This is a genomic window from Desulfovibrio litoralis DSM 11393 (assembly GCF_900143255.1).
GTDB lineage: Bacteria > Desulfobacterota > Desulfovibrionia > Desulfovibrionales > Desulfovibrionaceae > Frigididesulfovibrio_A > Frigididesulfovibrio_A litoralis.
Genome location: NZ_FRDI01000002.1, coordinates 288194 through 403536 on the forward strand (window position 1 = coordinate 288194; position 115343 = coordinate 403536).

A 115343-nucleotide genomic window follows, 5' to 3' on the forward strand; every position below is an offset into this window, starting at 1 on the left:
ATCAACAGCAACTTCTTTGATTCTTTGTTCGGTTTGTTTTAATTCATTTTTTGAAATAATATTATGGTCATTTAATTGAGCTTGAGCTGGTTCAAGTTTTGCGTTATGTTCCTTTTGATTCTTTAGCTTTGATAGCTCAACGGCGTTTAAACTCAAACTTACACGATCATGTGTTTTATCGCTTATTGTGTTAATTTGATTAGGATTTGTTGAAATATCCTTTCTTGTTTCCGAGTTTGTTTTTAAATGAGAAACAACAGCCGGCCCAAAACTTTCGGTATGTTTTTGAAACGAAGTTACATTTTCCGAGTTTTGAGGAGTTTTATCAGATAGCCTTACGTCATGTTTTTGACTTTTGGATAGTTGGTCTGTGGTGTGTTCGGAACGCTCATATGCTTTTAAGTTTGTTGAGCTGGTTTGAGAGATGGAATCTAACATAAATGTATCCTATTTCTTATGTATATTTAACTGTTTAGCAATATAAATGTCTTTATGAAAAGGTCTGAGTATGCCACAAGTTGATTGTAAAAATACTGATTCAAATACACATGATCCGGTTTTGTTTGATATACACGGTAGGGCTGTTCGTTATGTACGCATATCTTTAACGGATCGTTGTAACTTTAGATGCATTTATTGTTCCAGTTGTGATAAAATACAAAAAACAATACCGCACGATGATATTTTACGTTATGAAGAGCTTTTGGAGTTAAGCTCTTTACTTGTGAATCGTGGGGTTGAAAAAATTCGTTTGACCGGTGGAGAACCCTTTGTGCGTAAGGGGATTATGAATTTTTTGGAAAGGTTGCATAAAGCCCACCCCGAGCTATTGATCAGCCTTACCAGTAACGGAAGTTTGTTAAAACCATATCTTCAAGGATTAAAAGACCTTGGAATAAAAAGTTTAAATATTTCTTTAGATAGTTTAAACCCTCAGCGTTTTGAACAAATTACCGGTTCTGATTCTTTGAGTAAAGTCAGAGAGGCGATCGATTCAGCTTTGGATATCGGACTCAACATCAAGATTAATGCGGTTGCCTTGCGACGTTTTAATAAAGACGAGCTTAAAGACTTTTTAGAGCTTGCAATGAATAATCCTTTGGAAGTACGTTTTATTGAATATATGCCAATGGGTGGACATGAACCTTGGTTAGATAGCAACTTTTGGGCGGCGGAAGATATTTTAGCCGAAGCAAAAAATTATGTAACTTTAAAAGCTCAAGATAAGAAAGACCCACGAAGCGGTCCGGCAAAAAGCTTTGAAATTGTTGGTGGAAAGGGACGTTTTGGTCTGATTACTCCTTTATCAAACCACTTTTGCTTCCAGTGTAACAGGCTCAGAATAACGGCAGACGGACGACTTAGAACCTGCTTATTTTCAGAAAAAGAATATAAAGTAAGGGAATTATTGCGTCATTCTAAACTCGGCATAAAATTTGTAGATAAACTTTTTACTCAAGCCATAAAACATAAACCCATAGGTTTTGATTTGTTGGAAGCCAAAAAAGCGGCGAAAACAACAGGCAGAAAAATGAATGCCATTGGCGGATAATCCCTTTACAAAGTATCGGTGATAAAGATAATAAAAATGGAGTGTTATATTGATATTGTTATTAAAAAATATAAAATCGAATACTAAAGCTTGTCTTAATCTTGCTTGTTTTTCTTTTTTATATTGTCTTGCTATTTTGTTGTTGGTAAGTGTGAGTGCTTGTAAAAAGCAATATGGGGAATCTGAGAAGGTTTTTGATACTTCAGTTAAGCAAGAGCAAACATCTCAGCCCAATTTGCAAAATAATGCGGAATTAAGCCATAAACACTTTTTTCACGAGCAAGGTGAAGCTTCGTGGTATGGTGGAAAGCGGTTTAAAAAAGGTAAAAAAACGGCAAGCGGGGTTGCCTTTGATCCCCACGGTTATACGGCCGCACATCGTTTTTTGCCGTTTGGAACCAAGGTTAAAGTTACCAATCAGGCTAACAACAAGAGCGTTGAGGTTGTGATTACAGATAGAGGTCCGCATACCCAAAACCGCATCATTGATGTTTCTCGCTTGGCCGCCAAAGACCTTGATATGTTAAGCTCTGGCGTTGCTAAGGTTAAAGTTGAAACCGTAGATTGTGTTCTAGATTCTGATGATAATCCCGTAGGGGAGTTTTGGGTGATTGTTAATGCACCTTTTAGTCAAAACTCTCTTGCAACATTAAAGCGTAATTTGAAAAAAACAGATGAAGATATTCAGGTTTTATCAGCAATCAGTAAGCGAAAAAGAAGTAAAAATACTAAAGTTTCTATTGGTCCTTATTCTCATTTAAAAGAGGCAATGGCTTTGACGAATACTATGCATAAACAGTATAAAAATGTTGTGGTTGTAGCGAAGTAATATATGTTTTTTTATGGCGTTTTAAAATAATTTTGCCTTATTGACGTTTAACTTTTTATAAATAGTAAAAATATGATCAATCAAAAAATTCTTTATAAACTGTTTTTTTGTTTATTACTTGTTAGTCTTAGCTTTAGCTTTTCCGGCTGTAGTTGGTTTAAATCTTCACCCTCAAGTGATTATAGCGGGGGAACAAGTAAAGGCGGAAAAAAACAAAGAGGTACAAAGCCTTATACAATTAAGGGAAAAACCTATTATCCTTTAACGTCGGCCCATAATTATTCAGAAGAAGGGGTTGCCTCTTGGTATGGTCCGGGTTTTCACGGAAAGCAAACCGCAAACGGTGAAAAATATGATATGCATACGATGACGGCGGCTCATAAGATTTTGCCGTTTGATACAAGACTTAAAGTTACTCACCTTGGCAACGGTAAACAAATTACAGTAAGAGTTAATGACCGAGGTCCTTTTGTGAGCAACAGAATTATTGATTTAAGTAATGTGGCGGCAAAGCAACTTGGTATCGTTGGAACAGGAACGGCAAAAGTTAGGATAGAAAGCATTGGCGGCGTTAAAGGAATGGACGATTCAGGCGACTTACGCGGAAAGTTTTATGTTCAGATCGGAGCCTTTAGCTTAAAACAAAATGCGATAAATTTAAGTACAAAACTTAAACAGCAAGGTTTGACCAATCGCTATGTTTATGCAGATTCGATTTCTATGTGGAGAGTTCAGATTGGTCCTTACCCAACGTTACATTCGGCTGAACGCTCTAGAGAAAATTTAAGGTCAACCCACCCTTATAATTTTGTTGTTGCCGATTAGCTAAATAAAATTTAAAAAACGTCAAATTATAAGAAGCTTACTACTTATTTTTTGGCGTTTTCTTTGTTATGTAAAATATTTTTTATAAGAAGTTTAAATGACCTTAACTTTTGATGTAGTTCTGCCGAAGAGTACTCTAGAGATTTTTTATAATTTATCTAGTTTTTCATTGTGATATTTTTTTTATAATGTTATTTGATTTTTCTAAAGAAGAGTTAAGGGTGATTGTTATGGACTTATCAGGCAATGTTGCATTTTTAATTTTTTTATTGTGTGGCTTTTTTGCTATTTTTACAATGTTCTTTTTTATTTGGCGTAATCTTGAGTCTTTAGCTTTAAGCATAAAAGAAGAAAAAAGATTGTTTTTATCTAATCTTGTTGAATTGGAAGAAAAGATACAAGACATAAAAATACAACTAAATAATATGGATTTAAACTCCGGACAGGTAAAGAAAGAAGTTAACCACTTTAGTGTTAAAGATGTGCCTGCATTTACTCAAGAGCCAGTGTCAACAAAAGACCCTGTTCAGCTTGAGCCGATCAAATCTTATGAACCAATTACTGCTTCAGTAAGAAGAAACACCAGCAAACAGACTTTAGCGGAACAGCTAAATAAAAAAGATGTGTTACGGGCTTCTGTTGTTGGTTCCCCTATTGGTTCTGGCCTTGTTGATGATGTTTTTTTAGCCTTAAACAGCCCCGTGGCTTCATTAAACTCAAAAATTTCTTCTAATGTGCAACCCAGTCTTATGATGTTAAAAGATTAAAGTAAAAGCCTTGTCGTTTTTAGTTTTCTTCTTAACTACTAAAATAAAAAATCGAATATATCTTGGAGTTAATAACCCGATGGATAACAGTATTATTTCTTCTATTATGCATGCTACACTTGTAGCAAAATTAGTCTTGGCTCTTTTAATAATGATGTCATTATGGAGTTGGACTATCATAGTCGGCAAATATTTTTCTTTGAGTACGGCTCGCAAAAAAGCCACAGAGGGCATCGTTCGCTTTATTGGTGCAAAAGATTTAAGAGAGGCGGTACAGATTTTGGGTTCTGATACCTCGTCTCCTCTCTATCACGTTGCACAGGTAGGCGTTGATGAATATAACCGCTTAAGAGAAGCCGGAAACAGTAGTGATGTTTTATCAGATAACGTCAGGCGTTCATTGCGTCAGGGGGTTAGCGAAACAATAAGTCGCTTAAATACATCTTTGTCGTTTTTGGCTACCGCTGCCAATACTGCTCCGTTTATTGGTTTGTTTGGTACGGTTTGGGGAATTATGGATTCTTTCCATTCTATAGGTCAGATGAAAAGTGCTTCTTTGGCTGTTGTTGCACCGGGAATTTCCGAAGCTTTGGTTGCGACTGCGGTTGGTTTGTTTGTCGCTATTCCTGCAACTGTTGGTTATAATATGTTTTTAAGTAAGTTGTCTGATATTGAGGCCGAACTTGTAAACTTTGCCGGTGTGTTTTTAAATAGAGTTCAAAGAGAAGTGAACGGAACTCGTACTGAAACACCTCGTACTGTTTCAAAAAACAGTATATAAATATAATTTTTTGATATTTTTTAGAGTAGCTGATTGATGTCGGTTTTTAAGCCTGAATTTCACTGAAATATATAAACTTTAGGCTATGCTTAGAATGTGAGGTTAGAATTATGGGAGTTTCAGTATCCAGAAAGGGTGGATTTGTTGCCGAAATTAACGTAACGCCATTTGTTGACGTTATGTTGGTTCTATTGATTATTTTTATGGTTACTGCACCACTGATGACAGAAGGATTACAGGTTGATTTGCCTCAAACTCAAACAGTAGAGGTCTTACCTACAGACAGTGATCATATGGTTTTAACCATTCGCAAAGATGGGGTTATGTTCCTTGATGAATATCAAGTGAACCAAGAAACTCTTATTCAGCAGTTATTGGTGAATGTAAAAGAAAAAAATAAACAATTGTTTTTACAAGCCGATAAAGAAGTTCCCTATGGCGTTGTTGTTGATGTAATGGGGCGTATTCGTGCGGCAGGGGTTGAAAAACTCGGCGTAGTCGCAGAAAAACCGAGTGATGCCGAAGGTATGAGTCTAGGTGGAACCGTTGGTGGCGGAGCCATTGGCAGTGGAACAACAAACCCTGTACAAACCAATACAAATGGTGTAAATCGTCCGTTAACAAATAATAACGGCGGACAAGCTCAAAGCGTACAAGTTTCACCTTCAAACTTAAATCGCAACAATAAACGTTAAGCTCAAAAGTTTTTTATATAAGTTAAGGATATTTTTGTTGTGGAAGAATCACGCTCTATTGGCTTTTTATCTTCTTTATGTATACATGGTCTATTGATCATAGTCATCTTTTTCTTACCCCAAGGCTCGCCACAAATCGATTTGAATCAGCCGATTCTTGAAATTGGTTTGGCGAGTATTGGGGCTAAGGGTTTACCAAATGTTTCTGGTCCTTCCGGTGGTGGAGCTACGGTTACTCCCGAAGCTGTTCCTGAACCACCTGCGTCGCAAACACCTCAAGACACGGTTCCAAGCGTGCCTGATGTTCCAAGCGTGCCTGAAACGCCTCCGAGTGTGCCAACTCCGCCGCCGCCTCCTGCTACGCCGCCGATTGAAACGACGAAGCCTGTTGCCGTGCCTGTTCCGCCTGATGTAAAACCTATCAGCGATAAAAAAGACGATAAGGCAAAAAAAGATAAAGATAAGGATAAACCCAAAGAAGAGCCTAAACCACAAGACAACGACAAAACCAAAACCCCTGATAAAACTAAAGATAAAACGGATAAAAAGGTCGAGACCAAACCCGTTGACAAAAAACAAACTAAAAAATCAGATAAATCTGATATCGATGATGCTTTAGATTTTTCTAAAGAGCTTGCAGGCAAAACTTCAAGCACTAAAACTAGCACGGGCTCAGGTCCTGATGCTGCGACGAAGGCTTTAAACGCTATGTCCAAAGATGCCGCTCAAGGTGGCGGTGGTGGAACCGGAGACGGTACGCATGGTCAAGGTAACTCTAATGTAGGTATTGATGCGGCTTATACCGGTATTGTCATGGGATTGGTCAGGCAACAATGGACCGTTGTGCCTCGCTCTGATCGTACTAACTTGATTGCAACAGTAAGGGTGCGTTTATTACCTGATGGTACTGTTGAAAACTTTGCTTTGGAAGAAAGTTCAGGTTCACCGACTTATGATTCATCAGTTTTATCGGCAGTTAGCAAGGTTACAAGTTTCCCGAAACCACCGAATGCCGATTTGCAAGATTTGTTGTTAAAGTTTAATTATAATGAAATGGTGAAGAGGTAGCTGTGGCTATTTTAAAAAATAGTTTTTCTGCGTTTATCGTTTTTTTATTAGTTATTTTATCACTATATAATCTGAGCTTGGCACAGACGACCAAAACGAATCCGAAAGTACAGCCTGTTGAAATTACCGTTAAAGATGCGGAGATTAGAAGTTTCATGCATACTATTGGTAACTTAGTTAGGCAACAATGGAACGCAGTTCCACTTAGAGATCGTACGAATTTAATCGCTACTGTGCGAGTGCATTTATTACCTGATGGTACTATCAAAAATTTTGTACTAGAAGAAAGTTCAGGTTCACCGGCTTATGATTCATCAGTTTTATCGGCAGTGAGTAAGGTTAAAAGTTTTCCTAAACCACCGAATGCCGATTTGCAAGATTTATTGTTAAAGTTTAATTATAATGAAATGGTGAAGAGGTAGCTGTGGCTATTTTAAAAAATAGTTTTTCTGCGTTTATCATTTTTTTATTAGTTATTTTATCGCTATATAATCTGAGTTTGGCTCAGACGACCAAAACGAAGGGGAAAGTACAGCCTGTTGAAATTACCGTTAAAGATGCGGAGATTATAAGTTTCATGCATACTATTGGTAACTTAGTTAGGCAACAATGGACATCTGTGCCACGTAGTGAGATTGCAAATTTAGTTGCAACGGTTCGAGTGAGTTTATTACCTGATGGTACTATCAAAAATTTTGTGCTAGAAGAAAGTTCAGGTTCACCGGCTTATGATTCATCAGTTTTATCGGCAGTGAGTAAGGTTAAAAGTTTTCCTAAACCACCAAATCCAGATTTGCAAGTTTTGTTGTTAAAGTTTAATTATAATGAAATGACTAAAAGATAAATTTGTTTTAAAATTGTCATTAATCGGTTAGAACATGCGTATTCAACTTATTGAAAAAGAGAGATTTAGTTCTATGCTAAAAAATATATCTTTTATTATTGTATTATTGTTTTTTTTGGGTGGGGGCTATCAACGAGCTTTGACTCAAACCGCTTTAACACAAAACCAATCAGTCCATAACGGAAATAATACGGGTTCTTATGACTGGAGTTCCAGTAAAGAGGTGCAGTGGGATAACGAGGTGCAAGCAAAGCTAAAAATTATGAATGAGTTTAAAGAAAAAGTCAGGAAAGAACTTTTGGCATATTGTACCTATCCACCTCTTGGAGAGAACCAAGAAGATGCCTCGGTTGAACTGATTGTCGGTTTAGACGAAAAGGGCGTGATAACAGAACTTGATATCAACAGAAGTTCTGGACGTAAACAATTTGATGCGGCTTTTATGTTGGCAGCCAAAAGAATTCCTGTTTTTTTGCCTCCGCCGGAAAATAAGCCTGTTCGCTTGTTTTTAGAATTTAAACAGTCTGAGTTATTGGCTAAATAAATTTTCTCGAGTATCTTGCTAAAAGTTTATATTCAGCGTATTCTGCGAACGATTTTTATATACAAAGGCATTAATCTTAAATTACTATTTAAAATATATGAGGTTTAATTTTTAAATGAAAAAAATTACGACTGTTTTTTTATGTTTCTTCATCACTCTTTTTGGAATTTTGAATAAAGCAGAGGCTAACCCGGTTCAAATAGACATTTTTGGACCAAGTCAGTTTGTAGTGAATATTGCTATGGCTGAGTATCAGGGTAGTGCTCCGGCGGCGGCTAATGTTGAAAAATATATTAAAGAAAACTTATCTTTTTTACCTTTTGTAAAGCTTGTAGACCCTGCGTCTATTTTAGGCGGAACAAAACTTGATGCTATTAATGGACCCACCCTTGATTATAAACGTTTTCAACTTGCCGGTGCTGATATGTTGATTACCGCAGGTTGGTTTAAGAAAGGTGGCGAACGTCCTTATGTTGAGTTACGCACTTTTGAAGTTATGACCGGAAAATTGATTTTCGGTAACGCCTATTATGATGTTGAACCTTCTAAGGCGGGAGAAATTGCCGATCGTTTTTGTTCTGATTTGATGAAAGCCATGACAGGACGCGGAGAATTTTTTAGAAGCACTTTGGCGTTTGCAAAATCACGAGATAAGAAAAATAAAGATATTTGGGCTGTGCGTCCTACCGGGCGTGATCTGCGTCAATTATCAAAACTTCCCGGCTTGGCTATGTCTCCTTCTTGGTCGCCTGATGGACGTTATGTTGTTTTTACTCATATTGATGACCGTACCCACGCTCTTGGTGTTTGGGACAAAAAAACTCGTCAGGTACAACGTATTAAATTTCCCGGAAATACAGTAATCGGACCGGCTTTCTTGCCTGATAACCGTGTTGCCGTTAGTTTATCAATGGGAAGAAATCCAAGTATTTATTTATTGAGCCATTTGTTTAAAAAAGAAACTTTGTTAGAAGATAGTCATTTTATTGATGTTTCTCCGTCTTTTGATGCAACGGGAAAGATTATGGCGTATTGTTCAAGCCGTTTAGGTAGCCCGCAAATCTTTGTAAAAAATCTTGGTGGCGGTGGCTCTAAAAGAGTTTCTACGGGTGGTTACAACACAGACCCATCTATTAGCCCTGACGGAACTTTAGTGGCTTATGCTAAAATGACTGATGCAGGACACCGTATCTTTGTTTATGATATGGTTACAAACACAGAACGTCAGGTAAGTTTTGGACCGGGTAATGATGAAGAACCTTCTTTTGCCGGCGACAGTTATTTCCTTGCATTTAGTTCTACTCGTGGTGGCGTAAAACAGATTTATTTGGTTACTCGTCAGGGTGGTGATGTTAGAAAAGTTCCGACAGGTTCGGGTGATGCCTCTTTCCCTGCTTGGGGTTTAACCGATTAGTTGAATAATTATTTAAAATTAAAATAAGCGTAACAAAAAAGAGGTTGGTGTTTGATCCAACCTCTTTTTTATTACCATTGCAAAACTCAGTTTTGTGTACTTTGGTTATCGTTTTATGCGATGTAAAAACGCCTTAAGTTACAAAAAAAAGCACTCATTTTATAGGAAAATTAAATTTTCCTTTATTTCGAGGGTTTCACCCCCGAAGCCCCCAAATCCACTGGCAGGCAAAGCCAGCCTAGTGTCTTATTATTTCGAGGGTCTCACCACGAAGCCTCCCCCAAGCGTCTTAAGGGCCACTGGCAGGCAAAGCCAGCCTAGTGTATTTATACGTGTTTTTCGGAGTGTCTTTTTGACGAAAGCGAGTAAGAGGCTGTTATGTAATAGTCTATTTTTATTGTATATATTTTTTTACTGTTTAAGAGCTTTTAAAATTTGGATGCGTGCCGGCGGAAGGTTGGCCCAAATGATTTCGTTTGCAGATTCATAAAAACCGTGTTGGATAAACTTTTTAGTATTATATAATGCATAAGTAAATTGAATGACAATGCCATCAGGTTCCAAAACTTTGAGCCATTCTTGAGTAATTGCTTTGACTAAATGATTGGGAAAAGCCCGCAAGGGCAAGCTTGAAACTATTGCATCAACTTTAGAATCTTTGGGTAATAAAGCAGATAAATTGGCGGCATCTCCTTGCAATATAAAAGCATTTGGAAAGCGTTTTTGCAGGTGTAGTGCAAAATTCGGGGCTTTTTCAATAACCATCAATCTTTTTGCTATTGCTTCATTTTTTAATAAGGCTTGAGTAACAACGCCTGTTCCTGCTCCAAGTTCAATAACTAGCCCTGAGCCTTTATTTACTTTCGTCGCCATATGTCTTGCGAGTTTATTTGAACTGGGGCAAATAGAACCGACAGAGCCTGGCTTTTTACAAAATTCTTTAAAAAATAGCTTTGTATTAGAATTATTAACCTTGGAATAAACATTGGAGAACAAGGGGTGTTGTCGCATTTTCATAGTTAAAGATTCCTTTTGTATCGACGGCAAAACATAAAAGTTATAATAAGCAAACGTATGTTTTCTTATGATTGTTTGTTGAAAAGCATATTAGACGTTTACTTTTCTAAGTTCGGATATATAATAATACAAATTGATATTTTTGCAATCTGCTTTTTATTGGGATTTCATCATGGTTTTAGCAATTTAGATACTATTGCGCAATAGTATCTAAGTGGCTTTCGCCAGAAAAAGACTCCGGAAAGACACTCCAAAAACCAAGAATAAAAACTATAGGTTGAATTTGCCTGCTCGTAGACCTTAAAGCTCTTGCGGGGCTTCGGGGGTATCCCCAAAAACAAAGGTAAAATTTAATTTTTCTGTAAAATGAGTGGTTTTTGTGGCTTAAGACGTTTTATGTTGTGTATATAGAGCATAAAACGATGATAAAAGTACGCAAAACGGAGTTTTGCAATGGTCTTATTTACGTTTATTTTGTTTTTATTGTCTCTTATATTTCTTTGATTTTGATGTTTAGGTTCTTTTGACCTTAAGCATTTGTAAATTATTATGTTAAATTAATTTGCGTTCAAATAAGATTGGTTGTAATATTTGCTGAAAGTCTTTATACATGATCAGTCAAATTTCTTTAATTCACATCATTAAAATAGGTCAAATATGGCAACTCAACACACTTTGACGCCTTTTGTCAGTCCAATATTGCCTCGCACTCAAGACGTAATCAATACAACGAAAAGTGGTTCTTTGTTGTCTCAAATAGATAACCCGAGTAAGGTAAGTTGCTTGAGTTATGAAGAGTGTGCAAAACTGGCTGAAGAAGTCAGGGATTTAATTATCCATACCGTTTCTCAAAACGGTGGACATTTAGCTCCGTCTTTGGGCGTTGTTGAATTAACTATTGCCTTATTAAAAGAGTTTGACTTTAATCAAGATAAAATCGTCTGGGATGTTGGACATCAGGCGTATGCATATAAGATTTTAACGGGGCGTGCCGAGCGTTTTAGTTCTTTAAGAACTTTTAAAGGCTTAAGCGGTTTTCCAAAATTAAGCGAAAGTAAATATGATCATTTTGGAGTAGGGCATTCTTCCACCTCTATTTCCGCCGCTTTGGGTTTTGCTTTGGCAAGAGATTTGGAAGGGAAAAAGAATCATGTTGTTTCTGTGATTGGCGATGGTGCTTTAACTGCCGGTTTGGCGTTTGAGGGTTTAAATCAAGCTGGGCATCTAGGAAAAAAACTTATCGTTATTTTAAACGATAATGAAATGTCTATTGCAAAAAATGTTGGTGCCTTATCATTGTTTTTGAGCCGCGGCTTGTCTCGCTCTTGGGTTAGACGCATGAAACATGAGGTCAGAGCTGCCTTAAACTCTATTCCGGGAATCGGCGAAGACTTGGTAAATTTTGCCATTAAAAGTGAACACGGTTTAAAATCTGTTTTTACTCCGGGAATGTTGTTTGAAGCTTTAAACTTTAAATATGTCGGTCCTGTTGATGGGCATAATTTACATGCACTTTCTGATGTTTTAAAAGTTGCGAAAGATATTGATCAGCCTGTGTTGTTGCATGTTTTGACCAAAAAAGGCAAGGGCTATAAACCGGCTGAGATTGACCCTTCGCGCTTTCATGGTATAGGTAAATTTACGCTTGAAGAAAAAACACATGACGATACCTTACATAAAGATGATGCTTTGGGAGCTTCCGGAACTATAGAAAAACATAGTGATACTCAAGTTTTTGAGCCTTTAACAATTGAAAAGGTTCAAGCTAAAAACGTTAAAAGTTTTGAAGCGGATATTCCCAGTTATACTGATGTTTTTGCTCGTACTCTTTATGCTTTGGCGGAAAAAGATGAGCGTATTGTCGCTATTACTGCCGCTATGCCTGAGGGAACAGGGTTGACTGCATTTTCCAAGGCTTTTCCCGAACGTTTTGTTGATGTGGGAATTTGCGAACAACATGCCGTAACTTTTGCCGCCGGTTTGGCGTTGGAAGGTTTACGCCCGATTGTGGCAATTTATTCTACCTTTTTACAAAGAGCCTATGATCAGGTCTTGCATGATGTTTGTCAGCAAAATTTGCCTGTGGTTTTTTGTCTTGATCGAGCCGGTCTTGTGGGTGAAGACGGCCCGACCCATCATGGAGTTTTTGATTTGGCATATTTAAGGCATATTCCAAATTTAACGATTATTGCCCCAAAAGATGAAGCCGAATTACAGGCCGCAATGGTTTTTGCTTTGAAAGCTAAAACGCCTGTGGCTTTAAGATATCCCCGAGGGAAAGGTGTTGGAGTAAGCTTATATCCCGAACCTTATAGTCTTGATTCTATTCCGCCTTTGGAGTTTGGTATAGAAAAAATGCAAAGCTTTAAGGTTAATTTAAGCTCAGAAGTTGAGAAAGAAAAAACTTCGGTTGCGGTTTTTGCGTTGGGCAATATGGTTTATCCAAGTTTTGAAGCTGCCAAATTACTTAAAGCCGAACAAAATATAAACGTTGATGTTTATAATATGCGTTGGGTTAAACCTCTTCCTGAAAAGGAATTGTTTGTTTTGGCTGAAAAATATGATAAAATATTAATGGTTGAAGAGAATGTTTTAGCCGGCGGTTTTTCTTCTGCCGTGCTTGAATTGTTGTTAGACAATAACCTATTGAACAATAAAAAAATTAAACGCCTGGGTATTCCCGACAACTATGTTGAACATGGTTCTTGTCAATGTTTAAGAGAGTTACTTGGGCTTGACGTTAAGGGTATTAAAAGAAATATTTTAGAATTAATAGCTTGATTTTATTATTTTTTTATTGTTTTGATACGTCGAGCTTGCTTTAATATGTTTGTTATTTTAAAGTAGTAGATAAATAGTTTGTTTTAATTATTGTGTCATCTTAATTTGTTAATACATTGAACTGTGAAATAATCGGAGTAGTTATGAGTGATGCTTTTTCTTTGGCAGTACGTAAGGTCTTTGAAGTAATGGTTTTTGAAAACTGGTTACGTTTTTATTTTATCTCAGAAGAACAAGGGGCGTTAATGCTCCGCTTGCCTCAAGAAGCCGAAAAGAAAATTAAAGAACATTATCCTGCTTTTGAGGGTTTATTGGCGGAACTTCAAGACCAAGAAATAACTCACGAGCGTTCCATAAATGCAATTTGTATGTTTATTGCGGCTCAACAAGACCTTGAAAAATCAGGTATTCCAAGCGAAAGCATTTTTGACAGTATGGCTTTTCAAGTTGAGATGCAACTTTTTGGTTCATGGGTTCAAAGCCACGAAGAACAGCTTGATACTACTTTTATGGATTTAAGAACTTGGTTGAAACTTTATGATGAATGGAAAAAAACTCCAAAAGTTCAAGAATATATTGCACAAATTCAAAATCAAGAACAGAGAGTCGTAAAAAATTGCGATACTGTGCAATAGCTTTTTATAAGGTATAAAAATTTTGCATAAAGCTTTAATTTTATCAGATGTAATGGTTTATTCTCAAGATGCCGTGATAAAGAGCCTATCTGTTTTGTCTAAAAAACAGACAGCAGGTGGGTTGAACCGTGATCCTTTGCAAAATTCGCTTTGTCTGGTTGATGCGACTGCCGGAAACGGTTATGATAGCCTTTTTATGGCGAATGCTTTAAATAAGCTGAACTATGATAAAAGCGTTTTGGTGCATGCCTTTGATGTTCAGGAACAGGCATTAAAAAATACTGAACAGCGTTTGAAAGACGCGGCTTGTTTAGAGCGTGTGTGTTTACATTTAAAGAGCCATAGCCTAATTTTGGAGGCTTTGAGTGCAAAGTTTTTAAGCCAAGACCAAAAGCAGTTTGAGAGTTTTATTGGCGTTGCCATGTTTAATTTAGGTTTTTTACCGAGAAGCGACAAGTGCATTATTACAAAAGAGGAAACTACTTTATCCGCTTTAAAGCAACTTTGTTTTGGGTTTAACTTAAACTTAGAAGCGAATAAAACGGAAAAAAATATACCCTTGATTGTTTGTAACGGTTTGATTTCTATTCATTGTTATGCAGGACACGAGGGCGGAGAGCTTGAAACCGAAGCTGTTCTAAAATATGTAAAAAGTTTGGATAGTCGTATTTGGAAGGTTTTTTTATACGAAGAGTTAAATAAATATCGCAACAGAGAGTTGTTGATTTTAATAGAGCGTTTAATTTAATCTTATTTTCAGATAATTTAGCTTGTTTTTTATTTTTAAGTTATGTTATTCTGAACGGGATTTATTCTTGTGTTATTTTATGCCTTATCTGTTTTAGTGAGGGGTATATGGATTATTTAAAAAAAATATTCAGCTTTTTGTTTTGTGCATATATGGTGTTTGTTGCTGTTGATTGCTTTGCCGTTGATATAAAAGCCAAGGGAGCTTTTCCCATACCTTTTACTCTTGACTCAAGAAGTTTTAACGGAACCAAGGCGAGCAACACCTTAAACTTTGACGATATTAAAAATGCTTCTTTATCAAAAAAAGAACCTCGTATTAATATCGAAATTGTCTATCCCGTTACCGGAAATCAGATTATCGATCTTGAACTGGCAAATTGGGCAAACAATCAGATGAAAACTTTTTTGGTTGAATCAGAAGAGTTTAAAAAAAATGATCAGGCTAACTTTCAGTATTCTTTAGATATTACTTATAAAATCTTTCATACTGACAATACCCTGTCGGTTATTTTTAATACGAGCACCTTTACAGGCGGGGCTCACCCGGTTAACGGGCAAATGCCTTTTATTTTTTATCTTAATGATGCTAGTCGCCTAGATTTGCTTGATTTATTTAAAGCAGATGAAAAGGAAGTAGTTACTCTTTTGGCTAAATTGTGTTATCAAAATTTAAAAGAAAACTTGGCTAAACTTGGTTTTGAGATGGACGATGAATCCATTCCGCAAGAACTTGAGACTTTTTCGGTTTTTGCTGTTGATAAGTTTGGTTTAACCATATTTTTTGAACCATATCAGGTTGCACCATATTCTTTTGGTTTTCAAACCGTTACTATTCCTCTTAAGTCGTTGGAATCGCTGAAGCCACGTATGGAATTTTGGCAGTAAAGAGAACTAATTATATCGGTTTTTATTGAAATTTTAATTATTTTGGAGCTTTTAATGGCAACTTGTTTTAATTCACCATGCCAAACCGAATTTGTTTCGGTTAATCTTGGTGATGCCAATAAATATTTACAACTTCATGCACTATCAGGGACTCGAGCCTCTGATTACAGTCTTGGAAATTTATGGGGCTGGGCTGATTATTACGGTTTGGAGTGGGGTTTTTGTCATAGTTTGTGTTGGATCAGGCAAACACGCCCCGAACCTTGTTGTTGGTCGCCAATAGGCGATTGGAAGAATATTGATTGGACCGCTTTTGCTATTGCTCCCGGAACTAAAATTATTCGTGTGCCTGAAGAATTGTTAAATATTTGGGAAAAAGCTTACGCAGGACGTTTGCAAGTAGAAGAGAGTAGGGGGCAGTGGGACTATATTTATAATAGTCAAGAGCTTGCTTCTTTAAAAGGAAATCGTTTTCATAAAAAACGTAATCATTATAATAGCTTTTTAAAAAGTTATGAATATAAATATACACCAATGAGTCAAGATTGCGTTGAAGAAGTTTTGGTTTTGCAAGATCAATGGATACAGTGGAGAGAAGACCACGATTCAGCGATGTTGCTTGCGGAAAATGAAGCCGTTTATCGTGTTTTAAAACACTGGGAAGATATTCCAAATTTAAGCGGTGGAACTATTCGCATAGACGGAAACTTGGTTGCTTATACCGTCGCGGAACCCTTGGCTGATGATACTCTTGTTATTCATTTTGAAAAAGGTAAAAATGAATATAAAGGAATTTATCAGGCAATCAATACGCTTTTTGCACAAGAAATAGCGAACGATTATCAATTTTTAAATCGTGAACAAGACTTGGACGACCCGGGTTTAAGAAAAGCCAAAGAAAGCTATAATCCCGTTAGTTATGTAAAAAAATATACTGTTTCTTTTAAATAAAGATTATATTAAAAATATTTAACCGATTAATTATTAAAGAAAAATTAAAAATATAATATATGGAGTTTCCCTTGACTAAAGTCATTACTCGTTTCGCACCAAGCCCCACGGGGCATTTACATATTGGCGGAGCCAGAACCGCAATTTTTTCTTGGTTATTGGCAAAGCATTTTAACGGTGAATTTTTATTGCGTATAGAAGATACTGATTTTGAACGTTCCAAACAAGAATATACCGACTCTATTTTGGCATCAATGGCTTGGCTTGGTTTAACTTGGAGCGGAGAGACGATTTATCAAAGTAAACGCTTGGCGGTTTATAACGAATATGTGGATAAGTTGTTAAGTGAAAATAAAGCCTATTGGTGCAAATGTACTCCGCAGGAGCTTGAAGCCAGAAGAGAAGAGGCAAAAGCCAAAGGTGAGGCGTTTCATTATGACGGTCGTTGTCGCTCTTTGAATCTTGAAAAAGGCGAAGGATACGCTGTTCGTTTGAAAATTCCTAGTTCCGGAATGGTTCGTTTTGATGATTTGGTTAAAGGGCAGATTGCGATTGATGTTAACGAGCTTGATGATATGGTAATTCGCCGTGCTGACGGAACGCCGACTTATAATTTGGCGGTGGTGGTTGATGATGCGACTATGGGCGTGAGCGTTGTTTTGAGGGGTGATGACCATGTTTCCAATACGCCAAAACAAATTTTGATTTATGAGGCTTTAGGGTTTAAACAGCCACAATTTGGACATGTTCCAATGATTTTGGGTGCTGATCGCCAAAAACTCTCAAAGCGTCATGGTGCCAAGGCGGTTATCGATTATAAAGAAGACGGTTTATTGCCCGAGGCTTTGGTTAATTATTTGGTTCGTTTAGGTTGGTCGCACGGAGATCAAGAGCTTTTTAATACTCAAGAATTAATAGAACTGTTTACAACAGACCACTTAAATAATTCTGCCGCCGGTTTTGACCCTGAAAAATTGCTTTGGATTAACGCTCAACATTTACGCTCAAAAAGCCCCGAAGAATTATATCCTTTATTGGAAGAATTTTTAAATAAGCTTGGGTTGAATACTTTTGATAAAGAGCTTATACTAAGGTTAATTCCTCTGTATCAACCAAGGGTAAATACGCTTGTGGAGCTAGCGGAAGCCTTACGCCCGGCGTTATCTTCTCTTGATAAATTGGAGTATGAACCCAAAGCCGCGGCTCAGTTTTCCGATGAGGGAAAAATGCGCTTAAAAGCTTTATCTGATTTATTAACTCAGATTGATGACAAGGGTTTTGATGTCCCTGCGGTGGAAAATTGCATACATAAATATGTAGAAGATAATAGTCTTAAATTTAAACAAGTTGGACCTGTTTTAAGAGCGGCTTTAACCGGACAGAGCGGCGGACCGTCTTTGCCTGAGTTTATGAGTGCTATCGGGAAAAACAACACTTTGTTAAGGATAAAAAAAGTATTACTTTAAAGTATCTTTTTGTATTTTATAATCATATTACTTTTGGGGTTTTAAAAATGTCTGATGCAACCGGTGTTTTGATTATTGAAGACAGTCCTGTGCAGGCAAAAATAATTCGTAAACAAATAGAGGCTCTTACCCAATTTAATTGTGTCTGTGCTTATTCTTTAAACGAGGCTGCAGATATTTTAAAGCGTCAGGGTAATAACTTTTTTATTGCGATTGTTGATTTAAACTTGCCTGATGCCCCTGATGGTGAGGCTGCTGATTTATGTTTGGCAAGCAATCTTACTACAATTGTTTTAACCGCTACTTTTAACGAACAATTGAGAGCCGGGTTTATTGATCGTCGGGTTGCCGATTATTTCTTTAAAGGTAGCATTGATGACATGGAACCGCTAGTAAATAGCATAGAAAGAATTTATCGCAACGGCAAAGTCAAAGCCATGGTGGTAGATGATTCTAAAACTCAGCGTCATATTATTCGTCACCTGCTTGAAGTTCATCGCTTTACGGTTTTAGAAGCCGAAGACGGTATCGACGCATTGAAAAAACTTAAAGAAAATCCTGATATTACAATGATTATTACTGATTTCCAAATGCCAAAGATGGACGGACTTGAACTAGTTAGAGAAGTTCGGAGAAAATATCGCTCATATCAGTTATCAATTATTGGTGTATCTTCAGCAGGTTCAGGGTCTTTAACGGCACAGTTTTTAAAAAACGGAGCAAACGATTTTTTAACCAAGCCGTTTGAAGTAGAAGAATTTTATTGGCGGGTTAACCAAAACATAGAAACACTTGAAGTTATGTCGGCTTTGAAAGAATGTCGTAAAGTTATGAACGAAGCTCGTGATAGTTAGAGTATAAGCAACATTTTTTCTTAGAAATATTTATGTTTTAACTATGCTTATTCAAATTTCAAACTCAAATTTTTATTTGGCTTGAATTGATTTGCAGGATTGGAATAATTTTGTTAAAAACTCTAAAAAAAGGGAGTGGCTTTAAGGTTTCTTCCTTTACCCGTCCAGACTTTAGACCGCGGTGGTCATAAAGCCATTCCCATCGGGCGGGTTTTTTATTTATAAAGTTGATCGAGATCATAATGGATAAGTTAGAAAAAGAAGTTATACAAGTTACTAAAGAGTTGGTTGTAAAATTTATTGAAGCCGGAAGGGTTTCGCCGGCAAATTTTAACGAAGTTTTTCGCCAAACTTATAGTGTTGTCTCTGATACAATTTTACATTCAACGAAAGATAATAGCTTGAAAAATGATGCAAAAGTTAAAGCCGATAGCTCAAATGAGACACACACAAAATAGCTTGTTTGTATTATAATAAAGAGAGACTGTTTGAAAATAAGGAATAATATTCGGCTATGAAGCAAACGTCTGAAATTTTATCAGCACCCAATCCCAAAAATATCGATAGTTTCCCTAATGTTACACCAGACCAAGAAGTAAACGAGAAGCGAGATAAAAAAAATAGTGCGTCTCAAAATGTTTGTCCTGATCCTTTTGCTCAGGGAATAAACTCTATGTTTGGGCGTATTGCAAACTCGTATGATTTTTTGAATCATGCCTTGAGTCTCGGAGTCGATTTGTATTGGCGCAAGGTATTGGTTAATGAACTCTTAAAAGATTTTGATTTAGATAAAAAAGATACTTTAAAAGTTTTAGATTTGGCAACCGGTACTTTTGATGTTGCCCTTTCGTTATATCGAAATACACTTAAATATCAATCACTTAAGTTAAATATTGCGGCGATTGACTTATGTACACCCATGCTGATTGCAGGCAAAAACAAACTGTTAAAAAATAAAGCCGAAAGTAAAATTTTTCCCCTTACCGCAAACGGAGTTTCTCTTCCTTTAGCTGATAATAGTATGGATTTGGCGTGTGTTTCGTTTGGAATTCGCAATATTTCACCTAGGGAAGCCTCGCTTGAAGAATTTTTTAGAGTCTTAAAGCCCGGTGGAAAACTTTGTATTTTAGAGTTTGGTTCAGCTAAAAAACCTATTTGGGGCGGATTTTATAATTTTTACTTAAATAAAATACTCCCAAAGGTCGGAGCTATTGTTTCAGGTGATAAAACCGCCTATCAATATCTGGCGGAAAGTATCAAAGCTTTTCCTTTGGCTGATGAACTAAAAAGCGAAATTAGTAAGGCGAACTTTAAACAAGTAAAATATCGTTCTTTAAATGCCGGTATTGTTTACCTGCATTCTGCTTATAAATAATTTAAAAACAAAGCGTAAGAAATATGGAATTAAATTGGCAGTTATTAATTACCGCATTGGGTTTAGCACTGGTTTTTGAGGGTGCTTCTTATGTTTTAATGGCAAAAAAAATGCGTAATTTATTGATAACTTTATCTTTGGCGAGTCCTGATGCTTTGCGTTTTGGCGGATTGCTTTGTATGGCGTTTGGAGTTCTTTTGGTTTGGTTGGTTCGAGGATAGTCTTTGACCTTTAGAATGCTGTAGTTGCTTATGACACACTCTTTTTCAGAACATTTTTCGTCTTTGAATCTTGACGCTCAACATTTTTTGATTGTTGTGGCGACTAATTTAGAACTTGAGGCGGTTTTTAGAGAAAGTAAATTTCAAGATCAAGCTCCGGTTCACCTGATTGATGGTGGATTTAAAACAATTTTATATAAAAGCAATACCTATACCTTTTTAGTTTGTGGAGTTGGACCTTTAAACGCAAGTTTTTATTTGGGAAAATTTTTAGGGCAATTTACAAACGCCTTTAAAGACAGCAAAATAAATTTTAATTTAATTATAAATTTTGGAATAGCCGGAAGCTATGATTTAACGCTATTACCTTTAGGTTCTGTTATTTTAGCAAACTCTGAGCTGTTTCCTGAATATGGTTTGCGTTTAGATAAGTTAGCAGATCCAAAGGCTTTGGGCTTTCCGCTTTTTCGAGAAGTTCCCTTGCAATCAGCTTGTAACCCTGATCTTGCTTTAACCGAACAAATTGTTTGGAATAAACTCAATTTTTTAAGCGAAAAAGATTTGCAAGACTTGGCTTTAAAGGTTAATCTTTCTTGCTTGAGCTTGATAAAAAAAGGGCTTGGAATAAGTGTTGCCGGCGTATCAGGCTCTTTTGAAAGAGCGGAAGAGTTAAAAAAAGAATACGCTCAAACAAAAGATGAACTTCTTTTTGAAAATATGGAAGGTTTTTCTTTGGGTTTAGCTTCACTTCAGCAAAAAATTCCTTTTTTGGAATTAAGAACAATTTCTAATTTAGTGGGTTCAAGAAAAAAAGACGATTGGAATATTGCTTTAGCTTTACAAACACTTAGCTCTGTGGCAAAAAAAATTTTATGGTACTGAGTTTATGTTTAGTTTTATAAAAAAATAACTTTTGAATTAACTTAGGAATTTGCATGTCTTTAAGTTTAATGGCTTATATAGATCAAGGGCGTTTAGAGCTTGAACCGGTTTTAGAACAAGAAATTTTTAATTTTTCTCCGTTAATTCAACCTGTTTTAAAACATATTCTTTTAACCGGCGGTAAAAGAGTACGCTTTTTATTAGTAAAATCAGTATATACCTTGTGTTCTCCCAATAAAGAACCAAATGAAACAGAAAAACAAAAATATTTAAAACTTGGTTTGGCTCTTGAGCTTTTACACGCAGCCAGTCTTTTGCATGATGATGTAGTAGATAATGCTGATTCTCGTCGGGGTCAGGAAAGCACACATAAAAAATTTGGTTTGGGCTTAACTGTGTTAGCAGGCGACCTTTTGCTTGCCCGTTCTGTCCAACTTGTTGCCGACTTGCAAGTTCCCGTTTTATCAAAAATATTTTCTCAAGCCATTATAGAAACCGCACAAGGCGAGATCAGCGAACTTAATTTTTTAAAAAATATAGAATTGAGCGAAGCGGAATATTATAAAATTATTGAAGGTAAAACCGCTTGGCTTTTGCGTGCCTCCTGTGAACTTTCTGCTTTGTTGGCGTGTGCGGAAGAAAAAACCGTAACTGCTTTAACGGAATATGGACTCAATTTAGGGCTTGGCTTTCAAGTTGTCGATGATGCCTTAGATTTTTCGCCCTCTTCAAAAGATACGGGTAAACCGGTTGGTGGAGATTTAAGAGAATGTAAGTTAACTCCGCCAATACGCATGTATTATCAAAGTTTAAATGTTCAAGCGGCGGAAAAATTTGCAGAAAAATTTCAAGGCAGTGGGTTTAGCGAAGATGAAATTAAAGATATTACAAAAGAAATCGCTAAACTGGGCTTGGAAGAAAAAACCAGAGCTATCGCTGAAGGTTTTTTAAAAAAAGCCGGTGCTTCGCTTAAACCTTTAAGTTTGGAACAACAAAGTAAAGATGCATATAAAGTGCTTTACGCCTTACTTGAATATATTCGTAATCGTAAGGGCTAGCTTTTACAAAATAATTTTTTTGATAAAAACAATCTTAAATATACTTGCAGGTAATAAAACCTTGACCCAAGGCATGATGAATGAATGATAATTTAACTCCAAAACCTTTAAAAATAAATACCGTAGTAGAATTTTTACAAGATAATATTCCGCAACAGGCTTGGGTTTTGGAAATAGAAGAAAATAAAGTACGTTTATTGGCTTTAAACTCACGAGAAATCAATATGCCTTTGGGGCGTGTGTTACCTTGGGGAAGAGTTGAATATTCCGCACAAAAAAGTAAAGAAGATATTTTTGCTTTGTTGCGTTTGCACCAAAAACGCAGACAGTCTTTAACTCAAGGTATTAATCCGCTTTTGCTTTGGGAATTAAGCCATGCCGAAGAAAAAATTGCGTCTGCCGAATGGTTTGCCGAACTTGCCTTTGACAAAATAGCTGAAAACTGGCTGGCAGATGGAGTTGCCGCCGTTGGACAAGTTTTGTTGCAGTGTAAAACTCATTTTAAATTTAACCCGCCTGTGTTTGAATTGTATTCTAATGAACAGGTGGAAGCACGTCTTGCTAAAGAAAATACGGAAAAGTTGCAAGCAAGCTTAGTTGAAAGAGGGCAAAACTTTTTTAAAGCGTTGTGGGAAGTACATTTAAGAAATCGCTCGTTATCTGATGTTTTAAAACAGTTTACTCTTGAACCTGAAATTGTGAAAGTTTTGTTTGAACTGCTGCAGGAAGCCGTTGCTTCTCCGCTTAAAAAAGAACAAAACGAGCTATGGCGTAAACTTACAAAAAGTTTGGGAGACGGACAACACTTACCCTTGCAGTTGGCTCAAGCATGGGGTTTATTGCCGAGTCATTATAATTTTTGGTTTGACCGTGCCGGATATGACCCCAACTTTGAGTGGAACAAAAATTTTTCTGCGGAACTTGAACAAGTTAAAGAAAAAATTGATTTTTTTTCAAAACAAGAGGCATTATTTTCGGCTGAACAGATTGCGTGCTTGCAAGAGGACAATACACAAAGCGAAAACTCTCCTTGGTCAAAACTTGTCAGTATAGATAGCCAAAGTACTTTGGATATTGATGATGCTTTTTATCTTGAAGAAAATGAAGTTGGGTTTAAAATTTATTTTGCCTTGGCGTGTCCGGCTTTGTTTTTTGATGTCGCAACACAGATTGAAAATTTTCATGGCAATCAGCTCTCTTTAATTAACCAAATCTTTTTTAGAGCGAGTAGTGTTTATTTGCCGGAAGGCAGTTTCCATATGTTGCCGATTGAGTTGGCAACAGACCTCTTAAGTTTAGTAGCGGAGCAAAAACGTCCGGCTTTATTGGTTGAACTTTGTCTAAATAACAATTGTGAAGTTTTATCTTGTAAACCAACGTTTGGACTAATTAAAGTTGCGGCTCGTCTGAGTTTTGAAGAAGTAGAGACTGTTTTAAATCAAGCGACTAAAGAGCAAGGCAGTATGCCTGAAAGCAAACTTGTTGACAAAACGTTGTTAAATAGATTTGAAATGTTGCACCGAGTGAATAATTTGGCAAGCAAGCTGAATGCAAAACGTATTTTCAATGGTGCTGTTATTATTCAAAAACCCGAAACTGAAATAAAAATCACAACAGAAGACGGAGAAGCGGTAACGAATTTTTATTTTAATAGTCTTCGAGTAGAAGAGCTTGAAGCGTTAAAATCAAGTAAGACGTGGGCTGCTTTGGATAAAGTTAAGGTGAGTGTTGGGCTTGCGGTTGAAAATCCTTTAGCCTTTGATCTGGTTGGCGAATTAATGATTTTAGTCAACAGTGCATTGGCAAAATGGGCAAAAGAAAATGAATTGCCTTTGTTTTATCGTACCCAAGATGTACAAGTTCCTGATGAATATGCCGGAGTTTGGAAAGAACCGGCTGATATTGCTCGTATTGTTAAAGGTTTAAGCGGGGCTCAACTTGAACTTAGTCCCAAAAGGCATATTGGAATTGGAACAGAGGCTTATGCCACTTTTAGTTCACCGCTTAGGCGTTATGTTGATTTAATTAATGAATATCAACTGATAGCTAAGTTGTGTTCTCTTGACCCTGCTTTATCCGAACATTTATCAAGTTTAAATCTTAAACCTAAACTGTTAAGCTTGGAAGAATTAAAGAAAATATCTAGCAGTTTGGTTAGTCATACAGATGCCACTATGCAGTTACAACGATTTAGGACTCGCTATTTAAAATTGCTTGCGTTAAAACAGGCAAATGAAGTAAACAACGAAGATTGTTGGCAGCCGGCTACTATTACGGATATAAGAGATTATTTTGTTTTTGTGTCTTTAGATACGGCTCAGATTATTGTTAGAGGAAAACGCAGTAGCTTTGACTCGCAAATAGTGCTTGGGCAAAATGTTTTAGTTCGCCTTACACGTATCAATCCTTTAGCTAATGAAATCAATATAGCTGAAGTACGTTTGATAAACTTTAACTAGCTTTAGATGAATTTTGTTTGAGGAGAAAAGATGTCGTCATTGGAGTTGTTCTTGGAGAGGAGTGGATTACTCTGGATTATTGGGGCATATCTTTTAGGTTCTATTCCTTTTGGTTTGATTATCGCTAAAGTATTTTGTGGAATTGACCCACGCACAGACGGCAGTCGTAATGTCGGCTCTACTAACGTTGCCCGCTTATGTGGTAAAAAATATGGTTTTTTAACTTTATTTTGTGATGCTTTAAAAGGTGCTTTACCTGTTTGGTTCTCTCAAGGTGTTTATATTTCATATGGATTTAATCGCATGGCAGAGACGTTTAATATGTCTTCCGATGCTGTGCTTGGAAGTTTGGTTGCGTTAGCTTGTATTGTTGGGCATTCTCGTTCGATATTTTTAAAATTTAAAGGTGGTAAGGCTGTTGCCACAACCGTTGGAGTCTTTATTCCTTTGGCGTTTTGGCAGTTACTTTTTGCCGGACTTGTCTGTATTTTGGTTATTTTAAAAACTCGTTTTGTTTCGCTTGGCTCTTTGGTTTTGGTTACTTTGCTACCTATTGCCTTAGCTGTTTCAGGCAAATACGACCTTTTGCCTTTGGCGTTAATTATTAGTGCCATTGTTTTTATCAAGCATAAAGACAATATTCAGCGTTTATTAAATGGCGATGAAAAACCTTGGATTAAAACGAAAAAAGATGAAGACAATTAAAGTTAAAGCTTGTCTTTACAAAATATATCTAACTTTATATGATTATGTTGTTGGCTAAAATAAAAAAATAAATGAAATCTTAATTTTTAAGGGGTTGAAATATAAAGATGAATACTTTTCCTAAATATCGTGGACGTATGCAATATAATTGTTTGTCTTGTTCCGCAACTTTTCCTGCTGATGAATTGCTCTATACTTGCCCTCAGTGTGGCGGAGTATTTTTATTGGAAGATTTAAACCAAGATACTCTTAAACAAGATAATGCCAAAGCTTGGCAAGAGCGTTTTGACCAAAGGGCAGCCACAAAAAATACTGCTTTACGTGGTATTTTTCGCTTTTATGAATTAATGGCTCCAATTTTAGAAGAACAAGATATTGTTTATTTAGGCGAAGGAAACACTCCGATTATCGAAGCTTCTCCTGCTTTACAAAAAGAAATAGGCGGGCGTTTTGCTTATAAAAATGACGGGCAAAACCCGAGTGCCTCTTTTAAAGATAGAGGTATGGCTCTCGCTTTTAGTTATTTAAAAGCTATGGTGCGTAAACATGGTTGGAGCGAAGTTTTAACCGTTTGTGCTTCCACAGGCGATACTTCCGCCGCCGCCGCTTTATATGCTTCTTATGTGGGCGGTGCGATACGTTCAGTTGTTTTATTACCGCATGGTAAAGTTACGGCTCAACAATTGTCTCAACCTTTAGGTAGCGGAGCAACGGTTTTAGAACTTCCCGGTGTGTTTGATGATTGTATGAAAGTTGTTGAATATCTGGCTGAAAATTATCGTGTGGCCTTGTTAAATTCAAAAAATGCTTGGCGTATTTTAGGACAAGAATCTTATGCCTATGAAGTGGCTCAGTGGTATGATTGGAATTTAGACAATATTTGTGTCTTTGTACCTATTGGTAACGCCGGCAATATTACGGCGTTAATGTCCGGTTTTCTTAAACTTCATAAACTTGGCATTATTAAAAAATTACCTCGTTTATTTGGTGTGCAGTCAAGCCACGCTGACCCTGTGTTTCGCTATTACGCCGAAGATAAAACAAAACGCCAATTTAAAGCCGTGAAGACAACGCCGAGTGTGGCACAAGCCGCCATGATTGGAAACCCGGTGTCGTTCCCCCGAGTGCAAAAACTAGCCGAGCGTTTTATTGAAATTGGCGGAGAAGCGAGCTTTAACGTTATTCAGGTTAGCGAACAAGAAATAATGGACGCTATGTTAACCGCTAATCGCAACGGTCATATCACTTGTACTCAAGGCGGAGAATGCTTCGCCGGTTATAAAAAGGCTTTAGCGAGTGGCTTAGTGAAACCTGAGGAGTTAGCTGTTTTAGACGCTACCGCACACGCTTTGAAGTTTGCTGATTTCCAAAATATGTATTTTACTGATAATTTCCCTGCTGATTATCAGGTTAAAGCAAAAAGCGAATTATGTAATAAACCTAGTTTGTTACTTGAACAAAAAGTAAAAGATGAATTATCAGAAGAGGCGTTTACTCTGGCGGCGGCTCAGGCTGTTGTAACGAAACTTGGCTTAAACAAAAAGTAAGTTATTATAGAGACTATCGCCAATAGGCTCAAAGTGTCTTTCGTTAGAAAAACACTCCAAGAACCACGAATAAGGACAATTTAATTTTCCTGCAAAATGAGTGTTTTTTTTGGATTACGACGATAGCATAAAGCGATGATAAAGAACGCAAGACAGAGTGTTGCAATGGTCTTTATATAGAGATATAAAGAAAAAAGCACAAAGAGTATTTGTTAAAGATACTTTTTGTGCTTTTTTGTATTCTTTTTATTCTAGTAAGATAATTGTAAAGCCTGCGTTTTGCGTTCTTTGTCATCGTTTTATGCTCTTTTTGCGTGCAGCATAAATATCTTAAGTTACAAAAACCACTCATTTGAATGGAAACATAAATTCTCCATTTTTTCAGGGGCGATACCCAAAACCACTAAGTATACTGGTATGAAAAGCCAACCTAAATTTATGATTCGTGCTTTTAGGATTGCTTCCTGACGGAAACAACTTTGAGGTTATTGTGAAATATTCTTAATTTTTTTATCATAAAGCTATACACCTACAATGGTAAAACTACACGTCCGAATTTTTCGTTTAAGATAATCCCGGCAGCCTCATAAAAAGCACAAAAACCACAAAAAATACCTTCGTACCCTGCGATGGTGAGTAAGGTTTCGCTTCCCGTAAAGTTGTGTGCGGCGAGTAGCCAAAATAAAATAACCAAAGAACCAAAAATCATTTTGCCAATGGTATTACCGTGTAATGTTCCTAAGAATAACACAAAAGTAAAAAGCCCCCACATAAATAAATACCAACCGAGTGCAAGCGGGTCTGTTTTAGGCAGGTTAAGCCCCGGGGCTGTCCAGATAAATACTAAAGTTAACCAGAAAAAACCGTAAGAAGTAAAGGCTAATGCACCAAAAGTATTACCTTTTTTAAATTCCATAATTCCGGCAATAATTTGAGCCATTCCGCCATAAAAAATGCCCATGGCCATAATCATCACATTAAGGGGATAAAACCCGGCATTGTGAATATTTAATAAAATTGTGGTCATGCCAAAACCAAATAAACCCAGAGGAGCGGGGTTGGCGATTAAATTAAGACGTTGTTCCATTGTAATTGTTTTCCCTTATGTTGTTTTGCTGAAATTTTAAGTTTGACTATTTGCTGAATAATAAAACTTTAAAAACTGAATAATGATTTTTGATAAATTTAGCAAGAAAATATGAGTTTAATCACCACTAATAAAAATAACAGCTTACACTGCAAAAGAGTATAAGCTGTTATTTTATTTGGATATAAAAGATTTTAATCTTATTTTAAGTTACTTGGAAGCACCAGAAGTTTTGCATAATTTTCTTTTAATTTTGTAAGACATTCTTTTACGCCTTTATCGCCGTAAATAACCTGTATTGAAACAGAAATAGAATGTGGTTCTAAAAAGTCAATTAGTGGTTTGAAAACTTCTTGTGCGGTTGTCATATCTTGTTTTTCAACATATTTGATAAAGTCATATGCCGCTCCGGCAGTGATCAAAGTGTCTACTCGTCCGTAATGTTGTAAATCGATAGGACAAACATAAAATCCGAGTATTTGTACTTGATTGGCTTGAGCATATTTCAAGATAAAATCATAGTCGCTATATTTCGGGATATTTTTCCCGATAAAATAAGCTACGCAACTCATTATTATTGAGGTGGTAAAGCCGGTGTTGACAAAAGTACAACCAACTTTGCGATTAATACCAAGCTAATGCCACATACAATCACGACAATGTCTTGGCGTCTGCTTTTAGATAATTTATTCCACATAATGTTCTCCTTAGTTTAAGAATGTTAGTACAACAAATAGTGCAAGAGCCGCTTTTATTGTTGCTACAACGAAGCCTAAAACTAAACCAGATAAGCCAGCGGCTTTAATATCTGCAAGGCGTGTCGTAAGACCAATACTAGCAAAACCTAAAAGGAAGCACCAGTCCATAAATACTGTGGCTTGTTTGACTTCTGGTTTTGTAAAAAATTCAAAGGTGTTAAGTAAAACAACCGCAATAAAACCAAATACAAATACGGGGAACTTGTCAATAATCATTTGCATTTTGTTAACGCCTGCCATGTGATCCTTAACTTCTTCGTCTTGGGTGGCAACCATCATCGCAAGCATAAGAACAACGATAGGCAAGAACATAACTCGTCCAATGTTATAAACACCAGCGATATGTGCAGCATTAACTCCCGTGGCATCAGTAAAAGCAGCACCAGCAGCGAGCACTTGAGCTGAGTTTATTATTCCGACCCCGGCAAAAGCCCCAAACTGGTTAGCAGAAAGACCAAAATAAGTTCCAATGTAAGGGAAGACAATAAGGGCAAGAAGACCAAACATAAGAACAACGGCGATGGTGTATGCCATATCTTCATTTTTAGCACGCACAGCAGGGGCAATCGCAATAGCAGCAGATACACCACAGACAGATAAGCCGGCGGCAAGGCAGGCACCTAGTGCGGGTGGCATGTTTAATTTCCTGGAAAGCAACATAAGGATAATAGCTGAACTAAAAAGGAAGATTGCAATAATGATTAGGGCTTCAGAACCTGTTTTAATAAGACTTTCAAAAGAATATTTTACACCCATAACCACAATACCGGTTTTTGTTAAAATAGTAGAGAATTTTAAACCAGCTTTAAATATTTCAGGAACGCCAACTGTATTTAATATCAACATACCCAAGAGAATCGCTACGATAAAGTTGCTGATACTAAGAGCTTTGATTGCTGGGTGTAGAGCTGTAATTTTTGGTGTGATGTACCATGCAAAAACTGCAACCGAAACAAAAAGTAAAACACCGGGAATAGCCTTCATAATTCCATCGATAGCAGTGGTATTGCTGCTTCCTTGTTGATTCATTTGACACCTCTCTATTGGTTTGTGATAAAAAGTACATAGCCTTGACTTAACTATGTGTATTTATTCATTTTATTGTATATATACTTTAAAGAAAAGTCTACTTATTTTCACAAGTAGGTGATGAGTGTAGTATGATTTTTTATTGAAAATTCTCAAAAAAAAGTAGCTGTTTATAATATTTTATTTTGTAATATCAGTATATTATTCTCTGTTTTTTTTATTTTGACAAAGATTTAGTTTGCGTTAATATTTTTTTGTCTTTTTTATAAAAAACGTTTTTTTGTATGATTTTAATGTGAGGAGTCTGTGATGGTTTTAAAAGAGAGCAAGTTATTGTGCTTTTTTATATTTGTCTTATGTTTTTTTGTCGCTCATCAGGCATTTGCAAGAGAGAACGGGAGTTTTAAGGGGAAATTTGGTCCGGTGGTGCTTTCTTGTGGTGATTTTTCTTTGAAAGTGCCTAAAGGCTATGCCTGTGGTTATTTTATCGAGAATAAAGTCTATCTTGATTCAAATAAAGAGAGAATTGGAATAAACGATAAACTTATGTATGTGAAATATAGCACGTGGACTGTGCCTGAGGCATGGGTATACGTTCTCAGTATTCCCAAAAGTGATACGCATAAACCCGGTAAACGCTTAGAAACCATGAAGCTTTTCTATGAAAATGCGACTAAGGCGGGTGGCTATAAAAAGATTGTTGCTTCTGAGGAAAAAGTTTTTAATTCTGTCTCATGTGTAGAATATATTTTATTGACTGAATCTAGTTCTGGATACTTTGAGGACGCTACTAAAGAAGAGTGGTATTCCGTGGCGGTTTTTGGCTATGAACTGATTTCTAAGCCGGAAGATAAATATCAGACTTTTGTTTTTATTGACCCTTTAAAAAGAGAAAAATTAACTAAAAATATTAATGAAACTGATGTGCGTAAAAAAGAAGCCGAACGTATTATGTCGACTCTTAAATTACTTTAAATATTTCAATAAAACAAAAGGCGTATTGAGGTTGTTGATCACTCTTTACGCCTTGTTAATCCTTAATAGATTGAATTAATTATTTTTTGTGAATAGAGATATTATCTTAAAAGCGTACTTAAAGTTGCTGTTAGATTATTCCCTTTCATCAACGCACTTCCAATTAAAGCAGCGTCAAAACCTAAAGATATTAACTTGTTATATTCTTCAGGTGTTGAAATTCCGCTGGCACTAATCCAAAGTTCACCGTTTTCTTTGTGTGTAATGAGTCTTGATGAAGTTTCAAGGTCTATTTTTAGTCGATCTAAATCTCGGTTGTTTACTTGAATAATTTGAGCGTTAAACTTTTTTGCTCTTTCCAAGTCTTTTAAATCAAAAACCTCACAAACCGCTTCGAGTTTAAATTCGGCACAAAGTTTTAGCAATTCTTCAAATTCATGATCATTTAACATGCGTACAATCAATAAAACGGCTGAAGCCGGTGTGGAGGCGGTTGCGATAATTTGTAACGGCGACAAAATAAAATCTTTTCTTAGCAATGGTAAGCCTGTTGTGTTTGCTCTAAATAAAAAATCTAAATCACCTTTAAAATAATCGCTTTCGGTTAAAATTGAGATAGCGGCGGCTCCGGCGGAAAAATATTTTTCAACGGCTTCTTCAGGGCTGATATTTAAGTTTATATCGCCCAAAGAAGGCGAAGCTCTTTTATATTCTGCGATAATTGCCGTTGGATATTTATTTTTTAAACTGTTTGTAAAAGAAGGACGTATATTTTGATAAGGCGTTGGCAACTTATTTTCTTTTTCAAGTATTTTTAATGCGTTTATTTCTTTTTCTTTGGCTATGCGAAACTTGTTTAACATTATTTTTTCCTTTTAAATAAAAATTTCTTATACGTTACTTTGTGTTATTTGAAATAAATTTTTTTCCGACGCTGCTTTTTACTGCGTCTTTGGCTTCTTGCATGCATACTGTGATTGCCTTGCTACGGTTTAAAATATGTAAGGCTAAACCGACGTTAAAGGCAAGCATGTCCTGCATGGCTTTTGGACCTTTTCCTTGTAATAATTCTTTTAAAACTTGGGCGGCTTGTTCCGGGTCTGTAACTTTTAAATCTTCGTGAGTACAAGGTTTAAAACCATAAGCTTTAGGATCTAAAACTTGAGCTTGCATTTTGGAACCTTCAACAAAGATTACTTGTGCCGGTCCTATTGGTGTAAGTTCGTCATAACTTCCGCAACCGCAGATTACGGCTCCTTGACTGTGTCCATCTAAACTTAATGCCCCCGCCAAGAGCGGTAAGAGTTCAGGGTTTGGTACACCTATCATATAATAAGGTGGGCGAGCGGGGTTAACCAATGGTCCTAAAATATTAAACATGGTTCTAATTCCGAGTTCTCTTCTGATAGGCATTACGTTTTTAAAGGTTGGGTGAAAGAGTGGGGCGAATAGAAAAACAAATTTATCTTTTTGTAGCCGAGGATAAATATCTTCGGGAGGCAGATTTAGCGGAATTCCTAATACTTCCAAAACATCAGCACTTCCACAACGAGAAGAAACAGAACGGTTGCCGTGTTTTAAAACTTTGTGTCCCATTCCGGCAAGAATTAGGGCTGTTCCTGTTGAACAGTTAAAAGACGAATGTCCGTCGCCACCTGTTCCAACAATATCTATCACCGTTTCTTTAATAATTTTATCTTTATGAGGAATTTCCACACTTCTATCAAGCACACAGTTCATAGCCTGAAACAACTCGCTAGGGGTTTCGCCTTTCATGCGTAAGGCTAAAAGTAGGGTCGCCGCCTGTGTATTGCTGAGTTCTCCGTCCATTAAGCGAGAAAAAACCTGATACGCCGTATCTTCCGCAAGGTTTTGCCCTCTTGCCAGTTGTTCGAGTATCTCATTAATTGGAACAGGTACGGATCTTTCTTTTAACTCGGTTGTTTCAAGGTTATTTTTTTGTTCATTTAGTAAATATGGTGTTTTATTGTTTTGTATTTGTAAGCTAAACTCGGCAAAGTTTTTTAAAATACGTCCACCTTGCGGCGTTAAAACCGACTCAGGATTAAATTGTATCCCAAACCAAGGACGTTTTTTATAAGCTAACGCCAGACAAGGAAACTTTTCGGAACTGGCGATACATTCAAACTCAGGGTTATTGTCTGAATTTATTTTAAATGATGTATATAAACCGGCAACCATTTTAGGCGATATTCCTCTAAACAGGCTTTCTCCATCATGCGAAACAAAAACTTGGCGACCGTGCATGATCTGCGGAATAAGCGTTGCACCGGAAAAATCGGCAAGTATATGATGCCCTAACCCTATTCCCAAAACCGGTATATTATTAGGTAGGCTACTTAAAAATTGTTTGCAAAAACCTGTATTCCCCGGGCGATTAAAGCCGGAACTTAAACAAACCGCTTTTAAGTCTTTGTTTGTGGCTAAAGCTAATAACTTTGGATCATCATTTTGTATTACTTTGGCTTTATCGAAATATGGAAGCTTTAACTCGGCAAAAGCGTGAACCAAATTAGCAGTAAAAGAATCGTAATTATCAATAATTATAAACATTTTTTTATTATCCGTTTGTTTTATTTGTGTTGAATGATTTGCTCTTTTTTACAATTTTAAATTAATTATTTGACATCATTAAGAATTGTTCTCATGATTTTTGATTTGTTCAGACATTCCTGCCATTCTGCTTCGGGTTTTGACTCAGAAATAATGCCTGCTCCTGCCTGCCAGTATATTTTATTTTTATTTGCCCATAGGCTACGAATGGCGATGCCAAAATCAAGGTGTATGGCATCTTTGTCCAGACCTATCCAGCCTATTGCTCCGGCATATGCAGCTCTTGGTATTTTTTCCAAATCGGCAATTAATTCAAAAGATTTTTGTTTAGGGGCTCCGCTAACTGTTCCGGCGGGAAAGGTCGCTTTAATTACATCAACCGCATCACAGTCGGAACGTAATTTTGCTTGAATGCGTGAAGTTAAGTGCATTACATGAGAAAAACGTTCTAATTCCATATAGCGTTCAAGTTTAACCGAACCTATTTCGGCGACTTCTGAAAGATCGTTACGTCCTAAATCCACCAACATAACGTGTTCGGCCTGATCTTTTGGGTCTGAGAGTAACTCGTCTGCCAAGAGAGCGTCTTCGATAGAGTCGTCGCTGCGGTGTCTTGTTCCGGCGATAGGACAAAGGCGTAAATTTCCGCCATCACAGGAAATCATTAATTCAGGCGAAGAACCTAAAAGTGTTCCGTCAGGCAGGTTCATATAAAACATATAAGGAGAAGGGTTTAAACGACGTAAACGACGGTATAAAGTAAAGGTATCTTCTTTTAACTGTGCTTGAAAATGTGCGGATAAAACGAGTTGAACGGCTTCACCTTGATTTATCAAATCTTTTGCACGTATAACGTTATTGATATATTCTTCTTTTATTGTATCTTTGTTGTGATAATTACTTGGAATATTTGAATGTTTTTTGCTCGCTTCTTTGAGTTTTATCTTGCTGTCTAAGAGAGAGAGTTTGGTAATTCGATTATAAATATGGTCAAAAATAATAACTGTTCCGGGCAAGGCTAAACCAAGACAGGCATCTTTTGCGGGTAATTTTGTTTGTAATTTGGGGTTAAACAAAGAAACAAGCCCGTATCCTAAATATCCGTATAATGCTCTTGTGATCGGAGCTTGGGGTGAAATCTCTTGATCGGGTTTAATTTCAAGTGTTTTTATAAGTGTTCTTAAACCTTCGACAAAGGGTAAGCCGATAAGTTCTTTCATCTCGTCAAAGCGACTATCTAAAATGTCTAAATCTAATTTATCATCATTATTATTGATATGTAATAAAAAATCTGTGGCGATGATACTATAACGCCCCCAAGTTCCGTCAACAGCGGCACTTTCCAATAATATTCCGTATTTTTCCCCGACTAAACGCATAAATAAACCAACGGGCGTTTCTAAATCGCTTTCTAAGATAGAAGCTTTTTGTTGTAAGCTGATTTTCATTTGATTAATCCTTTTATTAATAGTTAGTGTTTAAAAGCAATAAAAAAACCGCTTCTTGTGGTTAGTAAGAAGCGGTTTAGCGAAATAAACTTAAAGGTCGATCGTTTAGACCCTACTTCTTACAATAGAGTAATTCCACCACCAAGAAAAAGTGTTGTTTTTAAAGTTTAAGCGAGAATTTTTTGTTGTTGAATTTAAGATCATAATGTTACCTTTAAAAGTTTGTTTGTTGATTTTGTTAATAAAAAAAGGCTGTGGTTTAACACAGCCTTTGGGAATATACTTTTTACAGGGTACAACTTAAGACTGCGAAAAACGCAAGTTGATTAAGTTTTGCCACCACAAGTTGTTGTTTGATAGATATATCATTGTAAGACCCTTAATAACAGAATTGAGATTACTGTTAAATTTTTAGTTAATCTGTTAAGAAAATATCTCTCAAGAAAAAAAATGTCAAGTTTTTTGAAAATAATTTTTATTACATATGCTATAATATGCTATTCAATTATATGTGTTATATGATTTTTTTTGTTTAATTTCAATATAAACATTATTTTTTATATACCTGATTTGTTCTGTTAATATATTTTTATATGTTTTTCTCATATTTAGTATATTTTTTGTTGACCTTTTGACGCTTTTCATTCATAAGTTAAACGTCCGTGAAGTTCAGCAGATGTTTGCAGAACATGGTTTGCACGGTTTAGGTTTCATAATTTTCAAGAGGTTTATTTTTATGTCTAAGTCAATTTATGTGGGTAATCTCCCTTGGTCTGCAACTGAAGAAGAAGTTGCCAATCTTTTTGCTGAACACGGCACTGTCCAATCAGTTAAACTCGTAACAGACCGTGAAACAGGGCGTGCCCGTGGTTTTGGTTTTGTTGAGATGGACGATGCTACTGCTACTGCTGCTGTAGAAGCTCTCGACAACTCAAACTTTGGCGGACGTACTCTTCGTGTTAACGAAGCTCGTCCTCGCACTCCTCGTGCTCCACGCATGTAACCCACAGATTATTCGAAAAACAATAAAACCACTTTGATGTTTCAGAGTGGTTTTTTTTATTTGTGTATAAAATTTATCGGAATATTAACTTAACAAAATTTTAGCCTGTATTTTAGCCTGTAAAGTATTAGTGGCACCAGTTCAATGATGGACCAATTATTCTGGCTAAGTCATTTCAATGCAATCAGCGGGACAGATCGCAATAGCTTCTTTAACACAAGGAGCGGTGCTTTCCGGTGCAATAACCAGAGCTTTGTCTCCATTACTGTTCATTATAAAGACGCTTGGGCAAACTTCTTCGCACCCTCCGCAACCGACACAGTCGCCTTCATATATTACGATAAACATTTTCAATATCCCTAATTTATTGTTTTAGTGTGTTATTATGAATAATTTCTAATGCTTCTTCAAAGTCAAAACGTTGCACTTTTTCAGAGAGTAATTGAAAATCAGTCGTAGAAAAGAGAGTTTTTAATTCTTGAGTATTTTCTTCAAAAACTTGTATCGCTTCAGAATCATCGTCTTTTAAAAGAGTCTCAAGTTTATTTAAAATTGTAATTAGTTTTGTTTGGTCTATAATTTTTTCCGGACTTTTGGTTATTGTTTGATTTACAAGCTCTGATTTGAGCTCTTCAGGAGTTTCTGGCGTTTTTTGTGCAGTTTCTTCTGTTGGGTTGAGCCATGTGTTTAGTTGGATACAAATATTTTCAAAAATAAGATCATTTTTACTTAACATATTTTGAATTTCTTCTTTTGTTGTCGTACTGTTTTCTTTTAAGGCGTGTTCCAGTTCGGCGGAGATACTTGATAATTCGTCTGCACCAAGAGAGGCCGCAAGACCTTTTACCGTGTGTGCCAGCCGTTCAGCACCAGAGTTATCATTATTTTCTATCAGAGAACGTAATTCTTCGTGGGCATTTCCGTTGTATTTGATAAATTGTTCTGCGAGTTTTCTATAAAGCTTTAGGTTCCCGCCTAATCTTGCAAGGGCTTTTTCTATATTAATTCCCTTCATAAGTTTGGCGTTATTTGCGATTGCCTGTTCTTGTGTTGTTGGTTCTGTTTTGTCTTGTACTTTGGCAATATTTGTTCCTTTTGATGTTGTTGTAACATCATAAGGTTTTTGTAGGGTCTTATCGGTAGGATGCACCGATGTGGCAAGCTCAGTAACTTCTTTTTTTGTTTGTTTTTCTGTTGGTACAAAATGACGTTTTTTCAGCCAATGATCAATAACAGAGAAAAAACGATTAATTTCAATTGGTTTTGAAATATGATCATTCATTCCGACATTAAGGCAACGTTGACGCTCTTCAACCAATGCGTGTGCAGTCATTGCGATTATGGGCAATTTGCTAAATCTTTGATCTTTGCGTATTTGTTTTGTGGCTCCATATCCGTCCATCACCGGCATTTGAAGATCCATCAATATAAGATTATATTGATCGTTTGAGTTAGAGAGCATATCTATGGCTTCTTGTCCGTTGTTTGCGATAGTAACGGTCGCGCCGGCATCTTCTAATAGTTCGACGGCGATTTGTTGGTTTACAAGGTTATCTTCAACCAACAATATTTTTGCACCGGTGAAATTAATATCGCTGGTATTAATTTCACTTAATTGTTCATTTTGTAGTCCGGTGTTTCCCTGGGTTTCTATAGAGTCTGGATCTTGGTCTTCGTTACTTAGAGCGAACATAATAGAATCAAGCAGAACCGATTGGTTAATAGGTTTATGTAAAAAACCTGATGCTCCGGCGTCTTCGGCTTGTTGTTGTACTTCTGAACGCCCAAAAGCCGTAACCAGAATAATTTTCGGTTGTGATTTAAGGTTAAGTTTTTGAAAAATATGGGTCATGGCTTCAATACCGTCAATTTCCGGCATTTTCCAGTCCATAAATACAAGTTGGAAGGGGTCGTCTTGATCTGCTTTTATCAGCATTTGAAAAGCTTCTTTTGCTGATGCCGCACTATTAACTTTAAAGCCAAAGCCCGCAATCAAACTTGTTAAAACTTCTCTAGCAGCACTATTGTCGTCAACAACCAAAATATTTGTTTGTAACGCCGGAAGAGCGGTTTTTTGAACCTGTAAGTCTTCATTACCTCTTTCAAGCAAGGCATCAAAGCTGATTTCCGTTCCTTGACCAATTTCGCTTTTGACTTTAATACTTCCTTCCATCATTTCAACAAGGCGCTTGGTAATAGTAAGACCAAGTCCGGTTCCGCCAAAGCGTCTTGTTGTTGACCCGTCTGCTTGAGTAAAAGCTTTGAACAGATTTTTTTGTTGATCCGGGGTCATGCCTATTCCGGTATCTTTAACGCTAAATATTAGTTTTATCTTGTTTTTTTCTTCTGATTCCAGCCTACAGGAAAGTATTACTTCTCCTTTGTCCGTAAACTTAACAGAGTTATTCATCAGGTTGGTGATTATTTGTCCTAATTTAAGAGGGTCGCCGATAAGGTTATGCGGAACGTCTTTTTCTATGACAAACAATATCTCCAAATCTTTTTCGTTGGCTTTTTGTGAAACTAAAACGCTGATGTTTTCAAAAATATCATCGAGGCGAAAAGGGATATAGTCTAAAGTAAGTTGACCTGATTCGATTTTTGAAAAATCAAGAATATCGTTAATTATTCCTAATAGGGTAGTTCCGGCGGAATAAATATTTGAAATATAGTTGTGTTGTTTAGGAGTAAGTTTTGTTTTTTGAGCTAAATAAGCCATGCCTATAACTGCGTTCATCGGGGTTCTGATTTCGTGGCTCATATTGGCTAAAAATTCACTTTTAGCTTTATTAGCAACATCAGCGGCCATTTTTGCATTAATTAGTTCTTTGGTTCTCTCTTCGAGGGCTTCTGCCATTTCGTCAAAAGAGTGAGCAAGTATTCCGACTTCTCCTTTTAATCCGCCTAAGTGAGAACGTGTTGTTAAGTTTCCTTTGGCAAGAGATTGTGCAGAACGCAGTAATGATACAAGCGGTTGAATCAGTGCTTTTTGGCTTAAAAACCAAGTTGTTAACAGGGTGAAAACAGTTACTGCCAAAAGTGCGGTTAAGTCTCGCCATAAAAAAGTATTGGCGTTGTTTTTTATAGAAGTTGCGGGAATAGAGATAACGCTTGCAAGATATAATCTTTTATTGTCCGGACGAGTTAAACGTTCGTAAGTTATATTTATCTTTTCTCCGTTTTTATCTGTTTCCGTAAATTTTCCAAAAGCTTCTTTTTGATTTTTGATTTTATCCCAAAGCTCAGAAGAAAGAAATGCCAGTTCGGCGTTATCTTCGTCTTTTTGGTTTTGTTCCGGTGGATATCTTGAGACTATTGCACCGTTTCTGTCTATCAGTGTAAATTTTGCACCTTTTATTGAATTAAGAAGAGAATAATCGATAACACCGGTGTTTTGTTGTATGCTGGCTATTATAACTGTAGTAATTTCCCCATTTTTATCTTTTATCGGATAAGAAAAGTGGAGTGTGTTTTTTTCTAAAATATTGTCAAGTTTTAGGTTGCCAATACTAAAATCACCTGATTTGACAGCGTTTTGAAAAGAATCTTCATCTTTTATGTTGATGCCGGGTTTCCAATCTACTCCTGATGCAAAGACATAGCCATCTTTGTCAGCTAAAAATATGTTGTTGTAAATTGGATATTGGTCAACCAGGGCTTGTAAAATATTGGTAGAAAAGGCAATATTTTTTTCTTGTATTTCGTCTAGTTGAGATAACGTTTTTAATAATACTCTAGTGTTTTCGACTAAAAGCTGATTTTGTGTTCCAACAGTCAAGATAAGGTCGCTTGATCTGTTGTCTACGTCTTGCATATAAATATTTTTGCTTTCTATGCTTGAATATACAATGGTTATAGCAGCCGGAATAACAGCTAACAATACTATAAAATATAAAATTTTACTTATGGAGCCTGAAAATAGTTTCATAACGTTGTTCTACCGATATTATTAAGTGCTTAATTGTTAAGTATTTTTGTTTTATAAAAGGTTAAGTTTATTTTTAGCGTGTTATTTGTAAACTGTCTATTGTAAATTGTGGTAAATTAAAGTTTGGTTAGTGAGAGTTAATTAATTCTTCAAGCATAACGATAACAGAATCATAATTTATATTGTTTATGTTTTTCAATATGTTTTGCAGTATGTCATTGGGATATTCTTTGTTTAATTTAGATAAATTTTGTTTAAACAAAACAGCTCCTTCCGAGTCGTCATTTTTTAATAATTGAATAATTTGTAGGATAATAGTTTTTAATTCTGTTTCTTGGGGGTTAATTATCTCTCGTCCATTTCGCCAAATATTTAAAGTTTCAAATAATTGTTCAACATCAAAAGGTTTACCTATGTATCCGTCCATGTCGACTTCTTGGCATTTTCTTTTTTCTGAGTCATCAGTTGAGGCAGTCATTGCAATAACAGGTAAGAGTTCAAATCTTTTGTCGGCTCTTATTTTTCTTGTTGCTTCTATTCCACCAAGAACGGGCATTTGCAGATCCATTAAGACGACGCTTACTTTATTGTTTTTAGAATAAATATCGTTTAATATATCTAGGGCTTCTTGACCATTATTGGCAATTAATACTTTATAATTAGCGCTTTCCAATATGTCGACAGCAATTTCTTGATTTATAAGGTTGTCTTCGACCAATAAAATCAGGTTATTGTTTTGTGAGGTGGGTGTTGTTTTAGCTGGTACGATGCGTTTGAGGTCTTTTGGTATTTCTTCTAGTTCTTCCGCATTAGAGTTTGTTTGATCAATAAGTTTATTTTGTTTTATTAAAGAGCTGAGTGTGTCATTAATAATTGAACCGTCTAGAGGTTTATGCAGAAATCCGTCTACTCCAAACGTTTTGGCTTTGTCTGTTATTTCTTTTTTGTTGTATGTTGTTAAGAAGATAACAGTCGGTATTTTGTTTAATCCAAGATTTTTTTTAATATTTTTTGTTGTTTCAAGGCTGTCTGAGTCTGGCATTCGCCAATTAATTAAAACTAAATCATAAGGCATATTCTTTTTATCGGCATTTTTAAGCTCGGTTAACCCTTCGCTTGTATCTGCTACGCCGTATGCCGTATAATTAAGACTAGAGAGAATTGTTTTCATTGATTTTCTGCTAAGGTCATCGTCATCAATGATTAACGTTTTTATGTCGAGGTGGTGGCTTGGTTTTAGGGCAGCAACGTTTTGTTTGGTTAATTTAAAGGTTGCAGAACACAATATTTTTGTTCCTTTTCCTGCTTGACTGTGAATTGTTATATTGCCTTTCATCAAAGTTAAAAGTCGTTTACAGATAGCTAAGCCCAAACCTGATCCGCCAAAGACTCTGGTTGATGAGGTATCGGCTTGTGAAAAAGCGGTAAATAGTTTGTTTGATTGTTCTTTTCCTATACCTATTCCGCTATCGGTAATTTCAAAAACAAGAGTAACTTGGTGTTGAAATATTCCGGCAGAGCTTATATCTAAACGCACAAAACCGCTATTTGTAAACTTTATGGCATTTTCCAAGAGATTATTTAATATTTGAGCGAGGCGAAGAGGGTCGCCTATTATCGAACGCGGAATATTTTTATCTACATAAAAAGTAAAATTAAGCTTTTTTTGTTTTGCACGTTCTTCATGAGTATTTATAATACCGTTGATTAAAAGGTTAAGATCAAAAGGTATTTGTTCAAGATCCATTTTTCCGGCTTCTATTTTAGAGAAGTCTAAAATATCGTTAATTACTTTTAAAAGTTGATGGCCGGCGGAATGAATTCTTTGCAGATAGTCGAGTTGTTTTGTTGTGAGTGGAGATTTCATGCATAAATGTGCAAGTCCTATAATTGCATTCATAGGAGTTCGCATTTCATGACTTATATTTGCCAAAAATTCGCTTTTTGCTTTTATGGCACTTTCTGATTGTTCTGTTGCCTCATTAAGCTCGGTTGTACGCTCTTTTAGCGTTTTTGAAATATTGTTGAAGGCAACGGCGATATTTTTAAATTCTATAATCGGGTCTTTGATTGATGTTAGGTTATCAAAATCGCCGTTTTTTAAAGAGTTAACAGCAGAAATTAAGCGGTAGGTGGGTCTTCTTAATAAAAAGAAGCTAATTCCCGGTGCTAAAATCAAGGTCAACAAGAAAGCGATTATAAAGCGATATAAAGTATGATATAAAAGGGCGTTGGCATCAGCATAAATTGGAGCTTGCGGCAAAGAAAAGAGTAGGTGAATATCAAAACCGGGTACAGCATCTAAATTTAAGTTGGAGAAAGTCATTATAATATCGTCGGCTTCTCCTCTTTGAGTTTGAGGGTCAACGGTTTGCCCTTTATCTTTATTGGGGTTTAAACTCCACCACATACTTGGCGGAACGTTATCGGCAGGCATCATTTCAGGATTATACGGATATGAGGAAATGAGTTTTCCTTGTGAATCAATAAGTTCGATATATGCACCCTCTGAGAGTCTTATGCCATCTCCGATAAAACGCTGAAGTGCGGGAATTTGTATTGCCCCAACTAAAACGGCAACGATTTGTCCGTCTTTTGCTAAAACAGGATAAGCTACATATAATACAGGAAAATTGGCATCGCCACCATACCTGCTTATTACGTCAACGCCACTTATGACAAAATCTCGATAACGTAAGGCGTTTACAAAAAAAGGCACATCAACCACATCCGGAGTGGCTTCGCCTTCTACCCCTGAGACTAATAAGTTACCGCGAGTATCATATAACAAGAGATTGTTATAGATTTTACTTTCATTTGTAAGCTGGTGCAAGAGGGCTTGTGAGGCGTTTAAGTCAAGGTCGCGCACGGGGCTTGCTTGAGATAATAAAAAAAAATGGTTTCTTACATGGTTAAATATTTGTTCTTGTTGGTTACTTAATGTGTTGGTGATATTTTCCGCTCGCAGATTAGAGCCTTGAATAATCGCTCTTCTTTGTTGTACCCCCGAAAATAAAATAATACACAATGCCGGTACTGTTGCAAGCAAGAGTATTATTGTAAGAGTTCGGTGAACAGAGCCAACAAAATAACGTAACATTTTTAAGTATACCCGATTTTTATATTAATAATGCGATAGTTGATATATTTAATCAAAGGTGTTTTGTTTAAATGCCTTTTTATTAAAACTAACAGTTTAGTTTTTTTAATACATTTAACACAGGTGTTATATTGATATGAAATATTGAACAATAGACTCAAAGAGGCTTTCGTTAGAAAGACACTCCAAAAATCACGAATAAGAAAAACTTATTTTTCCTGTGAAATGAATTTTTTTGTGCCTTAAGGCATTTTATGCGGTGTCTAAACAAAGCATAAAATGATGAACAAAGAACGCAAAACCGAGTTTTGCAATGTTTTTTTATATAGTTTGGTTATAGACTATACTAAAATCAATAAAATATAACAAGCATAAAATAATATTAATTATCATAAACACTAATCGACAAAAGTTTCCGACTGAAAGAATTTAAGCAAACAGGCGGAAACTTTTGTTGATATAAAAAACTAAATTTAACAATAGATTAAGATATGATAAATTAAAGTAAATCTTTCATGCAATATAATGTTTGGGGTTTTTGCTTGATGAGCCACTTAGCCGCTCTTAAAGCCCCTTGTGCAAAAGTTTCTCTTGAATGTGCGTGGTGGGTTACTTCTATACGTTCGCCGGATCCCAAGAAATAAACAGTATGTACTCCGATAACATCACCGCCTCGCAATGCTTGCATTCCTATTTCATCTTTTTGACGTGCGTTGTTAATACCTTCTCTGGTGTAAACAACGTGTTCGTCAAGGTTAATGTCTTTAGCTGTTGCAACACATTCTGCCAACATTTTTGCTGTTCCGCTCGGAGCGTCTTTTTTCTTGTTGTGATGAATTTCCATAATTTCAATATCATAATCAGAACCAAGAGCTTTAACCAAACCGGGAAGGTTCTGTAAAAGAGCGTTAACTCCTATGCTCATATTAGACGACCAAAAGATAGGCGTTTTTTTTGCCAGTTCTTTAAGTTCGGCTCTTTCTTCGTTGGAAAATCCAGTAGAACCAATTACAAGACAGCCACCAAGTTTAGCGACAGTATGAGCCACATTTAGACTGTTTGCAGGGGAAGAAAAATCAATAATAACAACCTTTTTTGTGTCGTCAACTTGTCTTAAAGCTTCTTCAAGGTTAGCACTAACAGGACAACCCCAGTTCTTAACACTTAAATCTTCTGTGTTTCGAGACACAACTCCTACAAGCGTAAGATCCTTATCTTCTTTAACTAACTGACAAAGAATTTTTCCCATGCGTCCGTTGGCACCTAAAATAATAATGTCGGTATTCATATAGAGTCCTTTAAGAAAATAATGTGATTAAGTTTTTGCGAAAAGCATGAGTTTTATTTGCTTAACAGCAATTTTTTATGTGAACATTTAAACGATTTTGGTCTTAAACCATTTTTCTGTCAATAATAAAAATATGTAATATTATTAATATGTTTTATCTAATGTCCCGAATATGCCAAGATATTGTTTAAAGGAGTGGTAGAATATTGTATTGTGTGGTTTTGAAATATTAATCTGGTTAAGTTCCAGTTTTCAATATCAATATAATCAAGGCGACCTTCAACGTCTTGAAAAATATTATTTAAGGGGTAAGAATTTTTATTTTTTGGGTTAGTTAGATTAAGCTCTTGTAAAAAGTCTTCAAAGGGGAAATAAAGACCTTCAAAAGAACAGTTAAGCTCTTGTTTGTTTTTGTTATAAGTAAAGCTATTATCTAGGCTTTCTTCTGTGCTTATTGCCTCAGAAATAAAGGGTTTTAAACGTTCAAAAGCTTTTTCCGATACGCCACTAAGCAATCCGTATATTTTTATTAAGGTGTTATGTTGCATGTTTATGGCTGTTAAACTTGGTTTATTTATTTATTTTTTACAATATCCTTGGGCTATTCCCCACTGATAGTTTTGGCAACTGTCAAAGGTACAGGCGGAATAAAAATCTTTGCACATATTTTTATAATCAGCCTGAAATAAATAAGCCGCACCTCTGGCATTATAATAAGTAGGAGAGTTTGGGTTAAGCTCTAACGCAGAAGAAAAATCTTCTATGGCTAACGCCGGAAGGTGTAAACTCATATATGCAACGCCTCGCATATGAAACATACGAGCTTTGGTTTTATCAAGCTTTATCGCAGAGCTAAGATAATCAATAGCGTCTTGTGATTTTCCTTCGACCAAAAGAGCCTCACCCAAAGTTCCTAAAATAAGCGGGTTATCTTGGTCAAACTGGATAGCTTTTTTCATGGTTTCGACAACTTGTTCGGGGTTTGACCATGTTGTAGGCTGTAAATTGGGCAAAACTTCTCTAAAAAGTTCCAGAGCGGAAAGGGCATCAGTAAGTTTTTTAAAGCGAACGGTCATCTCTAGTTTTTTATTTGCTTGAGTCGGATTTTTTATTTCTGCGTCGCTTAAACTAATCAATTCTTTTAATAGGCTGTTTTCTTTTTTGATGCTGTCTGCTGTAAAAAACAAAAGTTCCGGATTGTTTAAAACAGTTGTTACTGAAAAATCTACAGCATTTTGATTGGGAGCAGAATAACGAGGAACAATTCCAACGCCGGCTCGTACAGATAGTTCAGGCGAAAAACCGGCGAGTTCCGGTGGTAAAATTTCGGTTGTATAAACCGCATAAGCCAAGGCAAAAGGATCAAGCGGGGCTGTGTTTTTTGTCGAGTTGGCAAAAGCTTGTACATCAGGACGCAAGACTAAAGAGCGGGCGGCATCGTCCATCGCCACATAACGAGCCTTGGCAACAGCGAGGGCAAGAGCCGTTTCTTTACGCAATGCTCCTTTAAATTGTTGGTCTTCGCTATAAACTTTGCCCGTACTTTTTCTTGTTTGTTTTTTTAAATCATTTTGAGCTTTGGTTGTTGCGTTAGTGTTGCTTTGTTGAGTTGAGTTCGTTGTCGAATCTGTTGCATTGGTGCCTATTGAATTAGTGCCCGTTGCATTGGTGCCTATTGCATTGGTGCCTATTGCATTGGTGCCTATTGCATTTTGTGCTTTAAGGCTCAGAGCAGAGCTAAAAAAAATAAGGTTTAAAATAACAAAAATTTTAGCTAGTTTGAGTTTGTCAGCTTTATAAAAAAACATAATGTTGTTCATAGGATTTTACTTTAGTATAATTTATTAAGAATATTAATCAAAGCGGTTAGTCAAATTTACTTTTGTTTAACCGCTTTGAGTTATTGTTTATAGTGGTTTTATCTTCCGTTTTTATATATAAAGCCTTTTCCGTGTGGTTCAACTCTTCCAAAACCGTAAAATGGAAGGTGAGCTCCGAAGACTATATATTTTTCGCTCGCGGCTTTTTTCATTAGAGCAATTCTTGTTTCAATCGCTTTTTGTGGGTCTACATCATATTTAAAAGCGATGCTTGGATTAGGAAACTGTATTGCAGCTCCGTGTACGGCATCACCCCAAAACATTAATTTTTGTTTACCAGTATTATATTCAAAGGCTGTATGCCCGGGGGTATGTCCGTAAGCTTCTATTGGCTTAAAGCCTGCTATCAACTGATCTGTTACTTCAAATATTTTAATTTTATCTCCGTAAGCTGTAAATACTTTTTGTACTAAGTCAAAATTTGGCTTCGCAGCTTCGGGGGCATTTTTAATAACTTCCGGGTCAAGCCAATATGCCTTTTCTTTTGCATTTATATATATTGTGGCATTTTTAAAGACAGGGTTATTGTCTTTATCTAACAAACCGCCAATATGATCAAAATGTAAATGAGTAATAAGAACGGCATCTATATCGTTAGGATTGATTGTCGCATACTCTAGAGCTTTACTCAGTTGACCGGGGTGAATGTTGCCTTTTTCGTCTTTTATAAAAGACCCAGCTCCGGCATCTATTAAGATCAATAATCTACCTGGTAGTGCTTTTGGGTGATTGTTTTGTTTTAGAAGAAAAACATTGGTAGAAGCCGGCACTTCAAGCTTTGGATAGAGCTTTTTAAAGGCAGCTTGATTTACGCCTTCAAACCACGCTATAGGCATATTTTTTTTAAGGTCTTGAATGCAATAGATTTCTTCGACAGTTCCAAAATTTATTCCATGCATAGATTGGCTGATTATTGGAGCTTTTTGGCTTTTTGCTTCGGCTGTTTTTATGTTATTTAATCCGAACAAGCTGAAGCAGAGAATTGTAACAAGTAATACACTGATTTTTTTTATTAAGTTTACCATAACGTTCCTCGCTGTTATCGTTTTAATTTTTATTATAAAAATAGCTCAAAATATATTCTATAACGTTTATCTTTTTATACAGTAATTTTGAAAAAAAATAAAGCTCTAAACTTATAAATATTTAGAGCTTTAGAGTGTACAATTTGATTAAGACCATTCATTTTAACGGAATCAACTGAGAGATTCTTGTGCAATAGTCTCTATTTAAAGAATTAAACTTAATTATCGCCTTGAACTTTTAGGGCTTCGGCTTGATAGTTTGTCGTTAAAGCGTCAACAAATTCTTGAATATCGCCGTCTAAAACCAGATCAAGTTTATATAAAGTTAAGTTAATTCTGTGGTCGCTGACTCTTCCTTGTGGGAAGTTATATGTGCGTATTCTTTCAGAACGGTCTCCACTACCAACTTGAGCCCGACGAGTATCAGCTAATTGAGCGTGATGCTTATCTTGTTCTAGCTGTAAAACTCTAGCTCGTAAAATTTTTAAGGCTTTTGTTTTATTTTTATGTTGGCTTTTTTCATCTTGGCAGGCAACGGTTATACCTGTTGGCAAGTGGGTTACTCTAACCGCCGAGTCAGTTGTGTTAACAGATTGTCCGCCGGGGCCTGATGAACGATAAACGTCAAAACGTAATTCTTCGGGTTTAAAGTTAACGTCAACTTCTTCTGCTTCCGGCATAATGGCAACAGTTATCGCAGAAGTGTGAATGCGTCCTTGGGCTTCTGTTTCCGGAACCCTCTGCACTCTGTGGGTGCCTGCTTCAAACTTCATTTGGCTGTAAGCTTTGGCTCCGTTAATTTCGGCGATAATTTCTTTGTATCCGCCGTTAGACGAATCACTTGCTGAAATAATTTCAACTTTCCAACCCTTGCGTTCGGCATAGCGACAATACATACGGAAAATATCGGCTGCAAAGAGGGCGGCTTCTTCTCCGCCTGTTCCGGCACGCACTTCAAGAATAATATTCTTTTCGTCCATTGGATCTTTGGGCAGTAAAAATATTTTCAGTTTTTGTTCAAAATTAAGCATTTTTTCTTCTGCAATTTTGATTTCTTCTTCTGCCATTGCTCTTATTTCAGGGTCGCTGTCTTCTAATAAGAGCGTATTATTTTCAAGGTCTTCTTTATGTGTTTTATATTCACGAAAAGCCTCAACAACCTCTCTTAAGTCGGCGTGAGCTTTACTCAAGCTTCTGAAACGTTCTTGATCTGATAAAATATCAGGGGCACTTAACATGGTTTCAAGCTCAAGATAACGAGCTTCTAGGCTTTCAAGTTTAGCAATCATGATTGGTTACTCCCAATTACTATAGGCTGGTGGTGTTACAAAATTTGGCGGTATTGGCCCTAAGACCTCGTAAAGAGCAACAACAGCAACTTCGAGTTGAGACTGATCGGGTTCTTTGGTCGTCATTTTTTGTAAAAGTAAACCCGGGGCTTGTAAAATTTTTGTCAATAAACTGTTGTTCATTTTTGCCGCAAAACGAATAAGCTCATAGGCACAAGAACTAATTGGAACAATCAGTATTAATTTAACCAAAATAATGACAGAATGCTTTAATATAGCGTTTTCAGGTGTCCAAAAGTGCATTAAAGACGGTACAAAAATAACGTGTAAAAGAATGGAAATAGAAATAACGAAGAGTAAAAAAGTTGTTCCACAACGAGGGTGGAGGCGACTAAAGTTTGCGGCAGAAGCGGCGGTAACGTTTGCTCCTGTTTCATAAGCGTTAATGATTTTATGTTCCGCTCCGTGAAATTGAAAGACTCGTCTTATATCGGGAACAAAAGAAATAGCGGCAATATATCCGACAAACATGGACATTTTAAACAGCCCGTCCCAAATATGAAAAGATAAATTTTCAACTCCGGAGGAAAGTCCTGCGTTATTAATACCTATTGTCAATACATGAGGAATTACAACAAAAAGTAAGAGTGCCATACCTATTGAAATAATTAAGGTAAGAGCCAAGTGCCAAGGGGTAAGTTCTTGGGCGTCGTCTTCTACTGCAACAGTGGCAGACATATTCAAGGCTCTGATTCCGTTAATTAAAGTTTCAACTAAAGTCGGAAAACCTCTGAGAAAAGGTTTTTTTAACAAAGGCGAAGAGGTTAAAGAGTACCATGGAATTACTTTTGAGATAATTTCACCGTTTGGTTTGCGAACGGCAAGAGCCAAGCGAGAACCATGACGCAACATAATGCCTTCCATTAAGGCTTGACCGCCAACGGCCAAACTTTCTGTGGCGTTGCATTTTAAAGTACTGTCTGACGAAGTTGTTTGATTTTGTTCATTATTACAAGAACTATTGTGATTCATGATTGTACCCTAAAAACAGACAATACAAAGTTAAAGCGAAAAGATTTTAAACCTGAGGTATAATTTGTCTTAAATGTTTTACAAAATAAAATACAAAGTGAAAAGCCAGTTAAAACAACATAATAAAAACAACTAAAGGGCAGACAAAAGCTTCGCCTGCCCAAAAGCTAATATTAAACCGCTAAAGTATAATAAAATTACTTAGTTGTGTTGGCGTATTTTTTGCGGAAGCGGTCAATACGTCCGGCGGTATCAACAAAACGTTGTTTACCGGTATAAAAAGGGTGGCAGCTTGAGCAGATTTCAACCTGTACTACTTCTCCTTTAACGGAAAGAGCTTCTATTTCGTTGCCACATGCACAAATAAGTTTTGCTTTAAATAATTTTGGGTGAATTTTTTCTTTCATGACTGACTCCTTGAATATACCGTTTTTTGATTATAAATATAACAAGTATATTTTTTTTAGATGATTTAAGTTTTTTGTACCTGAAAATTTCGGCAAATAAATATATTTTTAAAATATAATAAACAGTTATGATATGTTTATTGATCATATTGTTGGGCTAAGCTAGGTCAACAAATCAGAAACATTCATAATAATAGCGAAAGAACATTTTTTATTATGCTTTTATTTTATTTTTAGCAAGCTAATTTTTTGCTAATTTGTTGGGGTTGAACCGGAAGGGGTTGAAGCGGGTGTTTGAGCCGTTGAGCTTGTCGCTGTATTTTCTTTGGGAGCAGTATTTTTGCTGTCAGTGTCTTTGGTATTTTCCGATTTTGATTTTCCATATTCAGTAGCGTACCAACCGCCACCTTTAAGAACAAAAGAGGTGTTTGAGATTATTTTATGCCCTTTTCCTTTGCAAATGGGGCAGTCTATTGTTTCTTGGGGTGTATGACTGGTTTGCCAATGTTCAAAGAGTTGTTGGCAATCTTCACAATGATATTCGTAAATTGGCATGATAAACTCCGTATATTGATAACGTATTATATTATTTTTATTGAATATTAAACATTTCAATATGAAAACATAAAGAACCGTTGGTTTTCATATAAAAACATGCTTTTATATTTAAGAAACCCTTATAAAGAGTCAAGAGCTTTAATGATTTAATTTATATATTGAGACTATTGCACGGTAGTCTCAAAGTGGCTTAAGACGTTTTATGCTATGTTTTATACAGAGCATAAAAAGATGAAAAAAGTACGCAAAACGGAGTTTTTCAATGGTCTTATATTATAAATTTATTAATGCTAAAGGCTGTGTCTTAATAAATTATTCTGCTAAAATTTGAGATCAAAAAGATTAAGACATTTTTGACATTTTAGTAGAATCTTTTATTGAGAAACAGCCTGAGATATTTTATGTAATAATACGCAAAAGAGTTAAAAGAAACCCTTTTAAAAAATAATTATTTAACTAATTTATATATTAGGTTAAACGTATTAGTTTTTTGCTTTAGCGGCTTTTGCTTCGCGGATACGCTCTTTAATGCGTTGTTCACGACGATGACGTTTACGATCTAATTCTTTTGCACGTTCTCTTTTTTTCTGAGCCATGTTGCTCTCCTTTAATTTTATATATAAATTTTACCAAGCTTAAAGCTTTTTTAAGTTCGGCGAGTATAACGTTCATTCGTTAAGTTGTAAAGTCTATCCTGCAAAAAAATAAACTTTTTATCATTTGTCTTCTTTGGTTATATGTTATAAGTAAAAATTGTTTTTATTATTTTATTTATAGTCGTTGACTAAACTTTTATTTTAAACAACTGAAATAATTATATGCAAAAGTCTGAAAAAAAATCTTTATCAAAAGCCGTTTTTGAAAATACGCCGATTTTACCCATGACTCGCCAAGAGATGAAACAACTTGGGTGGTCTGAGCTTGATATACTTTTAGTCTCGGGCGATGCTTATATTGATCACCCTTCTTTTGGGGTTTCTCTTTTAGGGCGTTGGTTGGTGGAGCATGGCTTTCGGGTTGGAGTTATTGCCCAACCTGAGTGGCAGGGAGCGGAAAAAAATATTTCTAACTCGTTATCTAAAATAACTGATATGGGTCGCCCAAAACTTTTTGCCGGGGTTAGCGCCGGGGCGATTGACTCTATGCTGGCACATTATACGGCGTTTAGAAAAAAACGCCATGATGATGCGTATACTCCCGGTGGGAAAAACGGTTCTCGTCCGAATAGAGCTACAATAATTTATAGTAATTTATTGCGTCAAAATTTTAAAGATATTCCAATTGTGCTTGGCGGAATTGAAGCTTCTTTAAGAAGAATAACACATTATGACTTTTGGACTGATGCCTTGCGTTTGCCTCTTTTGTGTGATGCTAAGGCAGATGTTTTAATTTACGGTATGGGTGAAAAAGCAATTTTAGAGTTGGCAAACAAAGCAAAAAACGCTTTAGCAAAGACTCAATCAGAGTTTTTGTTGCGAAAAGATTTTGTTGATGTTGCAAAATATACATTGGGAACAGCTTTTATTAGTTCTGGCAATAATGCGGACGATGAGCTAAAAATAATTTCAGATCAAGCTTCAAATAAAGAAGAATATACAATCAGAGTTTTACCAAGTTTAAATGAGATTAAATTAAAACCAGAATTGTTGATCCAGAGTGCTTTAACTTTAGAAGAACAGGTTCATCAGGCTGACTTTTATTGTATTGAAAAAATTGACGATAAACGCAACTTGATTTTAGCTCCCCCTCAAGATAACCTGACTACAAGCGAGTTAGATTTATTATATGGTTTAGCTTTTTCTCGCCTAGCTCACCCTTTATATAAAGAACCAATTCCGGCTTGGGAGATGATTCGTACAAGTATTACCAGCCACCGAGGTTGTGGTGGGGCTTGTTCTTTTTGTTCTCTTTCTTTACATCAAGGCAGGAAGATTAGCTCTCGTAGCTCTGAATCTATTTTACAAGAGCTTGATAAAATTACTTTTTCCTCTCAAACTTCAAAAAACTTTACAAATCAAACCAAAATTCCAAAGTGGGCAAGTTCGATTAGTGATGTCGGTGGTCCGAGTGCTAATATGTGGCAGGCGGTTTGTACGTTTGAACAAAAAAAATGTTTGCGAAAAAGTTGTATGTTTCCAGGTGTTTGTAAGTTTTTTAAAATAGATCAAATGCAACATATAAAGCTTTTACGTCAGATTAACCAACATAAAAATGTGAATAATGTTAGAGTTGCAAGCGGAATACGTCTTGATTTAGCCCTTAATCAAACCGAGGCGTTAGAGGCTTATGCAAGAGAATTTACGGGAGGTCTGTTAAAAATTGCCCCCGAACATATTTGCGAGCATGTTTTAACGTTGATGCGTAAACCTACTTTAGAGCGTTTTGAGGCATTTTTGGAGCGTTTTCAGCGTTCATCTGAGCAAGCGAAAAAAGAACAATATATTATCCCTTATTTAATGAGTGCTTTTCCGGGCTGTGAAGATAAAGATATGTTGATGTTAAAAAAATGGTTGGCTCAAAAAAGATGGACACCAAAGCAAGTGCAATGTTTTATTCCAACTCCGGGAACCGTTGCAACGGGAATGTTTTATTCAAAAAAAGATTGCGACGGAAATAATATTTATGTAGCACGCAGTGATGCTGATAGAATGCGTCAACATTATATTTTGATTCAAGGTTCTGAAAAGCGTAGCAAATAATTTGCAGTACTGTTTTTACCAAGTAACGTTTAAAAGCATATAAAAAGTCATTTTATCTTATCATCTCTTTACTTTCTGGCTTGATATGCTAAAGAATAAAAAAACATCAAGGATTATAAGAATGAAGCTGGTTATAATTGGAAATCAGTCCAGAGCCATGAATAATTTTTGGACTGTCTTAATCTGTAATGCGATTGCCAAAGGGCATGAAGTTGTGGCGTTTTTGCCTGATGCAGACGAGTGGACAGAAAAGCTCCATGAACTTGGTGTTAAAATACGTTTTTATCCTTTAGATCGTAAAGGTTTAAATCCGCTTAACGATTATAAAACCGTTATTGCCTTAAAAAAACTTTTGGAAGAAGAAAAGCCCGATCGTCTTTTTGTTTATACGATAAAAGCTGTTATTTACGGTTCTTTGGCTGCTGCTTTGGCTAAATATCCCAAAAAAGAATATCGTTATGCTATGATAACTGGCTTGGGTTATGCCTTTGAAGCAGATAGCTTTTTGAAAAAAAGCCTTAGAATGGTCGCCGTATTGCTCTATCGTCTTGCCTTAAACCAAGTGAATACGGTGTTTTTTCAAAACCAAGACGATAAAGAACTTTTTGAAGAATTACATATTCTTCCAAAAAATATAGAGATTCAATTTTCACCGGGAACGGGGGTTGATACGCTTTTGTTTTCCGAAGTTCCACTGCCTGAGGCTCAACAACATTTTTTACTTGTGGCTCGACTTTTGGAAGCAAAAGGCATTAGAGATTTTTATTATGCGGCTAAAATTGTTAAAGAACAATATCCCGACACGATTTTTAGTATTTTAGGGCCTGAAGAAAACGGGGTTGGCGGAATTCCTTTAAGTGAAGTGAGAGACTGGGAAAAAGAAGGGGTCTTGCAATATCTGGGTGCTACTAATGATGTGCGTCCTTATATTGCCGAAGCTTCAGTAATGGTTTTGCCTTCTTATCGAGAGGGAACTCCTTGTGCTTTATTAGAAGGAATGAGCATGGGGCGGGCTGTGCTTGCCACTAAAGTTCCGGGTTGTAAAGAAGTTGTTAAAAATAAAGTTAACGGTTTTTTATCTCCCGTTCAAGACCCCGAAGCTCTTGCGGATATTATGATAAAATTTATTGAAATACCTGCATTGAGTAAAAGTATGGGGCATGAGGGGCGCAAATTTGCAGAAGAAAGATTTGATGCGAATAAAGTTGCCGAAAACCTTTTAACACATTTTAAACTATAAACAGCGTTAATTTATTAATGTTATTATGTTGTAATCGCTAAACTTTAGTCTAAAACTTATGTCAGTAAAAACTACGTTAAAATTTTTATCATTAAGAATCTTAAAAAAATTCTTTTGGCTGTGCATTACTTTTTTGGGTATTACCATTTTGAGCTTTTGGATTATTCATTTAGCTCCCGGTTCTCCTACAGAATTACAAACAACTCTGAACCCTATTGCAAGCGACCTTACTCGCCAACGTCTTGATGCGTTATACGGTTTGGATCGTCCGCTTTATGTGCAATATTTTGATTGGGTAAAACGTCTTGTTACTCTTGATTTTGGAAATTCTCTTTCCAGTGATGCCAGACCGGTTTTGGAAAAAATCAGCGAGCGTTTACCTTTAACCGTTGGAATGAATATAGCGTCTTTGTTTTTGTCTTTATTGATTGCTGTTCCTTTGGGTATTATGTCGGCTTGTAAAAAAGGGGGCTGGCTAGATAATTTAACGACAATTTTTGTTTTTATCGGTTTTGCCATGCCTAGTTTTTGGCTTGCTTTAATTTTAATGATTTACTTTGGTATTGAATGGCAAATTTTTCCGATTTCAGGTATAAAATCAATGGATTATGAATATCTTAGCACTTTTGGAAAAATGAAAGATATTTTATCACATCTTGCCTTACCGCTTTTTGTCTATACCTTTGGGAGTTTGGCAGGCATGAGCCGTTTTATGCGTTCCTCTATGCTGGAAGTATTAAATCAAGACTATATTTTAACAGCTAGAGCTAAGGGTCTTCCCGAGCATGTTGTAATTTATAAACACGCACTGCGTAACGCATTGTTGCCCGTGATTACTTTGCTTGGTTTATCTATTCCCGGGTTGATTGGTGGAAGCGTGATAATAGAAAGCATTTTTGCTTTACCCGGGCTTGGTCAATTGTTTTATACTGCTGTAATGTCAAGAGATTATCCAATGATTATGGGAAACCTTGTCTTGGGTGCTGTTCTAACGCTTTTGGGTAATTTATTGGCTGATTTTTGCTACGGTTTAGCAGACCCTCGCATCAGAACAGGGCAACATAATCAAAGCGGGGGCGAATAATGCAAACTTGTCAAATTCGCCAAAGTTTTTGGGCAAAATTAAAAAGACTTTTACCTTTTGATAATACTTTTTTTATTTGTGGTTTATTTATTGTTTTTATGATGTCTTTTCTCGCCGTTTTTGCACCGTTTATTAGTGGATATGATCCGAATGATCTGACGAGTCATATTCTTCTTCCACCTAGTGCGGAACATTTTTTGGGAACTGATGCTTTAGGGCGAGATGTATTTGCTCGTCTGCTTTATGGTGGGCGTGTGTCTTTATGGGTCGGTTTTGTATCCGTTGGAATTTCAATAAGCATTGGGATCGTTCTTGGTTTATTATCTGGTTTTTTAGGCGGAATCGTAGACGAATTAATTATGCGTCTTGTAGATATTATGCTCTGTTTTCCTTCTTTCTTTTTAATTCTTGCGGTTATTGCTTTTATGGAACCGAGTTTAAATAACATAATGATTGTAATAGGTTTTACTTCGTGGATGGGTATAACTCGTTTAGTTAGAGCCGAAACGCTTTCTTTAAAAGAGCGTGATTTTATTGCGGCGGCTAAACTAGCCGGAAGCAGTAAACTTAAAATTATGTTTAGGCATATCTTGCCAAATGCCTTGGCTCCCGTTTTGGTTTCCGCAACCTTAGGTATTGCCGGTGCGATTTTAGTGGAATCTTCCTTTAGCTTTTTGGGGTTGGGTGTTCAACCGCCTGAACCAAGCTGGGGAAATATGTTGCTTGAGGGAAAAGAAGTGATGGAAGTTGCTTGGTGGCTTTGGCTTTTTCCGGGTTTAAGTATTTTAATTACTGTTTTGGGTTATAATTTATTGGGTGAAGGTTTAAGAGATATTCTTGATCCGAGATTAAAAAATCGCTAATAACATAATTCCTCTGTTTTAATAATTATTTCACCTTCTTCACCGATAACTCGCAGGGGAATATTTAAGTTTTTTAAAGCTTCTCGTACTTTTTTTGAAGGAAACCCCCAGTTATTGCCATAACCCGTTGAGGCTAAAGCGATTTTGGGTTTTACTCTTTGATAAAGTTCGAGGTTTAAAGAACTTTCCGAACCATGATGTGGTAAAATCAAGACCTCTGATTCAAGTATTTGATTTTTGCTTAAGAAGCGTTTTAAGCCTTTTTGTTGAAGGTCGCCGAGAACAATCATTAAACCTTTGGGTGTATTGTTTGTTTCTTCTTTAACAAAACGCAAGACCAAACTGTTTTCATTGGTATTTATAAATTCTTCCGAATTGTTTGGGTATAATACTTCAATATAAATTTTGATATTTTCCTTTTGAGAAAATAAAATACGCTTATTTTCACGCCAATATTCAATGTTTAAATGATTTTTTTTGATAATTTGATGTAGTATTTTTTCAGAGCTATTTTCAGTTGGTAGGGTGTTAAAGGCAATTCGCTTTACTGAAAAGTTTTCTAAAAGGTATAAAAGCCCTTTTAAATGGTCGTTATCCGGGTGTGTATTGACAATAAAATCAAGACGTGGGGCTTGGTTATAAGTTAAAATCGGTGTGATAATATGTTTTCCGCTATCAAAATATTTACTGTTAAAACCACCACCATCACAGATTAAGCGTTGTCCAAAACTTTCTATTAATAAGGCTTGGGCTTGTCCTACGTCTAACATTTTTATGGAAAAAATATTTTGTTTTGCCTCAGAATATGGTGAATAGCGTAGTAAAACAGGATATAAAGATAAGGCAAAAGCCAAAACCAAGATAAGTTGATGAATCACTTTTACTTTTAATTGTTTAAATCTATACGTAATAAAAACAATCATTAATATTGCCAAAATCCAAAAAGCAAGAGAGGCAGAGGGAAGAGGGCGTAAAGGTGTAAAAACATTAAGCCACTCATGATTATTAAGGAAAATGAGCAGGTTTAAAAATAAATCGCAAATCAAGGCACTTAAACTAAAAAATTGTTCACTCAAAAAATTAAAAGACAAAGCGGCGAAGACAAAAGCAATAAAAGCCAGAGGTAAGACTAAAAAGGTTAAAACGGGAATCCAGATTACGTTTAAAAAGAAAAAAATCGGGACTTCACCGAAATAAAAACTAGTAATTGGCAAGAGAAATATTTGAATACTGAAACTTAAAAGCAAGATTGTCAGGCCGGCTCTTAAACAACGTTTATAAAAAGACCGCCCGTATAAAAAAGGCATTTTTTCTATGCCAAGTTGTATGAGTGGTAAAAACAAAATAATTGCAAAAATTGAAAGCACGGAAAGTTGAAAGCTTAGCTCAAAGATGAGGTTAGTCTCAATAATTGCCACTAATAAAACTGTTAAAACAAGGGCATCTTCGACTTTTTTTAATCGGCTGAAAAGAACGGCAAAGGCAGCAACAGTAAGCATAAACATTGCCCTGATTAAAGAGGGGGAAAAGGCACCAAGCCATAAATAAATTAAACCCAAGGGAAGACTTAAAAGAAAGGCAAGTTTTATCCGAGGTTGTTTTAGATAAATAGTTGGCTTAAAAAAAGCTATAATATTTATTATAGTTAGGCTTAAAACAAAAACTAAGCTTAAATGTAAGCCCGATAATGCCAAGCTATGAATTAGGGCAGAGCGTTGAAATAAAGAAGCGGTGTTTGAAGAAATAAACTGTCTGTCTCCGCTGATTAAGGCATAAACTATGCCTCTTGCATCGGAAAGTTCCGGCTTGAGGCTTAATTTAAGTTTTTGTAATAAATTATTTCTGTGTTGAGATAAGTTTTTTTGCAGGGTTTGAGATAGGTCTTGTTGAACTCTTATATCAAGTTTTGTAAATTGAGTTTTATTTTTTACGCTGAGACAACGATAAAAAATTCCTTGTTTGTTCCAATATTCATCGCTGTTTGTGGTGTTTTCGTTTTTAAAACTTCTTTGCTTTCTTAATTTTAAAAGGGCGGAGTAATAAGTTCCCTCAAGAAGAGTTTGGTTTGAGTCAGCCCCAAATAAATTTTGAACATTATCTAAAGTTAAGACTGCTTTAATATTATTAGCATTTTTTGATTCGTCTTGAGTATTGTTCGTAATAACTTTTGGCGTTTGCGTTGGTTGAAGCTCTGAAATAATCAGGCGTAAGCGACCGTCATAAAGCCCTCTAACCGATTCAAGTTTAAAGGTTAATTCTTGACCTTTTTTAAACTCTTCTGAGTTTTCGTCGAGTAGTTTGTTTAACTGATTTGAGTTAGTTATTTGGTTGTCTTTTGGCGTTGGAAGTTGAGTTATTTTTATAACAGTTATTAGGCTAAGAAAAAACACACAGCATATTAAAATACTGCGTGTTTGTAATTGTTTTTTATCAAGACTGTGAAAATAAGCTTTTTCTTTGTTTGCTATGTTTGGAGTGTGTATTTTTTGGTTTTTTTCGGAACTACTTATTCCGAACAAAAATATGAAAAAGAAGCCTAAAAGACTGAGTTGAATATTTTCAAAAGCGAATAAAGCACAAATAAAGCTTAACGCCAAAAAATGCCATGTTCCTAAACTTGACCAAGGTTGAAGCCAAGGTTTGTATTTAATATCGTTTTTGTTTTTTTCGTCTTTTTTCAACCCTGTTCCCTGAACTGTCTTGTTTCGGTTTAAGGTTTATTTAGCTATATTTTCGCTTATTTTTCACTAAGCACGAGTCGTATAATCTCCGTAGGCTATCCACTTATAACTAGTTAATGCTTCAAGTCCCATTGGTCCTCGTGCGTGTAATTTTTGAGTACTAACCGCAATTTCAGAACCGAGTCCAAACTGGGCTCCGTCTGTAAAGCGTGTACTGGCGTTAACATAAACCGCCGCTGCATCAACTTGAGAAATAAAAATATCGGCTTGTTTAGTATCGTTTGTTAAAATTGCTTCTGAGTGTTGAGTTCCGCAAGCTCTAATATGATCTATTGCTTCGTTTAAATTTGAGACGAGTTTTAAATTCAAATCTAACGACAGCCATTCTTTAGAGTAATCTTCTTTTTTAACTTCAACAAAAGCCGCACCGTCTTCGGGCAAGAACTGTTTTACTTCCGGACTGATATGTAAAGTTACCTGTTGTCTTTTTAAAGCATGACTTAAGTTTGAGATAAAAGGATCGGCAATATCTTTATGAACTAAAAGTGTTTCGAGGGTGTTACAAGTACTTGGACGTTGTGTTTTTGCGTTTATGATTATCTCAATTGCTTTTTCTTGATTGGCACTTTTATCAACAAAAATATGGCATACGCCTATTCCGCCGGTAATTACGGGGATAGTTGCGTTTTCTTGACAAAACTCTTGCAGTTTTTGACCGCCTCTTGGAATAATCATTGAAACATATTTATCAAGACGCACCAGACTGTTTATCAGCTTTCTATCAGGGTTATCAATATATTGAACAATGTTTTTGGTCAGCTTGCATTCTTCTAAGGCTTGGTGAATCAGAGATACAAGAGTTAAGTTTGTATTGATTGTTTCTTTCCCTCCGCGTAAAATTACGGCGTTGGCTGTTTTTAGACATAAAGAAACAATGTCTATGGTAACGTTTGGGCGCGCTTCATAAATAGCACCAATTACACCTAAAGGAACTCGGCGACGCATTAACTCAAGCCCGTTATCGAGTTTTTTGCTGTCTATTATTTCTCCGATCGGGTCGTTAAGCCCTATCACTGTTTTGATGTCAGCAATAATGCTTTTTATGCGTTCGGTATTTAGCAACAACCGATCCATCAGGGCAGGACTCATTCCCCCATCTTTAGCGGTTTGTAAATCTTTTTGATTGGCTGATAAAATGGGTTCTATATTGGCGTTAAGTTTATCTGCAATTTTTTCAAGGAGTTGGTTGCGTTGTGCAGTATTTGTTTCTGCGAGTTTCCATGACGCTTTTTGAGCTTCTTGTCCTATTTTTTCTAAAGGATTTTCTTCAAACATGTTTTTCTCCTTTTAAGCTTAGCGCTCGTTTCAACATTTATATAATGAGATATATTTAACAACTAATCAATTTAAAATCAAATCATCTCTGTGAATGGCAACGGAACCGTATTCATAACCGAGAATATTATATATTTCTCGAGAGTGTTTTCCTTTAATCAGGTCTAAAGCATCACTGCTGTAACGAGTTACTCCGTGTCCCAAATCTTTTCCCTCAGAGTCGCTAACTTTTAAAACTTCTCCGCGTGAAAAAGTTCCGTTTACTTTAATTATTCCTTTAGGGAGTAGGGAACTACCTTTTTCCAATAATGCCTTGACTGCTCCGGAATCAAGGACAAGTTCTCCGGCGAGTGGGGCACCAAAGATCCATTGTTTTCTACGTTCAAGTGGAGTTTTTTGGGCGTGAAAACAAGTTCCTACGGCTTTGTTTTTAAAAACTTTTTCTATTACGTCAGCTAAAACACCTGAGGCAACCGTAACACTTATTCCCGCACGTGAGGCAACGGCGGCGGCTTGAACTTTTGTTGCCATTCCGCCTGTGCCGAGTCCTGAAACGCTGTCTCCGGCTATTTTGCGTAATTCATCGTCAATTTCATATACATCTGAAATGAGTTTGGCGTTTGGATTAGCGTGGGGGTTCGCAGTGTATAAACCTTCAATGTCGGTGAGCAGAAGAAGCTTGTCGGCATCTGCCAAAATTGCGACTAAAGCTGATAAATTGTCGTTGTCTCCGACTTTGATTTCAGCCGTGGCAACAGCGTCATTTTCGTTGATTATCGGAATAATTCCGTTATCTAATAAAGCTAAAAGCGTATCACGCGCATTTAAAAAACGTTCTCTGTCTTCAAGGTCGGCACGAGTGAGAAGCATTTGCCCAATGTTTATTGAATAAATTGAAAAAAGTTTTTCCCAAGTTTGAATAAGTTGGCTTTGTCCGACTGCTGCCAGTAGTTGTTTTGAAGAAATATTTTTGGGAAGTTCAGGATAATTGAGATATTCTCGCCCGGCGGCGATAGCCCCGGAGGTAACGATAATAATTCTTTGACCCTTAGCGTGTTCTTTTGCACATTGACGAACTATTTCCAACATTCCGGCTTTATTGAGCTTTTTTGATCCGGCAGTCAGAACGCTTGTTCCGAGTTTTACAACCAATGTTTCTTTTTTGTTCATATTTCTATTTCCAAGGTAAGCCCTGTTTTGATAAATATCAAATTTCTTAATTAAGACCATTGCAAAACGGAGTTTTGCGTGCTTTTTTATCGTTTTATTCTCTGAATACACATAGCATAAAACGAATTAAAAAACAAAAACCACTCATTTACGGGAATATTAAATTTTCCTTATTCGTGATTTTTGGAGTGTCTTTCTAGCGAAAGCCACTTAGAGACTATCGTGCAATAGCCTCTAACTTGCAAAAAAACATTTATTATTGAAAGGTGTTTTGTAATGATTTTATCTTATGACAGAAAGCATAAAATACGTTCTGTCATAACTATTAAGTTCAACAAAACAAAGATGTTATTTGCCCTGAGCTGTATCAATGGCAAGACTAAACAAATCTTCAGGCAACATACCCGGAATACGCAGGTTGTTTACAAAAAAGTAAGGTGTTCCTTGAACTCCGAGTTTTTCAGCTTCGGCTATATCCGCAGATATCAAAGCTTGTACTTGGCGACTTTTTATATCGCTAGTTAGCTTGTTTACGTTTAAGCCAAGTTTTTTGGCGGATGCTTGCAAAAACTTTTCGCCATCATTGATAAGATCTTTGCGATTTTCAAAAACCGTATCATATAATTCCCAACCTTTGTTTTCGTCTTGCATAAAGGCGGCTATAATATATTCAGAAGCAATTCTTGAGTTTTCGTGTCCTTGTCCTGCTAACGGGAAATGTTTAAAGACAAAACGCACTTTTCCCGCATTATTTTGCATTATATTTTTTATAAGTTCCGCCCCTTTTTGACAATAAGGGCAAGTAAAATCGGAAAAAGCCACAATAGTTACGGGAGCATTAATGTTTCCACGTATCGGGCGGTTTTTAATATCAATTTTAACGGGTTGTTTTAAATCTTCCTGCCACTTGGCTGCATAAACTTTACGTTTACGTTGTTCTACGCCTTGTTGGGCAATTTCAAAAACCAATTCGCTGTTGTCTTTTAAAATATCAAGAATAAGACCGGGATTTTCTTTTAATACTTCTTTAACAGCTTCTTTTATTTGGTTGTTGAGGGTAATACTGTTAGCAGTATTTTGAGCTGAGGCAGGATTGTAACAAAAACTGATTATGGTAAAAACTAATAATAAGAATGTTTTATGTTGCATATTTGTTTCCTAGTTTTTTGGTAGGTGTTTAACGTTCAAAATAGGTATAGCCACGAATACCTGCTTCAAAGGCTTGTAAAATATTATATCTGTCAGAAGGAGTAATACGTCCGGCTCTTACTGATTCTTCTGCCAAAGCTCGTAAATCTTCCATGATGCGACGCGGATCATATTCTACATAAGACAAAATGTCTGATACAGAATCGCCATGAATTTCTCTAACAAATTCAAAACCGCCATCTTCATCGACTCTTACGGAAACAACGTTTGTATCGCCCAAAAGATTATGTAAATCGCCTAAAGTTTCTTGATAAGCACCAACCAAAAAAACGCCCAGATAATATTCTTCGCCTTCTTTTAAGTCGTGTAAATCAAGAGTGTTTTTCATTCCGTGTGGAGCGATAAAGCGGTCGATACGTCCATCGCTATCACAGGTAATATCTGAGATAATGGCTTGCCTTGTAGGGACTTCATTAAGTCTATGCAGTGGCATAATCGGAAAGAGTTGATTTATTGCCCAAGAATCAGGCAGAGATTGGAATACACTAAAGTTTCCATAATAAATATCGGCGAGAGCGTTATCTATTTCTGCTAAGTTTTTATGGGGGTTAGGCATTTTGTTTCTTTCAGTCGCAATACGTTTAATAATTACCCAAAACAGTCTTTCGGCTTTTGTGCGTTGGCGTAGGGTAACCTTTCCATGCAAGAAATGTTGACGCATTTCATCTCGATAATAAATAGCATCGTTGTAACATTCTTGAAGGTTGCGTATTGTTATGTTGGTTAATACTTCATATAGGTTGCGGATAATCTCATATTCTTGGCTTAAGGCTTCTTTATCTAAGTAAATATCGTGTTCATCACCATATTCTATACGACTTACATCTAAAATGTTAAAAATTAACAAGGAATAATAAGCGACCGTTGCACGCCCCGATTCGGTAATGATATTCGGGTGTGGAACGTTTGTTTCATCAAGAATGCTCATTACTGCTTCCAAAACGTCCATACAATATTCATCTATTGAATAGTTTCGGCTTGATAAAAAGTTTGTTCTCGAACCGTCATAGTCGACCGCCAAACCTCCGCCAAGGTCAAGATAGCCCATAGTAACGCCTTCTTGAACAAGACCGGCATAAACGCGAGAGGCTTCTAAGGCGGCGGCTCTGATTTCTCTGATGTTTGAAAGCTGAGAACCTAAGTGATAGTGTAAAAGTTGGAAACAGTCTAACATATCATGGCGACGCAACTCATCGACCACATCAATAATTTGTGCGGCAGTTAAACCAAAAGTCGAGCGTTCTCCGCCTGATTCTGTCCAATGTCCGCCGGCTTTACTAGCCAGTTTGGCTCTAACACCGATAAGCGGCTTAACACCGAGAGCTTTTGCACGTTCGAGAATTAGGCTTAATTCTCTTGGCATTTCTACAACAAAAAAACATTTAAAACCCATGCGTCTTGCGTGTAATCCAAGGTCTATAAACTCTTCGTCTTTATAACCGTTACAGACCAAACAGGCTTCGAGGTCTCTTAGTTGTGAAATAGCGGCAAGTAGTTCGGCCTTACTACCAACCTCAAGTCCGTGATGATAGCGAGCACCATATTGAGCAATTTTTTCGACAACCTGTTGTTGTTGGTTTACTTTAATCGGAAAAACGCCACGATAAGATCCACGATATCCAAGGGTTTTTATTGCTTTGGCAAAAGCTTCATGCAATCTTGATATTTGAGAGTCGAGTATATTTTCAATTCGCAACAAAACAGGCATTCCAAGTCCACGTTCACGCATTCCCTCTATTATTTCAGGAATACTGACGTTGATGTTGCGCTTATTTTTTATAGGTCTTACGGTAACATCGCCATTTGGAGCGACATCAAAATAATCGGCACCCCATTCACGAATACCGTATAAGTTTGCTGAGTCTTCAACGGACCAGCTTTGTAAAGTACGTTTTTTTGCCAAGATACACTCCGTTAGTTAGAATAAATGAATGAAAAATATTTAAGACAATATCCCCTTCTTGACAAGTTTAATTCATGATCTAAACAGATACTCAGCTATTTTACGGAACTAATAACTTATCAACCCGTGAGATATAATATATAACATAATATTTATGGGTTAAATAAACTCTTTATTGGGTCAGTTTAACGTTTTTTCTTGTTTTTAGAAAGCTTTTTTGTATCTGTGTTATTTTTAGATTTTGGATTTTTTTTCTCTTTATATTCAGTTAGTTGGTATGTTTTTTTTAAAGGTTTTTTTGATTCTTTGTCGAAATTTCTTTCTGTGGGTTTCTTTTGTTTTCTTTGAACTTCGTTATTTTCGTTGTTTTCATCAAAAAGGGCAAAAGTTAGCTCAAGCCTGTCATAATTTACTTCCATAAGTTTAACGTTTACGGCCTGCCCTAATTTAAAGATACGTCCTGTTCTTACGCCTCTAAGTTCGCTTCGATCTTGTATATAATCATAATAATCATCTTTCAGTGAGTTAAGAGGAATCATTCCTTCGGCAACAACTTCGTTTAACTCAACAAAAATTCCAAAGTCGGTTACTCCCGAAACAATAGCCGTAAATATTGTACCGATTTTTTCCTGTAATAGAATAATCGCAAAGCGTTTAAATATTTCTCGCTCCGCATCAACGGCACTGCGTTCTCTTTTGTTAATTTGGTCTGAGATCGCTTCAAGCTCTTTAAAATCATAAGTATTTTTTGGTGCATCACTGGTTTTTAACGCATATTTCAAACTACGATGTACCAAAAGGTCGGCATAACGACGAATAGGTGAAGTAAAATGGCAATAACAAGCTGATGCCAGACCGAAATGTCCTTCGAGTTCGGGGCTGTAACGAGCTTGCATCATGCTTCGTAGGGTTAAACGTGCAATTAAAAACTCTTGAGTAGTATTTTTAATCAGACGCAATAAAGGAGCAATGCTTTTTGCTTCAGCCTTCTTAAAAAATCCAACAGGTAAGTCGTTAATCAAATTTGTTCCGGCAATAAGCTTAAAGAGACTATCGAGTTTATCCATATCCGGCTCGGCGTGGTTACGAAATAAAACAGGAATATCTTTTTTGTGTAAAAAGTTTGCTACTGCTTCGTTGGCTGCGAGCATAAACTCTTCGATTAGTTGGTGAGCAAAGTTTTGGCTGCGTTTGCTTAAATCGATCAATTCACCTTTTTCATTAAAAACAGCCTTGGGTTCAGGAACTTCAAAGTCAAGAGAGCCACGTTCTTTACGTTTTTCTCTTAAAAGTAAGGCTAACTCTTTGGCACTAGATAACATAGGCATCAGTGTTGCCAATTCTTCTTTTTTTATTTGATGATCAGCTTGGTTCTCGTCTAGAGCCGAAAAAACTTGATCATAAGTAAGGCGAGCTTTGCTTTTTATGGTGGCGTTGGCAAAGTGAGTGCTTAAAATATTGGCATTTTTATCAAAGATTATTTTTGTATACATTACCAGACGTGGAACTTGTGGTTTTAGGCTACAAAGTTCGTTGGATAATTTTTCTGGCAACATAGGTTCTACGGAAAGTGGAAAATAATATGAGTTTCCTCTTTCAAAGGCTTCCTTGTCTAATAAAGACGAGGGTTTAACATAGTGTGCCACATCAGCGATAGCAACTTGAAGACAAAAGCCGTTGTTGGTTTTTTCTATAAAGATGGCATCATCAAAATCTTTTGAATCAGCACCGTCAATAGTTACAAAGCCTAGAGATTGAAGGTCTTCTCGTTCTTTAATTTCGCTTTGGCTTGGTTCTTTGGGCAATAATTCTGCTTCATCTAAAACAGGTTGGGGAAATTCGATTGGAATGTTATGATTGGCTTTAACCAAACGCTCTTGGATTCTAAGATCGTTTTCTTCGTTTAAAACTTCTAAAGCTTCGGCTGTCCAGAGTTTTGGGTGTTCTTCTTTTAAGTGTTCACCCAGTTTCGCTAAAACAAGGATTTCGGGCTTTATTTTTTTTATTTTATCTGCATTAGTTGCAAAAAAGCTTGTAAAATCAAGCAAAATAGCAATATTCAAGCGTTCGTCAAGCGGAACGCTCATATATATATTTTTCCCTTTGCTTTCGACTCGTTGTAATATTTTTACCAATATTTCTTTGCGTCCCCGTTCGATAATGGCATTGATTTGTCCTTCGGGGCGTTTTCCAAAACGTTTTGGAAAAATAATAACTTCAACACGGTCTCCGTGCCACGCATCACCAAAATGATCAGGTCGAATAAAAATATCTTCGGGGTTTTTCTTGCCACTGCGTTTTTCTTGCCCCTCCAAAACATCAGGCAAAACAAAACCTATGCCGGAGCGTTGTATTTGCAAAGTTCCGGTTTGAGTATTGAGCAAACTGGTTGGATAATAGCTTCCGCCTGTAAGATTCGTAATTTTTTTTTCTTTAATCAGGCTTGCAATTTTATCTTGTAATTTTCTTTTGTGTTTCCGAGAAATATGTCCAAAACTTAAAATTTCATCAAGTTTTATCGGACGATTGACTTTTTTTAACAATTCTAAAATATCAGGCAGAGTTCCATCTTGGAAATCGTGATCTTTATTAGTCTGAATAGTATCTGTATTTATATTTTTTTTTATTCTTTTCATTTTCTTTCTTATTAAATTATTGATTTATAATATATTTTTTAACCCAAGTATTAAAGTTTGTACCTGTAAAAATACAATCGGATATTTCAGCTTCAACTTTTAAATAATAAATATTCTCAAAGTGATTGGTCATAGAGTGTATTTTGACGGCGTCCTTTTCCGTGCAGATTATCGGGAGTTTCGGCTTTAACCATTCTTGAAGTTCAAGTTGGCTGAAGTTGTGATGATCCGGGTAATATTTTGTTTGTGTGGGATTATTCCCCAAAAATGTTGAGACAGAGTGTTGTGCTTGTTCTGGGTTTGAGATTCCCGAAACAAACAAATAGGGTTGTTTGTTTTCATTCTGAAACAAGGTGTTGTTAGATAATTTATTGTTTTTATTAAACAAGGTTGAAATAGGGAAGATACCTGTTGTTTTTAAGATAAAAGGAAAAAGCGGTTTATTAAAGGGGCTTAAACGTTTTTTTATTATTTCGAAAAGTTTAGGCGTTAACGGTTTGTTTAACTTTGACATAAAAGCAGAGGCACGTTTTAAAGCCGTTTTATCCTCACGCCACGTTCCGCAAGGAATCACTTGGTTCCAATATTCAGGCATAAAATCATCAAGTTTTAAAAGCAGTAAATCAAGTGTTCTTTTTAAAGCCAAATGTTGAAAGCCGTCATCAAGTAAAATTAGTTGAGGTTTATAATCTGCTAAAAGTGTTTTTTGTTCCAATGCCTTAACCGCACGCACTCGCTTAGGATCAATAACAATTTTTGCTTCCCCGTGGTTTAGGGCTAACATTAGCGGTTCATCTCCGCTTTGATCCGCATTTGAATATGGATCAACGAGTAAAGGGAGATTTTTTTGTTTACAGGCTAAAGATCCATAACCTCTTGTTAAAACCACTGTATTGAGGCCGTCTGATTTCGTTAAATTTAATAAATAGCTGATAATCGGAGTTTTACCGCTACCGCCCCAAGATATATTTCCTATAGAGATACAAGGTAACTTGGCTTGATAGGAAGTAATAAAGTTATTTCGATATAAATAAGCACGAAAACGCATTAGTAAAGTATATATAAAACTTATTGGTTTTAGTATCAATAATAAACGCTTTTGCCAGATAAGTGCTGTGTTTGTTTGTATAATGCCCACTGATCGGTAACTCTTAAAGAATAATTAATATTTTTTTAGGCAATTGACCTTTTTTGAATAAAATAAGAAATAGCTTTTATTTTTATGATAATTACTCAGTACTGCAGACACTTTGTTCAATTTTTATTTTTTCTTTTTGCGTTGATGTATTTTTGATAAAGTAATTCCGGCCAAAAAACCGCCAATACTGCCTAGTGCGATAGCCTTTGGCATACTATCGTAAAAACCGAAAATAACGGAAAACGCACCAAGCGAAGTTCCAATTAAAATTCCTCTGACTGCTGACCCAAGCCCGGGGCTGTCGCTGTTGTCTTGCAGAGTTTTTATTTTCTCGCCCTTATTCAAATCGTTTTTGTTGTTTTTTTTATTTGTTGACATAAATAGTGTCCGAATTTAATCGGTTTTCAACTCTAAATTTATTAAGATTTACCTGTAAAAGATTTATCTATCCAAGATTTATCTATCCACGATTTATCTAATAGATATTTTTGAGTTGAATTTTTATAAAAGTTAAGTTCTATGACAATACGAGACCTAACGAACTCATTTCGTTTAACAATACTTCTTTGGAAATTGGTTTTGTTATATAGCTTGTTGCCGCTCCAAGGAAAAAGGCATCATGCAAAGCTTCGTTATTTGAAAGCCCGGAAACCATAATAACTTTAACAGCATCTTTTGGGTCTACACCACGTTCTTTTTCTATTTGTCTTATTTCTTGCAGGCATTTTTGACCGTCCATATTAGGCATAATAATGTCCATAGTGATCAAATCGTAAGCTTCGCCTTCTTTAAGTGCAGAGTGAAAAGCCGCCACGCCTTCTTCTCCGTCTGTTGCAACATCAACCGAACCATATTGAGCAAGCATCTTTTGTAATATTTTTCGGCTAGTAAAGTCATCATCAACGATGAGAATTCTCATGTTTTTCCTCGTAAAAAATTATGATTATATATAGCAATCGAAATATTTGGAATATTGATATATTTATTTTTGATAATAATGATATATATTATATCAAGAGTTATTCCAATGGTCAAGCTGTTACTTGTTTATAATAACGGTATAGTTTAGTTTAGTTTTTTGTTATTGTTTAAGTATATTGCTTTCTTTGAGTATTGCTAAAGCATCATTAAAGTTAAAGACCGCCAGTTTATTTTTTATTGCAATGAGCGTTTCTTCATCAATATCTTGTTGTAAGGTCGGGTAAATTTCATCAAAAAGATAGATACTTTCAAGGTCTTGTGCTGTTAACAGTTTTTCAAGTTGTTGAATTTTGCTTTGTAACTCTTCCGGAGAAAGAGATTTGTCATTGTTTTTATTGGCTTGTGCGTCATAGTTGCTAAAGATAGCTTGATCGTTTTTATCAGGCTGAATTTTAGCTAAGATTTTTTCGAGGTGTGTTAAGGCTTCGTCAAAACGTGAACTTGTGATTAGCTCTTGAATTTGATTTGTCTCTTTTTCTCCGAATATCATCAGATCAGGTATGGTGTAATTGAAAAATTCTTTTGCACCAAGGCTTTTGACTTGTAAAAGTTGAACCAAAATATTTATTGATTGTTCGGAAAAGTGTACCTTATTTTTTATATGTTGTGCTAAAACTTGAGGAGCTTGCGAGATTGGTTTTTTTGTTTTCTGTTTTGTCCATTCCAATATTTTTTGATATAAATTTTCTACGGTAATTGGTTTTGAAATATAGTCGTTCATTCCGGCATCGAAAATATTCTGCTTTTCGTCGGTTAACGTATGAGCTGTCATTGCGATTATCGGCAACTTATTGAATTGTTTTTGTGTTCTTATTTGAGTTGCGGCTTCATAACCGTTCATAATGGGCATTTGAATATCCATTAAGACTATATCATAATAGCTAGGGCTTTGTATTGATAAGCTGTCTAAACAAGCTTTACCGTTTGGAGCTATATCAACAATAGCACCCACATTTTCAAGTAAGTCTCGAGCGATTTCTTGGTTGACCTTATTATCTTCGGCCAACAGAATTTTAATATTTCTAAGTAAGTTTTCGTCAGAATTATTGATTAGCGTTGGGTTTGTGTTAGTATTGGCGAGGGATATCTGTTTTGAATAATTTGGAAACAAGATATTCAAAAGTTCGTTTAACGCTTGATGTGTAACCGGTTTTTGCAATATTCCGTCTATTAATTTTCTTTCATCAACATGCTCAATATGTGTTTTTTTTGCTTCTTGGTTAAGCAGGACTATTTTCGGTATGTTGAACCCTTTAATTTTTTCCAAAAAGTTTTCTATTGCCTGATAACAACCTTTATTTTCAAGGCGATTGGCAATAAACAACAGTTTATATTCCGATTCTTTTCCGACGGTATTTTGTAAGAAAATATCTGCGATTTCGTCTGGATTTGCGGTTAGCTTATATTGAATTTGCAGATCTTTTAATCTAATTTGTAGGGCGTTTGCATCGGTAGCATCAGGTTCAATAACAAGGGCTTTTATTCCTTTGTAAGAAGCAGGCGTGGCGTCTGATGTAAGCGTGTTTTCGGCTATTCCAAGACTTAGCCAAATTTGAATATGCGTGCCTTTGGGGGTGTTGTTGATATGAAGTTCTCCGCCCATTAGTGCAATTAAGCGTTTCATAACCGCTATTCCAAGACACATATTGTCTGAGCCGGTGTTTACTTGGTCGTTTTGATTGTCTAAGAAAAAGTTTTTTACGCTTTCAGGTAAACCAACGCCACTATCTTTAACCTCAAGGCTTAAAAGAGCAATATCATCAATTCTCTCTATTAAGCGACAAGTTACAGTGATATTTCCTTTATGGGTAAACTTAACGGCGTTTGAACACAAACCAGATAAAACTTGTTGCATTCTTGTTGGGTCGCCGATTAGAGTTGAGGGTACGTTGGTTGGAATATTACAGGTAAAGGAAAGACCTTTGTCTCGTGCCAATTTTGCACTTTCTTCGGTTGCTTTATCAATAATATTTTTTAGATTAAAGGCTATTTTTTCAACGTTAAGCTTGCCTGCCTCTATTTTAGCTAAATCAAGTATATCGTTAATCAAGCTTAATAATGAGGTTCCGGCAAGGTATATTTTTTGAATATAACTGTGTTGTCGAGGGGTTAAATCTGTTTTTAAAGTAAGGTATGCCATGCCGATGATAGCATTCATTGGCGTACGAATTTCATGGCTCATATTGGCGAGAAATTCACTTTTTGTTTGAGATGCGTTTTCTGATTGTACTCTGGCTTCTTTTAGTGCTTTATGTTGAATATTTAGGTAAGTACTTAAGGAATTAAAAGTATTTTCAAGTTCGCCGACTTCATTTTTGACATAATCATTTTTGTCTGTTTCTTGGTTGTAAATACCGTTGTGAATATTTTTCGCTAATTTTAATACGGAGTATAGAGGGTGCATAATTAGTTTGTATGCTCCCAAAAGCCCGATACAAACAGCTATAAGCGTTGCAATTCCAAAGAACAATAATTCTTCGGTAAAGTTTTTCTTTGCTTGATTATAAGAGGCATTATTGGCTATTCCAATAAGTATATATAAGTAAGGTTCGTTTCCGCCTCGAGTTGTTAAATTTTTATAAGTAACAAATTGTTTTTTTTGGTTTTTCATTAAGTAATAGACGCTTGCATCTTTTTGGGTACGCTTTAATATTTCAAGCTCTTCTCTATCAATTCTTTCTCCCGGTTCAATCTTGTTTTTTGTGTTTTTTGAGATGATCACAGCACCCGTACTATCCGTTATCCTTAAAGAGAATACGTTTTGCTGTATTTTTTCGTCTTCTAATAGTGTGCTGTTCGTTGTGGCAAGCGTGTTTGTTTCTTGATTATTTTGATCGTTACCTAGTGATAGATATCTTAGCTTTGTATCTAATGCCGTAAAAGCACCCAATATGGCGATTGTTTCTTGATTTTCTGATAATACGGGATATAGCGACAATAAAACTTTTTGTTTTATCTGGTTTCTCTCTATAAAATTTCCGGTAACCGGTGAGTTTGAAGAAAGTGCTTTGTGGATCAGGGAAAAATCTTCCGGAACAAGCTGTGTTTGTTTTGTACCTGAACTTAGTACTTTTCCATTAGTATTTAATAAAAAAATATCTTGAAAGTTAGAGTTGTTTTCTATTATCTTTTTAAAAATTATATCAAGGTTTTGTGTCTTTAATTTTTGTACATTTTGAATTTTCGATAGGGCTTCGAGCATGTTGTAAGTTGTTCGAAAACGTTTTTCTATTTGTTCACTGATGTTTGCTAATTGAGCTTGGGCTTGTTGTTGCGTTCTTTGAGTAAAAGAAAGGTTTCGGTTAATCCCTGAGTATAAAATAATAAGCAAAGACGGCAGAATAGCAATAAGTAATATTACTAATATTGTGCGTTGAACAGAGCCTATTAACAGTTTTTTCATTGATAAAATCCGAAATATTGTTTTGTTAAGATATAATTTTATTTATAACAAGTCTTCTTTTAAATGTATATAATGAATCAGCGGTATATATAGCAAGGGCTGTCCAGATACATAAAAAGGTAATTGCCATATGAATATTGAACGTTTCTTTAAAGATAAAAAAACCGACTAAAAAGGCGAGACTTGGGGTTACATATTGAATTAGCCCCAAAGATACAAACGACATTTGTCTTGCGGCGTAAGCATACATAAGTAATGGAACAGAGGTTATTACTCCGCTAAATATTAACAAAAGGTGGATGGAAGAGGGAACATGAAAAAAAGTGGCACTACCTTTTATTTGCAGAAATATTAACCATAAAAATGCAGGAATTGCAAATATTGTTGTTTCTAAAAACAAGCCGGGTAATGACTCTACGGCAACTTTTTTTCTCATCATTCCGTAAAAACTGAAAGAAATAGCTAAAGATAATCCGACAATCGGTATTGTTCCTTGAGCGTATAGTTGATAAAACACCCCACAAGCGGCAATAACAATAGCAAAAGATTGCACTCTATTCAACTTGTTTTTAAAAAAGATAACACCAAGAACAACGTTAATTAAAGGGGTTATAAAATATCCAAGGCTGGCATCAATAATTTGATTGTGGGTAACCGCCCAAATATATAACAACCAGTTAAAGGTTAAAAGCCCCCCGCTAGTAAAGACCGATAACAAAATCATATTGTTTTTCAGCAAGGCATAGCTTTTTTTTACTTCTTTTCGCCACAATAAAATAAAAAATAAAAATATAAAAGACCAAAAAATACGATGAGCCAAAATTTCAAGCGAGTTAACAGTATCTAGAGCATGCCAATAAATAGGCAACGCCCCCCAAATAAAAAAAGAACCAAAGGCGGCAAGCCAAGGAAGGCGAGAAGAAAGAGGGGGGTTGGCTTTTGATACTGTTTCTTGCATTTTTGTCTCGAGATATAAAGAACTAAAACCATCACAAAATAAAAAATATTGTGCAATGGCTTTAGTTTGCGATTTATTTGGGTTTTATTCAGAAAATTGTTGTAAGGTTATTTTTTGAAAGAGCGTGAAAAAAGTTCTTTAATAGCGTTTTTTCCGGCATCATTTAAAAAGCGTGTTCCGGTTGCCGTAAATTCTTTGTGTTGAATTTTAGGTGGATCTATACTAAACCAAGCTTCTTTTTGCCAGTTAAACCAACCATTTTTGTCTTGGTCAAAAACGAATAGGGGTTTATTGCATATTTTTGCATATTCAGCACCCCAACCTGTTCCGCCTTTTACAGTCAGATCGTCTAAAATAGTTCCAACAACAAAAACTTCATGTCCGCTTGAAATTTGCCAACAAATTGATTGCAACAGTTTTCTGAAAAGCGGAGCTTGTGTATATTCTCTGTTCATAAGTTTAGATACATAAGTTAGGCTAACGTCTTTTAGCGTTAACTCTTCTGAGCTTAAAACTTTAACCCCTCTGGTACGTTCTGATTGATGTCCGTCAAAACTGTAGTTTACTTCGTTTATTCCGTATTCTTCAGCCAAACGTCCAAAAAAATCTTCTGTTCCGCTTGCACCACCGCTAAAAACCGTACAATCTTTTGCATTCAACATTGTTTACTCCATACAACTAAGGGTTTATTTCTTATGTCATAAATAATAATGATATACTTAAATTTCAACCTAAAACATAGCTTGAAAAATAGCAAGTTTATCCGAGATTATTTCTATAAAATTAAAAAGCTCGATTATTTTGTCTTTTGTTTTTATTTGAAGGTTGTTGTGGTAATGGCGGTTTTTGGGGTGTGTTGTTTTGCAGTCTTATTTCGACTACTTTTTTGTTTGGATATAAATCAAGTATTGAGTGGAAAAGTTTTTGTGCTTTTTCGTTTTTGCCAAGTTGCTCTGCTACGTCTGCTAACATAAAGGTTGCCATTACTCTTGTTTGTTCTGAAACACTTTTTTCCCCAAGTAGTTTTTCAAGCGTTGTTTCCGCTTCGGGTAACTCTTCCATGATCATTAAGGCATCTGCCAATTCATAAAGGCATAAACTTTTTGTTTCATCGCTGACATTAAGGTTTAAACAGTATTTTAAAGCTTCTCTTGCTGGTTCAAACTCTAAGCGTCTTAGATAAGCTGTTGATAGGCGTCTGTAGGCGAGGGCTTTTTCTTCTGAGCTTGCTCCGTGATCTTTTAATATTTTAACCCAAACTCTTGCCGAATCTTCCCACTTTCTTAACTCATGGTATTTTTCGCCGAGTTTTAAGATAATTATTCTAGATTTTTTTGGGTTTTCTTCAAACTCGACCAACATGGTTTCAAGTATTTCAATAGCCAGCCTTTCATCTTGTTTTATATCGATTGTTAAATCCAATAAACTGTTCCAAGCTTCCCAGCGTTTTGTTCCGTCGGGATAATGCCTAAGGTAACGATCGAAACATTTTTCGGCTTCGATATAGTCTTTTTCGGTGAGGGCCTGTTGTGCATCAGAAAGCTCTTGATTGGGGTTTTGTTCTTCTTTTAAACAGCCCAAAAGGCTAAATAGGCATATAAAGATAATATAATATTTTTTCATTATTTTGCGAGAGGCAAGTTGTTTGTTTTTTGGTAAGGTTACGTTTATATTATTTAAAGGTCTTAGAAAACGTTAGAGATGATTTTTTCTAAACGTTTAAGCATCTAGGCATCTAAGCATCTAGGCATCTGGTCTTGCTTTGATCCAGTTACGAATTTTAAGGTTTTCTTCGGTCCATTGTTCGGAAAGGCGTAACTGTAAGAACTCTTTATAAATATAATCCAAAGCATTTGTACAGGTTTCGATTAAATAGATTTTTTCTAAAAAAATGGCATCAGCGTCATCATCTTTATCGCTTTTGTCTATTGTTGGTGTTTTGAGTGAGTTTATGCTGAAATCGTTAGCTTTTAAAGTAAGTTGCCATGCTTCTTCTATGCGTTCTATTGAAATTAAAGCTTTGGTAACTTTTTTCCCTGTGGCTAAACCAAGACGTGCTTCTTTTAAAGGAGACGCCGCCCCGGATACGCTGGCGGTTTCTCTGGCTTCGCCTTCTCCTCCTTCAACGACCAGTCTTTGACCAACATTAATAATAAACGCACCACCGTCAAAACCTTTTGAGGCCGGTGCATCAAAAACGTTGTTTGTGTCTGTTTTAAACCAAAGCCAAGTAAGAAATTCTTGTCCTAAAATAAGGTCTGTGCTTTGTCCGAGGTAATCGCTATTGCTCATATCTATCTCTGTTTGTGAAAAGTTTTATTGTTTTTATTAGGCAAAAGAGCTTGCGCTTAAATAATCCAAAGAATTTAGTGCAGTATCGCCGAGTAGGTGGGCAGCCAAGGAATAAGGAGTTAAAAGTTCCAAGTGAAGATTAAATGACTTTGTAAAATATTCCATAAACAAGTCGATAATTTTTTCTTGAGTTGAGGCAAGATAAATCATGTTTTTTTCTGTGTTCCAGATAATGTTAAACTCTGCGGGAATCGGTAAAAAACGGCTCATTAAGCGTAAGTGGACTTGTTCTTTTAACTCTTTTTTTCTTTCACGCGAGATAAACTTTCGCCCTTGTTCTTTATTTCTTTGTTCTTCTTCTTTTAAGGCAAGCATAAGGTGTTTTTTCATTACTCCGGCGGGGATACGTCTTGTATCTATACGCAAAGAGAAGCAAAAATAATGTGCTTTTTCCGGAGGGCTTTCTTGCCAGCTTGTATCAAGCATATCATCAAAATTAACCCAACCAAAAGACCGTTCAACAGCAATTTCATCTATATCTTTAAAAGAGTGTTGAATTAAAAGCTCAGGTATTTGGCTTAGTTTTTCGTTTGATACTTCTTCTGTGATTTTTAGTCGGCTAAAGCCTGTGCTTGAGGCAGTAAAACCCATAATGTTCTCCTATATTTTATAAGGCGTTGGAGTATATACTTTTTGCAAATTAATCTTACAACTTGAGTGAGCTTTGTTTATTTATAATACTAATTTGTTTTGTATGATCTTTTTTTAGAATAGCTTTTTACTTATGGCTTGTCAAAATCTTTAGTTTATGTAATAATGATTTTAAGAAATAGTGGCGTGTTTAATTTTTTTATATATTCTTTTTTGTGAATATAACAAGTAATGAGCCATTTTTATTTTAATAACGCATGTTTTGCCGAATTACTTAAGATTGGCTTGTCAAACGCGAGGAGTCTTTTATGGCAGTTTCCAGAAGATTGTTTCTTCAACTGTCTGCCGGTACAATTGCTTATACTGCTTTTGGCGGTTTAGGCATTTCCATGGCGCAGACAGAGGCGAAGATTGAGCAGTTTAAATTAAAAGGCAGTAAGGCAACCACTAGTGTTTGTTGCTATTGTGCCGTTGGTTGTGGTCTTATCGTCAATACGGCGGAAGATGGCAACGGCAGAACTATTAATGTAGAGGGCGACCCAGATCACCCTATCAACGAAGGTGCTTTGTGTGCTAAAGGTGCCGCTGTTTGGCAGTTGGCAGAAAACGATATGCGTACAAAAAAACCTTTGTACCGTGCAGCATTCAGTGATGAGTGGAAAGAAGTTGAATGGGATTGGGCTCTTAACGAAATCGCTAAAAAGGTGAAAAAGACCCGTGATGAAAGCTTTGCCGAAAAAAATGCAAAAGGCGAAGTTGTTAACCGAACCGAAGCTATCGCATCTTTAGGTTCTGCCGCACTTGATAACGAAGAGTGTTGGGCTTATCAATCATTTTTACGCTCCTTAGGCTTGGTTTATATCGAACACCAAGCCCGTATCTGACACAGCGCAACTGTACCGGCTCTGGCAGAGTCGTTCGGACGTGGGGCAATGACAAATCACTGGAATGATATAGCAAACAGTGATTGCGTATTAATTATGGGTTCAAACCCAGCAGAAAACCACCCAATTTCTTTTAAATGGGTAATGAAAGCACAAGAAAGAGGGGCGAAGATCATTCACGTTGACCCACGCTTTACTCGTACTAGTGCAAAATGTGATTTCCATACTGCTTTGCGAGTTGGTACCGATATCGCATTTTTAGGTGGTATGATTAAATATATAGCTGATAATAATCTTTATTTTAAAGATTATGTTCTTAACTATACTAATGCCAGTTTTATCGTAGGTAAAAAATATAGCTTTAAAGACGGTTTGTTCTCTGGTTTTGACCCTAAGACTCGTCGTTATGATAAGTCTACTTGGGCTTATGAAATGGACACAAACGGCGTTCCAATGCGTGATCTAACGCTTAAAAACCCACGTTGTGTTTGGAATTTAATGAGAGAACATTTTAAACGTTATACACTTGATGCCGTTAGCAGTACCACCGGTACTTCTAAAGCAGATTTAGAAAAAGTTTATAAAACGTTTGGTGCTACAGGACAACCTGATAAAGCAGGAACTGTTATGTATGCTATGGGTTGGACTCAAAAAAGCGTTGGCGTACAAAACATTCGTACTATGGCTATTGTCCAATTATTACTTGGTAATATTGGTGTAGCCGGTGGTGGAATTAACGCCCTACGCGGTGAATCTAACGTACAAGGTTCAACCGACCAAGGCTTGCTTGCTACTAACTTGCCTGCTTATTTGTCTGTTCCAAAGTCAACTATGGTTAGCCTTGAAGCATATAATAAAGCTCGTACTCCCGTTAGCAAAGACCCACAAAGTGTTAACTGGTGGAGCAATACGCCTAAATATATGGCAAGTCTTATTAAGTCAATGTATCCTTCCGAAGATCCGGCGGCTGCTTACAACTGGTTGCCAAAGCTTGATGCGGATAAAAAAGATACAGAATATTTCTGGTTGGCTCTTTTTGAAAGAATGTACAATAACGGATTTAAAGGCCTGTTTGCTTGGGGTATGAACCCTGCCTGTTCCGGTGCAAACGCAGGTAAAAACCGTATTGCTTTAGGTAAGCTTGACTGGCTTGTTAACGTAAACCTTTTTGAAAATGAAACCAGTTCATTTTGGAAGGGACCGGGACAAGATCCGTCTAAAATTAAAACAGAAGTTTTCCTCTTGCCGTGTGCTGTTTCTATTGAAAAAGAAGGCTCTGTTGTTAACTCAGGTCGTTGGGTACAGTGGCGTTATCGTGGTCCAAAACCATATGCGCAAACTCGTCCGGACGGCGATATTATGTTAGAACTTGCCAAAGAAATTCGTAAGCTCTATAAAGAAGAGGGCGGTAAGTTTGTTGACCCTGTTCTTAAGCTTGATATTGAATCATGGGAAGAACATAACGAGTTTTCACCTATAAAAGTAGCCAAAATAATGAATGGTTATTTTACTAAAGATATTGAAATCGCAGGAAAACAATATAAAGCCGGTCAACAAGTTCCGTCTTTTGCATTACTGCAGGCTGATGGTTCAACAACTTCCGGTTGTTGGGTTATGACCGGTTGCTTTACTGATGCCGGTAATATGGCCGCACGTCGTAGCAAAGATCAAACTGAGATGCAGGCAAATATTGGTCTTTTCCCAAATTGGAGTTGGGCATGGCCTCTTAACCGCCGTGTTCTTTATAACCGTGCGTCTGTTGACTTAAAAGGTCAACCTTTTAACCCTAAAAAACCTGTTATTATCTGGAAAGATGGAAAATGGGTTGGCGACGTTGTTGACGGTGGCGGAGATCCGGGTGCTAAACATCCGTTTATTATGCAAACTCACGGAGTTGGTTCTTTATTTGGTCCCGGTCGTGAAGATGGTCCTTTCCCAGAACATTATGAAAGCATGGAATGTGCTGTTCCTAAAAATACCTTCTCTAAACAATTAAGTAGTCCTACTGCTTATTATATTGAGCGTGAAAAACCTAAAAAGGTTTGCGATCCTCGCTATCCGACAATCTGTACTACTTATCGCGTAACGGAACATTGGCAAACCGGTCTTATGACCAGACGTGTTGGTTGGTTGCTTGAAGCAGAGCCTCAAATCTTCTGTGAAATGAGTCCTGAATTTGCCAAGATGAAAAAGATAAACAATGGCGATAAAGTAAACATCAGCTCCCCGCGTGGCAAAGTCTGGGCAATAGCCATAGTAACAGAGAGAATAAAACCCTTAAAAGTTCAAGGGCAAATTCTGCATACTGTTGGTATTCCTTGGCACTTTGGTTGGATCTTCCCTAAAAACGGTGGCGATTCTGTTAACCTGTTGACTCCGTCAGTGGGCGACCCAAATACGGGTATTCCTGAAACCAAGGCGTTTATGGTTAACGTCGAGAAAGCCTAAGGAGTGAATCATGGGAAAACTATTTTTTGTTGATTTAACTAAATGTACCGCTTGTCGTGGTTGTCAGGTTGCTTGTAAACAATGGAAACAACTACCGGCTGAAGAGACCAAACAAACCGGAACTCACCAAAACCCACCGGATTTAACATATAACACCTTAAAAATAGTTCATTTTATTGAAGGTAAATTTAACAATAAATTTGACTGGGTGTTTTTTCCTGAACAATGTCGTCATTGTTACGAACCTCCTTGTATGGGGCAGGCGAACCTTGATGATGAGGGAGCTGTTATTCAAGACGAAGCCACAGGTGCAGTCGTTTTTACTCCGTTAATCGCAAATACAGACGGAGCAAGCGTACGCAGTGCTTGCCCTTATGATATTCCACGTGAAGCAAAAGATAATAAAGGTGCTTCAAAGTGTGATATGTGTATTGACAGGGTAAGAGAAAATCTTCTGCCTGCTTGTGTATTAAGCTGTCCTACAGGTTGTATGCATTTTGGTGATGAAAAAGAAATTACCGAAATGGCAAACAAACGCTTGGCAGAAGTGAAAAAAGATTATCCTGATGCTGTGATTGGTGATCCAAGTTCAGTAAGGGTGCTTTATCTGTTCCAATATGACCCTAAAAAATATACGTCTCACGCCATAGCTGATGCGAGCGGTGTTAACCCTTTAAGCAGGCAAGAGCTTTTTGCAAAACTGTTTAATAGAAACAAACAAGCGTAGAACGTTATTTTTAACTAAAGATTAATATAAAAAGTATGTTTATTAGATTATTATTAGTTTAATAAACATACTTTTTTATTATGTTTTTTAATGTATTGTTTTCTGTTGTCGAACATGATACTTCTCTCTACTTGGTCATTATAATAAATTTTGGAGTAAAAATAAAAATATGCAAAAAACAATCACTATTGGTATTTTATTTGCCTTTTTAATTGGGGTGGTAATGTCTTCGACTTATTTATTTGAAAACGTTGCTGCGGGTAATATTTGTGTTATACAATCTCCGGTTTCAGGAGAGCTAACTGTTTATACCGAACCTGGTATAAAATGGCAGGGTTTTGGGCGAGTTACTTATTATCCTCGTTCTGGTGTTTATGAGTTTAATCAGCCAGTTGACCCTAATGACCCCAGTCAGGAAAAAGATTATGTTCCTCATTTAGATAATTCATTAAAAATTACTTTTAATGATGGTGGTGAGGCTTGGGTTTCTGGTTCTATTCGTTATGATTATCCTTTAACCACAGATCAAATCATCATTTTACATAAAATGTTTAGTGGGCATGAGAATGTTTTAAAGGGTTTAATTGAAAAGACTGTTGAACGCTCTGTTTATATGTCTGGTCCTCTAATGTCTTCTATTGATAGTTTTATGAGTCGTAGGGCTGATGTACCAAAAGTTATAGAAGATCAAGCCCGTTATGGTCTTTATGATGTTGTAACTAAAGATGTGCGTATAAAAGATGAATTTACTGGCGAAGAAAAAATAATTAAACAAGCTGAACCAGTTAGAGACCCTAAAGCACCAAATGGTTTAGCCAGACAAGAAGACTCTGTATTGTCTAAATATGGAATGGTTTTATCTAACTTTACTACAAATAATATTAGTTATTCTCCTCGAGTTCAAGAACGTGTCAATGCTTTGTTTGCGGCGGCTTCTGATATTCAGCTCGCTACCTTAAACGCTAAAAAAGCCGAACAAGACAAAAGAACAGCTGAAGAAAGAGGGAAGTCAGACGCAGTAACAGCAGAATGGAAGGCAAAAACCATTACCGCTGAAGAAACCGAAACTGCTCGCAAGATTGCTTTAGTACAAAAGATTGATGCGGAACGAGATAAAGATGTTGCTAATATTGAAGCGAATAAAAAACGTGAAGTAGCGGAACAAGAAAAAATTACTGCAAGTTTATATAAAGATGCACAATTACTTAGAGCCGAGGCTGATGCTACTTATAAGCGTAAGGTTATGGAAGCTGATGGTGCTTTAGCTCAAAAGCTTGATGCTTATAAATATGCCGTAGATAGATTTTCCAATGCGATTGCGAATTATCGTGGTGCTTGGACTCCGCAAATTGTTACAGGAAACAGCGGAGCCGGGCAAAATAATAATGCGGCTATGAATATGATGGAATTTTTATCTATTAAAGCAGCGAAAGATTTAGGTTTAGAAATGGGAATGGCAACCACCGAAAAAGCTCAATAAGTTAATAAACTTATTTTTTAAGGTAACTCGGCTTTTTATATGAACTTTTTGGTTTGTGTAAAAAGCCGAGTTTATTTTATTGTAAAACTATTAGGTTAGTTTGTTTTATTCTTCAAATTGTTACGTTAATTCGTTTTATTCTGAAAATTGTTACTTTAGCCCACTTTATCCTTAAAACTCTAACGAATGTCAGTTTTGTTTTTAAAATTCTTACGAATGTCCGTTTTATTCTTAAAACTCTTACGAATGTTGAAGAGGTGCAGAATAATATTTAAAACTGAGTACAATTATCAAGATATATTTCTTGTAATATCCCGAAAATAATTAGTTTTTAAAATAACCATTGTAATAAATTGCCGTTAAAAGGGACTATGGTGCGTTCAAACTTTTGATGCCGATAGGCATCAACGAATGCGTGATGCGTCGTGGGGTTAAGGGGCGACTAGCCCCTTATGTGGGGAATGCAAAGGGGAAAACATTTTCCCCGTGCCCGTCGGAGACGACCAGTAAAATTAATTTCGTGGGAGTGTTGGGGTTTAAATTTAATGATTATTAAAAAAACAGCACGTTATACAAACAAAAATATTTATATAAAATGCTGTTTTTCTAAGTAATGTTAGAAAATGGAATGATTAAGGCTGATAATACTACCAACTGATTGTTTGATGATGCACAGCATAACCATTTTCTTGTAATTCTTCAATCATGCTATCGGTTAAAGACAGTACATCATAGTTTGACAAATCAATGAAAGTATGACCTTGATCGGCTGCACTTTCAATAATTTTTTCAAATGGTGTATTATTTTTTAAAGCAAAAGACTCGTATCTAGCTATTTTCATTCAAAAATCCCCCCTAACATAAATATCCCCCCCCCAAACCCCAATCTATCCCTTGCCAAATTTCCAACTCATACCTATAATACCTTTATGTTAATAAATTCAAAACCAGAAATCCTTGCACCTGCCGGAGATACACCGGCTTTTTTAGCGGCTATGGCCGCTGGTGCTGACGCTATTTATCTAGGCTTAAAACACTTTTCTGCCAGAATGCAGGCACAAAACTTTTCTTTAACTGAGCTTTCTCGTTTAACCGAGTTAGCCCATAGCGAGAATCGCCGTGTTTATATCGCCCTCAATACCTTATTAAAACCAAGCGACCCTTTACCCGCCGGGCGTTTACTCGCTCGTATAGCTCGTTTTTCGCCTGAGTGTTTACCTGATGCTTTAATCATTCAAGACCCCGGCGTGGGCTTAATCGCTCGCCAAGCCGGATATAGCGGAGAATTACATTTTTCTACTATTGCCAACGTTACCCACACAAAAGCTTTAGCAATCGCCCAAAACATGGGAGCAAGCAGGGTTATTTTACCTCGTGAACTTTCTATTGATGAGGTTAAAACCGTTGCGGCGGCTTGTCCTAGCGACCTTGAGTTAGAATTTTTTGTGCATGGTGCTTTATGTTGGTGTGTCTCAGGGCGTTGTTGGTGGTCTAGCTACATGGGCGGAAAAAGTGGCTTAAGAGGGCGTTGTGTCCAGCCTTGTCGCCGTGTATATAAACAAAAAGGTAAAGAAGGGCGTTTCTTCTCCTGCTTTGACCTTTCGCTTGGGCCTCTAACCAAAACTTTATTAGATATACCTCAGCTTTCTTCTTGGAAAATAGAAGGGCGTAAAAAAGGACCTCACTATGTATTTTATGTGGTAACCGCCTATAAAATGCTCAGAGATAACCCTGATGACCCCCAAGCTCGTAAAGAAGCGGAAGCAATTTTATCTATGGCATTAGGCAGACAAACAACTAAAGCCAGATTTTTACCCCAAGGACAACTTGACCCAACTCGCAACCCAACGCATACTCAAGTTGGAGCGGAACAAACTAGTTCCGGCTTATTTTGTGGGCGTTTAAAAATGGAAGATGACCCAAGTCAAACACAGTTTAAAAAAGGTAAGCTTAAAAAAGGCGAACGTCCTCAAGATATTAAAGTTGCTCGTTTTATTTTAAGCCCTCGTTTTAACTTGATTCCTCAAGATTATTTACGCATAGGTTATGAAGATGAACCTTGGCACGCAACTCAATCAGTCAGTAAAGTTTTGCCAAAAGGTGGAACTTTAACTTTTACTATTCCACGTCATAAATGGCCGAAAAATGGTACGCCTGTCTTTTTAATTGATAGAAAAGAGCCAGAGTTAATGGCCCTTTTAAAAGATTGGAATATTAAGCTCGATAAGTTTAAAGGCGAAGCCCCGGAAGACGTTGATTTTAGACTCGATATGCCTAGCGTAGCCAGATCTGAAAAACGTTATGAAATTTACCTCCAAGCGAATATTCCGCAAGGAAAAGCAACAAGAAGAGCGTTGCGTTCTAATAGTTTTATGGGTTTATGGCTTGGCCCTAAACCTTTACAAGAATTGTCTCGTACTTTGTTTGGGCGTATTTCTTGGTGGTTGCCACCTGTAATTTGGCCAAACGAAGAAGATCGCTGGGCTTTGCTTATCTCTAATGCGATACGCTCGGGTGCGAGACACTTTGTCTGTAACAGCCAGTGGCAACGGGCGTTTTTCCCGACTGGTGATGCAAAGCCAGAAGGCTTGTCTTTAAGTCTTGGACCGTTTGTTAATCTTGCGAATGCTTTTTCGTTGCAGAGTATGGCGGATCTTGGCTTTGAAAGGGCTGTTATTAGCCCGGAACTCGCTCAAGAAGATGTTTTAAGCCTGCCACATCAAAGCCCTTTACCTTTGGGTATTGTCTTAAGTGGATTTTTCCCTATGGGAATTAGTCGACATACGCTTGACCCTTTAAAAGCTGGCGAATTGTTTGCTAGCCCGAAAAAAGAAGCTTTTTGGTCTAGACGTTATGGCGAAAATACTTGGATTTATCCCGCTTGGCCTTTAGACTTAACAGAGAAACGCAATGAACTGGAAAAAGCCGGTTATAGTTTCTTTGTGCATTTTGAAGAAAATATACCAAAAGAGCTTGAAGTTCAGCGTACCAGTAGCTTTAACTGGGATATTGAACTGCTTTAATCAAAGTAAGACCATTGCAAAACTTTGTTTTGCGTACTTTTATCATCGTTTTATGCTCTGTATGCACATAGCATAAAACGTCTTAAGTCACAAAAGCCACTTTGAGTCTATTGTGCAATAGTCTCAAAGCTTTATTATTCATTATAATTAATTAAATAATATAAATAAATTATGCATATAGTACTTGTTGAACCTGAAATTCCGCCAAATACCGGGAATATTGCCCGTCTTTGTGCGGCGACTAAAACGCCCTTACACTTAATTAAGCCTTTGGGTTTTAGCCTTGAAGACCGCTATTTAAAACGAGCCGGGCTTGATTATTGGAAGCATGTTGAACTTAAAATCTGGAATTCGTGGCAGGAATATCGTGAAAATATGCCGAATCGTTTGGTTTTAAGTTCTGCACGCAGAGGGCAAGCGTTACATGAGTTTAAGTTTGAAGCCGATGATGCTTTGGTTTTTGGTTGCGAAACTCAAGGGCTACCTGAATATGTCTTGGAGTGTTCGGAACACAGAGTGCGTATTCCTATTTGGGGCGAAGTTCGTAGCTTGAATTTGGCTAACTCAGCAGGGATTATTTTATATCAAGGCTTACACAGTGCGGGGTTATTGCCTTAATTATTAACTGATTAAGAGCATATTATTTATATATAATAGTTATGGTGTGTTATTTCCCTTTTAGATTAACAACACCTATTTCTTTCATATGAGTTAAATGTTGTTCGGCTTTTGTTATAAAAGTTTGGGTGTTATCGCTTTCTTCAAAGTGAGAAAAGCCAATTGCCACTTTTACTTCCCCCATATCTTTAAAATAATGACTGTTGACAATTGCAAATAATTTGTCTGCCAGTAATTGAGTGTTGGTTGCGGAAGGACTAATAGTTAAAATCGCAAAAGTAGAAGAACCGTAGCGAATCAAAATGTCTTCTTCTCTAAGTTGATTTTGTAGTGCCGTATGAATTCTCAACAAAGTAATATCGCCGGCGTAATGTCCTATTCTTTCGTTTATTTCTTCCAAATTTACAAGTTCAACAAACAATAAAGATAAAAACAGCTTATTGACTTTATGAGAATGAATTAAACCATGCACCAAAGCATAAAGTTGAGCGTTGGTATAGCTTTTAAATACGGCGTCTTTTTTAACGTTGCGTGGTAATGTTTCTATTTCTAAATAATTCACATTTGTTTTTAAAAGTTCTTGTTTGGCGGCTTGTAATATTTCTATTCGTTTAATAAAGTTAGAGTCTAACCATCTTATAATAATAACTTTATTTTCGCCTTGAATTTCTCCTATTGCAAAAAGAGTATATTCTTTTCCGTCATATCCCGTTTCTGTCCAAATATTTGATTGAATATTGTTATCTGATTCTTGGATTGGTTCAAGGTCAGAACTATTAAAAAAATATTCTACATCTTCCATAAAATAAGCAAAAGTTTTTGAAAATTCCCAAGGTCTTTGAGAGGCGTCTTTTCCGTTATGAGAAAAAATTTGTAAGTAAAATTCAGGTATTGTTCCTAAAAGAACATAGTCCATAGGCTTACGTTGAAGTAAAACTACCATGCCCATATTTGCGATAACTTGTTCTATTACTTTTGTATGACTCATAATACCTGCTTGAAAGTTAAAAAGTAAAATTGTGCTCAAAAATGCTTATTTGTTAAAGTCAATTACCATGCTAAAATCAGATGCCGATGCTGAGTGGGTCAGGCGACCCACAGACACAAAGTTTGGAGCCGGTTTCAATTTGGCGATAAATTTAAGGCTGTCTAAGTTTATTCCACCGCTGATTTCGCTTTCTATATTTTCCGGAATAAGCTTTAAAGCCTGAGTCAATAAATCAAAAGAGTTTTCGTTAAAAGGTGGGGCGTTGAGCATATTGTCAAGCATGATACGTTCAACCTTAAGAGCTACCGCTTCTTTGACTTCGTCAAGCGTGCGACATTCTACTTCAATAGGAGGACAGTTTTTCGCATAAGTATTACGCAGTATTTCAACGGCTTTTGTGATACTTCCAACCGCATCAATATGATTATCTTTGAGCATTAACATTTCTTCAAGGTTTTTACGATGATTTTTTGCTCCGCCCATCAAAACGGCATATTTTTCAGGATAACGCAAGCCGGGGAGGGTTTTTCGCGTATCTAACAAAACAGTAGAACCCCCTTCCAATTCTTTTACATAAGTTCGAGTCAGCTTGGCTATGCCTGATAAATGTGTTATGAAGTTTAAGATTACTCTTTCTGCTTTTAATAAGAGAGAAGCAGAACCGCTTAAAGTGGCAACGATTGTTCCGCTCTTTACTAAATCTCCATCTTGGGCTAAAGCTTCCCAAGACCAACTTTGGTCTAAAGTGCAACTATCATTTATTTTTATATTGTCTGAATGCACATAATTAAAATTATAGTCGAGTACAGACTTCATAATTAAAGGAATAAACGCCAAGCCCACAACCGGAGTTTCTTCTTTGGCTTTAATAATGGCTTTTACTCTAGTTTCTTTAGTGTTTTTATTAGAAGAAGATAAGTTTGAAAATAAGGCAAAAGACCCTAGATCAACACCATCTTCTTCAACAGCAAGCTTAATACTTTTTTCTAAATATATAAAAGCATTACCTGTAAAAAAATCATCAAATTTGACTGATTGCATAAATACTCAACTTTTTAAATTCAGACATTATAAAATATATACTTTTTTAAAATTGTAACGTAAAAAACAAAAAAACACTCATAGCTTGTCGCTAAAAACATTGAAGGTTTAACGGAATTATTATGGCAGACTTAAACAATATACCAAACGAAGAAAAAAATAAAGTTATTCCGAAAACTCAAAATTACAGCTCTTCTGATTGTCTACAAGAGTTCAATGATGTTTCCGAGATTGAATACAGTCATGCCGCTGACCTCGCAGAACACTTGGAAACTCTTTCTCTTGAAAAACAACTCTGTTTATTAACAAGACTGCCTGTCTCAGAAGCCGCAGAAGCTGTTGCCGAACTTGAGGAACACGCCAGAATAGATATTTTAGAAAATATTGATCCTGATCTTGCCGCGAGTTTGTTATCAGAGATGTCGCCTGATGATGCGGCCGATGTTTTGGACGAATTGGAAGAAGCACACAGAGACCATATTTTAGATAATATTGATGCTGATGATGCCGAAGATATTCGCCACTTGATGGCTTTTGACCCTGATACTGCCGGCGGTATCATGAACATTGAAATTCTTATTTTAGAAGATTATATCAATGTTGATGATGCTATCACAAAAATGCGTAGTGAGATAGAAGACAAGGAAGTACCTTATTACGGTTATGTGGTTGACGAAAGTGATAAATTAGTTGGGGTTATTTCCTTAAGAGAGCTTTTAGTAGCAAAACACGGTACTTTAATTAAAGACATAATTAAAGAACAAAACCTTATTACCGTAACTTTTGATGTTGCTAAAGAAGAAGTCGCCAAACTTTTAAGCCATTATAACTTTATGGCTATGCCCGTTGTTGATAAAGAGGGTAGGCTTATGGGGGTTATTACCCACGATGATATTATTGACGTTATTACGGAACTTGCCAGCGAAGACCTTTTGAGTATGGTGGGTGCGGGTTATTCTGAAAGTGTTGATACTCCGTGGAAAGAATCTGTTAAAATGAGATTGCCGTGGCTGATGATGAATATGATTACTTCGAGCGTATCGGCGTATGTCGTTTATTTATTTGATGGAACTATTGCTCAAATGGCTCTTTTAGCCGTTCTGATGCCTATGGTTGCCAATCAGGCGGGGAATACGGGGCAACAGGCGTTGGCGGTTATGATTAGAGAGTTGGCAACCACCAGATTTGAAACAAAACGTGCTTGGTTTGCTGTTTTACGCGAGGGTAAAATAGGCTTTAGCAGTGGTATGATTTTAGGTTTTGTGATAAGTTTTGTCGTTGGATTTATTTTCAGTAATTATGCACTGGGTTTTGTTATGGGGGCTGCTTTGATTCTTGATATGCTTCTTGGTGCTCTTGCCGGTGCGTCAATTCCGCTAATTCTGAAAAGTTTAGGAAGAGACCCGGCTCAAGCTTCAAGCATTTTTCTCACAATGATTACTGATAGTGCCGGATTTTTTGTCTTTTTAGGGTTCGCAAGCTTATTTTTATTAAGTTAATATAATCAAAAAAAGGTCAATGTATAAATTTTAAGGTTAGAGTTTATGTCGAGAGAAAATGAACTGAAATTTAAAGTAAATGATTTCAGTGAAATAATTATAAAATTAAAAGAAAAAAACGCCAAATTTCTTAATCGCCACTTAGAATTTAACGAGATTTGGGATACTTCGGAATATTGTTTAAAAAAAAGTAAGCGTTTGTTAAGATTAAGAATTAACGAATTTTCAGATTGCCAAAAAGCTGTTCTAACCTTTAAGAAAAAACCACCTACGGAAGACATTTTATTTAAGAGCCAAGAAGAACATGAAACTCAAGTTGACAATATCGAAGAAACAAAAGAGATTTTACAAGGGCTTGGCTATAAACGAGTTTTAAGTTATCATAAACTGAGAGAAGAATGGGCTTTGAAAACAACATCTTACAATAATTGTATAATGGGCTTATGCCAACTTGATTATTTACCGCTTGGACATTTTTTGGAAATCGAAGCTCAAAATCCTGTTATTATTGCTTCTATTTTAGATTTAGATATAAAACAAAGCTTGCTTAAATCTTATCCTGTATTATTTAAAGAGAATGGTTTTAACCAAGGCTGTGTTTTTGATGAAAACGAGCTAAACTCACTGCGTAAAAATTTAACAGAAAATATTTCCTATTAGCTTATTAAAGAGTATGTTATGACGAAAAAATCAATTTATGATTTAGACAAAGATTTTGATTCTTTGTTGGATAATGAAATCTTACTTGAAAATGAATTAAAAGAACCGCTGATGTTTCGTGTTTTATTACATAATGATGATTATACCAGTATGTATTTTGTAACTGAAATTTTAATGGAAATTTTTAAAAAAACTTCCGAAGAAGCAAGAAATATTATGCTCACCGTTCATAAAAAAGGTATCGGCGAGTGTGGTATTTATACATTTGAAATAGCCGAAACAAAAGTTATGTTAGTAAAAAGTAGGGCGAAAAAAGCAAACTTTCCCTTACTTTGTACGATGGAAGAAATTTAAAAACTAAAACTAGAGACTATTACAAAATAGCCTCATAGTGTCTTACGATAGAAAGATACTTCAAAAATCACGAAAAAGGAAAATTTGTTTTTTCTGTAAAATGAGTGGTTTTTGTGCATTAAGGCGTTTTATGATTTGTGTCAACAGCACATAATACGATGACAAAAGAACGCAAAACATAGTTTTGCAATGGTTTTAACCAGATAAACAAATAAGATACGGTAACGATATGATATTAAGCGACAACCTTAAAACCGCTATTTACGTCGCCATTATTGAGGCACAAAATCGAGGACACGAAATATTAACCCTCGAACACTTATTGTTTGGCATTATCTCTGATGAACAAGGAAAACTTTTGCTCGAAAACAGTGGAGCTGATGTTGGATATATTCGTAAAAATTTAATAGATTTTTTTGTTATACATATGGAAAGCACAACCCCCAAGGAAGAGCTTGAACTTGTTAAAAGCCCTGCGTTTGAAAGGGTTATGCAACAAGCCTTAGAGCATAAACATTTTGCGGGAAAAACCACTATAGAAATCAGTGATGTAATTGTCGCTATGCTAGACGCAGAAGGTAGTTATGCCGGTTTCTTTTTACAAAACAGCGGTATTGATGCCCTTGAATATTTGCAAAATGCTTCTCATGGTGCGGAAAGTGAAGAGTTTAATAACGAAACAGAAGAATCAAGCGAAGATTATTCCGACAAAACAACAAAAAACAAACATCTGGAAACTTATTGTACAAACTTGAGTGAAAAAGCGGAAAATGGCGAAATCGACCCTTTAATCGGGCGTGTTGAAGAGCTAAACAGAGCGATTCAAGTTTTAGCCAGAAGGCGTAAAAACAATCCCTTGTTTATCGGCGACCCGGGAGTTGGAAAAACGGCCTTAGCAGAAGGTTTATCCTTACGCATAAGCCAAGGTAACGTGCCTGAAGAATTTTTAAACGCTAAACTTTATGCCCTTGATTTGGGTGCGGTTTTAGCCGGTGCAAAATATCGAGGCGACTTTGAAGGACGACTCAAGGGCGTTATCAATGAACTTAAACAAATACCTAACGCCATTTTATTTATTGATGAAATTCATACTATTGTCGGAGCCGGTTCTACGAGTGGAAACTCTATGGACGCATCAAATATTCTTAAACCGTTGTTAGCTTCCGGCAGTATTCGTTGTATAGGCTCAAGCACACACGAAGAATATAGAAATCATTTTGAAAAAGACAGGGCGTTAAACAGGCGTTTTCAAAAAATTGATGTCCCTGAACCGAGTCAAGCGGAATGTCTGGAAATTTTAAAAGGTTTAAAAGAAAAATACGAAGAACACCACGGCGTACATTACAGCCCGGCTTCTTTAAAAGCGGCCGTTGAACTTTCCGTAAGACACCTGCCCGATAAACTTTTGCCCGATAAAGCGATTGATGTGATTGATGAAGCCGGTGCGGCTTTAAGATTGTTGCGTTCATCACAAAACAAGGTAAAAGCGTCAGATTCATTGTCAGACATAAAAAACTCAATAACTCCAACTATTTCTGTTTCTGATATTGAAAAAATTATCGCAGGTATGGCACGTATTCCTTCTCGCCAAGTTACATCTTCTGATAAAACAAAGTTGGCAAAACTTGAAAATGAATTAAAAACTAATATTTATGGACAAAATGACGCTGTTGAAAAAGTTTCAAAAGCTATTTTACGTTCCAGAGCCGGCTTTAATACCGAACAAAGACCGATGGGTTCTTTTTTATTTTATGGTCCAACAGGCGTTGGAAAAACAGAATTGGCTCGCCAGTTGGCAAACACCTTAGGTATTGGTTTTGTGCGTTTTGATATGAGCGAATATATGGAAAAACATACGGTGGCAAGACTTATCGGTTCGCCTCCGGGATATGTTGGCTTTGAACAGGGTGGTTTGTTAACCGAGGCTATTCGTAAAAATCCATATACGGTCTTATTACTCGATGAATTGGAAAAAGCTCACCCTGATATTTTTAATATTTTGTTACAGGTTATGGACTATGCCTCTTTAACTGATAATACAGGGCGTAAGGCAGATTTTAGAAACGTTGTTTTAATCATGACTTCAAACGCCGGTGCGAGAGAAATGGCGGCAAAGTCTATTGGTTTTAGTCAAATTAGCCAAGATGATACAAGCAATAAAGAAAATTCTGATAACAAAGAAATTCGTTCAAAAGGTTTAAAAGCTTTAGAAACTATTTTTAGCCCTGAGTTTCGCAACCGTTTAGATGCGATGATTCCTTTTAATGCTTTGCCTCAAGGGGTTATGGAAGGTATTGTTAATAAATTCTTTGCCGAATTACAAGTTGCTTTAAATGCGAAAAAAATTCAACTTACTATGACCGACAACGCCAAGGCTTGGCTTGCTAAAAAAGGCTATGATCAAAGTCAGGGCGCGAGACCTTTACGCAGGGTATTTAGGGAAGAAATAGAAGATAAATTATCGCAAGAAATACTTTTCGGAAAACTTCAAAAAGGCGGAAAAGTAATGTTAGATGCAGACAAAAACTATTCACCCAAAACAGAACTTCTTTTTTCTTTTGCATAAACTTGTTTTAGGTGAGCTGTGTTTTTACTTTCTCGAAATACTGTTGATTTTCCTGATCCCGCTTTGGCTGATGAAGACGGAATCTTGGCTGTTGGCGGAGATTTAACTCCTGTTAGGCTTTTAACGGCTTATTCCTTGGGTATTTTTCCTTGGTATAACGAAGACAGCCCGATTTTGTGGTGGCACCCTGATCCACGCTGTGTTCTTTTTCTTAATGAGTTTCACCTGCCAAAGAGCTTAAAAAAAGTGATCAACGCCGGAACGTTTGAATTGCGTATTGATACGGCTTTTGAGGCGGTAATTAAAAGCTGTGCAAATAGTTTTAGACCTAATCAAGAAGGTACTTGGTTGACTCAAGAAATGCAACAAGCTTATTTACATTTACATAAGCTCGGCTTTGCTCATTCTATAGAAAGTTGGCAAAATAACAAACTTTGTGGCGGAGTTTACGGCGTTGCTCTCGGTAATATTTTTTTTGGGGAATCTATGTTTTATAAAGAGCCAAACGCCTCAAAAATCGCCTTTTACGGTCTTGTTACTTTGTTAAAAAAGTTAAATTTCAGGTTGTTGGACTGTCAGCAACGTTCTGAAAATGTCTTACGTTTTGGGGCAAGAGAAATTTCTCGCCAAGCTTTTATGCAAGAACTCTCAAAGAATATGTTAGAAGAAACGCTAAGAGGTAACTGGACTATATATAGAGACTCTTGCACAATAGTCTCGTAGGCTTTCGTAAGAAAGACACTACAACATAGCATAAAACGATAAAAAAAGCACGCAAAACGAAATTTTGCAATGGGTCTTATATAAAGAACAGTACCTATCAAAAAAGTTTAATTTGCCGAAAAGAACTTTATAAAAGCTTTAAAATAAATTTTACTTATATTTTTTTAAAAAAGCTTTTTGGGCATGCTTCTTGCTTTCAGATAAAGATGTTATAGATATAAGGAATTTTTTTCTATATCGAAGGAGTAAATTATGGCTGACTATACTTCCGGCGGAATGGCCGGCTTGGTGCAAACCAATAAGGATTATGATTTTAAATCAATGATTGCACAATTGCGTAAAATCGAAGAAATGCCGGCTCGTAAGCTCATTAAATGGAAAAAAGACTGGGAGACGAGAGTAGCGGGTTTTAAAGACTTAAAAGATTCGTTGACAACCTTAAAAGATAGTCTTGCAAAATTAAGCACAATTGACAAGTTTATGGTTAAGAGTGCGGCTGTGTCAAGCACTTCTGTTGCCGGTGTAACCGTTGGTGCACAAGCTCAGGTTGGAGACTATAACCTTGAAGTTTTTCAACTCGCCAAAAACGCAATTTCTGCTTATTCCTCTCCACAGTTAACCAGTAAAACAACAATTATTAATGATTCCGGTTCTAACCAAATTTTTGAATATACATATAACGGAACAACAAGAACAATTAATATTCCAAGCGGGTCAACTCTTAACGATTTAACAAACTTGATTAATAACGATGCGTTAAACCCAAATGTAAGGGCTATGATTATTCAAAATGGCAGTCAGGTTAGCTTTCAGATAAGAGGAATGGATCTTGGTGCCGGAAAAACTCTTGATATTACTCCCAGTACAAATATTAGTAACGCAGCAGGAGTTAACTTTACCAACGCTGCTGAGTGGACACACCAAGCTCCGCAAGATGCCAAATATCGCATAAACGATTGGCCGGCTCACCCTAACTGGTTGTTGTCTTCGTCAAACACAATTGAATCAGTTGTTGAGGGTGTTACTTTTTCATTGCGTTCAGCAGGTAGCACAACCGTTACTGTTCAGGCAGATACAGCGAAAATAAAAGAAAATATTGTGTCTTTTATGGATATGTATAATACCTTTAAACTTACATATCAGGCGTTAACCGCTGTGGACAGCACAAAACAGACAAAAGATCCGTCATTGACCGACTCTTTGTTTGATATGCAACAAGGTGGAGTTTTAACCGGTAACTATGTTGTACAATTGTTAGGTTCTCAAATCAGCCAAGCTTTGGTTGGTGCGGCTAAGGGGTTTGTAAACGGAGGAAATACTCCGCCACCTCCGGGGCTTGAGACCAGTCCCTATTGGGACCCATATTCAAGTTTGGCAAGCATTGGTATTATTACTGATCCAGATAAAGACAGCACTACTTTCGGGCAGTTGATTTTTGATCCTGATCTAAGTAAATATGGTGGTGTAAATCCGCTTGATGAAGCGTTGCGTACTAACCCTATGGCGATAGCGGAACTATTTGCCGCAAAAGATACAGGTAAAACAGATACCAATAATTTTAGCTTTGTAAATACCTTGCCTGGTCTAACGCTCGCCGGAGAATATTCTGTGGAATATGACATTGATGGAGCCGGTAGGGTCATTAATGCAAAAATAGATGGTAAGCCGGCTATTGTCGACGGAGACGGAAAAACAATAGTTGCCGGAGACCGTTCATCAGGAGCTTATGGTTTAACTCTTGAAGTTAATAACCTGACACCAGGAGCTGGATATACCGGAAAAGTTTTTGTTAAACAAGGTAAAGCCGCTGAATTATATGAAGTAGTTGCACGTAATGATACTGTTCCCAATCCGTCTGACCCGGATCATCCTTATACATTTAAAGGAGCTATCGCCCGTATGGACGATCTTATAGCTCAATATGTAGGGAAAGACAGCTCTGATGTTTCTCAACAGGGGATCATCATGAACATTGAGAAAAAAATATTGAAAGAAGAAGAAAGGCTTGCTAAGTGGGAAAGAACAACCACCGCTAAGTTTGCCAGACTTGAATCTACCCTTTCTTATTACAACAGTATTCAAAAACAGCTTGAATCTCAGATTAAGACTTTGGGTTCAAGCAGTAGTAAATAATCAAAATTGATAACGAGTTAATATAAAAAGTTTAATTAAAGAGATCAAAAGATGCAAAAAGTTGCTCAGGCATATCTTCAAACACAAGTTAATACAACCTCTCAAGGGGCGTTACTCCTTATGTTGTATGATGGTGCAATTAAGTTTTTAGTTCAAGCTAAAGAGAAGATGGCGGAAAAAGATTATGCCAAAAAAGGCATTTTAATTTCTAAAGCTATTGATATTATTTCAGAACTTGACGCTTGTATTAATATAGACAGAGGTGGAAATATCTCTGAAAACTTACATAGTTTATATCTTTTTTGTAATACAAGATTGTTAACTGCAAACCTCAGAATGAACCAAAGTTATATTGATGAGGTTATTAAGATACTGGAAGGACTGCGTAGTGCTTATGCGTTTATTTTAAGCCCTGCCGATAATGCGACTGCTACTGCGAACCTTTCGGCACAAGCCGGTATAAGCGAAATTGCAAAAACAAACGTGCCTGTTCAAAGCAGTAATGTTACCTTACCGACAAATATGAAAAATGTGGCAAACTATACGTCAGTATATACAACTTCATCAGAAGGAAATAACCCAAACGCCATGGCTTCTTTACAATCGGTTGCCGATCAACAGGAAATTGTTGAGGCTTTAAACAAAGAAAAATCTGTTAAAGAAGAAAGCGGCAATGAAGCAGAACAAACACAACCTGTAGCAAGTGTTGCTACTCGTAATAATGTTGCCAATATGTATCGCCGTTTGCAAACCGGTAATTAATTAGAGACTCTTGTGAGGATTCGGGGGTATCCCCGAAAACGAAAAAAAGTACGCAAAACTGAGTTTTGCAATGGTCTTAATTTAGTTGTAGAAAATTATATAATAAATTTAAACCTCTTGTTAAAAATAGATTTAACGAGAGGTTTTTTATTTTATAACAGCCGGAAAAGTTTTCAGCTTTTTTTGATATAACCAAAAAACAATAATATTTAGAACCGTAAAAAATAATATAAAGATAGAGCTGAAAATTAAAGATAAAAAACCGCTGAGAAGGCTCCTTAAGATTACTGTAATTATACTTAAACTCGTTATGATTTGTTTGATATTTGATGTGCTTGTGAGTGGTTCTAGAAAAAGACCATTTAACTCAATTATTACACCAAGCAAAATTCCGCCTAAAAAAGGAATAAAGATTGATATAATAAAGCCATAGAAACAAAGTGAGATAAGGCGAGTATCTGATTTAATCCATTTTTTAAACAACACAAAAAATAATATAGCGGAAAAACTATAAGGTAAGACCATTGGAATATATTGAGCGTAGTTAAATTTATTGAGAGTTAATATAATAAAATTTCCCAATAAAAGATTGATAATTACTAAAGTGTAATAAATCTGATTAGCTCGCATATTTTTTCTAAACCTTGTTGTGATTATGAGCTGAATTTTTTAACATGATTTTATAATACAAAAATAAGCCTATTGTGTTGATAACTATAAAGAAAGCAATAAACCAACCGGCGAATATAGAACCTAATAACGCACCAACCAAAGAGATGAATATGTTTTTAAATATATGTAATATCAAAGCCCAAACGCCGTGAAAAGAAAAGTCGCTTATGCTCATTCCAAAGAACACTAAGAAAAAACCACAAAGTGCAATAAGACAGGAAATAATCGGACCATAAAAGAAGCATTCTGATGCCTTGTTCTGAGGGTGGTCGATAGACTTTTTAAAAAATGTAAAAATAAAAATTGCCGAAGTCGAAAAAGATAGGTGTAAGAGCCAGTCCGATTTTATATTGAATAAAATTATTTCACCAAACAACAAATTAACTATCATTAAGCCGTAATAAATTTTGTTAGCCGTCATATTTTAAGACTTAAGCTTTGTGTTGTCGTTATTAAAAGAAGCTTGCCTTAAGAATTCTTTGCGGTATACAAAGAAGCCCAACGTATTGATTACGCTTAAAAAACCAATAAGAAATAAAGAACTTATAATCGCTATTATTGATAAAAGGAAGCTACCTGCTACTATTCCCTTTATTATGTCTAAAAAAGAGCTTGTGTTGTGATCGACTTTAATAAGGGCGGAAAAACCAATAAAAAAGCCTGATAATGCCGGTATAAGAAGGCTGATGGTTGGACCATAAATTAGAGCCATAAAATTATTGCGTTCTGTTTCAATTTGTTTTTTTAACAACATAAACAGAAAAATTGTGGCAATAAAGAGAGATATGGGAATAGAAGGCGTATCAGCTACGTTTTCAAACCAAGCGTAGAGTTGCACACAAATTAAATTGATTGTGATTAATCCGTAATATAAATAATTTGTTGTCATTAATATTTGTCCTCTTTTAAAAGACCATTACAAAACGCTGTTTTGCGTTATTTATCATCGTGTTATACTCTGTTAGATACTCTTGCACAGTAGTTTCTATTAAAAATAAGCTCAAATAAAAATACGTTGTTAAGATAATTTTAACAACGTATTTTTATTTATAAAGTTTATAAGAATCGATTAGTTTTTAGACTCTGTTCCGCCACCGCGAACTCTTACAGAACCGTCGTTTCCGCTGAGAATGCGTACTCTGTCGCCGACTCTTAAAGCACGTTCAGCATCGCCAAGCTCTTGGACAACAGCAATTTTTTCATTCGTTCCATCAATAGAAACAACGATTTCAATAGCTTGTCTATGGTTAACTCGGCTTTCAATACCTGTTCCGATTAGTCCGCCGATAATGGCTCCGCCAAGAGTGGTGAGAACACGTCCTGATCCGCCACCCATAGTATTACCAACAACACCACCAACAACTGCACCGCCTAAAGAACCAAGACCCGAGGGGTTATTTTCTATAACGGCGTCTTCAATTGCGATAATGTGTCCCATTCTTACTGTTTGTGATCTGCGAGTTTCCGATGAGTTAAAAGACCCTCCTGTTTGAGAGGCACAAGCACCCAAAAGTAAGGCAAACAGACAGATAGTCGAAAAGATTTTTATTTTGTTAAAAAACATAAATACTCCGATATTAGATAGTTTATATGAAATAAATATAATTCTTATAAGCCTGTTTTCACTTGTCGTCAACGTTATAAGATAACAATATGAATAAATTTTTTACGGTTTGTGGCTTAAATATAAAAAACTCCGCAACATATCAAACATAACATTTTAATATATTTTGGAGTTTTCAAATTAAGAAACTTATTCGTCTGCTTTATTCTTTTTATATTCGCCTACAACTTTTTCAACAACCTGAGGCGGAGCTTCTTCGTAATGAGAAAACTCTAGGGTAAAGGTGCCTTGTCCGCCTGTCATTGAGCGTAAATCAGAAGCATATCGCAAGATTTCATTCATGGGGATATGAGCTTTAACTTCGGTTATTCCGTCTATGGAATCAGAGCCAAGAACTTTTCCTCGTCTACTTGATAAATCGCCGATGATATCGCCCATAAATTCATCAGGTGTGGAAACCGCCATAGTTACAATAGGTTCGAGTAAAACCGCTTTGCATTGTTCCATACCCTTTTTAAAGGCAAGAGAACCGGCAATTTTAAACGCCATTTCAGAAGAGTCAACAGTATGATAACTTCCGTCATAAACTTTTACTTTACAGTCTACAATCGGATAACCTGCGAGAAAGCCTCTGGCGGCTGATTCTTGAATACCTTTGTCAATCGCCGGAATATATTGACGTGGAATTACTCCGCCGACGATAGCGTCTTCAAACTCATAACCTGTTCCACGAGGAAGAGGCGAAAGCTCTATCCAACAATCTCCAAACTGTCCTTTTCCGCCACTTTGTTTTTTATGACGACCTTGAACTTTGGCTGTTGCTTTAATTGTTTCACGATAAGGAACTTTTGGTGTATTAAGAATAATATCTACTTTATAGCGACGCTTTGCTTTTTCAACCGCAAGCTCTATATGTAGTTGCCCCATACCTGAAAGCAGAATATCGCCGGTTTCGCTATCTCTCGTTAGTTTAAGGGTAATATCTTCTTCTATTATTTTTTGAATAGCACTGTAAACTTTGTCTTCATCGCCTTTTTCTTTTGGTTCTAAAGCATAAGAAATTAAAGGTGCCGGTAATTTTGGCAGGGCGACTGTAAAAGGTGATTTTTCATCACAAAGTGTATCGCCTGTTTTGGTGTTTTTAAGTTTGGCGAGTGCAACCAAAGAGCCCGGACCAAAAGCCTCTTTGACTTGAGTTTGTTCTTTGCCTACTAACAAGACAGGCGTTCCTAGTCTTTCTGTTTCGCCACAACTCATATTTTTTAGAGAAGATTCCGCACTAATTTGCCCGGAAATTACTCTTACGAGATTTAATTTTCCCGTGAATGGATCAGAAAGTGTTTTAAAGACAAAACAACTTGGCGGAGAGTCGGCTTGAGAGGCTCTGGAGGTATCTTCCGTTCCTTCAAAAGGAGCATGATCAAGAGGAGAAGCTAAAAGGTTTTCAATAATACTAAATAGTTGTTCTCCACCTTTGTTTTCAAGGGCAGAACCGGCAACAACAGGAATAAGATTTCCGCTTAAAACGCCTTTTCTTAACCCTTGTTTGATATCCGTTTCTGACAATGAACCTTCTTCAAGGTATTTTTCCATGAGTTCTTCGTCGCTTTCGGCGATATTCTCAATGGCAACATCTCTCAAGAGTGTAATTTCGTCGTTTAGTTCACCGGGAATATCTTTTTCTTCGGCTTTACCGTTTTCAGCTATAATAAGAACTTTGCCTTTTAAAACGTCTATTAAGCCTTTTATTTCTTGGGGTTCTCCGTAAGGCACAAAAAGAGGAACGGTTTTCATTCCGAGTTTAGCGGATAAACCTTGAAAGGCCTTATCAAAGTCGGCTCGGTCTCTATCAATTTTATTAATAAAACAACAAGCGGGGAGTCTGGCTTCTTTTACTGCCGCCCAATGTTTTTTGGTTAAGGGGCGAACGCCGTCAACGGCGTCAATAACAAAGATAACGGAATCAACGGCTTTTAATAAATAAGCCAAATCGCCAATAAAGTTGTTTCCTCCGGGAAGATCTAACATGAAGTGGCGTGCATCGTTATGAATAAAAGTGGCGAGACTTGGTTGAATACTGCCGTGGCGTTTTATTTCTTCCGGTTCATAATCGAGGCTGGTTGTTCCTTCTTCTATTTTTCCAAGACGTTTTGTTACTCCCGCTTGAAAAAGCAACATCTCAGCAATTGAAGTTTTTCCGCAACCACCTGTTCCGATAATGGCATAAGTTCTTTGAGCATCAAGATTATTGGGCATGTTTATCTCCCTTAATAATTGTTTTGTATTTATAAAATTTTATTATTAATAAAAGCTTGCTCCCGAAAATATTAAGTTATTATTTATACTCTATGAATTTATAAAGAAATTTGTCAAGCTAAAAGTCTTGGTTGAATAATATTTATATCTGTTTATAGTTCTGTTTAGCTTAACAAAACGTATTTTAGGTAATTTATTTGGTTATTTGAAATAAATTTAATTGAGACTATTGCGGGGCTTCGGGGGGGCAACCCCCGAAATAAAAAGACGCTGAGTTGGCTTTGCCTGCCGGTGGACTTGCGGGGCTTCGGGGGTGCAACCCTCGAAATAAAAGTAAGAATTTAATTCCCCAGTAAAATTAGTGGTCTTTGTGATGTAAGACGTTTCATGCTATTTGCAAATAGAGCATAAAACGATGAAAAAATACGAAAACCTGAGTTTTGCAATGGTCTTTAACTAGATTAATACGAGATAAAAAAGATTAGGAGAATAATAACTTGAACGAACAAGAAAAAATATATGTTGGCGGCTTTGATTCTCATGCTCATTTAGATATGAAAGAGTTTGACGGTGAAATTATCGAAACCGTTCAACGGGCAAAAGATGTTGGAATAATCGGTATAACCAATGTTTTTTTAAGCCCTAAAGCGTATTATGCCAAACATAAGCTTTTTGAAAATATCCCTGAAGTTGTTTTTACTCTGGGAATTCATCCGTCTGATGCACACAATATTAATGACGATACTTTGTCAGAGATGAAAAAAATCTTTTTGGAAGAGCCGCGTTTAAAAGCAGTAGGAGAAATAGGGCTTGATTATTATTGGAAAGATTGTCCGCAAGATATACAACATAAAGTTTTTAAAGAACAATTGCTATTAGCCAAAGAGTTAAATAAGCCGGTTGTAATTCACAGCAGGGACGCTTTTGAAGATACGGTAGATATTTTGTTGGATTTAGGCTTTTCTCAATACCCTTTGTTGTGGCATTGTTTTGGCGGTAATATTGCTCAAGCGGAAAAACTTTTAGCTCAAGGTTGGGATATTTCCGTTCCCGGTGTTTTTACTTATCCTAAAAATATTGAGTTAAGAGAAACTGTTAAACATATTCCCTTAGATAGGTTACATCTTGAAAGCGATTGTCCTTTTTTGGCACCACAAAAATATCGTGGAAAAAGAAACGAACCGGCTTATTGTTTTCAAACCGCAAAAATGGTTGCAGAAACTTTAGATATAGATCTGGCAGAGTTATGGAAACGTACGGGAAAAAATTCCCAACGTTTTTTTAATGTATAAACCTGAATAAAAAAAGTATGTTACTTGCTTTGCACTAACGCCTTGGCGAGTTTGATTAATTCTTGGTCTATGTTTTCAGATAACGGGTCAATTTCTATAACTTTTATGTTAAGATGGTCGGCGATTGTTTTGGCTGTTCCCATCGGAAAGCCTTTTTGCACGATCATAAGTTTTACCTTTTCTTTTTGTGCAAGTTTTGAGAGTTCAACTAATTTTTTGGGGTTTGGTTCTCTACCTTCTTGTTCAACAACCAGCTCTTTTAAATTATAATCTTTGGCAAAATAATTGAAAGCAGGGTGGAAAACGATAAAAGTTTTTTGTTCAGGCTTAAGTTTGGCGAAAATGTTTTTTAACTCCTGATCAAGTTGGTTTAATTCAGTAGTAAAATCAGCCAAATTTTGGTCTAATTCCTCACTTAAATCGGGATAACGTTCTTTTAAGGATTTTGTTGCGGTTTGTGCCATGATTTTTAAGTTGTTCGGGCTTGTCCAAATATGTGGGTCGATATTGCCTTCATGTTCGTGTTCGTGGTTATGTTCATGATTTTCTTCGTGTTCATCAAGAGGCAAAAGGGCGATGTTTTGATTTAAACTTATTTCTTTTAATTGTGGATTGAGTTCTGTGAAGCGTTTAAGCCAAACTTTTTCAAAGGGTAAACCTATGCTGAAATATATTGATGAATTGTTTAATTCCATTAATTGCTTGGGTTTGGGTTCAAAACTATGTGGATCTGTTCCGGAATTTATTAAAACTTGAATATCTGCATGGTTTTTCAGTAGTTTTTTTAAGACAAATTTTTCAGGCAAAATGCTGGCACTAACTTGTTTTTTTTTGTCTGCTTTATCTGTTTGAGGCGTTAGATTGCTTTCTGCGAAAGCGAGAGAAAACAGAGTTAAACAAGTTAAGCATTGTAAGAATAAAAAGGAAAATATATATTTTTTCATAATTAACTCCTTGAGTTTTCAAAGACAAAGCTTGCGAAAGCAATAAATTGTCTGGCTAAGATTTATATTTTGTGTTAAGGAAAAAAGCTGTTTTAAGTTTTGAATAAACAAATAAATTAATTAACACAGTATGTCCTATGTTAAAAATAAATGCAATCAAAACAAGGCGTAAGACTAGAAGTATCCGCCTAGGCAAACTTTTTATCGGTTCTGAATATCCTATTGTGTTACAAAGTATGACTAATACGGATACCAGAGACGTTGAGAAAACTTTAGCCCAGATTCGAGAACTCGAAGAGGTAGGATGTGAAATAGTCCGCTTGGCGGTTATTGATGAAGATGCCGCTCAGGCTATTAAAAAAATTCGTTTAGAGACAAAAATACCCTTGGTCGCCGATATTCATTTTGATTATCGTTTGGCTTTAACTTGTCTTAAAAACGGAATAGACGGTTTGCGTATTAACCCGGGTAATATAGGCGGAATCAGAGAAATTGATACTTTGGTTTCTGCTGCAAAAGATTTGGGAGTTCCTATTCGCATAGGAGTAAACTCAGGTTCTGTGGAAAAAGATTTGTTGGAAAAATTTGGCGGACCAACGCCCGAGGCTATGGTTGAAAGTGCCATGCGTCATGTGGGTTTATTGGAAAACAGAAATTTTGACCAGATTAAACTTTCATTAAAATCATCATCAGTTTTAGATACGATTATCGCTTATCGTCTTTTGGCGGAAAAGTGTGATTATCCTTTGCATATCGGAGTTACTGAAGCAGGGCCGGGATATAGAGGTGTTGTTAAGTCTTCGGTTGGATTGGGAATTTTATTGTCAGAAGGTATAGGCGATACGCTTAGGGTTTCGTTAACCGCCAATCCTGTGGAAGAACTTCCCGTTGCTTGGGAGTTATTGCGTTCTTTGGGGTTAAGACAAAGGGGGGCGGAACTTATCTCTTGCCCTACTTGTGGGCGTACTGAGCTTGGTTTAATTGAACTTGCCAATTTGGTTGAAAAATATATAAATGAACAAAGTCAGGCTTTTTTATCGTCTGATCTACAGGCTTTTTCTATCTTTTCAAATATGAAAATAGCCGTAATGGGTTGCGTCGTAAATGGTCCCGGTGAAGCAAAAGAAGCGGATATTGGAATAGCCTGTGGACGCAACAAAGTACATATTTTCAGGAAAGGTAAAATTTTTCATGTTTTGCGTAATGAAGAAATTAAAAACGAAATAATTATCGGGCTGTTAAAAGAAGAAACAGCTCTTTGTATCAAAGAGAAGAAGCCAGAAATTGAAAATAATTGAGAAAGTCTTGTTTGTGTACTTAAAAATTTGATCTTTAATCTCTAAAATCATCTTAATAAAAATAAACGTTAATAAATAGAGGATAAATACATGCGTTTTACCCAACTTTATGCCCCAACTTTAAAAGAAGCCCCTGCTGATGCGGAAGTTATTAGTCATAAATTAATGATTCGTGCCGGAATGATTCGTAAACTTACCACCGGAATTTATTCTTACCTGCCGACAGGTTGGCGTTCTATTAATAAAGTAGCTCAAATAGTCAGAGAAGAAATGAATAGGGCAAACGCTCAAGAATTGCATTTACCAACGGTTCAGCCGGCGGATTTATGGCAAGAAAGCGGGCGTTGGGACTTTTACGGTAAAGAGCTTTTACGTTTTAAAGACAGGCATAATCGTGATTGTTGTTTAGGGCCGACTCACGAAGAGGTTATTACAGACCTTATTAGAGGCGAAGTACGTTCTTATAAACAATTGCCTTTAAATTTATATCAAATTCAAACTAAATTTAGAGATGAAATTCGTCCTCGTTTTGGTTTAATGCGTGGGCGTGAATTTATTATGAAAGATGCCTATTCTTTTGACGTTAATGATGGGGCTGCGGATAAAAGCTATTGGGCGATGTTTGACGCGTATCAACGCATTTTTACTCGTCTTGGTTTAAAATTTAAAGCTGTTGAAGCCGATTCCGGTTCTATCGGCGGAAGTTTTTCACATGAGTTTATGGTGCTTGCCGATACGGGTGAAGATACTATTGTTTCATGTTCAGCTTGTTCTTATGGGGCAAATGTTGAAAGAGCCGAGGTTAAGCTTAGAGCCGAAGTGAAAGAACTTAAATTGCCCGAAGCTGTTTCTTTTGTCTTAACTCCAAATAAATTTTCTGTGGCTGAGCAAGCGGAACATTTAGGTTTAGCGACTTCTGATATTCTAAAAACTCTTATGTGCGTCGCCGATGGAAAACCTGTTGCCTTTCTTGTGCGTGGAGATCGAGAGCTAAACCTTGTTAAAGCGAAAAATTTGTTGAATGTTGCCGTGCTTGATTTAATGCCAACAGAAATGTTGTCGGAATTTTTTGGTGCAATGCCGGGTTTTGTTGGTGTGGTGAATCTGGAAATACCTGTTTACGCTGACTTGGAATTGCAACTCAAAGATGGTTGGATAATGGGAGCTAATCGTATAGATACGCACTATTGCAACGTAAGTTTACGCCGTGATGTAAAGGTTATAACTTACGCAGATTTAAGGGAAATAGATATTAATGACCCTTGCCCCCGTTGCGGAGCCGCTCTTGAATTTCCTAAAGGTATAGAAGTTGGGCATGTATTTAAACTTGGTACTAAATACAGTAAGGCGTTAAATGCCAATATCTTAGATGAGAATGGCAAAGAAAAACCAATTATTATGGGTTGTTATGGAATCGGGGTTACGAGAGTCGTGGCTGCCTGTATTGAACAAAATAATGATCAATATGGCATTTCTTTTCCACCTGCTATAGCTCCTTATGAAATAGTGGTTATCAATCTTGATGTTAAATCAGAAGAAGCGACGAAAAAATCCGAAGAAATTTATGAAATGTTAAAGAATAAAGGCTTTGATGTCTTACTTGATGATAGAAATGATCGTGCCGGAGCAAAGTTTAAAGATGCCGATTTAATGGGAATGCCCATACAAATCATTATTGGCTCAAAGGCGTTGGCAAATAATATTATAGAAGTTAAAGACCGTTCTAAATATGAAAAAAGCGAGTTGAATGCCGGTAGCTTTGAGCTTGAATTTGACGCTTGGCAGGCCCAAGTTTACTCTCGCTGGGGTCTTTAATTTTTTTAAGATTAACTTTGTGTTGATTTTTTAATTATAGCTGTCTTTTAACATATTTATAATTCAGGATATTATGAAACTTTTTGACCCTTTAATGGCGTGGGTTTGGCGTGTTTCGGCGAAAGAGGGTGCTGTCAAAGCTCTTGCTATTTTATCTTTTTTAGAATCTATTTTTTTCCCTATTCCGCCTGACTTGCTTTTAATTCCTTTAGCTTTATCTCAACGAGAAAAAGCCTTTAAGCTTGCGTTTATCACACTGATTAGTTCTTTATTTGGTGGTATATTTGGTTATTTTATCGGTTATTTTTTTATGGACACCATTGGCATTAAGATAATGAACTTTTATAACTTTGAAGCTCAGTATCTTACAATTCAAGAGTGGTATACCAAATATGACGCTTGGGCGGTTGCAATAGCCGGGTTAACGCCTGTTCCTTATAAACTTTGCACTTTAACCGCCGGTGCTTTTAAAATTAACTTTTTTGTGTTTATTGTGGCTTCGACTCTTAGTCGAGGGTTGCGTTTTTTTGCGATTGCCGGTTTGATTTATGTTTTTGGAGAAAAAGTTCGCTTTTTTCTCGAAAAGCGTTTGGATTTAGTCATGATTATTTTGTTGATTTTAGGCGTTTTGGGGTTTGTGGCTTTAAAGTTTACTTAAGCTGATATTTAAGATAACCTATCACAATCTAGCTTATATAATTGAGGCTATTGCACAATAGTCTCTACGTGGCTTCCGCTAGGAAGACACTCCCAAAAATACGAATAAGGACACTAGGCTGGCTTTGCCTGCCAGTGGACTTGGGGGCTTCGGGGGTATCCCGCGAAACAAAGGGCAAATTTAATTTTCCTGTAAAATGAGTGATTTTTGTGGCTTAATACGTTTTATACTATGTGTATACAGAGCATAAAACGATGATAAAAGCACGCAAAACGGCGTTTTACAATGGTCTTTAATTGTTGTTAAGCAATTTTTAATCTTAATTTAAACGTTCTATTTATTTTAAATATAAAGGTAATTTTTATGAATGAAATAAAAAGCAAATGTGGCAGTTGTAAAGAAACCTCAGGTTCTTCGGCTTGCGGAACTTGTAGCTCGATGAAAAAAAGTAGCAATGATGACCCTATTAGCCAACAAGATGCAATAATCAATCAAACTTTGTCTAAAATTAAATATAAACTCTTTGTTATGAGCGGAAAAGGCGGAGTCGGAAAAAGCTCGGTTACCGTTAATATTGCTGCCGCTTTGGCGGCTAAGGGGTATAAAGTCGGGATTTTAGATGTTGATATTCATGGTCCGAGTGTCCCGGGGCTTTTGGGAATTAGAGATAAAGGTATGGAAGGAAGCGAAGAGGGTATAGAACCTGTTGCTTACAATGAAAATTTAAGCGTTGTTTCCATGGACTCTTTGTTGGAAAATAAAGATAGCGCTATTTTATGGCGTGGCCCAAAAAAGACGGCCGCCGTACGCCAGTTTATTTCTGATATTAAGTGGGGAGAACTCGACTTTTTAGTGATTGATTCACCTCCCGGAACAGGCGATGAACATATGACAATCTTAAAAACCATTCCTGATATTTTAAGCGTTGTTGTTACTACCCCTCAAGAAGTCTCTTTGGCAGACGTCAGAAAAGCCTTAAATTTTTTGGAAACGGCACACGGCAAAGTTTTGGGTGTTGTGGAAAATATGAGCGGACTGGCTTGCCCCCATTGTGGAAAAGAAATTGAACTTTTCAAAAAAGGTGGCGGAGAACTTTTAGCCAAAACACAGGGGCTTAACTTTTTAGGGGCTATTCCTCTTGATCCGGCAACGGTTATTGCGGCTGACTTAGGCGTTCCTGTCGTGCTTTTAAAAGAAGATTCTGTTGCAAAACAGAGCTTTTTAAATTTAGCTCAAAAAATTACAGATGCTTGTAAAGCGTTATAAATAGACGTTTATAAACTTTATATCGAGAGCGTTTTAACATAGCTTTTTTAATATTAATCAATAAAGTTTTAGGAGTTGTTATGTATATTATCACAGGTGGTGCCGGTTTTATTGGTAGTGCCATGCTTTGGGAGTTAAACAGGCATGGAATTGAAAACGTCATTATTGTGGATAACCTTGCTCATTCTGAAAAATGGAAAAATTTAGTTGGCTTGCGTTATACGGAATATATCCACAGAGATGACTTTGAAGATATGTTAAAAACAGGCAAGGCATTATGGCGACCTAAAGGCGTAATTCATCTTGGAGCTTGTTCTTCTACGACTGAAACAAACGCTGATTTTTTAATGAAAAATAATTTTGAATATAGTCGTTTGGTTTGTAAATATGCTTTGCACCACGGAGCACGTTTTATTAACGCAAGTAGTGCTGCAACTTACGGAGACGGAACTCAAGGGTTTAACGACGGCTATGGAAAAATTGAAAACTTGCGTCCTTTAAATATGTATGGTTATTCAAAACAGCTTTTTGACCTTTGGGCAAAACGAGAAAAACTACAAGAGAAAATAGTTAGTCTTAAATTTTTTAATGTTTATGGGCCAAACGAATATCATAAAGGCGATATGATGAGCGTTGCTTCAAAAGCCTTTAAGCAAATTAGCGAAGGTAACCCTTTAAAACTCTTTAAATCTTATAACCCAAAATATGAAAACGGTTGTCAGATGAGAGATTTTGTTTATATTAAAGATTGTACGCGTATCATGTTTAATTTACTTGAAAACTCTGGAGTTAACGGTCTTTTTAACTTGGGTTCGGGTAAGTCTCGTTCTTGGCTTGACTTGGCAAAGGCTGTTTTTGTGGCAATGGATAAAAAGCTGAATGTTGAATTTATTGAAATGCCCGATAGTTTAAAAGAAAAATATCAATATTTTACCGAAGCCAATATGCAATCTTTACACAGTAAAGGGCAAGAGTTTTTGCCGACTTTTGATTTAGAGTCCGGTGTTAAAGACTATATCGTTAACTATTTAGCTACTGATAATAAATATTTATCAGTATAATCCGTTAATAAAAAACATTGATTATATTGTTGATTAAGGCTATACGGATAATAAATCAACAGACTGTTATTATTTGAGACTGTGCAATGGGAATTATTTTCTTTTTATCTTTTATTATTTGTATAGCTTGCTTGTTAAAACCTAGAAAAGTTTTGGCTAATTTAATTGGCGGACTTGATTCGGGTTTTTATACTGCTGTTGCCGTTCCTCTTTTGATTTTGCGAGTTGATGACTTTACTGTTATTTCAACCAATAAAGCGTTTTCTGACCGATACTTAAAGAATAATACCGATATAAACGGTAAAAGTTTTGAAGACGTTTTTATGCCAAGTTTGGAAGTTATAAAAAATATAACAGAGCAAATTTTTTATTATAAACAAAAAAAAAGTGTCCTTGATCTAAAAAACGAAACAGTTGTCGGACAAACATTTTTTGCGGCTACTGCGTTTAGGCAGGCTGTTGGTTGCGAACTTCTTTATCTTGATCCTCAAGATGAAAATATTGCTGTTTTGCAAGTAATTCCAAAAAAAAGCGAAATTCAGAAAATAGAAGATTCTGAACTTTTCAACTTGGTTTTAGACTCGGCTTTTTATCCTATTTTTATTAAAAATGCTAAAAGCGAGTTTATTTTTTTAAATAATTATTATCGCCAACTTTTTGGAACTCAAAGTCAAAACCTTATAGGTGATACTGGTCTGGAATTTGTTTCAGATGAGTATGCCAAACAGGTGAGAGAAGAAGAAGAAAAGATTTTATCGGAAGCAAAAGTTTTTAATTCTGAGGTTTGGCTTACTTGTTCTAATGGTCGTAGGGTTTTGTTTAATATAAAAAAACAACCTTTATATGATAAAAATGGGAATATTATAGGTATTATCGGACAAGCGTTTGATGTTACAGCCAGAAGATTGGAACAAGAAGCCTCGGCACATGAAAAATCATTGTTGCGAACAGTTATAGACGCTATTCCCGATGTTGTATTTTTTAAAGACAGAAACTATCGTTATGTTGGCTGTAATAAAGCTTTTGAAGCTTTGTTCGGTGTGGTTGAAAAAGATATAGTCGGAAAAATTGACTTAGATTTTTTACCGCCTGAGCTTGTTTCTAGTAATATGATCACCGACAGACAGGCTTTGTCTGGTGCAATCAACATAGTCGCTGAAGACATTACGTTAAACTTTAACAATAAAAATTTGGTTTTGGAAATTATAAAAACGCCTTATTTTTCTCAAGAAGCACAATTGCTTGGTTTGGTTTGTATCGGTCGAGATATTACCATGAGAAAAGAAGCGGAAGAAATGACAAAAGAGGCACAAAAAATTGCCAATGACTCTAACGTTGCCAAAAGTGAATTTTTGGCCAATATGAGTCATGAAATCCGCACACCTATGAATGCCATTATAGGGCTGGCACACCTTGCGTTAAATACCGAGCTTAACCAGAAACAACACGATTATATCAATAAAATTTATAATGCCGGTAAATCTTTATTGGGTATTATTAATGATGTTTTGGATTTTTCTAAAATAGAAGCCAACAAACTGGAAGTAGAAAACATAACTTTTAGCTTGGACAACTCTTTTGAGAATATTTCTTCTTTATTTGGTGGAAAAAGCAATGAAAAAGGCGTTGAGCTTATTTTTGATATTGATTATGACGCTCCCGATGCTTTAATTGGCGATCCGTTACGCTTTGGGCAAATTCTTAATAACTTGGTTAGTAATTCGGTTAAATTTACTGAACAAGGAGAAATTAAAGTTAGTTGCAAAGTCGTTAAAAAAGAGGCGGAGTCTGTTACCTTAGATGTTTCCGTTAGTGATAGCGGAATAGGTATGACGGAAGAACAACAACGCAATATCTTTACTGCTTTTGGACAGGCTGATGCCTCAACTACTCGTAAATATGGCGGAACAGGTCTTGGACTAACGATTACTAAACGCTTAGTTTCAATGATGGGTGGAACTATTCGGGTTGATAGTGAATATAAAAAAGGAACAACGATTACTTGTACTTTAACTTTTGGTATAGATAGCGAAAATGTTCAACCTTATTACCAAAACACCTTGCCTGATTTTAAAATTTTGCTTGTTGATGATGTTTTCGCTTCACAAGAAATTAGCGTAAAATTTTTGAGCCACCTTTTCTCAAATATTCATACTTTTAATAATAAAGATGTTGCATTAGCCGAACTAAAAAAGGTTAATGCCGGCGAATTGCCTTATACCTTGGCTTTGGTAAATCTTAGTAAAAATTCAGGTGATGGGCTTGAGTTTATAAAAGAAATTTACAATACTGATAATATTGTTACGAAACCTTCAATTATTTTTGCTTTATCATATGGCATGGACAATATTCATATTAAGGTTAGAGAAGAGGGCGTAACAAGCTTTTTGCCTAAGCCTTTTACTCGGATTCAAATATATGACGCTATCAAGATGGCTGTTGATTCTGTTTCTGAAAGTAGTTTGTCTAACGACAAAGATTTGCTGATAGGTCTAAGACCTTCATTTAATAATGAAAAGATATTATTGGTTGAAGATAACTCTATTAATCAACAGGTTGCGACTGAACTTTTAGAAGAGATTAATCTAGATGTTATTGTTGCTAATAACGGAGAAGAAGCCCTTCGCATTCTTAACGAAAACAACACGACATTTTCGCTTATTTTGATGGACTTAGAAATGCCTGTTTTAGACGGCTATGCAGCCACCAAACAGATTAGAATGCAATCTACGTTTGACCATATTCCAATTGTGGCAATGACTGCTCATGCGATGAAAGATGAGCGTGATTACTGCTTGGCTCACGGTATGAATGCTCATATCGCCAAGCCTATTGAGGTTGAATGTTTGTATGAAACAATCGGTAAGTTTATAAAATCAAATAAACTTGATAATAAAACCGGTGCTTATCCTGAACATGCTACAAAAAGCACCTTAGAAGAACTCAAGGGTTTTGATTATAAAAATGCCTTAACTCGTTTGGGTGGAAACTTGCAACTGTTTATAAAACTTTTGTGCCAGTTAAAGACTAACTATATAAACGTATCGTCTGATTTACAAGTTGCACTAGATAAAAATGATAAGGTTGAAGTTGTTCGTTTAAGCAGTTCTGTAAAAAATCTTGCCGGAAATATTGGGGCAACAGCACTTTATAAAAATAGTGAAATTTTAGTAAACGAAAGTGTAAAATATAATGATTCCAAAGAAAAAAAGATTCCGGAAACTTTAAAAACAGCCTTATCAAGTTTTACACATGCATTGCAGGAAACTTTATTGAATATTAAAAAAAGTAATATTTGTGAAAGCTTTAAAACTCAACAAGAAAAAGAAGATCAAGAACCAAGTAAAAATATAGAAGAACTAAAACCTCAATTGCTCGAATTTTGGCAGTTGTTAAAAGATTATGATGCCTCTGTTTTAGAGTTATTTAGCGTGTTAAATTCAACTTTAAGTATGATAGATTCAAAAACGGCAAAAGAAGTTAAAAAGGCTGTTGAGAGATTTGAGTTTGAAGAAGCGTTAGAACTTTTTGAAACTCTTATGAAAAAAGCTGATATTAACTTAAGTTAAAATAAAGGGTTATTGTTTTAACAATTTCAAGTTTTTTATATAACCTTAACCTATTTAAAATGACAGCTAAAGTTGTTTTTTAGTAATGATATTAAGCTATAAATATTAAAGTTATTGCCGACCTTAGTTAGATAGTATTTTAAAGCAATTAATCGCTAAATTCATAAAGACCAAGTATAATATCGTTTTTATAAGTAATATCTTTAATCTTACTAATGTGTGTTTTTACTTTTTTATAATTACCACGAATCGACCATAAAACAGCTAAATTAGCTTGCTCTGTGTAATAGTGCATATTATTTTTGTTAAAATCTATATTTTCTTGGCCACCAAACAAGGCTAACGGATCTTCTTGAGTTGCTATTTTAGATAACTTACCGGTCTGGCTATTGATATCATTTTTAAATATTTTCTATTGTTTACAGCGTGTTATGTGTTTAAGTCTAAAAAATTATTGTTTTAACAACTCCAATGCTTTTTCGGCTGCGAGTTGTTCGGCTTTTTTTACCGTGTTGCTTGATGATTCGATAGTTACCCCATTAGGCAAACTAAGCTGAATATGAAAAGTTTTTTCGTGTTCCGGCCCTTGAGCTTGAATAAGTTTATATTGAGGAGTGGCTTTAAATGTTTTTTGTGTAATTTCTTGCAATAAGCTTTTATTGTCTTTTTGTTTTTTTGGTGTACTAATCTTTTTGTCATGATGTTGATTAAAAAGATTACAAACAATTTTTTGAGCATTATTAAAATCACTGTCTAAAAAAATTGCTCCGAAAAGAGCCTCGAGGGCATCAGCCAATAAGTTGTCTCTTTGTCTTCCACCCTGATTTTCTTCACCTTTTCCCAATAATAAATATTGATCAAGTTTTATTTTTTTTGCAATATTTGCTAAGCTTTTGGCATTTACGGCTTGAGAGCGTAATTCTGTTAAAATTCCTTCTCTGCTGTCTGAGTGGGTTTTATATAATTGGTCTGATAAAGAAAGCTGTAAAACGGCATCACCCAAGAACTCAAGCCTTTCATTATGTGCGTTTGGTTCGAAATTTTTTGCGTTTATATTTTGTTCGTTGGAATAAGAACTGTGAGTTAGGGCTTGACGCAATAGAGAAGCGTTATTAAATTGGTAGTTGATGGCTGTTTGCAATTGGTCGAACTTAGTAGTATACATAATTTGAAACGGTACTCTCAGGGTTTTGTCAATAATAAACTAAATAGTACTAAAATAATAAGGAAAAAGCAAAATAATGGCTCCGCATAGAAATTTAGAGCAGATGTTTAACCCTAGTCATATTGCGATTATAGGGGCATCGGCAACATCGGGAAAGGTTGGTCATACTGTTTTGTTAAACCTTATAACGGCAGGGTATAAGGGGAAGATTTATCCCGTTAACCCTAACGTTGACACTATACTTGGTTTGCCAACAGTACGCAAGATTAATGATTTACCACAAAATCTTGATATGGCTGTTTTGTGTATCCCTTCTGAACATTGTTTGGAAGCACTGGAACAATTGGCACAAATATCAGTAAAATCAGTCGTAATTATTTCTGCCGGTTTTAAAGAAGTTGGCGGGCTTGGTTGGAAGCTTGAAGAAGAAGTAATTAAGCTGGCAAAAAAACATAACATTGCTGTTTTGGGTCCAAATTGTTTGGGCTATATCAATATTGATAAAGGTATAAATGTTACCTTTGCCGAAGGACAACCCAAATCAGGTACTATCGGATTCTTTTCGCAATCAGGTGCTTTATGTATAGGTATTATTGATTGGTCAAAAAATAAAAATATCGGCTTTTCTCATTTTATCAGCGTTGGTAACAAGGCAGTGATTGATGAGTCAGATATTTTAACTTTTTTGGCTAATGACCCAAATACAAAAGTAATCGTTGGTTATCTTGAAAGCGTGGAAAATGGTTCTCGTTTTTTGCGTAATGCCGAGGCAGCATCAGCAAAAAAACCCGTTATTTTATTGAGAGCAGGGAGCAGTAACTCAGGGGCAAAAGCAGCTTCGTCTCATACCGGTGCTTTAGCCGGGCGTGATGCTGCGTATGAAGCCGCCTTTAAACAATCTGGAATTTTAAGAGCCAGAGAGATGGAAGAACTTTTTCAACTCGCACAAGCTTTTGCTCTACAGCCTATTCCGCTAGGACCAAATATCGCAGTTGTAACCAACTCAGGCGGACCGGGAATTGTTGCGGCAGATGCGTGTGAACATTATGGCTTGACTATGACCTCTTTAAAGCCTGAGACTATTCATACTTTAAAAGAGATACTACCATCTTATGCGGCATTTTTTAACCCTGTTGATGTACTTGGTGATGCAACCCCAACTCGCATAGTGCAAACCGTGAAAACTGTTTTAGCTGATGAAATGGTACATTCTTTGGTTGTTTTACTTTCTCCGACGGCTCAAACTCCAATGGAGCAGATAGCCCGAGAACTTGTGGCAGTTTTTGAGGCGATTCCAAAAGATAAAAAGAAACCGATATTTTGTTGTTTTATGGGCGGAACTTTGGTT

At 36.2% G+C, this 115343-nt stretch carries 96 protein-coding genes and 1 pseudogene (2 of these 97 running past the window's edge); 52 read left to right on the forward strand and 45 right to left on the reverse strand.

Annotated features, from left to right (window positions below; genetic code table 11):
- Positions 1–438, reverse strand: partial view of a hypothetical protein gene (locus BT999_RS01190; RefSeq protein ID WP_072695649.1) — the 5' portion only. Its footprint begins 213 nt before the window's first position; only the first 438 of its 651 coding nucleotides appear in the window; the start codon lies at positions 436–438; the stop codon falls past the left edge of the window.
- 70 nt (positions 439–508) lie between these two features.
- Here BT999_RS01190 and moaA point away from each other — a divergent pair, with 70 nt between their 5' ends.
- The 11 genes and pseudogenes from moaA (at position 509) to BT999_RS01245 (ending at position 9319) form a co-directional block, all read left to right on the forward strand.
- Entirely contained in the window at positions 509–1552 is a 1044-nt protein-coding gene (gene moaA / locus BT999_RS01195) for a GTP 3',8-cyclase MoaA (protein ID WP_072695651.1), read from the forward strand.
- Positions 1553–1601: 49 nt separating this feature from the next.
- Positions 1602–2381, forward strand: a complete 780-nt coding sequence (locus tag BT999_RS01200; RefSeq protein WP_072695653.1) for a septal ring lytic transglycosylase RlpA family protein — start codon at positions 1602–1604, stop codon at positions 2379–2381.
- 72 nt (positions 2382–2453) lie between these two features.
- Positions 2454–3206 (forward strand): septal ring lytic transglycosylase RlpA family protein, encoded by a 753-nt coding sequence (locus BT999_RS01205; protein ID WP_072695655.1) that lies wholly within the window; start codon positions 2454–2456, stop codon positions 3204–3206.
- A gap of 230 nt (positions 3207–3436) precedes the next feature.
- Positions 3437–3973: a hypothetical protein gene (locus BT999_RS01210; protein ID WP_072695657.1), complete on the forward strand. Its 537-nt coding sequence runs from the start codon at positions 3437–3439 to the stop codon at positions 3971–3973.
- A gap of 79 nt (positions 3974–4052) precedes the next feature.
- Positions 4053–4754: a protein TolQ gene (tolQ, locus tag BT999_RS01215; RefSeq protein ID WP_072695659.1), complete on the forward strand. Its 702-nt coding sequence runs from the start codon at positions 4053–4055 to the stop codon at positions 4752–4754.
- A gap of 110 nt (positions 4755–4864) precedes the next feature.
- Positions 4865–5263: pseudogene (gene tolR, locus BT999_RS01220) on the forward strand (protein TolR); the annotation flags it as partial.
- Between the two features lie 225 nt (positions 5264–5488).
- Complete coding sequence (locus BT999_RS12465) at positions 5489–6517, forward strand: energy transducer TonB (RefSeq protein ID WP_072695661.1); 1029 nt, start codon at positions 5489–5491, stop codon at positions 6515–6517.
- A 155-nt stretch (positions 6518–6672) separates the two neighbouring features.
- Complete coding sequence (locus tag BT999_RS12360; protein ID WP_143145470.1) at positions 6673–6939, forward strand: energy transducer TonB; 267 nt, start codon at positions 6673–6675, stop codon at positions 6937–6939.
- Positions 6940–6941: 2 nt separating this feature from the next.
- Positions 6942–7361 (forward strand): energy transducer TonB, encoded by a 420-nt coding sequence (locus BT999_RS01235; RefSeq protein WP_072695666.1) that lies wholly within the window; start codon positions 6942–6944, stop codon positions 7359–7361.
- 34 nt (positions 7362–7395) lie between these two features.
- The gene (locus tag BT999_RS01240; RefSeq protein WP_072695668.1) at positions 7396–7905 is read left to right on the forward strand and encodes a TonB family protein; all 510 of its coding nucleotides are present in this window, start codon (positions 7396–7398) and stop codon (positions 7903–7905) included.
- A gap of 115 nt (positions 7906–8020) precedes the next feature.
- The gene (locus BT999_RS01245) at positions 8021–9319 is read left to right on the forward strand and encodes a PD40 domain-containing protein (RefSeq protein WP_072695670.1); all 1299 of its coding nucleotides are present in this window, start codon (positions 8021–8023) and stop codon (positions 9317–9319) included.
- Positions 9320–9730: 411 nt separating this feature from the next.
- On the opposite strand, the gene BT999_RS01250 is transcribed toward BT999_RS01245, so the two are convergent.
- A complete protein-coding gene (locus BT999_RS01250) occupies positions 9731–10336 on the reverse strand; it encodes a class I SAM-dependent methyltransferase (RefSeq protein WP_218587503.1) in 606 nt (201 codons plus the stop codon).
- Between the two features lie 720 nt (positions 10337–11056).
- Here BT999_RS01250 and BT999_RS01255 point away from each other — a divergent pair.
- The 15 genes from BT999_RS01255 to thrC all read left to right on the forward strand — a co-directional run bounded on the left by BT999_RS01255 (position 11057) and on the right by thrC (position 26905).
- Entirely contained in the window at positions 11057–13117 is a 2061-nt protein-coding gene (locus BT999_RS01255; protein WP_072696104.1) for a 1-deoxy-D-xylulose-5-phosphate synthase, read from the forward strand.
- Positions 13118–13260: 143 nt separating this feature from the next.
- Positions 13261–13752, forward strand: a complete 492-nt coding sequence (locus BT999_RS01260) for a hypothetical protein (RefSeq protein WP_072695672.1) — start codon at positions 13261–13263, stop codon at positions 13750–13752.
- A gap of 22 nt (positions 13753–13774) precedes the next feature.
- A complete protein-coding gene (gene mnmM, locus BT999_RS01265) occupies positions 13775–14500 on the forward strand; it encodes a tRNA 5-(aminomethyl)-2-thiouridylate-methyltransferase MnmM (protein ID WP_072695674.1) in 726 nt (241 codons plus the stop codon).
- Between the two features lie 107 nt (positions 14501–14607).
- A complete protein-coding gene (locus BT999_RS01270; protein WP_072695676.1) occupies positions 14608–15387 on the forward strand; it encodes a DUF3298 and DUF4163 domain-containing protein in 780 nt (259 codons plus the stop codon).
- Positions 15388–15441: 54 nt separating this feature from the next.
- The gene (locus BT999_RS01275; RefSeq protein WP_072695678.1) at positions 15442–16338 is read left to right on the forward strand and encodes a DUF2156 domain-containing protein; all 897 of its coding nucleotides are present in this window, start codon (positions 15442–15444) and stop codon (positions 16336–16338) included.
- Between the two features lie 71 nt (positions 16339–16409).
- Positions 16410–17804: a glutamate--tRNA ligase gene (gene gltX, locus BT999_RS01280; RefSeq protein WP_072695680.1), complete on the forward strand. Its 1395-nt coding sequence runs from the start codon at positions 16410–16412 to the stop codon at positions 17802–17804.
- 47 nt (positions 17805–17851) lie between these two features.
- On the forward strand, positions 17852–18658 hold the full coding sequence (locus tag BT999_RS01285; protein ID WP_072695682.1) for a response regulator: 807 nt from the start codon (positions 17852–17854) through the stop codon (positions 18656–18658).
- Positions 18659–18900: 242 nt separating this feature from the next.
- Entirely contained in the window at positions 18901–19116 is a 216-nt protein-coding gene (locus BT999_RS01290; RefSeq protein WP_072695684.1) for a hypothetical protein, read from the forward strand.
- 56 nt (positions 19117–19172) lie between these two features.
- A complete protein-coding gene (locus BT999_RS01295; protein WP_245790972.1) occupies positions 19173–20033 on the forward strand; it encodes a ubiquinone/menaquinone biosynthesis methyltransferase in 861 nt (286 codons plus the stop codon).
- Positions 20034–20056: 23 nt separating this feature from the next.
- Positions 20057–20254, forward strand: coding sequence for a DUF2065 domain-containing protein (locus tag BT999_RS01300; RefSeq protein ID WP_072695686.1), 198 nt, complete (start codon positions 20057–20059; stop codon positions 20252–20254).
- A 30-nt stretch (positions 20255–20284) separates the two neighbouring features.
- The gene (gene mqnB / locus BT999_RS01305; protein ID WP_072695688.1) at positions 20285–21136 is read left to right on the forward strand and encodes a futalosine hydrolase; all 852 of its coding nucleotides are present in this window, start codon (positions 20285–20287) and stop codon (positions 21134–21136) included.
- Positions 21137–21189: 53 nt separating this feature from the next.
- Positions 21190–22194, forward strand: a complete 1005-nt coding sequence (locus tag BT999_RS01310) for a polyprenyl synthetase family protein (RefSeq protein WP_072695690.1) — start codon at positions 21190–21192, stop codon at positions 22192–22194.
- Between the two features lie 80 nt (positions 22195–22274).
- Complete coding sequence (locus BT999_RS01315; RefSeq protein WP_072695692.1) at positions 22275–24653, forward strand: ribonuclease catalytic domain-containing protein; 2379 nt, start codon at positions 22275–22277, stop codon at positions 24651–24653.
- Positions 24654–24683: 30 nt separating this feature from the next.
- Positions 24684–25358 carry a glycerol-3-phosphate 1-O-acyltransferase PlsY gene (gene plsY / locus BT999_RS01320; RefSeq protein WP_072695694.1) on the forward strand — a complete coding sequence of 225 codons (675 nt, stop codon included), beginning with the start codon at positions 24684–24686 and terminating at the stop codon, positions 25356–25358.
- A gap of 107 nt (positions 25359–25465) precedes the next feature.
- Positions 25466–26905 carry a threonine synthase gene (thrC, locus tag BT999_RS01325; protein WP_072695696.1) on the forward strand — a complete coding sequence of 480 codons (1440 nt, stop codon included), beginning with the start codon at positions 25466–25468 and terminating at the stop codon, positions 26903–26905.
- A gap of 529 nt (positions 26906–27434) precedes the next feature.
- On the opposite strand, the gene BT999_RS01330 is transcribed toward thrC, so the two are convergent.
- From BT999_RS01330 to BT999_RS01340, 4 genes are all read right to left on the reverse strand, one after another.
- Entirely contained in the window at positions 27435–27992 is a 558-nt protein-coding gene (locus BT999_RS01330) for an acetate uptake transporter (RefSeq protein ID WP_072695698.1), read from the reverse strand.
- 200 nt (positions 27993–28192) lie between these two features.
- Positions 28193–28564 (reverse strand): hypothetical protein, encoded by a 372-nt coding sequence (locus BT999_RS01335; protein WP_072695700.1) that lies wholly within the window; start codon positions 28562–28564, stop codon positions 28193–28195.
- A 2-nt stretch (positions 28565–28566) separates the two neighbouring features.
- On the reverse strand, positions 28567–28689 hold the full coding sequence (locus tag BT999_RS12690; protein WP_281246528.1) for a hypothetical protein: 123 nt from the start codon (positions 28687–28689) through the stop codon (positions 28567–28569).
- Between the two features lie 10 nt (positions 28690–28699).
- Complete coding sequence (locus tag BT999_RS01340; RefSeq protein WP_425429654.1) at positions 28700–29794, reverse strand: YeiH family protein; 1095 nt, start codon at positions 29792–29794, stop codon at positions 28700–28702.
- A gap of 294 nt (positions 29795–30088) precedes the next feature.
- Here BT999_RS01340 and BT999_RS01345 point away from each other — a divergent pair, with 294 nt between their 5' ends.
- On the forward strand, positions 30089–30754 hold the full coding sequence (locus tag BT999_RS01345; RefSeq protein ID WP_072695704.1) for a hypothetical protein: 666 nt from the start codon (positions 30089–30091) through the stop codon (positions 30752–30754).
- Positions 30755–30855: 101 nt separating this feature from the next.
- Here the strand turns inward: BT999_RS01345 and BT999_RS01350 are convergent, their stop codons facing one another.
- From BT999_RS01350 to BT999_RS01360, 3 genes are all read right to left on the reverse strand, one after another.
- Complete coding sequence (locus tag BT999_RS01350; RefSeq protein ID WP_072695706.1) at positions 30856–31617, reverse strand: indole-3-glycerol-phosphate synthase; 762 nt, start codon at positions 31615–31617, stop codon at positions 30856–30858.
- A 34-nt stretch (positions 31618–31651) separates the two neighbouring features.
- On the reverse strand, positions 31652–33328 hold the full coding sequence (gene trpD, locus BT999_RS01355; RefSeq protein WP_072695708.1) for an anthranilate phosphoribosyltransferase: 1677 nt from the start codon (positions 33326–33328) through the stop codon (positions 31652–31654).
- 65 nt (positions 33329–33393) lie between these two features.
- Positions 33394–34776 carry an anthranilate synthase component I family protein gene (locus tag BT999_RS01360; RefSeq protein ID WP_072695710.1) on the reverse strand — a complete coding sequence of 461 codons (1383 nt, stop codon included), beginning with the start codon at positions 34774–34776 and terminating at the stop codon, positions 33394–33396.
- A 736-nt stretch (positions 34777–35512) separates the two neighbouring features.
- Between BT999_RS01360 and BT999_RS01365 the strand changes: the two genes are divergently transcribed.
- Complete coding sequence (locus BT999_RS01365; protein ID WP_072695712.1) at positions 35513–35779, forward strand: RNA recognition motif domain-containing protein; 267 nt, start codon at positions 35513–35515, stop codon at positions 35777–35779.
- 165 nt (positions 35780–35944) lie between these two features.
- Here BT999_RS01365 and BT999_RS01370 read toward each other — a convergent pair whose 3' ends face one another.
- The 11 genes from BT999_RS01370 to BT999_RS01420 all read right to left on the reverse strand — a co-directional run bounded on the left by BT999_RS01370 (position 35945) and on the right by BT999_RS01420 (position 50283).
- On the reverse strand, positions 35945–36127 hold the full coding sequence (locus BT999_RS01370; protein ID WP_072695714.1) for a ferredoxin: 183 nt from the start codon (positions 36125–36127) through the stop codon (positions 35945–35947).
- Between the two features lie 16 nt (positions 36128–36143).
- Entirely contained in the window at positions 36144–39707 is a 3564-nt protein-coding gene (locus tag BT999_RS01375; protein ID WP_072695716.1) for a response regulator, read from the reverse strand.
- Positions 39708–39834: 127 nt separating this feature from the next.
- Entirely contained in the window at positions 39835–42807 is a 2973-nt protein-coding gene (locus tag BT999_RS01380; RefSeq protein WP_072695718.1) for a hybrid sensor histidine kinase/response regulator, read from the reverse strand.
- Positions 42808–43306: 499 nt separating this feature from the next.
- Positions 43307–44095 (reverse strand): 4-hydroxy-tetrahydrodipicolinate reductase, encoded by a 789-nt coding sequence (gene dapB, locus BT999_RS01385; protein ID WP_072695720.1) that lies wholly within the window; start codon positions 44093–44095, stop codon positions 43307–43309.
- A gap of 158 nt (positions 44096–44253) precedes the next feature.
- Positions 44254–44643, reverse strand: a complete 390-nt coding sequence (locus BT999_RS01390; protein WP_072695723.1) for a hypothetical protein — start codon at positions 44641–44643, stop codon at positions 44254–44256.
- 30 nt (positions 44644–44673) lie between these two features.
- Positions 44674–45903 carry a tetratricopeptide repeat protein gene (locus BT999_RS01395; protein WP_178139293.1) on the reverse strand — a complete coding sequence of 410 codons (1230 nt, stop codon included), beginning with the start codon at positions 45901–45903 and terminating at the stop codon, positions 44674–44676.
- 110 nt (positions 45904–46013) lie between these two features.
- Positions 46014–47000 (reverse strand): MBL fold metallo-hydrolase, encoded by a 987-nt coding sequence (locus tag BT999_RS01400; protein WP_072695727.1) that lies wholly within the window; start codon positions 46998–47000, stop codon positions 46014–46016.
- Between the two features lie 218 nt (positions 47001–47218).
- Positions 47219–48289 (reverse strand): peptide chain release factor 1, encoded by a 1071-nt coding sequence (gene prfA, locus BT999_RS01405; protein WP_072695729.1) that lies wholly within the window; start codon positions 48287–48289, stop codon positions 47219–47221.
- Positions 48290–48295: 6 nt separating this feature from the next.
- Positions 48296–49213 carry a DUF1385 domain-containing protein gene (locus tag BT999_RS01410; protein ID WP_084650554.1) on the reverse strand — a complete coding sequence of 306 codons (918 nt, stop codon included), beginning with the start codon at positions 49211–49213 and terminating at the stop codon, positions 48296–48298.
- A 305-nt stretch (positions 49214–49518) separates the two neighbouring features.
- Positions 49519–49728, reverse strand: a complete 210-nt coding sequence (rpmE, locus tag BT999_RS01415; RefSeq protein WP_072695731.1) for a 50S ribosomal protein L31 — start codon at positions 49726–49728, stop codon at positions 49519–49521.
- A gap of 252 nt (positions 49729–49980) precedes the next feature.
- Entirely contained in the window at positions 49981–50283 is a 303-nt protein-coding gene (locus BT999_RS01420; protein ID WP_072695733.1) for an FmdB family zinc ribbon protein, read from the reverse strand.
- A gap of 821 nt (positions 50284–51104) precedes the next feature.
- Here BT999_RS01420 and BT999_RS01425 point away from each other — a divergent pair.
- From BT999_RS01425 to BT999_RS01440, 4 genes are all read left to right on the forward strand, one after another.
- Entirely contained in the window at positions 51105–52985 is a 1881-nt protein-coding gene (locus tag BT999_RS01425; protein WP_072695735.1) for a YgiQ family radical SAM protein, read from the forward strand.
- Positions 52986–53106: 121 nt separating this feature from the next.
- Positions 53107–54225 carry a glycosyltransferase family 4 protein gene (locus BT999_RS01430; RefSeq protein WP_072695737.1) on the forward strand — a complete coding sequence of 373 codons (1119 nt, stop codon included), beginning with the start codon at positions 53107–53109 and terminating at the stop codon, positions 54223–54225.
- A 58-nt stretch (positions 54226–54283) separates the two neighbouring features.
- On the forward strand, positions 54284–55309 hold the full coding sequence (locus BT999_RS01435) for an ABC transporter permease (protein WP_072695739.1): 1026 nt from the start codon (positions 54284–54286) through the stop codon (positions 55307–55309).
- Positions 55309–56172 (forward strand): ABC transporter permease, encoded by an 864-nt coding sequence (locus BT999_RS01440; RefSeq protein ID WP_072695741.1) that lies wholly within the window; start codon positions 55309–55311, stop codon positions 56170–56172. Before BT999_RS01435 ends, BT999_RS01440 begins: the two co-directional genes overlap by 1 nt.
- On the opposite strand, the gene BT999_RS01445 is transcribed toward BT999_RS01440, so the two are convergent.
- The 15 genes from BT999_RS01445 to rdgC form a co-directional block, all read right to left on the reverse strand.
- Positions 56169–58853 carry a DNA internalization-related competence protein ComEC/Rec2 gene (locus BT999_RS01445; protein ID WP_072695743.1) on the reverse strand — a complete coding sequence of 895 codons (2685 nt, stop codon included), beginning with the start codon at positions 58851–58853 and terminating at the stop codon, positions 56169–56171. The genes BT999_RS01440 and BT999_RS01445 overlap by 4 nt on opposite strands.
- Before the next feature lie 66 nt (positions 58854–58919).
- Positions 58920–60188, reverse strand: coding sequence for a glutamate-5-semialdehyde dehydrogenase (locus BT999_RS01450; RefSeq protein WP_072695745.1), 1269 nt, complete (start codon positions 60186–60188; stop codon positions 58920–58922).
- 66 nt (positions 60189–60254) lie between these two features.
- Complete coding sequence (proB, locus tag BT999_RS01455; protein WP_072695746.1) at positions 60255–61358, reverse strand: glutamate 5-kinase; 1104 nt, start codon at positions 61356–61358, stop codon at positions 60255–60257.
- A 348-nt stretch (positions 61359–61706) separates the two neighbouring features.
- A complete protein-coding gene (locus tag BT999_RS01460) occupies positions 61707–62507 on the reverse strand; it encodes a DsbA family protein (protein ID WP_072695748.1) in 801 nt (266 codons plus the stop codon).
- A 28-nt stretch (positions 62508–62535) separates the two neighbouring features.
- Entirely contained in the window at positions 62536–64470 is a 1935-nt protein-coding gene (gene speA / locus BT999_RS01465; RefSeq protein WP_072695750.1) for a biosynthetic arginine decarboxylase, read from the reverse strand.
- 185 nt (positions 64471–64655) lie between these two features.
- Complete coding sequence (gene rnr, locus BT999_RS01470) at positions 64656–67106, reverse strand: ribonuclease R (RefSeq protein WP_072695752.1); 2451 nt, start codon at positions 67104–67106, stop codon at positions 64656–64658.
- A 16-nt stretch (positions 67107–67122) separates the two neighbouring features.
- The gene (gene lpxK / locus BT999_RS01475; RefSeq protein ID WP_072695754.1) at positions 67123–68244 is read right to left on the reverse strand and encodes a tetraacyldisaccharide 4'-kinase; all 1122 of its coding nucleotides are present in this window, start codon (positions 68242–68244) and stop codon (positions 67123–67125) included.
- 123 nt (positions 68245–68367) lie between these two features.
- Positions 68368–68622, reverse strand: a complete 255-nt coding sequence (locus BT999_RS01480; protein ID WP_245790974.1) for a hypothetical protein — start codon at positions 68620–68622, stop codon at positions 68368–68370.
- 139 nt (positions 68623–68761) lie between these two features.
- Positions 68762–69163, reverse strand: a complete 402-nt coding sequence (locus BT999_RS01485; protein WP_072695756.1) for a response regulator — start codon at positions 69161–69163, stop codon at positions 68762–68764.
- A 162-nt stretch (positions 69164–69325) separates the two neighbouring features.
- On the reverse strand, positions 69326–72628 hold the full coding sequence (locus BT999_RS01490) for a hybrid sensor histidine kinase/response regulator (RefSeq protein WP_072695759.1): 3303 nt from the start codon (positions 72626–72628) through the stop codon (positions 69326–69328).
- Between the two features lie 25 nt (positions 72629–72653).
- A complete protein-coding gene (gene rarD / locus BT999_RS01495) occupies positions 72654–73586 on the reverse strand; it encodes an EamA family transporter RarD (RefSeq protein ID WP_072695761.1) in 933 nt (310 codons plus the stop codon).
- A 107-nt stretch (positions 73587–73693) separates the two neighbouring features.
- Positions 73694–74248, reverse strand: a complete 555-nt coding sequence (locus BT999_RS01500) for a hypothetical protein (protein ID WP_072695763.1) — start codon at positions 74246–74248, stop codon at positions 73694–73696.
- Positions 74249–74369: 121 nt separating this feature from the next.
- Entirely contained in the window at positions 74370–75209 is an 840-nt protein-coding gene (locus BT999_RS01505) for a tetratricopeptide repeat protein (protein WP_072695764.1), read from the reverse strand.
- A gap of 120 nt (positions 75210–75329) precedes the next feature.
- Positions 75330–75878, reverse strand: coding sequence for a hypothetical protein (locus BT999_RS01510; protein WP_072695766.1), 549 nt, complete (start codon positions 75876–75878; stop codon positions 75330–75332).
- Between the two features lie 36 nt (positions 75879–75914).
- Positions 75915–76529: a recombination-associated protein RdgC gene (gene rdgC / locus BT999_RS01515; protein ID WP_072695768.1), complete on the reverse strand. Its 615-nt coding sequence runs from the start codon at positions 76527–76529 to the stop codon at positions 75915–75917.
- A 308-nt stretch (positions 76530–76837) separates the two neighbouring features.
- Between rdgC and fdnG the strand changes: the two genes are divergently transcribed.
- From fdnG to BT999_RS01535, 3 genes are all read left to right on the forward strand, one after another.
- Positions 76838–79861: a formate dehydrogenase-N subunit alpha gene (gene fdnG / locus BT999_RS01525; protein WP_084650538.1), complete on the forward strand. Its 3024-nt coding sequence runs from the start codon at positions 76838–76840 to the stop codon at positions 79859–79861.
- A 10-nt stretch (positions 79862–79871) separates the two neighbouring features.
- Positions 79872–80588 (forward strand): 4Fe-4S dicluster domain-containing protein, encoded by a 717-nt coding sequence (locus tag BT999_RS01530; RefSeq protein ID WP_072695774.1) that lies wholly within the window; start codon positions 79872–79874, stop codon positions 80586–80588.
- A 169-nt stretch (positions 80589–80757) separates the two neighbouring features.
- The gene (locus tag BT999_RS01535; protein WP_072695775.1) at positions 80758–82068 is read left to right on the forward strand and encodes an SPFH domain-containing protein; all 1311 of its coding nucleotides are present in this window, start codon (positions 80758–80760) and stop codon (positions 82066–82068) included.
- A 647-nt stretch (positions 82069–82715) separates the two neighbouring features.
- On the opposite strand, the gene BT999_RS01540 is transcribed toward BT999_RS01535, so the two are convergent.
- Positions 82716–82910: a hypothetical protein gene (locus BT999_RS01540; protein ID WP_072695777.1), complete on the reverse strand. Its 195-nt coding sequence runs from the start codon at positions 82908–82910 to the stop codon at positions 82716–82718.
- Positions 82911–83003: 93 nt separating this feature from the next.
- On the opposite strand from BT999_RS01540, the gene BT999_RS01545 reads away from it, so the two are divergent.
- Positions 83004–85091: a peptidase U32 family protein gene (locus BT999_RS01545; RefSeq protein WP_072696112.1), complete on the forward strand. Its 2088-nt coding sequence runs from the start codon at positions 83004–83006 to the stop codon at positions 85089–85091.
- Between the two features lie 171 nt (positions 85092–85262).
- On the forward strand, positions 85263–85709 hold the full coding sequence (locus BT999_RS01550) for a tRNA (cytidine(34)-2'-O)-methyltransferase (RefSeq protein ID WP_072695779.1): 447 nt from the start codon (positions 85263–85265) through the stop codon (positions 85707–85709).
- A gap of 49 nt (positions 85710–85758) precedes the next feature.
- Here BT999_RS01550 and BT999_RS01555 read toward each other — a convergent pair whose 3' ends face one another.
- Positions 85759–86697 (reverse strand): GGDEF domain-containing protein, encoded by a 939-nt coding sequence (locus BT999_RS01555; RefSeq protein WP_072695781.1) that lies wholly within the window; start codon positions 86695–86697, stop codon positions 85759–85761.
- Positions 86698–86742: 45 nt separating this feature from the next.
- The gene (gene nadC / locus BT999_RS01560; protein ID WP_072695783.1) at positions 86743–87738 is read right to left on the reverse strand and encodes a carboxylating nicotinate-nucleotide diphosphorylase; all 996 of its coding nucleotides are present in this window, start codon (positions 87736–87738) and stop codon (positions 86743–86745) included.
- A gap of 122 nt (positions 87739–87860) precedes the next feature.
- Between nadC and mgtE the strand changes: the two genes are divergently transcribed.
- The 7 genes from mgtE (at position 87861) to fliS (ending at position 96435) form a co-directional block, all read left to right on the forward strand.
- The gene (gene mgtE / locus BT999_RS01565; protein WP_072695785.1) at positions 87861–89237 is read left to right on the forward strand and encodes a magnesium transporter; all 1377 of its coding nucleotides are present in this window, start codon (positions 87861–87863) and stop codon (positions 89235–89237) included.
- A 45-nt stretch (positions 89238–89282) separates the two neighbouring features.
- Positions 89283–89897 carry a class IV adenylate cyclase gene (locus BT999_RS01570; protein WP_072695787.1) on the forward strand — a complete coding sequence of 205 codons (615 nt, stop codon included), beginning with the start codon at positions 89283–89285 and terminating at the stop codon, positions 89895–89897.
- Between the two features lie 18 nt (positions 89898–89915).
- Positions 89916–90251: an ATP-dependent Clp protease adaptor ClpS gene (locus BT999_RS01575; protein ID WP_072695789.1), complete on the forward strand. Its 336-nt coding sequence runs from the start codon at positions 89916–89918 to the stop codon at positions 90249–90251.
- Positions 90252–90480: 229 nt separating this feature from the next.
- Positions 90481–92817, forward strand: a complete 2337-nt coding sequence (clpA, locus tag BT999_RS01580) for an ATP-dependent Clp protease ATP-binding subunit ClpA (protein ID WP_342741850.1) — start codon at positions 90481–90483, stop codon at positions 92815–92817.
- 18 nt (positions 92818–92835) lie between these two features.
- Positions 92836–93540, forward strand: a complete 705-nt coding sequence (aat, locus tag BT999_RS01585; protein ID WP_072695791.1) for a leucyl/phenylalanyl-tRNA--protein transferase — start codon at positions 92836–92838, stop codon at positions 93538–93540.
- A gap of 252 nt (positions 93541–93792) precedes the next feature.
- Entirely contained in the window at positions 93793–95673 is a 1881-nt protein-coding gene (gene fliD, locus BT999_RS01590) for a flagellar filament capping protein FliD (RefSeq protein ID WP_072695793.1), read from the forward strand.
- Positions 95674–95724: 51 nt separating this feature from the next.
- Positions 95725–96435, forward strand: coding sequence for a flagellar export chaperone FliS (gene fliS, locus BT999_RS01595; RefSeq protein WP_072695795.1), 711 nt, complete (start codon positions 95725–95727; stop codon positions 96433–96435).
- Positions 96436–97072: 637 nt separating this feature from the next.
- Here fliS and BT999_RS01605 read toward each other — a convergent pair.
- The 4 genes from BT999_RS01605 to fusA all read right to left on the reverse strand — a co-directional run bounded on the left by BT999_RS01605 (position 97073) and on the right by fusA (position 100927).
- Positions 97073–97528 (reverse strand): hypothetical protein, encoded by a 456-nt coding sequence (locus tag BT999_RS01605; RefSeq protein WP_072695799.1) that lies wholly within the window; start codon positions 97526–97528, stop codon positions 97073–97075.
- 3 nt (positions 97529–97531) lie between these two features.
- The gene (locus BT999_RS01610; protein WP_072695801.1) at positions 97532–97996 is read right to left on the reverse strand and encodes a hypothetical protein; all 465 of its coding nucleotides are present in this window, start codon (positions 97994–97996) and stop codon (positions 97532–97534) included.
- Between the two features lie 180 nt (positions 97997–98176).
- Complete coding sequence (locus BT999_RS01615; protein ID WP_072695803.1) at positions 98177–98671, reverse strand: outer membrane lipoprotein; 495 nt, start codon at positions 98669–98671, stop codon at positions 98177–98179.
- Between the two features lie 189 nt (positions 98672–98860).
- Positions 98861–100927, reverse strand: a complete 2067-nt coding sequence (gene fusA / locus BT999_RS01620) for an elongation factor G (protein ID WP_072695805.1) — start codon at positions 100925–100927, stop codon at positions 98861–98863.
- A gap of 497 nt (positions 100928–101424) precedes the next feature.
- Between fusA and BT999_RS01625 the strand changes: the two genes are divergently transcribed.
- Positions 101425–102219, forward strand: coding sequence for a TatD family hydrolase (locus BT999_RS01625; RefSeq protein WP_072695807.1), 795 nt, complete (start codon positions 101425–101427; stop codon positions 102217–102219).
- Between the two features lie 20 nt (positions 102220–102239).
- Here BT999_RS01625 and BT999_RS01630 read toward each other — a convergent pair whose 3' ends face one another.
- Positions 102240–103163 carry a metal ABC transporter solute-binding protein, Zn/Mn family gene (locus BT999_RS01630; RefSeq protein WP_084650539.1) on the reverse strand — a complete coding sequence of 308 codons (924 nt, stop codon included), beginning with the start codon at positions 103161–103163 and terminating at the stop codon, positions 102240–102242.
- A 155-nt stretch (positions 103164–103318) separates the two neighbouring features.
- Here BT999_RS01630 and ispG point away from each other — a divergent pair, with 155 nt between their 5' ends.
- The 6 genes from ispG (at position 103319) to BT999_RS01660 (ending at position 112830) form a co-directional block, all read left to right on the forward strand.
- Entirely contained in the window at positions 103319–104461 is a 1143-nt protein-coding gene (ispG, locus tag BT999_RS01635; protein WP_178139300.1) for a flavodoxin-dependent (E)-4-hydroxy-3-methylbut-2-enyl-diphosphate synthase, read from the forward strand.
- A 90-nt stretch (positions 104462–104551) separates the two neighbouring features.
- Positions 104552–106276 (forward strand): proline--tRNA ligase, encoded by a 1725-nt coding sequence (locus BT999_RS01640; RefSeq protein WP_072695810.1) that lies wholly within the window; start codon positions 104552–104554, stop codon positions 106274–106276.
- A gap of 73 nt (positions 106277–106349) precedes the next feature.
- Positions 106350–106934, forward strand: coding sequence for a YqaA family protein (locus BT999_RS01645; protein WP_072695812.1), 585 nt, complete (start codon positions 106350–106352; stop codon positions 106932–106934).
- Between the two features lie 363 nt (positions 106935–107297).
- The gene (locus BT999_RS01650) at positions 107298–108200 is read left to right on the forward strand and encodes an Mrp/NBP35 family ATP-binding protein (RefSeq protein ID WP_072695814.1); all 903 of its coding nucleotides are present in this window, start codon (positions 107298–107300) and stop codon (positions 108198–108200) included.
- A gap of 80 nt (positions 108201–108280) precedes the next feature.
- Positions 108281–109261, forward strand: a complete 981-nt coding sequence (rfaD, locus tag BT999_RS01655) for an ADP-glyceromanno-heptose 6-epimerase (protein WP_072695816.1) — start codon at positions 108281–108283, stop codon at positions 109259–109261.
- A gap of 152 nt (positions 109262–109413) precedes the next feature.
- Complete coding sequence (locus tag BT999_RS01660) at positions 109414–112830, forward strand: PAS domain-containing hybrid sensor histidine kinase/response regulator (RefSeq protein ID WP_178139294.1); 3417 nt, start codon at positions 109414–109416, stop codon at positions 112828–112830.
- Positions 112831–112978: 148 nt separating this feature from the next.
- On the opposite strand, the gene BT999_RS01665 is transcribed toward BT999_RS01660, so the two are convergent.
- Together BT999_RS01665 and rnc are read right to left on the reverse strand one after the other, a co-directional pair.
- Positions 112979–113167: a hypothetical protein gene (locus tag BT999_RS01665; protein ID WP_072695820.1), complete on the reverse strand. Its 189-nt coding sequence runs from the start codon at positions 113165–113167 to the stop codon at positions 112979–112981.
- A gap of 114 nt (positions 113168–113281) precedes the next feature.
- A complete protein-coding gene (gene rnc, locus BT999_RS01670; protein WP_072695822.1) occupies positions 113282–113995 on the reverse strand; it encodes a ribonuclease III in 714 nt (237 codons plus the stop codon).
- 76 nt (positions 113996–114071) lie between these two features.
- Between rnc and BT999_RS01675 the strand changes: the two genes are divergently transcribed.
- Positions 114072–115343, forward strand: partial view of an acetate--CoA ligase family protein gene (locus tag BT999_RS01675; RefSeq protein WP_072695824.1) — the 5' portion only. The gene runs 855 nt beyond the window's last position; the window shows 1272 of its 2127 coding nt (coding positions 1–1272); the start codon lies at positions 114072–114074; its stop codon lies beyond the right edge, outside the window.

Coding starts and splice junctions, on each gene's coding strand:
- moaA (WP_072695651.1), top strand. CDS start 509: ATGCCACAAGTTGATTGTAAAAATACTGATTCAAATACACATGATCCG.
- BT999_RS01205 (WP_072695655.1), top strand. CDS start 2,454: ATGATCAATCAAAAAATTCTTTATAAACTGTTTTTTTGTTTATTACTT.
- BT999_RS01210 (WP_072695657.1), top strand. CDS start 3,437: ATGGACTTATCAGGCAATGTTGCATTTTTAATTTTTTTATTGTGTGGC.
- tolQ (WP_072695659.1), top strand. CDS start 4,053: ATGGATAACAGTATTATTTCTTCTATTATGCATGCTACACTTGTAGCA.
- BT999_RS12360 (WP_143145470.1), top strand. CDS start 6,673: ATGCATACTATTGGTAACTTAGTTAGGCAACAATGGAACGCAGTTCCA.
- BT999_RS01240 (WP_072695668.1), top strand. CDS start 7,396: ATGCGTATTCAACTTATTGAAAAAGAGAGATTTAGTTCTATGCTAAAA.
- BT999_RS01245 (WP_072695670.1), top strand. CDS start 8,021: ATGAAAAAAATTACGACTGTTTTTTTATGTTTCTTCATCACTCTTTTT.
- BT999_RS01250 (WP_218587503.1), bottom strand. CDS start 10,336: ATGAAAATGCGACAACACCCCTTGTTCTCCAATGTTTATTCCAAGGTT.
- BT999_RS01260 (WP_072695672.1), top strand. CDS start 13,261: ATGAGTGATGCTTTTTCTTTGGCAGTACGTAAGGTCTTTGAAGTAATG.
- BT999_RS01270 (WP_072695676.1), top strand. CDS start 14,608: ATGGATTATTTAAAAAAAATATTCAGCTTTTTGTTTTGTGCATATATG.
- BT999_RS01275 (WP_072695678.1), top strand. CDS start 15,442: ATGGCAACTTGTTTTAATTCACCATGCCAAACCGAATTTGTTTCGGTT.
- BT999_RS01285 (WP_072695682.1), top strand. CDS start 17,852: ATGTCTGATGCAACCGGTGTTTTGATTATTGAAGACAGTCCTGTGCAG.
- BT999_RS01290 (WP_072695684.1), top strand. CDS start 18,901: ATGGATAAGTTAGAAAAAGAAGTTATACAAGTTACTAAAGAGTTGGTT.
- BT999_RS01295 (WP_245790972.1), top strand. CDS start 19,173: ATGAAGCAAACGTCTGAAATTTTATCAGCACCCAATCCCAAAAATATC.
- BT999_RS01300 (WP_072695686.1), top strand. CDS start 20,057: ATGGAATTAAATTGGCAGTTATTAATTACCGCATTGGGTTTAGCACTG.
- mqnB (WP_072695688.1), top strand. CDS start 20,285: ATGACACACTCTTTTTCAGAACATTTTTCGTCTTTGAATCTTGACGCT.
- BT999_RS01310 (WP_072695690.1), top strand. CDS start 21,190: ATGTCTTTAAGTTTAATGGCTTATATAGATCAAGGGCGTTTAGAGCTT.
- BT999_RS01315 (WP_072695692.1), top strand. CDS start 22,275: ATGAATGATAATTTAACTCCAAAACCTTTAAAAATAAATACCGTAGTA.
- plsY (WP_072695694.1), top strand. CDS start 24,684: ATGTCGTCATTGGAGTTGTTCTTGGAGAGGAGTGGATTACTCTGGATT.
- thrC (WP_072695696.1), top strand. CDS start 25,466: ATGAATACTTTTCCTAAATATCGTGGACGTATGCAATATAATTGTTTG.
- BT999_RS01330 (WP_072695698.1), bottom strand. CDS start 27,992: ATGGAACAACGTCTTAATTTAATCGCCAACCCCGCTCCTCTGGGTTTA.
- BT999_RS01335 (WP_072695700.1), bottom strand. CDS start 28,564: ATGAGTTGCGTAGCTTATTTTATCGGGAAAAATATCCCGAAATATAGC.
- BT999_RS12690 (WP_281246528.1), bottom strand. CDS start 28,689: ATGTGGAATAAATTATCTAAAAGCAGACGCCAAGACATTGTCGTGATT.
- BT999_RS01345 (WP_072695704.1), top strand. CDS start 30,089: ATGGTTTTAAAAGAGAGCAAGTTATTGTGCTTTTTTATATTTGTCTTA.
- BT999_RS01350 (WP_072695706.1), bottom strand. CDS start 31,617: ATGTTAAACAAGTTTCGCATAGCCAAAGAAAAAGAAATAAACGCATTA.
- trpD (WP_072695708.1), bottom strand. CDS start 33,328: ATGTTTATAATTATTGATAATTACGATTCTTTTACTGCTAATTTGGTT.
- BT999_RS01360 (WP_072695710.1), bottom strand. CDS start 34,776: ATGAAAATCAGCTTACAACAAAAAGCTTCTATCTTAGAAAGCGATTTA.
- BT999_RS01365 (WP_072695712.1), top strand. CDS start 35,513: ATGTCTAAGTCAATTTATGTGGGTAATCTCCCTTGGTCTGCAACTGAA.
- BT999_RS01370 (WP_072695714.1), bottom strand. CDS start 36,127: ATGTTTATCGTAATATATGAAGGCGACTGTGTCGGTTGCGGAGGGTGC.
- BT999_RS01375 (WP_072695716.1), bottom strand. CDS start 39,707: ATGAAACTATTTTCAGGCTCCATAAGTAAAATTTTATATTTTATAGTA.
- BT999_RS01380 (WP_072695718.1), bottom strand. CDS start 42,807: ATGTTACGTTATTTTGTTGGCTCTGTTCACCGAACTCTTACAATAATA.
- dapB (WP_072695720.1), bottom strand. CDS start 44,095: ATGAATACCGACATTATTATTTTAGGTGCCAACGGACGCATGGGAAAA.
- BT999_RS01390 (WP_072695723.1), bottom strand. CDS start 44,643: ATGCAACATAACACCTTAATAAAAATATACGGATTGCTTAGTGGCGTA.
- BT999_RS01395 (WP_178139293.1), bottom strand. CDS start 45,903: ATGTTTTTTTATAAAGCTGACAAACTCAAACTAGCTAAAATTTTTGTT.
- BT999_RS01400 (WP_072695727.1), bottom strand. CDS start 47,000: ATGGTAAACTTAATAAAAAAAATCAGTGTATTACTTGTTACAATTCTC.
- prfA (WP_072695729.1), bottom strand. CDS start 48,289: ATGATTGCTAAACTTGAAAGCCTAGAAGCTCGTTATCTTGAGCTTGAA.
- BT999_RS01410 (WP_084650554.1), bottom strand. CDS start 49,213: ATGGAAGGCATTATGTTGCGTCATGGTTCTCGCTTGGCTCTTGCCGTT.
- rpmE (WP_072695731.1), bottom strand. CDS start 49,728: ATGAAAGAAAAAATTCACCCAAAATTATTTAAAGCAAAACTTATTTGT.
- BT999_RS01420 (WP_072695733.1), bottom strand. CDS start 50,283: ATGCCAATTTACGAATATCATTGTGAAGATTGCCAACAACTCTTTGAA.
- BT999_RS01425 (WP_072695735.1), top strand. CDS start 51,105: ATGCAAAAGTCTGAAAAAAAATCTTTATCAAAAGCCGTTTTTGAAAAT.
- BT999_RS01430 (WP_072695737.1), top strand. CDS start 53,107: ATGAAGCTGGTTATAATTGGAAATCAGTCCAGAGCCATGAATAATTTT.
- BT999_RS01435 (WP_072695739.1), top strand. CDS start 54,284: ATGTCAGTAAAAACTACGTTAAAATTTTTATCATTAAGAATCTTAAAA.
- BT999_RS01440 (WP_072695741.1), top strand. CDS start 55,309: ATGCAAACTTGTCAAATTCGCCAAAGTTTTTGGGCAAAATTAAAAAGA.
- BT999_RS01450 (WP_072695745.1), bottom strand. CDS start 60,188: ATGTTTGAAGAAAATCCTTTAGAAAAAATAGGACAAGAAGCTCAAAAA.
- proB (WP_072695746.1), bottom strand. CDS start 61,358: ATGAACAAAAAAGAAACATTGGTTGTAAAACTCGGAACAAGCGTTCTG.
- BT999_RS01460 (WP_072695748.1), bottom strand. CDS start 62,507: ATGCAACATAAAACATTCTTATTATTAGTTTTTACCATAATCAGTTTT.
- rnr (WP_072695752.1), bottom strand. CDS start 67,106: ATGAAAAGAATAAAAAAAAATATAAATACAGATACTATTCAGACTAAT.
- BT999_RS01480 (WP_245790974.1), bottom strand. CDS start 68,622: ATGTCAACAAATAAAAAAAACAACAAAAACGATTTGAATAAGGGCGAG.
- BT999_RS01485 (WP_072695756.1), bottom strand. CDS start 69,163: ATGAGAATTCTCATCGTTGATGATGACTTTACTAGCCGAAAAATATTA.
- BT999_RS01490 (WP_072695759.1), bottom strand. CDS start 72,628: ATGAAAAAACTGTTAATAGGCTCTGTTCAACGCACAATATTAGTAATA.
- rarD (WP_072695761.1), bottom strand. CDS start 73,586: ATGCAAGAAACAGTATCAAAAGCCAACCCCCCTCTTTCTTCTCGCCTT.
- BT999_RS01500 (WP_072695763.1), bottom strand. CDS start 74,248: ATGTTGAATGCAAAAGATTGTACGGTTTTTAGCGGTGGTGCAAGCGGA.
- BT999_RS01505 (WP_072695764.1), bottom strand. CDS start 75,209: ATGAAAAAATATTATATTATCTTTATATGCCTATTTAGCCTTTTGGGC.
- BT999_RS01510 (WP_072695766.1), bottom strand. CDS start 75,878: ATGAGCAATAGCGATTACCTCGGACAAAGCACAGACCTTATTTTAGGA.
- rdgC (WP_072695768.1), bottom strand. CDS start 76,529: ATGGGTTTTACTGCCTCAAGCACAGGCTTTAGCCGACTAAAAATCACA.
- BT999_RS01530 (WP_072695774.1), top strand. CDS start 79,872: ATGGGAAAACTATTTTTTGTTGATTTAACTAAATGTACCGCTTGTCGT.
- BT999_RS01535 (WP_072695775.1), top strand. CDS start 80,758: ATGCAAAAAACAATCACTATTGGTATTTTATTTGCCTTTTTAATTGGG.
- BT999_RS01540 (WP_072695777.1), bottom strand. CDS start 82,910: ATGAAAATAGCTAGATACGAGTCTTTTGCTTTAAAAAATAATACACCA.
- BT999_RS01550 (WP_072695779.1), top strand. CDS start 85,263: ATGCATATAGTACTTGTTGAACCTGAAATTCCGCCAAATACCGGGAAT.
- BT999_RS01555 (WP_072695781.1), bottom strand. CDS start 86,697: ATGAGTCATACAAAAGTAATAGAACAAGTTATCGCAAATATGGGCATG.
- nadC (WP_072695783.1), bottom strand. CDS start 87,738: ATGCAATCAGTCAAATTTGATGATTTTTTTACAGGTAATGCTTTTATA.
- mgtE (WP_072695785.1), top strand. CDS start 87,861: ATGGCAGACTTAAACAATATACCAAACGAAGAAAAAAATAAAGTTATT.
- BT999_RS01570 (WP_072695787.1), top strand. CDS start 89,283: ATGTCGAGAGAAAATGAACTGAAATTTAAAGTAAATGATTTCAGTGAA.
- BT999_RS01575 (WP_072695789.1), top strand. CDS start 89,916: ATGACGAAAAAATCAATTTATGATTTAGACAAAGATTTTGATTCTTTG.
- clpA (WP_342741850.1), top strand. CDS start 90,481: ATGATATTAAGCGACAACCTTAAAACCGCTATTTACGTCGCCATTATT.
- fliD (WP_072695793.1), top strand. CDS start 93,793: ATGGCTGACTATACTTCCGGCGGAATGGCCGGCTTGGTGCAAACCAAT.
- fliS (WP_072695795.1), top strand. CDS start 95,725: ATGCAAAAAGTTGCTCAGGCATATCTTCAAACACAAGTTAATACAACC.
- BT999_RS01605 (WP_072695799.1), bottom strand. CDS start 97,528: ATGACGGCTAACAAAATTTATTACGGCTTAATGATAGTTAATTTGTTG.
- BT999_RS01610 (WP_072695801.1), bottom strand. CDS start 97,996: ATGACAACAAATTATTTATATTACGGATTAATCACAATCAATTTAATT.
- BT999_RS01615 (WP_072695803.1), bottom strand. CDS start 98,671: ATGTTTTTTAACAAAATAAAAATCTTTTCGACTATCTGTCTGTTTGCC.
- fusA (WP_072695805.1), bottom strand. CDS start 100,927: ATGCCCAATAATCTTGATGCTCAAAGAACTTATGCCATTATCGGAACA.
- BT999_RS01630 (WP_084650539.1), bottom strand. CDS start 103,163: ATGAAAAAATATATATTTTCCTTTTTATTCTTACAATGCTTAACTTGT.
- BT999_RS01640 (WP_072695810.1), top strand. CDS start 104,552: ATGCGTTTTACCCAACTTTATGCCCCAACTTTAAAAGAAGCCCCTGCT.
- BT999_RS01645 (WP_072695812.1), top strand. CDS start 106,350: ATGAAACTTTTTGACCCTTTAATGGCGTGGGTTTGGCGTGTTTCGGCG.
- BT999_RS01650 (WP_072695814.1), top strand. CDS start 107,298: ATGAATGAAATAAAAAGCAAATGTGGCAGTTGTAAAGAAACCTCAGGT.
- rfaD (WP_072695816.1), top strand. CDS start 108,281: ATGTATATTATCACAGGTGGTGCCGGTTTTATTGGTAGTGCCATGCTT.
- rnc (WP_072695822.1), bottom strand. CDS start 113,995: ATGTATACTACTAAGTTCGACCAATTGCAAACAGCCATCAACTACCAA.